Origin of the sequence: Pseudorhodoferax aquiterrae, from assembly GCF_014652235.1 — a bacterium.
In the GTDB taxonomy this organism is placed as follows: Bacteria; Pseudomonadota; Gammaproteobacteria; order Burkholderiales; family Burkholderiaceae_C; genus Pseudorhodoferax; species Pseudorhodoferax aquiterrae.
The window spans coordinates 1-112,811 of record NZ_BMYK01000018.1 but is presented as its reverse complement, the minus strand read 5'-3'; the positions used below and the strand labels follow the sequence as shown (position 1 = coordinate 112,811).

98 protein-coding genes, 1 tRNA gene and 1 riboswitch (1 of these 100 running past the window's edge) are annotated in these 112,811 nt (G+C 70.7%); of the genes, 60 read left to right on the top strand and 39 right to left on the bottom strand.

The window, feature by feature from the left end; translation table 11 throughout:
* From IE209_RS22950 to yghU, 9 genes are all read left to right on the top strand, one after another.
* On the top strand, positions 1-1,174 hold the 3' portion of the coding sequence (locus IE209_RS22950) for an aspartate aminotransferase family protein (RefSeq protein WP_189689234.1). It extends 188 nt beyond the left edge of the window; 1,174 of the gene's 1,362 nt are visible here — the last part of the coding sequence; the start codon falls outside the window, past its left edge; it ends in the stop codon at positions 1,172-1,174.
* Positions 1,175-1,176: 2 nt separating this feature from the next.
* On the top strand, positions 1,177-1,839 hold the full coding sequence (locus IE209_RS22945; RefSeq protein ID WP_189689233.1) for a GntR family transcriptional regulator: 663 nt from the start codon (positions 1,177-1,179) through the stop codon (positions 1,837-1,839).
* A gap of 205 nt (positions 1,840-2,044) precedes the next feature.
* Positions 2,045-2,722 (top strand): class II aldolase/adducin family protein, encoded by a 678-nt coding sequence (locus tag IE209_RS22940; protein ID WP_189689232.1) that lies wholly within the window; start codon positions 2,045-2,047, stop codon positions 2,720-2,722.
* The gene (locus tag IE209_RS22935) at positions 2,719-3,660 is read left to right on the top strand and encodes a 3-hydroxyacyl-CoA dehydrogenase NAD-binding domain-containing protein (RefSeq protein ID WP_189689231.1); all 942 of its coding nucleotides are present in this window, start codon (positions 2,719-2,721) and stop codon (positions 3,658-3,660) included. Before IE209_RS22940 ends, IE209_RS22935 begins: the two co-directional genes overlap by 4 nt.
* A 68-nt stretch (positions 3,661-3,728) precedes the next feature.
* The gene (locus IE209_RS22930; RefSeq protein WP_189689230.1) at positions 3,729-4,439 is read left to right on the top strand and encodes a M12 family metallopeptidase; all 711 of its coding nucleotides are present in this window, start codon (positions 3,729-3,731) and stop codon (positions 4,437-4,439) included.
* Entirely contained in the window at positions 4,408-4,902 is a 495-nt protein-coding gene (locus IE209_RS22925) for a hypothetical protein (protein ID WP_189689229.1), read from the top strand. The genes IE209_RS22930 and IE209_RS22925 overlap by 32 nt, the downstream gene beginning before the upstream one ends.
* An 8-nt stretch (positions 4,903-4,910) precedes the next feature.
* The gene (locus IE209_RS22920) at positions 4,911-6,980 is read left to right on the top strand and encodes a caspase family protein (protein ID WP_189689228.1); all 2,070 of its coding nucleotides are present in this window, start codon (positions 4,911-4,913) and stop codon (positions 6,978-6,980) included.
* Between the two features lie 157 nt (positions 6,981-7,137).
* The gene (locus IE209_RS22915; protein WP_189689227.1) at positions 7,138-8,823 is read left to right on the top strand and encodes an ankyrin repeat domain-containing protein; all 1,686 of its coding nucleotides are present in this window, start codon (positions 7,138-7,140) and stop codon (positions 8,821-8,823) included.
* A 9-nt stretch (positions 8,824-8,832) separates the two neighbouring features.
* Complete coding sequence (gene yghU / locus IE209_RS22910) at positions 8,833-9,708, top strand: glutathione-dependent disulfide-bond oxidoreductase (protein WP_189689226.1); 876 nt, start codon at positions 8,833-8,835, stop codon at positions 9,706-9,708.
* Here the strand turns inward: yghU and IE209_RS22905 are convergent.
* The 6 genes from IE209_RS22905 to IE209_RS22880 form a co-directional block, all read right to left on the bottom strand.
* Positions 9,705-10,988 carry a flavin-dependent oxidoreductase gene (locus IE209_RS22905; RefSeq protein WP_189689225.1) on the bottom strand — a complete coding sequence of 428 codons (1,284 nt, stop codon included), beginning with the start codon at positions 10,986-10,988 and terminating at the stop codon, positions 9,705-9,707. The genes yghU and IE209_RS22905 overlap by 4 nt on opposite strands.
* A 67-nt stretch (positions 10,989-11,055) precedes the next feature.
* Positions 11,056-11,925: a VOC family protein gene (locus IE209_RS22900; RefSeq protein WP_189689224.1), complete on the bottom strand. Its 870-nt coding sequence runs from the start codon at positions 11,923-11,925 to the stop codon at positions 11,056-11,058.
* Between the two features lie 127 nt (positions 11,926-12,052).
* On the bottom strand, positions 12,053-12,967 hold the full coding sequence (locus IE209_RS22895; RefSeq protein ID WP_189689223.1) for a LysR family transcriptional regulator: 915 nt from the start codon (positions 12,965-12,967) through the stop codon (positions 12,053-12,055).
* Positions 12,964-14,910 (bottom strand): response regulator, encoded by a 1,947-nt coding sequence (locus IE209_RS22890; protein WP_189689222.1) that lies wholly within the window; start codon positions 14,908-14,910, stop codon positions 12,964-12,966. Before IE209_RS22890 ends, IE209_RS22895 begins: the two co-directional genes overlap by 4 nt.
* A complete protein-coding gene (locus IE209_RS22885; protein WP_189689221.1) occupies positions 14,903-15,367 on the bottom strand; it encodes a response regulator in 465 nt (154 codons plus the stop codon). Before IE209_RS22885 ends, IE209_RS22890 begins: the two co-directional genes overlap by 8 nt.
* A gap of 14 nt (positions 15,368-15,381) precedes the next feature.
* Positions 15,382-17,568: an ATP-binding protein gene (locus tag IE209_RS22880; RefSeq protein ID WP_189689220.1), complete on the bottom strand. Its 2,187-nt coding sequence runs from the start codon at positions 17,566-17,568 to the stop codon at positions 15,382-15,384.
* A gap of 129 nt (positions 17,569-17,697) precedes the next feature.
* On the opposite strand from IE209_RS22880, the gene IE209_RS22875 reads away from it, so the two are divergent.
* The 3 genes from IE209_RS22875 to mnmC are packed head-to-tail and all read left to right on the top strand — an operon-like array spanning position 17,698 to position 20,351.
* Positions 17,698-18,189: an EVE domain-containing protein gene (locus IE209_RS22875; RefSeq protein WP_189689219.1), complete on the top strand. Its 492-nt coding sequence runs from the start codon at positions 17,698-17,700 to the stop codon at positions 18,187-18,189.
* Between the two features lie 59 nt (positions 18,190-18,248).
* Positions 18,249-18,521 carry an oxidative damage protection protein gene (locus IE209_RS22870; protein ID WP_189689218.1) on the top strand — a complete coding sequence of 91 codons (273 nt, stop codon included), beginning with the start codon at positions 18,249-18,251 and terminating at the stop codon, positions 18,519-18,521.
* A gap of 6 nt (positions 18,522-18,527) precedes the next feature.
* Positions 18,528-20,351, top strand: a complete 1,824-nt coding sequence (mnmC, locus tag IE209_RS22865; RefSeq protein ID WP_189689217.1) for a bifunctional tRNA (5-methylaminomethyl-2-thiouridine)(34)-methyltransferase MnmC2/FAD-dependent 5-carboxymethylaminomethyl-2-thiouridine(34) oxidoreductase MnmC1 — start codon at positions 18,528-18,530, stop codon at positions 20,349-20,351.
* Between the two features lie 56 nt (positions 20,352-20,407).
* On the opposite strand, the gene IE209_RS22860 is transcribed toward mnmC, so the two are convergent.
* The 4 genes from IE209_RS22860 to IE209_RS22845 all read right to left on the bottom strand — a co-directional run bounded on the left by IE209_RS22860 (position 20,408) and on the right by IE209_RS22845 (position 24,024).
* Entirely contained in the window at positions 20,408-21,610 is a 1,203-nt protein-coding gene (locus IE209_RS22860) for a branched-chain amino acid ABC transporter substrate-binding protein (RefSeq protein WP_189689216.1), read from the bottom strand.
* A gap of 105 nt (positions 21,611-21,715) precedes the next feature.
* Positions 21,716-22,072 carry a hypothetical protein gene (locus tag IE209_RS22855; protein WP_189689215.1) on the bottom strand — a complete coding sequence of 119 codons (357 nt, stop codon included), beginning with the start codon at positions 22,070-22,072 and terminating at the stop codon, positions 21,716-21,718.
* Positions 22,073-22,075: 3 nt separating this feature from the next.
* Entirely contained in the window at positions 22,076-22,507 is a 432-nt protein-coding gene (locus IE209_RS22850; RefSeq protein WP_189689214.1) for a DNA polymerase III subunit chi, read from the bottom strand.
* Positions 22,508-22,536: 29 nt separating this feature from the next.
* Positions 22,537-24,024, bottom strand: a complete 1,488-nt coding sequence (locus tag IE209_RS22845) for a leucyl aminopeptidase (protein ID WP_189689213.1) — start codon at positions 24,022-24,024, stop codon at positions 22,537-22,539.
* A gap of 24 nt (positions 24,025-24,048) precedes the next feature.
* On the opposite strand from IE209_RS22845, the gene lptF reads away from it, so the two are divergent.
* Genes lptF through IE209_RS22820 form a run of 5 tightly spaced genes read left to right on the top strand, consistent with a single transcriptional unit; the run spans position 24,049 to position 28,784 of the window.
* Positions 24,049-25,164 carry an LPS export ABC transporter permease LptF gene (gene lptF / locus IE209_RS22840; RefSeq protein ID WP_189689212.1) on the top strand — a complete coding sequence of 372 codons (1,116 nt, stop codon included), beginning with the start codon at positions 24,049-24,051 and terminating at the stop codon, positions 25,162-25,164.
* Positions 25,161-26,261 (top strand): LPS export ABC transporter permease LptG, encoded by a 1,101-nt coding sequence (lptG, locus tag IE209_RS22835; RefSeq protein ID WP_189689211.1) that lies wholly within the window; start codon positions 25,161-25,163, stop codon positions 26,259-26,261. The genes lptF and lptG overlap by 4 nt, the downstream gene beginning before the upstream one ends.
* Positions 26,258-26,614 (top strand): sirohydrochlorin chelatase, encoded by a 357-nt coding sequence (locus IE209_RS22830; protein WP_189689210.1) that lies wholly within the window; start codon positions 26,258-26,260, stop codon positions 26,612-26,614. The genes lptG and IE209_RS22830 overlap by 4 nt, the downstream gene beginning before the upstream one ends.
* Positions 26,615-26,656: 42 nt before the next feature.
* Positions 26,657-27,598: a CysB family HTH-type transcriptional regulator gene (locus IE209_RS22825; RefSeq protein WP_189689209.1), complete on the top strand. Its 942-nt coding sequence runs from the start codon at positions 26,657-26,659 to the stop codon at positions 27,596-27,598.
* On the top strand, positions 27,576-28,784 hold the full coding sequence (locus IE209_RS22820; RefSeq protein ID WP_373305409.1) for a pyridoxal phosphate-dependent aminotransferase: 1,209 nt from the start codon (positions 27,576-27,578) through the stop codon (positions 28,782-28,784). The genes IE209_RS22825 and IE209_RS22820 overlap by 23 nt, the downstream gene beginning before the upstream one ends.
* On the opposite strand, the gene IE209_RS22815 is transcribed toward IE209_RS22820, so the two are convergent.
* Positions 28,785-29,756, bottom strand: coding sequence for a tripartite tricarboxylate transporter substrate binding protein (locus IE209_RS22815; RefSeq protein ID WP_189689207.1), 972 nt, complete (start codon positions 29,754-29,756; stop codon positions 28,785-28,787). It abuts the gene before it with no gap.
* A 163-nt stretch (positions 29,757-29,919) separates the two neighbouring features.
* On the opposite strand from IE209_RS22815, the gene IE209_RS22810 reads away from it, so the two are divergent.
* Positions 29,920-30,078 (top strand): DUF3309 family protein, encoded by a 159-nt coding sequence (locus IE209_RS22810; RefSeq protein ID WP_082551431.1) that lies wholly within the window; start codon positions 29,920-29,922, stop codon positions 30,076-30,078.
* A 4-nt stretch (positions 30,079-30,082) separates the two neighbouring features.
* Here IE209_RS22810 and IE209_RS22805 read toward each other — a convergent pair whose 3' ends face one another.
* From IE209_RS22805 to xseA, 3 genes are all read right to left on the bottom strand, one after another.
* The gene (locus IE209_RS22805) at positions 30,083-30,721 is read right to left on the bottom strand and encodes an FABP family protein (protein ID WP_189689206.1); all 639 of its coding nucleotides are present in this window, start codon (positions 30,719-30,721) and stop codon (positions 30,083-30,085) included.
* A gap of 91 nt (positions 30,722-30,812) precedes the next feature.
* Positions 30,813-31,394 carry a superoxide dismutase gene (locus IE209_RS22800; RefSeq protein WP_189689205.1) on the bottom strand — a complete coding sequence of 194 codons (582 nt, stop codon included), beginning with the start codon at positions 31,392-31,394 and terminating at the stop codon, positions 30,813-30,815.
* Between the two features lie 63 nt (positions 31,395-31,457).
* Entirely contained in the window at positions 31,458-32,759 is a 1,302-nt protein-coding gene (gene xseA / locus IE209_RS22795) for an exodeoxyribonuclease VII large subunit (RefSeq protein ID WP_189689204.1), read from the bottom strand.
* 348 nt (positions 32,760-33,107) lie between these two features.
* On the opposite strand from xseA, the gene IE209_RS22790 reads away from it, so the two are divergent.
* From IE209_RS22790 to adk, 6 genes are all read left to right on the top strand, one after another.
* A complete protein-coding gene (locus tag IE209_RS22790; RefSeq protein WP_189689257.1) occupies positions 33,108-33,743 on the top strand; it encodes a MotA/TolQ/ExbB proton channel family protein in 636 nt (211 codons plus the stop codon).
* On the top strand, positions 33,740-34,162 hold the full coding sequence (locus IE209_RS22785) for an ExbD/TolR family protein (protein ID WP_189689203.1): 423 nt from the start codon (positions 33,740-33,742) through the stop codon (positions 34,160-34,162). Before IE209_RS22790 ends, IE209_RS22785 begins: the two co-directional genes overlap by 4 nt.
* 22 nt (positions 34,163-34,184) lie before the next feature.
* Positions 34,185-35,180 carry a tetraacyldisaccharide 4'-kinase gene (lpxK, locus tag IE209_RS22780; RefSeq protein WP_189689202.1) on the top strand — a complete coding sequence of 332 codons (996 nt, stop codon included), beginning with the start codon at positions 34,185-34,187 and terminating at the stop codon, positions 35,178-35,180.
* A gap of 30 nt (positions 35,181-35,210) precedes the next feature.
* Positions 35,211-35,393, top strand: a complete 183-nt coding sequence (locus IE209_RS22775; RefSeq protein ID WP_056673586.1) for a Trm112 family protein — start codon at positions 35,211-35,213, stop codon at positions 35,391-35,393.
* Positions 35,390-36,142, top strand: coding sequence for a 3-deoxy-manno-octulosonate cytidylyltransferase (gene kdsB, locus IE209_RS22770; RefSeq protein WP_189689201.1), 753 nt, complete (start codon positions 35,390-35,392; stop codon positions 36,140-36,142). Before IE209_RS22775 ends, kdsB begins: the two co-directional genes overlap by 4 nt.
* Positions 36,143-36,265: 123 nt before the next feature.
* Entirely contained in the window at positions 36,266-36,922 is a 657-nt protein-coding gene (gene adk, locus IE209_RS22765) for an adenylate kinase (RefSeq protein ID WP_145551954.1), read from the top strand.
* A 1-nt stretch (position 36,923) separates the two neighbouring features.
* Here the strand turns inward: adk and IE209_RS22760 are convergent, their stop codons facing one another.
* A complete protein-coding gene (locus IE209_RS22760; RefSeq protein ID WP_189689200.1) occupies positions 36,924-37,892 on the bottom strand; it encodes an asparaginase in 969 nt (322 codons plus the stop codon).
* A gap of 106 nt (positions 37,893-37,998) precedes the next feature.
* Between IE209_RS22760 and lexA the strand changes: the two genes are divergently transcribed.
* From lexA to IE209_RS22710, 9 genes are all read left to right on the top strand, one after another.
* Positions 37,999-38,688, top strand: coding sequence for a transcriptional repressor LexA (lexA, locus tag IE209_RS22755; RefSeq protein WP_189689199.1), 690 nt, complete (start codon positions 37,999-38,001; stop codon positions 38,686-38,688).
* Positions 38,689-38,812: 124 nt separating this feature from the next.
* Positions 38,813-39,097, top strand: a complete 285-nt coding sequence (locus IE209_RS22750) for a hypothetical protein (RefSeq protein ID WP_189689260.1) — start codon at positions 38,813-38,815, stop codon at positions 39,095-39,097.
* A gap of 98 nt (positions 39,098-39,195) precedes the next feature.
* Entirely contained in the window at positions 39,196-40,203 is a 1,008-nt protein-coding gene (locus IE209_RS22745) for a D-2-hydroxyacid dehydrogenase family protein (RefSeq protein ID WP_189689198.1), read from the top strand.
* A 2,296-nt stretch (positions 40,204-42,499) separates the two neighbouring features.
* Positions 42,500-44,020 (top strand): 3-hydroxyacyl-CoA dehydrogenase, encoded by a 1,521-nt coding sequence (locus IE209_RS22735; RefSeq protein ID WP_189689196.1) that lies wholly within the window; start codon positions 42,500-42,502, stop codon positions 44,018-44,020.
* Between the two features lie 12 nt (positions 44,021-44,032).
* On the top strand, positions 44,033-44,815 hold the full coding sequence (locus IE209_RS22730) for an oxepin-CoA hydrolase, alternative type (protein ID WP_189689195.1): 783 nt from the start codon (positions 44,033-44,035) through the stop codon (positions 44,813-44,815).
* 43 nt (positions 44,816-44,858) lie between these two features.
* Positions 44,859-45,578, top strand: a complete 720-nt coding sequence (locus tag IE209_RS22725) for a Crp/Fnr family transcriptional regulator (RefSeq protein ID WP_145551940.1) — start codon at positions 44,859-44,861, stop codon at positions 45,576-45,578.
* Positions 45,579-45,603: 25 nt separating this feature from the next.
* Positions 45,604-46,689: a phosphotransferase gene (locus tag IE209_RS22720; protein ID WP_189689194.1), complete on the top strand. Its 1,086-nt coding sequence runs from the start codon at positions 45,604-45,606 to the stop codon at positions 46,687-46,689.
* A gap of 23 nt (positions 46,690-46,712) precedes the next feature.
* Positions 46,713-47,984 carry an acyl-CoA dehydrogenase family protein gene (locus IE209_RS22715; RefSeq protein WP_189689193.1) on the top strand — a complete coding sequence of 424 codons (1,272 nt, stop codon included), beginning with the start codon at positions 46,713-46,715 and terminating at the stop codon, positions 47,982-47,984.
* 13 nt (positions 47,985-47,997) lie between these two features.
* Positions 47,998-48,690, top strand: coding sequence for a glutathione S-transferase family protein (locus IE209_RS22710; protein ID WP_189689192.1), 693 nt, complete (start codon positions 47,998-48,000; stop codon positions 48,688-48,690).
* 27 nt (positions 48,691-48,717) lie between these two features.
* Here the strand turns inward: IE209_RS22710 and IE209_RS22705 are convergent, their stop codons facing one another.
* From IE209_RS22705 to IE209_RS22675, 7 genes are all read right to left on the bottom strand, one after another.
* The gene (locus IE209_RS22705; protein ID WP_189689191.1) at positions 48,718-50,334 is read right to left on the bottom strand and encodes a methyl-accepting chemotaxis protein; all 1,617 of its coding nucleotides are present in this window, start codon (positions 50,332-50,334) and stop codon (positions 48,718-48,720) included.
* Between the two features lie 309 nt (positions 50,335-50,643).
* Positions 50,644-52,227: a bifunctional hydroxymethylpyrimidine kinase/phosphomethylpyrimidine kinase gene (gene thiD / locus IE209_RS22700; protein ID WP_189689190.1), complete on the bottom strand. Its 1,584-nt coding sequence runs from the start codon at positions 52,225-52,227 to the stop codon at positions 50,644-50,646.
* Positions 52,224-53,045: a thiazole synthase gene (locus IE209_RS22695; protein ID WP_189689189.1), complete on the bottom strand. Its 822-nt coding sequence runs from the start codon at positions 53,043-53,045 to the stop codon at positions 52,224-52,226. Before IE209_RS22695 ends, thiD begins: the two co-directional genes overlap by 4 nt.
* Positions 53,046-53,048: 3 nt before the next feature.
* Positions 53,049-53,264 carry a sulfur carrier protein ThiS gene (gene thiS / locus IE209_RS22690; protein WP_145551928.1) on the bottom strand — a complete coding sequence of 72 codons (216 nt, stop codon included), beginning with the start codon at positions 53,262-53,264 and terminating at the stop codon, positions 53,049-53,051.
* The gene (locus IE209_RS22685; protein ID WP_189689188.1) at positions 53,261-54,304 is read right to left on the bottom strand and encodes an FAD-dependent oxidoreductase; all 1,044 of its coding nucleotides are present in this window, start codon (positions 54,302-54,304) and stop codon (positions 53,261-53,263) included. The genes thiS and IE209_RS22685 overlap by 4 nt, the downstream gene beginning before the upstream one ends.
* Positions 54,304-56,166 (bottom strand): phosphomethylpyrimidine synthase ThiC, encoded by a 1,863-nt coding sequence (thiC, locus tag IE209_RS22680; RefSeq protein WP_189689187.1) that lies wholly within the window; start codon positions 56,164-56,166, stop codon positions 54,304-54,306. The genes IE209_RS22685 and thiC overlap by 1 nt, the downstream gene beginning before the upstream one ends.
* Positions 56,167-56,248: 82 nt before the next feature.
* Positions 56,249-56,357: riboswitch (TPP riboswitch) on the bottom strand.
* A 102-nt stretch (positions 56,358-56,459) separates the two neighbouring features.
* Positions 56,460-56,536: transfer RNA gene (locus tag IE209_RS22675), tRNA-Arg, on the bottom strand.
* A gap of 171 nt (positions 56,537-56,707) precedes the next feature.
* Between IE209_RS22675 and IE209_RS22670 the strand changes: the two genes are divergently transcribed.
* Together IE209_RS22670 and IE209_RS22665 are read left to right on the top strand one after the other, a co-directional pair.
* Complete coding sequence (locus IE209_RS22670; RefSeq protein WP_189689186.1) at positions 56,708-57,025, top strand: hypothetical protein; 318 nt, start codon at positions 56,708-56,710, stop codon at positions 57,023-57,025.
* Between the two features lie 186 nt (positions 57,026-57,211).
* Positions 57,212-58,813, top strand: coding sequence for a sensor domain-containing diguanylate cyclase (locus IE209_RS22665; RefSeq protein ID WP_229883006.1), 1,602 nt, complete (start codon positions 57,212-57,214; stop codon positions 58,811-58,813).
* On the opposite strand, the gene hglS is transcribed toward IE209_RS22665, so the two are convergent.
* The 3 genes from hglS to IE209_RS22650 are packed head-to-tail and all read right to left on the bottom strand — an operon-like array spanning position 58,803 to position 62,634.
* Positions 58,803-60,185 carry a 2-oxoadipate dioxygenase/decarboxylase HglS gene (hglS, locus tag IE209_RS22660; RefSeq protein WP_189689185.1) on the bottom strand — a complete coding sequence of 461 codons (1,383 nt, stop codon included), beginning with the start codon at positions 60,183-60,185 and terminating at the stop codon, positions 58,803-58,805. The genes IE209_RS22665 and hglS overlap by 11 nt on opposite strands.
* A gap of 29 nt (positions 60,186-60,214) precedes the next feature.
* On the bottom strand, positions 60,215-61,633 hold the full coding sequence (locus IE209_RS22655) for an FAD-binding oxidoreductase (RefSeq protein ID WP_189689184.1): 1,419 nt from the start codon (positions 61,631-61,633) through the stop codon (positions 60,215-60,217).
* Complete coding sequence (locus IE209_RS22650; protein ID WP_229883005.1) at positions 61,630-62,634, bottom strand: Bug family tripartite tricarboxylate transporter substrate binding protein; 1,005 nt, start codon at positions 62,632-62,634, stop codon at positions 61,630-61,632. The genes IE209_RS22655 and IE209_RS22650 overlap by 4 nt, the downstream gene beginning before the upstream one ends.
* A 239-nt stretch (positions 62,635-62,873) precedes the next feature.
* On the opposite strand from IE209_RS22650, the gene IE209_RS22645 reads away from it, so the two are divergent.
* On the top strand, positions 62,874-63,779 hold the full coding sequence (locus tag IE209_RS22645) for a LysR family transcriptional regulator (RefSeq protein ID WP_229883004.1): 906 nt from the start codon (positions 62,874-62,876) through the stop codon (positions 63,777-63,779).
* A gap of 19 nt (positions 63,780-63,798) precedes the next feature.
* Here the strand turns inward: IE209_RS22645 and IE209_RS22640 are convergent, their stop codons facing one another.
* The 9 genes from IE209_RS22640 to IE209_RS22600 all read right to left on the bottom strand — a co-directional run bounded on the left by IE209_RS22640 (position 63,799) and on the right by IE209_RS22600 (position 73,469).
* A complete protein-coding gene (locus tag IE209_RS22640; RefSeq protein ID WP_189689183.1) occupies positions 63,799-64,590 on the bottom strand; it encodes an SDR family NAD(P)-dependent oxidoreductase in 792 nt (263 codons plus the stop codon).
* Positions 64,591-64,801: 211 nt separating this feature from the next.
* Positions 64,802-66,154, bottom strand: a complete 1,353-nt coding sequence (locus IE209_RS22635; RefSeq protein ID WP_189689182.1) for an LLM class flavin-dependent oxidoreductase — start codon at positions 66,152-66,154, stop codon at positions 64,802-64,804.
* Positions 66,155-66,344: 190 nt separating this feature from the next.
* Positions 66,345-66,941, bottom strand: a complete 597-nt coding sequence (locus IE209_RS22630; RefSeq protein ID WP_189689181.1) for a malonic semialdehyde reductase — start codon at positions 66,939-66,941, stop codon at positions 66,345-66,347.
* Between the two features lie 173 nt (positions 66,942-67,114).
* Positions 67,115-67,573, bottom strand: a complete 459-nt coding sequence (azu, locus tag IE209_RS22625) for an azurin (RefSeq protein ID WP_189689180.1) — start codon at positions 67,571-67,573, stop codon at positions 67,115-67,117.
* Between the two features lie 78 nt (positions 67,574-67,651).
* Entirely contained in the window at positions 67,652-68,893 is a 1,242-nt protein-coding gene (locus IE209_RS22620) for a M20/M25/M40 family metallo-hydrolase (protein ID WP_189689179.1), read from the bottom strand.
* Positions 68,890-70,668 carry a 2-oxo-4-hydroxy-4-carboxy-5-ureidoimidazoline decarboxylase gene (uraD, locus tag IE209_RS22615; protein ID WP_189689178.1) on the bottom strand — a complete coding sequence of 593 codons (1,779 nt, stop codon included), beginning with the start codon at positions 70,666-70,668 and terminating at the stop codon, positions 68,890-68,892. The genes IE209_RS22620 and uraD overlap by 4 nt, the downstream gene beginning before the upstream one ends.
* Before the next feature lie 2 nt (positions 70,669-70,670).
* Positions 70,671-71,630: an allantoinase PuuE gene (gene puuE, locus IE209_RS22610; RefSeq protein ID WP_189689177.1), complete on the bottom strand. Its 960-nt coding sequence runs from the start codon at positions 71,628-71,630 to the stop codon at positions 70,671-70,673.
* Between the two features lie 24 nt (positions 71,631-71,654).
* The gene (locus IE209_RS22605) at positions 71,655-72,380 is read right to left on the bottom strand and encodes a GntR family transcriptional regulator (protein ID WP_189689176.1); all 726 of its coding nucleotides are present in this window, start codon (positions 72,378-72,380) and stop codon (positions 71,655-71,657) included.
* Between the two features lie 168 nt (positions 72,381-72,548).
* Positions 72,549-73,469 carry a LysR family transcriptional regulator gene (locus tag IE209_RS22600; RefSeq protein ID WP_189689175.1) on the bottom strand — a complete coding sequence of 307 codons (921 nt, stop codon included), beginning with the start codon at positions 73,467-73,469 and terminating at the stop codon, positions 72,549-72,551.
* Positions 73,470-74,175: 706 nt separating this feature from the next.
* On the opposite strand from IE209_RS22600, the gene gcl reads away from it, so the two are divergent.
* From gcl to IE209_RS22545, 11 genes are all read left to right on the top strand, one after another.
* The gene (gcl, locus tag IE209_RS22595) at positions 74,176-75,972 is read left to right on the top strand and encodes a glyoxylate carboligase (RefSeq protein WP_189689174.1); all 1,797 of its coding nucleotides are present in this window, start codon (positions 74,176-74,178) and stop codon (positions 75,970-75,972) included.
* An 11-nt stretch (positions 75,973-75,983) separates the two neighbouring features.
* A complete protein-coding gene (gene hyi, locus IE209_RS22590) occupies positions 75,984-76,757 on the top strand; it encodes a hydroxypyruvate isomerase (protein WP_189689173.1) in 774 nt (257 codons plus the stop codon).
* 19 nt (positions 76,758-76,776) lie between these two features.
* On the top strand, positions 76,777-77,688 hold the full coding sequence (locus IE209_RS22585) for a 2-hydroxy-3-oxopropionate reductase (RefSeq protein WP_189689172.1): 912 nt from the start codon (positions 76,777-76,779) through the stop codon (positions 77,686-77,688).
* Positions 77,689-77,808: 120 nt separating this feature from the next.
* Positions 77,809-78,168, top strand: coding sequence for a hydroxyisourate hydrolase (uraH, locus tag IE209_RS22580; protein WP_189689171.1), 360 nt, complete (start codon positions 77,809-77,811; stop codon positions 78,166-78,168).
* A gap of 237 nt (positions 78,169-78,405) precedes the next feature.
* Positions 78,406-79,884: a nucleobase:cation symporter-2 family protein gene (locus IE209_RS22575; protein WP_189689170.1), complete on the top strand. Its 1,479-nt coding sequence runs from the start codon at positions 78,406-78,408 to the stop codon at positions 79,882-79,884.
* Between the two features lie 152 nt (positions 79,885-80,036).
* Positions 80,037-81,314, top strand: a complete 1,278-nt coding sequence (locus IE209_RS22570) for a hypothetical protein (protein ID WP_189689169.1) — start codon at positions 80,037-80,039, stop codon at positions 81,312-81,314.
* Positions 81,311-82,438, top strand: coding sequence for a hypothetical protein (locus IE209_RS22565; protein ID WP_189689168.1), 1,128 nt, complete (start codon positions 81,311-81,313; stop codon positions 82,436-82,438). The genes IE209_RS22570 and IE209_RS22565 overlap by 4 nt, the downstream gene beginning before the upstream one ends.
* A complete protein-coding gene (locus IE209_RS22560; protein ID WP_189689167.1) occupies positions 82,428-83,321 on the top strand; it encodes a metal ABC transporter solute-binding protein, Zn/Mn family in 894 nt (297 codons plus the stop codon). Before IE209_RS22565 ends, IE209_RS22560 begins: the two co-directional genes overlap by 11 nt.
* Complete coding sequence (locus tag IE209_RS22555; RefSeq protein ID WP_189689166.1) at positions 83,318-84,052, top strand: metal ABC transporter permease; 735 nt, start codon at positions 83,318-83,320, stop codon at positions 84,050-84,052. Before IE209_RS22560 ends, IE209_RS22555 begins: the two co-directional genes overlap by 4 nt.
* A 10-nt stretch (positions 84,053-84,062) precedes the next feature.
* Complete coding sequence (locus IE209_RS22550) at positions 84,063-84,569, top strand: Fur family transcriptional regulator (RefSeq protein ID WP_189689165.1); 507 nt, start codon at positions 84,063-84,065, stop codon at positions 84,567-84,569.
* A 335-nt stretch (positions 84,570-84,904) separates the two neighbouring features.
* Entirely contained in the window at positions 84,905-88,729 is a 3,825-nt protein-coding gene (locus tag IE209_RS22545; RefSeq protein ID WP_189689164.1) for a response regulator, read from the top strand.
* 228 nt (positions 88,730-88,957) lie between these two features.
* Here the strand turns inward: IE209_RS22545 and IE209_RS22540 are convergent, their stop codons facing one another.
* Positions 88,958-89,347: an MAPEG family protein gene (locus IE209_RS22540; protein WP_189689163.1), complete on the bottom strand. Its 390-nt coding sequence runs from the start codon at positions 89,345-89,347 to the stop codon at positions 88,958-88,960.
* A 116-nt stretch (positions 89,348-89,463) separates the two neighbouring features.
* Between IE209_RS22540 and IE209_RS22535 the strand changes: the two genes are divergently transcribed.
* Complete coding sequence (locus IE209_RS22535; RefSeq protein WP_189689162.1) at positions 89,464-90,147, top strand: response regulator transcription factor; 684 nt, start codon at positions 89,464-89,466, stop codon at positions 90,145-90,147.
* Here the strand turns inward: IE209_RS22535 and IE209_RS22530 are convergent, their stop codons facing one another.
* From IE209_RS22530 to IE209_RS22520, 3 genes are all read right to left on the bottom strand, one after another.
* Positions 90,148-94,062: a response regulator gene (locus IE209_RS22530; RefSeq protein ID WP_189689161.1), complete on the bottom strand. Its 3,915-nt coding sequence runs from the start codon at positions 94,060-94,062 to the stop codon at positions 90,148-90,150.
* A 123-nt stretch (positions 94,063-94,185) separates the two neighbouring features.
* Positions 94,186-97,104 (bottom strand): putative bifunctional diguanylate cyclase/phosphodiesterase, encoded by a 2,919-nt coding sequence (locus IE209_RS22525; protein WP_189689160.1) that lies wholly within the window; start codon positions 97,102-97,104, stop codon positions 94,186-94,188.
* Positions 97,101-98,354, bottom strand: coding sequence for an HD-GYP domain-containing protein (locus tag IE209_RS22520; RefSeq protein WP_189689159.1), 1,254 nt, complete (start codon positions 98,352-98,354; stop codon positions 97,101-97,103). Before IE209_RS22520 ends, IE209_RS22525 begins: the two co-directional genes overlap by 4 nt.
* Positions 98,355-98,655: 301 nt before the next feature.
* On the opposite strand from IE209_RS22520, the gene IE209_RS22515 reads away from it, so the two are divergent.
* Positions 98,656-99,222, top strand: a complete 567-nt coding sequence (locus tag IE209_RS22515) for a restriction endonuclease (RefSeq protein ID WP_189689158.1) — start codon at positions 98,656-98,658, stop codon at positions 99,220-99,222.
* Between the two features lie 6 nt (positions 99,223-99,228).
* Here the strand turns inward: IE209_RS22515 and ylqF are convergent, their stop codons facing one another.
* The gene (ylqF, locus tag IE209_RS22510) at positions 99,229-100,170 is read right to left on the bottom strand and encodes a ribosome biogenesis GTPase YlqF (protein ID WP_189689157.1); all 942 of its coding nucleotides are present in this window, start codon (positions 100,168-100,170) and stop codon (positions 99,229-99,231) included.
* 242 nt (positions 100,171-100,412) lie between these two features.
* On the opposite strand from ylqF, the gene IE209_RS22505 reads away from it, so the two are divergent.
* From IE209_RS22505 to IE209_RS22455, 11 genes are all read left to right on the top strand, one after another.
* Positions 100,413-101,216: a class II aldolase/adducin family protein gene (locus tag IE209_RS22505; protein WP_268245973.1), complete on the top strand. Its 804-nt coding sequence runs from the start codon at positions 100,413-100,415 to the stop codon at positions 101,214-101,216.
* A 48-nt stretch (positions 101,217-101,264) separates the two neighbouring features.
* Entirely contained in the window at positions 101,265-102,827 is a 1,563-nt protein-coding gene (locus IE209_RS22500; RefSeq protein WP_189689156.1) for an ABC transporter substrate-binding protein, read from the top strand.
* 174 nt (positions 102,828-103,001) lie between these two features.
* The gene (locus IE209_RS22495; RefSeq protein WP_189689155.1) at positions 103,002-103,976 is read left to right on the top strand and encodes an ABC transporter permease; all 975 of its coding nucleotides are present in this window, start codon (positions 103,002-103,004) and stop codon (positions 103,974-103,976) included.
* Between the two features lie 9 nt (positions 103,977-103,985).
* Entirely contained in the window at positions 103,986-104,828 is an 843-nt protein-coding gene (locus IE209_RS22490) for an ABC transporter permease (protein ID WP_189689154.1), read from the top strand.
* A 2-nt stretch (positions 104,829-104,830) separates the two neighbouring features.
* The gene (locus tag IE209_RS22485; RefSeq protein WP_189689252.1) at positions 104,831-106,465 is read left to right on the top strand and encodes an ABC transporter ATP-binding protein; all 1,635 of its coding nucleotides are present in this window, start codon (positions 104,831-104,833) and stop codon (positions 106,463-106,465) included.
* Entirely contained in the window at positions 106,462-107,370 is a 909-nt protein-coding gene (locus IE209_RS22480; protein ID WP_189689153.1) for a 2-hydroxyacid dehydrogenase, read from the top strand. The genes IE209_RS22485 and IE209_RS22480 overlap by 4 nt, the downstream gene beginning before the upstream one ends.
* 17 nt (positions 107,371-107,387) lie before the next feature.
* The gene (locus IE209_RS22475) at positions 107,388-108,773 is read left to right on the top strand and encodes an aminotransferase (protein WP_189689152.1); all 1,386 of its coding nucleotides are present in this window, start codon (positions 107,388-107,390) and stop codon (positions 108,771-108,773) included.
* A 2-nt stretch (positions 108,774-108,775) separates the two neighbouring features.
* Positions 108,776-109,813 carry a histone deacetylase family protein gene (locus IE209_RS22470; protein ID WP_189689151.1) on the top strand — a complete coding sequence of 346 codons (1,038 nt, stop codon included), beginning with the start codon at positions 108,776-108,778 and terminating at the stop codon, positions 109,811-109,813.
* The gene (locus tag IE209_RS22465; protein ID WP_189689150.1) at positions 109,810-111,054 is read left to right on the top strand and encodes a Zn-dependent hydrolase; all 1,245 of its coding nucleotides are present in this window, start codon (positions 109,810-109,812) and stop codon (positions 111,052-111,054) included. Before IE209_RS22470 ends, IE209_RS22465 begins: the two co-directional genes overlap by 4 nt.
* Entirely contained in the window at positions 111,051-111,941 is an 891-nt protein-coding gene (locus tag IE209_RS22460; protein ID WP_189689149.1) for a DMT family transporter, read from the top strand. The genes IE209_RS22465 and IE209_RS22460 overlap by 4 nt, the downstream gene beginning before the upstream one ends.
* 29 nt (positions 111,942-111,970) lie before the next feature.
* On the top strand, positions 111,971-112,660 hold the full coding sequence (locus IE209_RS22455; protein WP_189689148.1) for a GntR family transcriptional regulator: 690 nt from the start codon (positions 111,971-111,973) through the stop codon (positions 112,658-112,660).
* Positions 112,661-112,811: the final 151 nt, after the last annotated feature.

Here is a 112,811-nt window from a genome sequence, read left to right as displayed (position 1 = left end):
CCGCGGCGCGCAGCTGACCGACGTGGACGGCCACCGTCTCGTGGACTTCTGCCTGGGCGACACCGGCGCCATGTTCGGCCATTCCCCGGCCCCCGTGGTCGCCGCCCTGCAGGCCCAGGCCGCCCGCGGCCTGACGACCATGCTGGCCAGCGAGGACGCCAGCGCCGTCGGCGAGCTGCTGGCCGCGCGCTTCGGGCTGCCGCGCTGGCAGTTCGCGATGACGGCCACCGACGCCAACCGCTTCCTGCTGCGCTGGCTGCGCGCGGTGACGCAGCGCCGCGTGCTGCTGGTGTTCAACGGCTGCTACCACGGCACCGTGGACGACGTGTTCGTCGACCTCGTGGCCGGCCAGCCCGTGCAGCGTCCCAGCCTGCTGGGCCAGGTGCACGATCTCACGCAGACCACGCGCGTGGTCGAGTTCAACGACCTCGCCGCGCTGGAGGCCGCGCTCGCGCCCGGCGACGTGGCCTGCGTGCTGGCCGAGCCGGTGATGACCAACATCGGCATGGTGCTGCCCGAGCCCGGCTTCTGGCCGGCCGCGGCCGAACTCATCCGCCGCCACGGCAGCCTGCTGGTGCTGGACGAGACCCACACCATCAGCAGCGGCCCGGGCGGCTATGCGCGCGCCGAAGGCCTGGCGCCCGACGCATTGGTGCTGGGCAAGCCCCTGGGCGGCGGCATGCCCTGCGCGGCCTATGGTTTCACGGCCGAACTGGCGGCGCGCTGCGAGGCGGCCAAGCGCGCCGCACCGCCCGGCCACTCGGGCATCGGCACCACGCTCACGGCCAACCTGCTGGCCATGGCCGCCATGCGCGCCACGCTGTCCACGCTGATGACCGAGGCGGTCTACCAACCCATGCTGGCCCTGGCCGGCCAGCTCGCCGACGGCCTGCGCGGCGCCATCGCACGGCATGGCCTGCCCTGGTGCGTAAGCCAGGTCGGCGCGCGTGCCGAGTTCCAGTTCTGCGCCCGGCCGCCGCGCAACGGCAGCGAGGCCGCCGCCGCCATGGACGACGCGCTCGAGCACCTGCTGCACCTGGCACTGCTCAACCGCGGCGTGCTGATCACGCCCTTCCACAACATGATGCTGGTCTGCCCCGAGACCACGGCGGCCGACGTCGAACGCCTGGTCCAGGCCTTCGACGCCGTGCTGGCCGAACTCACCTCCACCTGACGATGCCCCCTGAACCGGCCGCTTCAGCCACCCAGCAGGACACCATCTACGCGCAGCTGCGCCAATGGGTCACGGTCGGCCGCTTCCAGCCCGGCGAGCGGCTCAAGATCCGCGAGTTGGCCGAGCGGCTGGGCTGCGGCCTGATGCCAGTGCGCGCGGCGCTGCAGCGGCTGGCGGCCGAAGGCGCGCTGCGCAACGTGCCCAATGCCGGCGTGGTCGTGCCCAAGCTCTCGCCGGCCGAATTCGACGACCTCGTGCAGATGCGCATGCTGCTCGAAGGCGAGGCCGCGGAACGCGGCGCGCTGCGCATCGACGAGCCCGGCCGCGCCGCGCTCGTGGCGCTGGGCGTGCGCATGCGCGAGGCGCTGGCCCAGGGCGATGGCGCCGGCTACCTGGCCGCCAACGAGGACTTCCAGGTGCGGTTGTACCGCGCAGCCGGCTCGCCGCTGCTGTTCGACCTCATCGAGACGCTGTGGCTCAAGGCCGGGCCGGTGTCCAACCGGCTGTTCGAGGTGCCCGAGGCCGCCGTGGCGCTGAAGGACGCGCACGAGGCCACGCTTGCCGCACTGGCGCGCCACGACCCAGTCGGCGTGCGCCTGGCCGTGGAGCGCGACCTGTTCATCGCCAGCCAGTTCATCCGCCGGCGCCTGCGCGCCATCCGCTAGACATGAGCCCACCCCGTTTGTCCGGCGCACTGCGTGTAGCCATCCAATACCCCTCGAGGGGCGCACCCGGCGGCCTGGCAGAACCAGTTCCGCAGGTGCGCTGGCATGGCCTGCTCCGCGGCCTTCGGAACCTCTGCACGCGAGCCCGGTTCTGACCCTGCAAGAACACATGTCGCACTGGACGACTCTTCCGAAGGAAAACACCATGGAACCCGACGCCCTCGAGTCCGCCCAACTGCTGGTGCGCCGCGCCGGCCGCGCGCTGGCCCGGCACGGCCTGCTGCACGCCTACGGCCACTGCAGCATGCGGCTCGACGCCGACCACTTCCTGGTCTGCGCCAGCCAGCCGCCCGGCACCATCGGCTTCGGCGTGCCGGGCACGGTCGTGCCGCTGGCCGGCGACTTCCCCGCCGACCTGTTGGGCGAGGTGCGCATCCACCGCGAAATCTACCGGCGCCGCCCCGACATCGGCGGCGTGGTGCGCGCCATGCCGCCCAAGGCCATGTCGCTGTCCACGCTGCGGCGCACGCCGCGCGTGCTGCACGGCATGGGCAGCTACTTCCATCCCGGCACGCCGCTTTGGGACGACGTGCAGCTGCTGCGTTCGGACGCCCAGGCCGAGGCCCTGGTGGCGCAGATGGGCGCGGCACCCGCCATCGTCATGCGCGGCAACGGCGTGGTCGTGGCCGGCCCCAGCCTGCCCGACGCCGTGGTGCTGACCTGGTACCTGGAAGACGCTGCCCGCATCGAACTGGACTGCGCCGCCGCGGGCGGCCAGCCCGCCGAACTCACGGCCGACGAAGCGACGCGACGCGCCACCCGCGCGGGCCGCATCTTCGAACGCATGTGGGACCACCTTTCGCACGGAGATCCCGAAGTTTGACCACCACCGACCCAAGCCCCATCGCCGTGCTCGGCGCGGGCGTCATCGGCGCCGCCTGGGCGGCCTTCTTCGCGCTGGCTGGCCGCGACGTGCGCGTGGCCGACCCCGCGCCCGACGCACAGCAGCGCCTGGACGACATGCTCGCGCGCGCCCGCCCCGCCATGCAGGCGCTGGGCCTGCTGCACGCGCAGCCCACGCTGCCGCGCCTGTGCGCCCGCATCGAAGAGGCCGTCGAGGGCGTGGGCGCCATCCAGGAAGCCCTGCCGGAGCAGCTCGAGCTCAAGCGCGCCGCCTACCGCGCCGTGGAGGCCGCCGCGCCGTTGGACGCGCTGCTGATGTCCAGCTCCTCCGGCCTCATGCCCACGCTGCTGCAGCAAGGCCTGGCGCACCCGGAGCGCCTCTTGATCGCCCACCCCTGCAACCCGGCCTACCTGATGCCGCTCGTGGAGCTGGTCGGCGGCCGGGCCACCAGCGCCGAGGCCATGGACCGGGCCGAGGCCTTCTACCGCGCGCTGGGCAAGCAGACCGTGCGCCTGCAGCGCGAGGCCACGGGCCACCTCGTGAACCGGCTGCAGGCCGCGCTGTGGCGCGAGGCCGTGCACCTGGTCGCCGGCGGCTACGCCACGGTGGCCGACGTGGACCGCGCCGTGACCGAGGGCCTGGGCGCGCGCTGGACGGTCTGCGGCCCGCACGCGGTCTTCCACCTCTCGGGCGGCCCGCGCGGCATGGAAGCCTTCCTGGAACGCCTGGGCCCGGCCGTGGAAAGCTGGTGGGCCGACCTCGGCCAGCCGACGCTGGACGCAGACACACGCGCCAGGCTCATCGCGCAGATGCAGGACGCCGCCGCCGGCCGCAGCACCGAGGCCATGGCGCAGCAGCGCGATGCCCACATGCTGCGCGTGATGCGGCTGCGGCAAGGCGATCCTCCACCGGTCTGAGGATTGCGTTCGCCGGTGGGCGCCGCACAATCCACAGCACGGCCGCTTGGCCGTGCAAGGAGCCCACGATGAGCGAAGAACGCAAGCAATGGATCTGCACGGCCGTCGACATCGATGGCGGCCAGCGCGTGGCGGGCAACCCCATGCAGCTCACGCCCATGGGCGTGGCGGCCAGGAACAAGCTCTGGCCACGCGACAAGGTGCTGAAGGTGCGCTTCCTGCAGGGCGGCGCCGCGCTGCACGAACGCACGCTGAAGACCGCGCAGGCCTGGATGCTGGACGGCGTCCACCTCAAGCTGGAGCCGGCCCGGCCCAACGAGGCGGGCGACATCCGCATCAGCTTCGACCCTGCCGCCGGCTCCTGGTCCTACGTGGGCACGGACGCGCAGGGCATCCGCAGTTCGCAGGCCACGATGAACCTGGGCTGGGCCGCGCTGGACACGCCCGAGCAGGACTTCTCCAGCGTGGTGATCCACGAATTCGGCCACGCCCTGGGCCTGCTGCACGAACACAACCACCCCGGCGCGCGGGTGGAATGGGACAAGGCCGCGGTCAAGGCCGACCTGGGCGGCGCGCCCAACTTCTGGGACGACGCGACCATCGCGCACAACGTGTTCGCCAAGTTCGACGCGTCCACCACCATCACGACCGACTTCGACAGCGCCTCGGTCATGATCTACACGATCCCGGCCCACTGGACCACCAACGGCAAGAGCTTCATGCCCTCGTGGAAGCTGTCGGCCGGCGATGCCGCCACCATCCGCAAGCTCTACGCCTGAGCTGCTGGCCTTCGAGGGCCTGCGCATGCGCGTGCACCGCATCGGGCTGGCCCACTGGCGGCCCGGCGCGCGGCTGCGCAGCTGGGGCGTGGCGCCGCTGCACCGCAACGGCGAGCAGCTGCTGGTGCCTTGCGGTGCGCGCGAGGCCTTGTGGCTGGGCTTCTGGCAGGACGAAGAGGACGGGCCCGGCGCCACGGTGGAACTGCACGACCGCGCCCACGGACGCGCCGCGCGCATCGTGCTGCCGCCCGACTTCCAGCTCACCGCGCTGGGCGGTGCCGAGGGCGCGGCGTATCCGATCGCCCCGCCTGCTGCGCACTACGAACTCGCGCTCATGGCCAACGGCGCGCGCTGCCTGCTCACGCTGCAGCTGCAGCCCCCGCGCGAATGGGCCCAGGCCGCCGGCCGTGCCGCCCCCGCCGCGCTGACCGGCCCACCCCCGCCCCCGCCCCGCTACGGCTAGGAGACGCCATGGCCCTGGAACCCGTCGCCAACACGCCCGGCCTGTGGCGTGACCCGCAATGGCAGGCCGGCATGCCGGGCCTGTACGCGCTGCTGGCCGGCGTCAGCGCCTACCCGCACCTGGAAGGTGGCAGCGCCCCCGCGCCCGACGCCTTCGGCCTGGGCCAGCTGGGCGCCTCGGCCAACACCGCAGCCAGCCTGTTCGACTGGCTGCGCGCCGACTTCCGGCACGAAGGCCTGCCGCTGGTCTGGTGCCAGCTGCTGCTGTCGCCCACGGCCGAGGAGAAGGCGGGCCTGGACGCACGCGGCCTCGTGCACTACGCACCGGCCGACCATGCCACGTTGGTCAAGGCCATCCAGCGCTGGACCGGCCAGGTGCCCAGCGCACCGGCCGCGGCGCGCCAGAGCCGCACCCTGTTCTTCTTCAGCGGTCACGGCGTGCAATCGAACTGGCGCGCGCTACTGCTGCCCAGCGACTACCTGGACCCGGACCCCGGCGCGCCGCAGCTGCAGAACTGCATCAGCACGCGCGAGCTGCAGGACTGGATGGAGCAAAGCCCCGTGGCCGAGCACCTCGCGCTGATCGATGCCTGCCGCAACGAGTTCTCGCCGCTGGCGTCGCGCGGGGCCACGGCCAACACCTGCTTTCCGCTGCTGCAGGCGGGCACCCAGGTGCCGCGCACGGCCGCCTCGCTGGCCGCCACCTCGCCCGGCACGCAGGCCTACCAGGTGCCCGGGCAGCCGCACACGCTGTTCGGCCAGGCCGTGCTCAACGCCGTGCGTGGTGCCGGCGGCGGCGATGCGCAGCTGGAGTTCCGCGAGCTCGTGACGGCCGTGCGCAACGACGTCAACGCGCTGCTCAGGGCGGCCAGCCAGGGACAGCTGGAGCAGGCCGTGCGGCCGCGTGTGGAAGGCGACGATGCGCTGGTCGTGACCGAGCTGCTGGCCGGCCCCGTGCCGCCGCCGCCCGTGCCCGTGCCGGGCGGCCTGCCGCGCGTGGGCGCGGCACGCCCGCGCCCCGACGCGCTCGCCGAGGCGCTGCGCGCGAGCGCCGAACGCTTCGACCCCGCGCTCGCCGTGCACGACGCGATCGCCTTCGAATTGCTGGTGCAGGACTTCGGCGAGATCCACCGCCGCATGGGCCACGAGTACGCCTCGCACCTGTGGCGCGAAGGCGTGCGCGCCTTCGGCCTGGACGATGGGCAGCCGCTCGGCGGAGGCCTGGTGCTGCAGGCGGTCGAGCGCGACGACCCGAGCAGCCAGGTGCAGGTCGACCTGGAACTGCCCGCCCGTGCGGGCGGCGTGCTGCTGGTGTTCGAGGGCGCGCAGTACGTGCAGCGCGAGCGGCTCGCCGTGGCCTTGCCGACCGATGCGAACGGCCCGGTGCCGATCCGCCTGTCGCTGCAGTTCGGCCCGGCCTTGCCCGGCGAGCCGCCACGCCTGCTCAAGCTGCAGGCGCGCCTGGGGCCGTCCGCGCACAACCCGCACTACCAGTACGTCTGGCAACTGCTGCGCGAGGCCGAACTCGGCAGCCCGCGCAAGGCCGCCGAACGCATCGACCCCGAGCGCCTGCGCGCCGCCGCACAGGACGCGCCCAACGGCCAGGTCGCGCTCACGGCCGGCCTGCTGCTGCAGGCCAGCACCGGCCACGCCGACCAGCTGCAGGCCTTCCCGCGCAGCCTGCTGCAGCGTGTGCCCGCGCTGCCCGATGCGGCCGTGCTCTGGGCTGCCGCGCTGCGCCATGCGCTGGCCGCGGGCAAGAAGAAGCCCTTCGGCGAATCCGCGCCGCAGGCCGCGTGCGTGGCCGCGCTGGCCAGCCTGCAGCAGCGCGGCCTGCCCTACTTCGCCGACAGCCTGGAGCTGGCCGAACGCCTGCTGCGCCAGGCGCTGCGCGGGCCGTTGAAGAACGGCCAGGATGCGCCGCTGCGCGCCGTGCAGCAGGCCATCGCGCAGCTGTACGAGGTGGCCCAGCCCGACGGGCAGTTCCCCGTGCTGGCCGGCCTCCCGCGGCCCGCCGCGCTGCCGGGCCAGGGAGCGCTCACGGTCCCCGAGATGCGCGCCCTGCTGGGCCGCCGGTGAGCTACCATGCCGGCCGCGGAGCAAGCCGCGCCCGGACCCGCGGGAAGGGTTGAACCCACTTGCCCCACGCACGCGCCTGCGCGTGCGCCTGCGGTCTTTCCCCACCTTTGTGCGGCCGATGCTGCGGGCCCCCGGCTCACCACGCACGGAGGTTTCCTTGAAGCGCATCCCCCCGCGGCCCGATGCCGCCCACCTGAAGAAGCAGGCCAAGCAGCTGCTGGCCGCCCTGCGCGCCGGCGAGGCCGAGGCCTTCGCCCGCATGCGCAGCACCCTGCCTGCAGCCCACGGCGCCAGCGATGCCGCCATCGCGGCCATGGAACCGCGCCTGCACGACGCGCAGTCCTGCATCGCGCGCGAGCACGGCTTCGTCTCCTGGTCCGAACTCATGGGCTTCGTGGCCGCACGCCTGGCCCATGCCGAGGCCATCGCCGACCCGGCCCGCGCGCGCCTGCGCTGGCTGCAGCTGGCCTACGCCGGCGACGTGGCGGGCGGCACCGGCCGCGCCCAGCCGCGCGTGGCCGCGCGCCTGCTGGCCGAGCAGCCCGCACTGGCGGGTGACGACCTGTCCATGGCCTGCGCCACAGGCGACGCAGCGCAGCTGCGTGCCGCCCTCGCACGCGACCCGGCCTGGCTGCACCGGCCCGGCGGCGCGCTGCAACTGCCGCCGCTGTTCGCCGTGGCCCATTCCAGCCTGTGGCAGTTGCCCGCCTACCGGCCCGGCCTGCTGGGCTGCGCGCAACTGCTGCTGGACGCCGGGGCCGATGCGAACCAGTCCGTGGGCAACCGCTGGCCGCCGGCCTCGCTGCAGGCGCCGTCGACCACCGAACGGCTTTCCGCGCTGTACGGCGCCGCCGGCCAGAACCGCGACCCGGAACTCACGCGCCTGCTGCTGGCCGCGGGCGCCGATCCGAACGACGGCGAATCGCTCTACCACGCGCTCGAGAGCGTGGAATGCACCGGGCTGCTGCTGCGGGCCGGGGCGCGCGTGACGGGCAGCAACGCGCTGTACCGCGTGCTCGACCTCGACGCCCTGCCCCAGCTGCGCCTGCTGCTGGCGCATGGCGCCGACCCCAACGAGCCCGCACCCGGCGAGCCGACGGCCACCTGGGGCCGGCCACTGCTCTGGGCGATCCGCCGGCGCCGCTCGGCCGCCCATGTGCAGGCGCTGCTGCAGGCGGGCGCCGACCCGCAGGTGCGCATGCCGGACGGCACGGATGCGGCCACGCTCGCGCTGCGCTACGGCCTGCCCGAGGTCGCGGCGCTGCTCATCGCCGCCGGCCTGCCCGCACCGGCTGCGCCGCTGGAGCGCTTCCTGGCGGCCTGCGCGCGTGGCGACGAGGCCGCGGCACGGCAGCTGCAGCAGCCCGGCTGGCCCGCGGAACTGCCCGCCGGACAGCTGCGCCTGCTGCCTGAACTCGCGGCCCAGGGCCTGCGGCCAGCCGTGCAGTGCATGCTGCGCCTGGGCTGGCCTGTCGCCGTGCGCGGCGGCGACTGGGACGCCTCGGCGCTGAACCAGGCCGTGTTCCGCGGCGACGCGGCCATGGCGCGCCTGCTGCTCGACCATGGCGCGCAATGGACCGAGCGCCACGGCTACGGCGACAACTGCTGCGGCACGCTGCAGTGGGCCTCGTGCAACCAGCCCGAGGACGGCGCGGGCGACTGGCTGGGCTGCGCCCAGGCCCTGGTCGCGCACGGCATGCCCGGCGCGCAGCCCGATCCCCAGGACCCGGACGGCGTGCTGTTCCAAGGCCGGCGCGCGCGCTTTTCCGACGAGGTCACGCAATACCTGCTGGAGGCCGGGGCCGCGCAGACCGGCCCTGCGCCACCAGGCCGATCTCGCTAGACTGGCCCGATGCCCAACGACGACACCACCTACACTCCGCCCGCCGTCTGGACCTGGAACAAGGCCAGCGGCGGCCGCTTCGCCAACATCAACCGTCCCGTGGCCGGCCCCACGCACGACAAAGAACTGCCGGTCGGCAGGCATCCGCTGCAGCTGTACTCGCTGGGCACGCCGAACGGCGTCAAGGTCACGGTGATGCTGGAGGAGCTGCTGGCGCTGGGCCACGCGGGGGCCGAGTACGACGCCTGGCTCATCAACATCGGCGAGGGCGACCAGTTCGGCAGCGGCTTCGTGGCCGTCAACCCCAACTCCAAGATCCCGGCGCTGGTGGACCGCAGTGGCACGGAGCCCGTGCGCGTGTTCGAGTCCGGCGCCATCCTGTTGTACCTGGCGGAGAAGTTCGGCGCCTTCGTGCCCAGCGGCGGCGCGGCGCGCGCCGAATGCCTGTCCTGGCTGTTCTGGCAGATGGGCAGCGCGCCCTTCCTGGGCGGCGGCTTCGGCCACTTTTACGCCTACGCGCCGAGCAAGATCGAGTACGCGATCGACCGCTACGCGATGGAGGTCAAGCGCCAGCTCGACGTGCTGAACCGGCGCCTGGCCGAAAGCCGCTTCGTGGCCGGCGACGACTACACCATCGCCGACATGGCGATCTGGCCCTGGTACGGTGCGCTGGCCAAGGGCCAGCTCTACGGCGAGTCCGGCACCTTCCTGCAGGTGCAGGAGTACACCCACGTGCAGCGCTGGACCGAGGAGATCGCGCAGCGCCCGGCCGCGCGCCGCGGCCGCATGGTCAACCGCGTGCAGGGCAAGCCCGAGAGCCAGCTGCGCGAGCGCCACGACGCGAGCGACTTCGACACGAAGACGCTCGACAAGCTCGGCGCTTAGACGCGCACCGTCGGCGGCGCCGCGTTGAGCGTCTCGATCGCAAAGCCTGCGGCCGCCTTGTAGCGCGCCATGAAGGCTTCGCGCTCGGCCTTGGGAACGACCTGGTCGATGTCGTCGAAGACGCCGCCGCAGCGCTCGTCCACCAGGCCCAGCAGACCGAACGGGCCGGCGCCGCGGTTGCGCAGCACCAGGGCCGAGATGTCGGCGCAGAGCCTGTCGTCGTAGGCGCGCAGCGCGGCCGGGCCGACGCCCTGCGCCTGCAGCGCTGCACCCTGCACGCGCGCGTCCACGATGGCCTGGCTGGCGCCGTTGGAGCCCACCGGGTACATCACGTGCGCGGCATCGCCCAGCAAGGCCACCCGGCCATCGACCCAGGTCGGCACCGGGTCGCGGTCGATCATGGGGTACTCGTACACCTGGCTGGCGCCGCGCAGCAGGGCCGGCACGTCGATCCAGCCGTAGTCCCAGCCTGCGAAGTGGTGGATGAATTCGTCGATCGCCACACGCCGGTTCCAGTCGCCCTGGGTCCAGCCCTGGGAGTTGTCGACCGTGATCTCGGCGATCCAGTTGATGGTGGCCAGGCCCGTGGCCGGGTCGGGCTGGGAGATCGGGTAGCAGACCACACGGTGCTTGAGGCTGCCCAGGCCGACGAAGGACGCGCCCGTGCGGATCGGCACGCCCGGGGTGGTGCCGCGCCACATGATGGCGCCGCCCCAGTGGATCGGCGGCTGCTGCGGGTGCATCTGTGCGCGCACGGCCGAGTGCAGGCCGTCGGCGGCGACCAGCAGGGCGCCCTGCGCTTCGCGCCGCTGGCCGTCGCGCGTCTCGATCTGCGCCGTGACGCCCTCCTCGCCATTGCGGTAGCCCGTCACGCGCTGGCCCAGTTGCACGGCACCGGGGCCCAGGCGCTCCAGCACCGTGCGGTACAGCAGCATCTGCAGCTCCCCGCGGTGCACCGAGTACTGCGGCCAGCGGTAGCCGGCTGCCAGGCCGCGCGGCTCGGCATAGATTTCGCGTCCGTTGCGGCCGACCAGTGCCCATTCGCGCGCCTGGATGCCGATGCGGTCGAGCACGCGGTCGTCCAGCCCCAGGTCGTACAGCTCGCGCACGGCGTTGGGCTGCAGGTTGATGCCCACGCCCAGCGGTTGCAGCTCCGGCACGGCCTCGTAGACCACGCAGGGCACGCCGATCTGGTGCAGCGTGAGCGCCATGGCCATGCCGCCGATGCCGCCGCCGGCGATCAGGACGGGGGCCGCGGAAGGTGTCTTGGTCTCCAACATGGGGCCGGATTGTGCGGCAAGGCCAGGGCGGCCCGGCGGCCGCCCGGTCGCGCGGCGCGGCCCGCGGTCAGTTGCGGAATTCGGCGATGTCCGGCCGCGCGCCCCACATGCAGAACGAGGCCGGCTCGAACGGGAACTGGCGCGGCTGTTCGTCGGGATCGGTCACCAGGCGCACGCCGCTGGAGTATTCGTAGACCATGCCGTCCGGGCCTTCGAAGTACAGGAACATGGCGCCCGAGGTCGGGTGCCGGCCCGGGCCGAACACGGTGCGCACACCGCGTTCGCGCAGGAAGTACCAGGACTGCATGATGTCGTCGATGGACGCGACCTGGTGGTTGACGTGCTGCACGCCGGCGAAGCTGGACGGGAACAGCGCGATCTTGTGGTGCACGGCGTCGATGCGCAGCAGCGGCGCCTGGCCGATGCGGTCGCTGACCTTGGCCGACAGCACCTGCGTCCAGAAGGCTTCGTCGCGCACGGGGTCGGTGCTGCGCAGGCCCACGTGCGAGAAGCCGGTGTTGGCCACGGGCCGCGTGGGCGTGAAAGGGCGGCCGGCCTGCGGCGTGGGCGCAAGCAGGTCGATGCGGTTGCCGCTCGGGTCGCGGAACGAGACGAAGGCGTCGACGCGGCGCTGCGCGCACTCCTCGGCGCTGCCGCGGTGCACCGGATGGCCCAGGCGCTCCAGCTCGGCCGCGGCGTCGTCCAGCGCCACGCCCGCGCGCAGGTCGAAGCCCACTGTGTGGTCGCGCGGGTCGCCGTCGAAGTAGACCAGCGTGTGGTCGCGCGCATCGCTGCGCAGGTAGACGGACTGCCCGTTCTTGGGGTTGCCGCTGCGGCCCCCCTCGGCCAGGCCGAGGATGTCGTGCGCATAGCGCGCCGCGCCTTCCAGGTCGCGCGTGCCCAGGCGCACGTAGCGGATGTCGTGCAGATCGATCATGGCTTGTCTCGCTCGGCGCTCTGGCGGCGCCCTCGTGGTGGTCCGCCGAGTCTAGGCCGCCCGTCGCGCCGCACAAGCCGGTGCCGTCAATGCGCGGTATTGAAGCGCTGAATGCCGCGCATGCCGGTCAGGCCTGGAACAGCGTGGCGACCTGCGTGCGCAGCCACTGGTGCGCCGGATCCTGGTGGCTGCGCAGGTGCCAGTGCTGGCGGATCTCGATGGGCGGCACGGCCAGCGGCAGCGGCAACACGCGCAGGCCCGGCTGGTCGGCGAAGCTCAGCGCCAGCCGCGACGGCACGGTGGCGATGAGGTCGGTCTGCGCCACCACGACCGACAGGCCCATGGAATGCGCCACCTGCAGGCCCACCCGCCGGCGCACGCCGGCCCGGGCGAAGGCGCGGTCCAGCCTTTCGTCCAGCAGCTCGTGGCTGGCCGCGGCCGGCCGGTAGGAGATGTGGGCCGCCTGCAGGTAGGCGGCGCGCGTGAGCCGCGTGGCGATGCCGGGATGCCCGGCCCGCGCCAGCACCACATAGTGTTCGGCGAACAGGCGCTGGGCGAAGAAGCTGTCGCCGAAGGCGGCGAAGTAGCCGATGGCCAGGTCGATCTCGCCGGCCGCCAGCGCGGCCTGGGCACGCGCAGGCGGCATGTCCACCGTGGCCAGCTGCACGCCCGGCGCCGTGCTAGCGAGGTGCTGCACCAGCCGCGGCAGAAACACACGCTGCGCGATCTCGGTCATGCAGATGCGAAAGCCCTGCACGGCCGTGGCCGGCACGAAGGCGCGGCGCTGCGCCAGCGCCTGCTCCAGCTGGCGCAGCGCCAGCTGCACCGGCTCGGCCAGGCCCTCGGCCAGCGGCGTGGGCTGCATGCGGCCCTGCAGCCGCACGAACAGGGGGTCGTCGAAGTGCTGGCGCAGCCGGTTCAGGGCATTGCTCATCGAGCCCTGGGTCAGGCCGATCTCGGCGCCAGCCGCCGTCACGCTGCGGCAGCGCCAGATCGCATCGAACACGCGCAGCAGGTTCAGGTCCGGCAGCGCCGGTTTCATGGCACGGGTCGGGCCAGCAGCTTTTGCAGCACCGCGTGCACCTGCGGCGGGTCGACCGGTTTGACCAGGTGGCCGGCGAAACCGGCCGCGGCGGTGCTGCGCAGGTCGCTCTCGGCGCCGAAGCCGCTCAGCGCCAGCACCGGCAGGCGCGTGCCGAGCGCACGCCCAATGTCCACGCCGCTGCCATCCGGCAGGCCCAGGTCGGTCAGCACGATGTCGAAGGCCTGGGCTTCGGCCAGTTGCAGCGCCGCGGCCACGCTGGCCGCATGCGCGACCTCGTAACCGTACTCTTCCAGGCACATGCGCAGCGCCATCGCCGCACCGGGATGGTCTTCCACCATCAGCACGCGCGCGTGCCGGGTCGGCACCGGCTCGGCCGCGGGCTGCTGCGGCGGCGGTGGCGGCACGGCGCCTTCGCGCAGCGGCAGGCGCAGCGTGAAGCGCGCGCCCTGGCCTACGCCGGCGCTCTCGGCCAGCAGCACGCCGCCATGGGCCAGCGCCAGATGGCGCGCGATGGCCAGGCCCAGGCCCAGGCCGCCGCGCTCGCGTGCGGTGTCGCGGTCGGCCTGCTCGAAGGCCGTGAAGATGCGCTCCAGCGCGTCGGGCGCGATGCCGATGCCCTGGTCGCAGCAGGAAAACACGAACTCGCCGGCCTCCAGCGCCGTGTGCAGGTGCACCGCGCCGCCGGGTTCGCTGAACTTGATGGCGTTGCGCACCAGGTTGGCCACGACCTGCTGCATGCGCACGGGGTCGGCGTACACCCAGGCAGCGCCGTCCGCCAATGCCAGGTCCACGCGCATGCCGCGCTCTTCGAGCGCCTCGGCCAGCATGGCCAGCGCCTCGCGCAGCACCAGGTGCATGTCGACCACCTCGGGCTTGATCCCGAGCTTGCCGCTGGTGATGGCCGAGATGTCCAGCAGGTCGTCGATGAGCCGCGTCTCCACGGCCACGTTGCGGCGCACCAGCGGCACCAGGTCCTGGTGCGTCGCCGGCACGCTGGCGTGGCGCTCGAGCAGGTGCACGGCGGCCGAGACGGCCGACAGCGGCGCGCGCAGCTCGTGCGACAGCATGGCGATGAAACGGTCCTTGGCCTGGCTGGCGCGCTCGGCCTCCCGCCGCGCGGCCTCGGCCTGCTCCTTCGCTTCGCGCAGCGCCTGCGCGGCGAGGTGCTCGGCCGTGGTGTCGCGCGCGATGCTGCACCAGCCGACCACGGCGCCGCCCTCGCCGTGCAGCGGCATCAGCACGCCCTCGGCCCACAGGCGCGAGCCGTCGCGCCGGCGCATCCAGCGCTGGGTGGCAGCGCGCTGCGCGGTGGCAGCCAGGCGCAGGTCGCGCCGCCAGGCTTCGCGCGCGTCCTCGCCCTCGGGCAGCAGCAGCGTGGCGTTCTGCCCCACGGCCTCGCTGCGCTCGAAGCCGAAGATGGCCTGGGCGCCGCGGTTCCAGCTCGTGATGCGTTGCTCGGCGTCGAGCAGCAGCACGGCGTAGTCGCGCAGCGACTCCACGATGCGGGCATACAGGCTGTCGGCCTCGCGCAGGCGCGCTTCGGCGGCATCGCGCGCGGCGCGCTCGCGCACCTCGCGCAAGGCACGCTCGAGCACCAGCGGCAGCCGCTCCAACCGGCCCTTGCTCACGTAGTCGGTGGCGCCGCGCTTGAGCAGCTCGACCGCGTTGTCCTCGCCGATCACGCCCGAGACGAAGATGACGGGCAGCTGCGGCGCCCTGGCCCGTGTGATCGCCAGGGCCTGGTCGCCGCCGAAGCCGGGCAGCTGGAAATCGGAGAGCACGGCGTCGAAGCGCTGCGTGGCCAGCGCCTGGACGAAACCCGCCTCGTCGCGTACCAGCGTGCAGCGCGCTCCGGGATGGCTGGCCTGCACGCACTCCTGCACGAGTTCCGCATCGAAGGCGGAATCCTCCAGCAGCAGCAGCGCGAGTGGTTCACTCATGCTCGTAGCGCCGGCTGGCCTTGAGCGAACCGGGCGGCGGCTCGTTCAGCACGGCCCAGAAAATGCCCAGGTCGGCGATGGCGGCCACGAACTGCTTGAACTCCACCGGCTTGACCACGTAGGCGTTGACGCCCAGCTCGTAGCTGCGGATCACGTCGGTCTCCTGCTGCGAGGAGGTCAGCATGACCACCGGGATGCTGCGCAGACCCGGGTCGGCGCGCACGGCCTGCAGCACCTCCAGGCCGTTGACCTTGGGCAGCTTCAGATCCAGCAGGATCACGGCCGGGTTGCCCTCGCTGCGGTCGGCATGGGCGTCCTCGCGGCGCAGGTAGGACAGCGCCTGGGCACCGTCACGCAGCACCACGACGTCGTTGGCCAGTTGGCTGCGCTCCAGCGCCAGCAAAGTGAGTTCGAGGTCTCGGGTATCGTCCTCGACGAGCAGGATGGGCTTGAGCATGGGGATGTTGTTCTTCAATGGTGGGGGGAGCGCGGCAGCACGAATCCGAACGTCGCACCCTGCTGCGGCACGCCGCGGGCCCAGACTTCGCCGCCATGGCGTTCGACGATGCGCTTGACGTTGGCCAGTCCGATGCCGGTGCCTTCGAATTCCTCGGCCGCGTGCAAGCGCTGGAACACGCCGAACAGTTTGTCGACGTACTTCATTTCGAACCCCACGCCATTGTCCTCGACCTCCAGCCCGACGCGGTCCGCGCGCACCACGGCGCGCACCACGATGCGCGGTGCGGCCTGGCGGCACGTGTACTTCTGGGCATTGGCCAGCAGATTGCGCGTGGCCACCTGCAGCAAAAAGGGGTCGGCGTACAGCGGCGGCAGATCGGGCGCCACCTCCCAGTGCACGCGGCGACCGGGCTCGTCGCGTTGCAGTTCGCGCACCAGGTCGGCCACCATGGCCGCCGTGTCCACGCTGCGCGGCTTGAGCGCGGCCCGGCCCAGGCGCGAGAAATCCAGCAGCGCGTCGACGAGCTGGCCGGCGAAGGCCGCCGCCTCCTTGACATGGCCCAGGTAGCGGCGGCCGCGCTCGCTGACCTGGCTGCCGTCCATCTCCAACACCAGGTCGGCGTAGCCGGCGATGTGCCGCATGGGCGCGCGCAGGTCGTGCGAGACGGTGTAGGAGAAGGCTTCCAGCTCCTTGTTCACCCGGCCCAGCGCCGTGGCGGCGTCGGCCATCTCCTGGGCCCGGCGCAGCACGATGCCGATCAGCGCATCGCGCAGTTCGCGCGCGGCCGCGAGTTCGGACGCGCGCCAGCGCGCGGAGCGCCCGCCGATGTGCTCGACCCAGCTCTGAAAGCTCTTGCGCGGATGGATGCGCCCGCCCTCGTTGATGGTCTTGCGCGGGTTGCCGGCCCAGCGCACCGTGCGCACGATCTCCGGGCGGAACCACAGGATGACGTGGCGGTGGACCTGGGAGATCGACACCGCGAGCACACCGGCCACCGTTTCGCGCAGCGCGGCGCCACCCGGGTAGTCGCGGGCCAGCGCGTCGCTGGCGTAGACCTCCTCGCCGCGCCCGACGATCCAGCGTGCCAGGGCCTCGATCTGGGCCGGCGGCGGCGTTGCGCCGACGGTCCAGACGGCATCGTCCAGCACCACGGCAGCGCCGCTGGCGGATGCCAGCCGCTGCAAGCCCGTGCTGTGGACCAGGCGGCTCAGCGTGCCGTCGCTTTCGGCCAGCTGGGCCACGAGAGAGAGCGTGAGCTGGCGCAGTTCCAGCCGCTCGGCCGCCTCCTCGGCGGCCTGCAGCGCACCGATCTGCAGCGACAGCAGCTGGCCGAGATGCTCGCAGGCCGCGCGCACGTTGCGCGCCAGCGTGCGCGGCGCATGGTCGTGGCAGGACACCAGGCCCCAGAGCTTGCCGTCGACGACGATGGACACCGACATCGAGGCCAGCGTGCCCATGTTGCGCATGTACTCCAGGTGCACGGGCGAGACGCTGCGCAGGAAGGCCTGAGACAGGTCGACCTGCGCCGCCGCAGCGCCGTTCAGGCCCACCAGCGGCACCGGCGCATAGCGCGCATCGGGAATCAGCCGGAAGTGGTTGAGCAGGTACAGCGCGCGCGCCTGGCGCGGGATGTCGGAAGCCGGAAAGTGGTGGCCGAGGTAGCTGTCGTAGCCCGCCTCCAGCGTCTCGGCCAGCACCTCGCCATGGCCGTCCTCGTCGAAGCGGTAGACCAGGGCCCGGCCGAAGCCGCTGAGGCGGCGCATCTCTTCGGCCGCCAGCAGGCACAGCGATGCCAGATCATGCGCTTGCTGCAGCCGCGGCAGGAAGTTGCGGGCCAGCGCATAGATCGGCGCCGGGCCGGGATCCTCGGGGCCGGCTTCCTCGCATTCGACGATCACGTGCGCCGTCGTGCGGTGCGCAGAGACCTCCTGCGCCACCCCGCCAGGCAGTTGCAGCCGGCCCAGGCCGATCGGCGAACTGCCGGCGCCCGTGGCCGGCAGCGCCGACAAGGCCGTGCGGTCCAGCGCCGCGAGCACCGCTGCACGCTCGGGCGCAGGCCATCCCGCGCTGGCGGCCACGGGCTGCAGCGTCTGGGCGTCCAGCACCAGCATGCGGCCATGCGGCTGGATGGCACCGGGCCAGCGGATCGGTTCGAGCTCGCAGGCAGTGAGATCGGGAGGGAGGGCGTCCGCTGTCATGGAGCGGGTGGGAGCGGGCAAGGAAACGTTTCGGCGGGCGGAGTGTGCCACCACGCGCGGTCACGCCCTGTAGGAGAACAGCGCGGCTGGCTATGGCATGCTCGCGCAGCCGCCATCCCTCGCCCCGCCATGAACGCAGCCACCGCCCGCGCGCCCCATTACTGGCTCATGAAATCCGAGCCCGACGAATGCTCGATCGACGACGCGCTGGCCGCGCCCGACCAGACGGTACCCTGGATCGGCGTGCGCAACTACCAGGCGCGCAACTTCATGCGCGACGCCATGCAGGTCGGCGACGGCGTGCTGTTCTACCACTCCAGCTGCCCGCAACCCGGCATCGCCGGCATTGCACGCGTGGCCTCCGAGGTCCGGCCCGACCCCACGCAGTTCGATCCGGACTCGCCCTACCACGATGCAGCGGCCAAGCCCGATGCGCCACGCTGGCTGCTGCGCGATGTGCAGGCGCTGCGCAAGACCCGGTTGCTGCCGCTGGCCGAGCTGCGCGCGCATCCGGGTCTGGCTGGCATGGTGCTGCTGCAGCGCGGCAGCCGGCTGTCGATCACGCCGGTCGAGCCCGCGCATTGGGCCCTGATCGTCGATGGCTTGCTGGGCGGCCGATAATCCGCGCCCGCAATCCGCATCCCACAAGGCCGCCCACGGCCTGCACAAGGAACATCGACATGGCACGCATGGTGAACTGCATCAAACTCGGCCGCGAGGCCGAAGGCCTGGATCTGCCGCCCTACCCGGGCGAACTGGGCAAGCGCATCTGGCAGAACGTCAGCAAGGAAGCCTGGGCCGCCTGGCTCAAGCAGCAGACCATGCTGATCAACGAGAACAAGCTGAACATGGCCGACCAGCGTGCGCGCCAGTACCTCGCACGCCAGATGGAGAACCACTTCTTCGGTGCCGGTGCCGACGTGGCCCAGGGCTACGTCCCGCCGTCGGCCTGAGCCCGCGTGGACGAGCCCATCGAATGGCTGGCCGATGGCGCTCCCTACAACCCGCGCTTCGGTGACCGCTACCGCTCCGAAGCCGGACTGGCGCAGGCCTTCGGTGTGTTCCTGCACGGCTGCGGCCTGCCGCAGGCCTGGGCAGGGCAGCCGCACTGGACCATCTTGGAGACCGGCTTCGGCCTGGGCCTGAACTTCCTGGCGGCCTGGTCCGCCTGGCGCGCCGACCCCGAGCGCCCCGCGCGGCTGCACTTCGTCTCGGTCGAGGCCTATCCCGCGTCGGCCGAGGACCTGCGCCGCAGTGCCGCCGCCTTCCCCGAACTGCAGCCGCTGGCCGACGCGTTGGCCACCCAGTACGCGGGCCTGCGCCCCGGCGTGCACCGGCTGCGGCTGGAACAGGGCCGCGTGCTGCTGACGCTGGCCATCGGCGAGGCGCAGCCCATGCTGCGCGAACTGCGGTGCCGGGCCGATGCGGTGTTCCTCGACGGCTTCAGTCCGGCGCGCAATCCTGACATCTGGAGCCTGGACACGCTCAAGGCCGTGGCCCGCTGCTGCCGCCACGGCACGCGGCTGGCGACCTGGAGCATTGCACGCGCCGTGCGCGACGGCCTCGCGCAATGCGGCTTCGCGGTGCAGCGCGTGGCCGGTGTGCCGCCCAAGCGCGACCGGCTGGAAGCAACCTATGCGCCAGCCTGGACACCCCGGCTGCGCCCGCAAGCCTGGCCGGACGACGTCCCGGTGGCCCGGCCCGGCCACTGCACGGTGCTGGGCGCCGGCCTGGCCGGCGCCTGCGTGGCGCGCGAACTCGCCGAACGCGGCTGGCAGGTGCTGGTGCTGGACGCGGGCGAGGCGCCTGCCGCGGGTGCCTCCGGCCTGCCGGCTGGCCTGTTCTCGCCGCACGACGCGGCCAGCGACACCTTGCCCACCCAGCTCTCGCGTGCCGGCGCGCGCTGCACCGCGCATCTGCTGCAGACCGTGTTGCGTGCAGGCGAGGACTACGCGCTCACGGGCGTGCTGGAGCGGCGCCTGCGCGGCGCGCGCCCGCTCGCCGGCGCCGACGACCTGATCAGCGCGGCTGCCGATCCGGACCGGCTGCAGGCCGCGGGCCTGCCACCGGACAGCGCCGCGCAATGGCATGCCCTGGCCGGCTGGGTGCGCCCGGGCCGGCTCGTGCAGACCCTGCTCGCGCATCCGGCGATCCGCTTCCGGGGCGGCTGCCGCACCAGCCGGGTGCAGGCCACGCCCCAGGGCTGGTCGCTGCATGACGCCCAAGGCCAAGTGCAGCACCGCACGCCGCTGCTGGTCGTGACCGCCGGCATCGGCAGCGCACCCCTGCTGGCAATGCAGGGGCTGCAGAACGTGCGCGGGCAAATCAGCCTGGGCCCCTGTCCGCCCGCGCTGCCGGTGCCGGCGATGCCGGTCAACGGCCATGGCCACTTCATTCCGGGCGTGCCGAGTGCGCAAGGGCCCATCTGGCTCAGCGGTTCGAGCTTCGTGCGCGGCGACACGGCCACCGAGCTGCGCGACGACGAGCAGCGCTACAACCTCGCGCGGCTGCAGGTGCTGCTGCCGGCCACGGCCCAAGCGATCGCCGAAGGTCCCGCCCCGGCGGCCTGGGCCGGCGTGCGCTGCGCTTCGCCCGACCGGCTGCCGCTGGCCGGCCCCTGGGCCGACGGCCTGTGGGTGCTGACCGCGCTGGGCGCGCGCGGCCTCACGCTGGCGCCGCTGGCCGCCGAGCTGATCGCCGCGCGCCTGCACGGCGAGCCGCTGCCCGTGCCGGCCCGCCTGGCCGCGGCGCTCGATCCGCGCCGGCTGCGGCCCGCGCCCTGAGCACCAAAAAGACAAGGGGCCCGAAGGCCCCTTGTCGCTTGCGGTGCGGCTCGGTTTCAGCGCACCACGGCCAGCTGCTCGCGCGCACCACCCTTGTAGGTGTACAGCGTCAGCGCGCCGTTCTTGATGTCGCCCTTCTCGTCGAAGGCGATGTTGCCGGTGATGCCCTTGTATTCGATCTTGGCGAGCTCGGGCAGGTACTTCTCGGGCTCGGGCGAACCGGCCTTCTGCATGGCGGTGGCCAGCACCTTCACGGCGTCGTAGACATAGGGGGCATACAGCTTCACGTCCACGTTGAACTTCTGCTGGAAGTCGGCCTTGAACTTGTCCAGGCCCGGCTTGAGGTCACCGTCCACGCCACCGGCTTCGGCGCAGACGACCTGGCCGTCGGCCATTGCGTCGCCGGCCAGCTTGGAGAGCTCGTTCGTGCAGATGCCGTCGCCGCCCATGAACTTGACGTTCAGGCCCAGCTGCTTGGCCTGGCGCAGCATCGGGCCGGCCACGGCATCCATGCCGCCGTAGAACAGCACGTCGGGCTTGGCGCCCTTGAGCTTGGTCAGGATGGCGTTGAAGTCGGTCGACTTGTCGGTCGTGAACTCGTGGCCGATCAGGTTGCCATTGGCGGCCTTGACGGCCTTCTCGAATTCCTCGGCCACACCCTGGCCGTAGGCCGTGCGGTCGTCGATCACCGCGACCGACTTGCCGGCCAGTTCGCCCACGGCGTACTTGCCCAGCGTGCTGCCCAGGTGCACGTCATCGGCCACCACGCGGAAAGCGGTCTTGAAGCCCTGGCGCGTGTACTTGGGGTTCGTCGCGGACGGCGAGATCTGCGGAATGCCGGCGTCGCTGTAGATCTTGGAGGCCGGGATGGTGGTGCCCGAGTTCAGGTGGCCGACCACGCCATGGACCTTGCTGTCCACGAGCTTCTGGGCGACCGAGGTGCCTTGCTTGGGATCGGCCGCATCGTCTTCGGCCAGCAGTTCGAACTTGGCGACCTTGTCGCCGATCTTGAAACCGGCGGCATTGAGTTCCTCGATGGCCATGCGGGCGCCGAGCTCGTTGTCCTTGCCCAGGTGGGCGATGGGGCCGCTGGTCGGGCCGACGTGGCCGATCCGGACGGTGACCGTCTCGCCGGCAGGTGCGGCAGCGGGAGCGGCCGCAGCGGGCGCAGATGCGGGCGCTGGCGCCGGTTCTTCCTTTTTGCCGCACGCAACGAGCACCATGGCGGCCAGGGCGACAGCGGTCCATTTCAACTGCATAAGATTCCTCCAGACAGGGAAAAACGAGAGAACAGGTTTATACCGCTTGCGGTATGCAATTTGCGGGCCCGATCGAACCGATCGGCACAAACGCCACTAGGGGTTTCACGCAGGTGGACGCTGGGCGAGTTCGGCAGCCACGGCCTCGGCGACGGCCTGGCGCACGACGAACTCGATCTCCTCGCGCAGCCGCGGCACCAGCGCGTGCGTGTGCTGCAGCACCATGCTGGCCACGGCATCGTGCAGTTGCTGCTCGAGCGCCAGGTCCACGCGCTGCATGACCCGGTGCAGCACTTGGTCCTGCAAGGCCTGCGCATCGAGCGGCGCGGACGGCGGCGGTGGCGCAAGGCGCGGCTGGGGCATGGGCTGGACCGGCGCAACCGGCTCCACGCGCGCCGCGGCACCGACCACCTCGGTCAGCACCGGCACATAGCGCGGCGGCACGCGCGGCACATCGCTCATGGCTCACTCCTTGAGTTCGAGATCGTGCCGCACGATGGCGTAGCCGCGCGCCACGTAGTGCTTCCAGCGCCCGCGTGCGAGCGAGCGGTCTTCTTCGTCGTTGCTGACCACTTCGATCAGGCGCTCGAAGCGTTCGAAGCCGGCCGGCACCAGGCCGCCCAGGTTGACGAGCACGGGCAGCGCAGGGGCCTGCAGCACGTCCACGGCCAGCACCACGGGCGAGGCCCCGAGCACGCGCGCCGGGCTGGTGCCCAGCAGGGCGTGTGGCACGAAGTCCAGCGGCGAGAAGGTCCACAGCTGCTGGTCCAGCCGGGCCAGCATGTCGTCCGGTCCGCTCACGACGGTGCGTGCACCGCCCGCCACGGCCTTGCGCAGCAGCCGGCAGGCGTAGGCCAGCTTGTCCGGGGCGTTGAAGTGGAAGGCGATCTCGGTCATGCCCGCGGATGGCTCCCGCTCACGGCTGCTCAGGTCTTGACGCTGCGCTTGCGGGCCGCGGCCTTGGGTGCGGCGGCGGCTGTCGCGCCGGCCTGCTCCAGCAGGTAGGCCAGCAGCAGGCCGACCGGGCGGCCGGTCGCGCCCTTGGCGGCACCGCCCTTCCAGGCCGTGCCGGCGATGTCCAGGTGAGCCCAGGCACGCGTGCCGACGAAGCGCTGCAGGAACTTGGCGGCCGTGACCGCCCCGCCCGCGCGGCCCGCCACGTTGGCGACGTCGGCGAAGTTGGTCTTCAGGCCCTCGGCGTAGTCGTCGTCCAGCGGCAGGCGCCAGCAGGGGTCGAGCGCACTCTCGCCGGCTGCCAGCAGCGCGGCGGCCAGCGTCTCGTCGTTGGAGAATAGGCCGCTGCGCACGCCGCCCAGCGCGACCACGCAGGCGCCCGTCAGCGTGGCGATGTCGACGATGGCGGCGGGCTTGAAGCGCTCGGCATAGGTCAGCGCGTCGCACAGGATCAGCCGGCCTTCGGCATCGGTGTTCAAGATCTCGATGGTCTGACCGCTCATGCTGGTCACCACGTCGCCGGGCTTGACGGCGCGGCCGTCGGGCATGTTCTCGCAGCTGGCGATCAGGCCCACCACGTTGATGGCCGGCTTGATCTCCGCCAGCGCGCGGAACACGCCCAGCACGCTGGCGGCGCCGCACATGTCGAACTTCATCTCGTCCATCTCGCCGGCCGGCTTGATGGAGATGCCGCCGGTGTCGAAGCTGATGCCCTTGCCGACCAGCACCGTGGGCGCGGCACCGCGCGCCGCGCCGTTGTAGCGCAGCACCACGAAGCGCAGCGGCTCCTCCGAACCCTGGGCCACGGCCATGAAGGCGCCCATGCCGAGCTTGGCCACCTCGCGTGGGCCCAGCACCTCGCAGGTGATGCCGGGATGGCGCGCCAGCGACTTGGCGGCGTTGGCGATCAGTGCGGGCGTGGCGTGGTTGCCGGGACGGTTGCCCCATTCCTTGGCGAACTCCACGCCGGCCACCAGGCCGACGGCCTGGTCGAACGCGGCGCGCGCCTTGGCGACCTCGGCCACGGCCACCACGACCTGGGCCAGCTTGCGCGGCTCGGGCTTGGACTTGGTGGCGGTGTAGACGTAGCTGGCGTCGGCCACGGCGGCGATGGCCGCACGCAGCGCGGCCTCGGTCCAGGGGCCGGCGCAGCACAGCACCAGGCGCTTGGCCTGGCGCAGCGTGCCCATGCCGGCCAGCACGGCTTGGCGCACGGTGCGCGCGCTGCCGTCGCCGCTGCCGGCCAGCACCACGCGCGTGGCAGCCACGCCCTGCGGCTGGTACAGGGCCAGGGTCTTGCCTGCCTTGCCGTCGACATCGCCGGACTTGCGCGCCTGCGCGATCCAGCCGGACAGTGCATCCGTGCCCGTCGCCGGGGTTTCGGGCACCAGCACCAACAGTGCGTCGCACTTGGCGGCGGCACAGCCCGCTGCGTCGAGGGACTTGAGTTCGAAGTTCATAATCCAGCCTTTTTTTGGCTGGCGATGTTATTCCATTCCTCCCTACGCAAGGAGCTGGCCAGGGGCTTTGGCGCGACCTTCGTCGCCCTCATCACCATCGTGATGACCATGCTGCTGATCAGCACCTTGCGGCTGGCCTCGCGTGGGCGTGTGAACCCCTCGGACGTGCTGCAGGTGCTGGGCTACACCATCCTGGGCCACCTGCCCACCATCCTCACGCTAAGCCTGTTCGTGGCCTGCGTGGCCACGCTCTCGCGCATGTACCGCGACAGCGAGATGGTGATCTGGTTCACCGCAGGCCAGGGCCCGGCCAGGCTGTTCGTGCCGCTGCTGCGCTTCGCCTGGCCGATGCTGTTGGTGGTGGCCAGCATGGCCCTCATCGTCTGGCCCTGGTCGAACCAGCAGATCCAGGAACTGCGCACGCGCTTCGAGCAGCGCAGCGATGTCGAGCGCGTGACGCCGGGCCAGTTCCAGGAGTCGGCCGATGGCAGCCGCGTGTTCTTCGTCGACAAGGATTCGCCGGACGCGATGAACGTGAACAACGTGTTCATGTCCGCGCAGGATGCGGGCAAGGAATCGGTGACCTCGGCCCGCGCGGCCCGCACCGAGATCCGCGGTGACGACCGCTTCGTGCTGCTGACCGAAGGCCAGCGGCTGGAGACCACCAACGGCAAGGAATCGCTGCGCATCACCGAGTTCCAGGAATACGGCACGCGCATCGGCGAGAGCACCACCGGCGGTGCGCAGCGCGTGAACCCGCGCACGCTGTCGACCATGGCGTTGCTGGCCGAGCCCACGCCCGTGAACCAGGCCGAGCTCTCATGGCGCATCGGCTTCGCGATCGCGGCCTTCAACTTCCTGCTGCTGTCGCTGGTGCTGTCCAGCGGCAACCCGCGCTCGGCGCGCAGCGGCAATCTCGTGTTGTCGCTGTTCGCCTTCGTCGCCTACTACAACCTGATCAACCTAGGGCAGAGCTGGATCGCCAGCGGCCGCGTCGGCTTCGCCACCTTCGTCGTGCTCGTGCATGGCGGCGTGCTGCTGCTGGCGCTGCTGGCGCTGGCGCAGCGGCACCACCGCTTCAGCCTGCTGGCCTGGCTGCGCCGCGGCCGCGCCCTGCCCGACGCCGCGCAAGCCACATGAAAACCATCCGCCGCCTGATCTACCGCGAGCAGCTGACGGCCGTGGGCTTCGTCACGCTGGGCTTCCTGGCGCTGTTCTTCTTCTTCGACTTCGTCGACGAGCTGTCGGACATCGGCAAGTACGGCGCCGCCGGCTACCAGCTCACGCACGCGCTGCTGTACGTGACGCTGCTGGTGCCCAACCATCTGTACGAGCTGCTGCCCATCACGCTTCTGATCGGCACCATCTTCGTGATGGCGCGCTTCGCCCAGAGCTCCGAATACACCATTCTGCGCACGAGCGGCCTGGGGCCTTGGCGCGCGCTCGGCACGCTGGTGGCGCTGGGCCTGGGCTTCGTGCTGCTGACCTTCGCCGTGGGGGACTATGTGGCGCCGGCCTCGGACCGCATGGCGCAGCTGCTCAAGGCACGCTACCAGGGCCGCATCACGATCGGCCAGACCGGCGCCTGGCTCAAGGAAGGGCAGCGCGACCATTCCTATGCCGTCAATGTGGCCGCGCTGACGCCGGCCGGCCAGATGCAGGGCGTGCGCATCTTCGAGTTCGACGGCCGCAACACCCTGCGCTCGGCCCTGCAGGCCGAAGGCGCCCGCTTCGCCAGCGGGGGCTGGGAACTGGAGGGCGTGCAGCGCACCACCTACCGCCATGCCGGCGACGAGGCGAGCGTTCAGCGCGAGCGCCTGCCCAGCTTGCAATGGCCCACCGGCATCACCTACGAGATGGTCACCACCGCGTTGCTCAAGCCCGATCGCATGCGCACCATCGATCTGTTCCAGTACATCCAGCACCTGAACGCCAACCAGCAATCGGCCCAGCGCTTCGAGATCGAGTTCTGGCGCAAGGTGTTCTACCCGATCAGCTGCGTGGTGATGGTGGTGCTGGCCCTGCCCTTCGCCTACCTGCACTTTCGCAACACCGGCATCGCGGGCTACGTGTTCGGCGGCGTGATGGCCGGCATCAGCTTCTTCCTGCTCAACAACGTGTTCGGCTACATCGGCAACCTGCAGAACTGGCAGCCGTGGCTGACCGCGGCCGCGCCGGGGCTGATCTACAGCGCGATCTCGCTCGGCGCGTTCGGCTGGCTGGTGCTGCGGCGATGAAGGGCGTGCTGCTGTTCGGCCATGGCTCGCGCGACCCGGCCTGGCGTGCGCCCATCGAGGCCGTGGCCGCGCGCATCGCGGCGCGGCCCGGGGCGCCGGCCGTGCGCTGCGCCTACCTCGAGCTGTGCACGCCGGATTTCGCAAGTGCCAGCGCCGAGCTCGTGGCGCTGGGCGTGACCGAGTTGCGCGTGCTGCCCATGTTCCTGGGAATGGGGCGCCACGCGCGCGAGGACCTCCCCGCTTTGGTGCGCGATCTGCAAGCACGCTGCCCTGCGCTCAACATCCTGGTGCTGCCGCCAGTGGGCGAGCACCCGGACGCACTCGATCTGTTCGCAGCCATCGCAGTTCTATAGATGATTGCGGCATAATGAATTTCGTCGTTAGGCGAAATCATTATGAATTTGCACCAGTTCCGTTTCGTCCAGGAGGCCGCGCGGCGCAACCTGAACCTCACCGAGGCGGCCAAGGCCCTGCACACTTCCCAGCCCGGGGTTTCCAAGGCGATCATCGAACTCGAAGAAGAACTCGGCATCGAGATCTTCGCGCGCCACGGCAAGCGCTTGAAGCGCATCACGGAACCGGGCCAGCACGTGCTGCGCAGCATCGAGCTCATCATGCGCGAGGTCGGCAACCTGAAGCGCATCGGCGAACAGTTCAGCGCCGAGGACAGCGGCACGCTGTCCATCGCCACCACCCACACGCAGGCGCGCTACGTGCTGCCCGTGCCCGTGGCCAAGCTGCGCGAGGCCTATCCCAAGGTCAACGTGAGCCTGCACCAGGGCGCGCCCGACCAGGTGGCGCGCATGCTCATCGACGAGGTGGCCGAGATCGGCATCGCGACCGAATCGCTGTCCAGCTACACCGAGCTGCTGACCCTGCCCTGCTACGAGTGGCAGCACGTGCTGGTGCTGCCCAAGGACCATCCCCTGGCGGCCAAGGAGCGGCTCACGCTGGAGGACATCGCGGCCGAGCCCATCATCACCTACCACCCCTCGTTCACGGGACGCACGCGCGTGGACCATGCCTTCGCGCAGCGCCACCTGACGCCGCGCATCGCGCTGGAGGCGATCGATTCGGACGTGATCAAGACCTACGTGCGCCTGGGCCTGGGCCTGGGCATCGTGGCCGAGATGGCGGTGCGCGACGACACGGGCACCGACCTCGTCGCGCGCCCCATGGGCCAGCTGTTCGGCATGAACGTGGCACGCGTGGCCTTCAAGCGCGGCGCTTACCTGCGCAACTTCGTCTACCGCTTCGCCGAGTTGCTGAGCGACCGGCTGGACCGCACCCTGGTGGCCAAGGCCATGGCCGGCCATGCCAACGATTACGAGCTGTGATCCCACCCCACGCGTTCATCCGATGACCACCGCACCCCGCACCCCCCAGATCCAGAGCAAGCTGCCCAAGGTCGGCACCACCATCTTCACGGTCATGTCGGCCCTGGCGGCCGAGAAGAACGCCGTGAACCTGGGCCAGGGCTTTCCCGACTTCGCCTGCGACGCGCTGCTCGTCGATGCCGTGGACCAGGCCATGCGCGAGGGCCTGAACCAGTACCCGCCCATGGCCGGCGTACCGGCGCTGCGCGAAGCCGTGGGCGCGAAGATCGAAGCCCTGCACGGCAAGCGCTACAGCGCGGCCGACGAGATCACCATCACGGCGGGCGCCACCCAGGCCATCCTGACCGCGATCCTGGCGATCGTGCGGCCGGGCGACGAGGTCATCGTGCTGGAACCCTGCTACGACAGCTACATCCCCAACATCGAACTGGCGGGCGGCACGGCCGTGCGCGTGCCGCTGGTGCCGCACAGCTTCCGGCCGGACTTCGACAAGATCGCCGCGGCGATCACGCCGCGCACGCGCGCCATCCTCGTCAACTCGCCGCACAACCCCAGCGCGACGATCTGGTCGGCCGAGGACATGCGCAAGCTCGAGGAACTGCTGGCGCCCACCGATGTGTTCCTGATCAGCGACGAGGTCTACGAGCACATGGTCTACGACGGCCGCGCGCACGAGAGCGCGGCGCGTTTCCCGGGCCTGGCGGCGCGCGCCTTCGTGGTCTCCAGTTTCGGCAAGACCTACCACGTGACGGGCTGGAAGGTCGGCGTGGTGGCGGCGCCCGCGGCCTTGACGGCCGAGTTCCGCAAGGTGCACCAGTTCAACGTGTTCACGGTCAACACGCCCGTGCAGCACGGCCTGGCGCGCTACATGGCCGAGCCGCAGCGCTACCTCGCGCTGCCCAGCTTCTACCAGGCCAAGCGCGACCTGTTCCGCGCCGGGCTCGCCAGGACGCGCTTCGAGTTGCTGCCCAGCGAAGGCAGCTTCTTCCAGTGCGTGGACATCTCGGCCGTCAGCGACCTGCCCGAGGCCGCGTTCTGCCAATGGCTGACCACCGAGATCGGCGTGGCGGCGATTCCGCTGTCGGCCTTCTACGCCGACGGTTTCGACCAGCGCGTGGTGCGCTTTTGCTACGCCAAGGAAGACGCCACGCTGCGCACCGCGTTGGACCGGCTGGCCAGGCTCTGATCAGCTCTTGGCGGCGAGGCCCAGCCGCTCGATCGTGGCCTTCTCGGCCGCGTAGCTTTCGCGTGCGAAGCGCGTGTAGTCCTCGGTGTTCTTGTAGATGATGGTCTGGTCGAACTTGTCGAAGGTGGCCAGCACGGCCGGATCGTCCAGCGTCTTGCGGAAGGCGTCGTGCAGCACGCGCACGACGGCCGGGTCCATGCCCTTGGGGCCGCAGACGCCGAAGGGCGAGTCCGACACCGTCTTGTAGCCCAGTTCGTCCAGCGTGGGCACCTGGGGCCAGCGCTTGGTGCGCTGGCTGCCGTAGGTGGCCAAGAGGCGCAACTTGCCCGCTTCCACATGCGGGCCCCAGCCCGTGGCGTCGCTGGCCGACATCACGTGCTCGCCGAGCACGGCCTGCATGTTGTCGGCATTGCCCTTGAACGGCACGTTCACGAGCTGGATGCCGGCGCGTTGCGCGAACTCCTCCATCGCCAGGTGCGGACTGGTGCCCGCGCCCGTGTGGCCGTAGGTCAGCTTGCCGGGGTTGGCCTTGGCATAGGCCACGTAGTCCTGGATGCTCTTGATGGGCGAGCTGGCGGGCACGACGAGGCCGAAGGTGTAGCCCGTGAGGCAGGCGATCCAGGTGAAGTCCTTGAGCACGTCGAACGACACCTTCTGCATGTGCGGGATGCGGAACACGCCGTGCGGCAGTTGCGAGACCGTGTAGCCGTCGGGCTTGGCGTTGACGAGTTCGATGGCGCCCAGCGTGCCGCCGGCGCCGGGCTTGTTGTCCACGATGATGCTGGTGCCCAGCGTGCGGCCGGCGCTCTCGGCCAGCGAGCGGATCACGGCATCCGTGGAGCCGCCCGCGGGCCAGGGGCAGATGTAGCGGATCGGCCGGCTTGGATAGGCCTGGGCGCGCAACACGGCGGGCGCGGCCACGGCGGCCAGAGCGCCCGCGGTGCGGGCCAGGAACAGGCGGCGATCGGTCATGGTCTGTCTCCTCGTCGGGGGCAATGGAAGTCGCCGCACTCTAGGGAAGAAGCGCTGGCGCCCACCGTAGGAAAACCCTCACCGGCTGTCGCGCCCGGCACCTGCCGACACCGGCCATGGCCGCGCGGACGATCGCTCCATCACAACAACCTGAGGGATGGCCATGACACTTTCGACGATTCTCCTGATCGTGCTGATCCTGCTCCTGATCGGTGCGCTGCCCTCGTGGCCGCACAGCCGCAACTGGGGCTATGTCCCGAGCGGCGGTCTGGGCCTGGTGGTGCTGGTCGTCGTGATCCTGCTGCTGATGGGCAGGATCTAGTCCTTCATGCCGGCCGCACGAGCGGGTTCGGCGTGGGCGCCGCCACGCGCCGCAGCAGATTGCGGTCGGTGTGGTGGAAGGGCTGGTCCTGGCCACGGATCATGAGCACCGTGTCCTCTTCGTAGCCCCAGCTGCCGTCCTCGTGGATCTGCACCGTGATCGTGAAGCCTACGGTGCGGAAGTTGGTCTCGAGAAAGGGCGTCGAGCAGATGCCCCAATGTTCGTGCCCTTGCGTCGACTGCAGCGTGAAGCGGGTTGCGTCGGGCGCGGCGGTGCCAGCCGCCATCGCGGTCTGTCCGCGCGGGATCGTGAGCGTGTGCACCACGGCCCCGGTGGCCGGCTCCCAGAGCCAGTAGCCGACCTGCTCGTGGTAGGTCTTCACCTGGTCAGGCTTGGTGATGTGCGTGTGGTAGCGCAGCCCGTACAGCAGCTGCGGCCCGTTGGTCACGGGGTCGATGGGCTGCAGACTGATGCGCTCCACATAGGCCTGCTTCTTCGGGCCCTCGGCCTTGGGCTTGACGTCCAGGCCGCGCGTGCCCTCCCAGACGCCGGCCATGGCGCGCAGCGGCCCCAGGTTGGCCAGGGTGTCGAAGTCGACCGGATGCGGTTCGGTGTAGATGTCGGCGGGTTGCAGTTCGCTCATGGTGCAGGCGCGTTGGCTGGATGGCTGCGTGCAAGCAAAAAAGAAGCCCCGCGGTGCGGGGCTTGCGTTCGCACCGTCGCGGTGCTCGCGCTCAGGCGAAGTTGGCTTGCGCGAATTCCCAGTTCACGAGCTTGTCGAGGAAGGTCTCTACGAACTTGGGACGCAGGTTGCGGTAGTCGATGTAGTAGGCGTGTTCCCAGACGTCGACGGTCAGCAGCGCCTTGTCGGCGGTGGTCAGCGGCGTGCCGGCAGCGCCGGTGTTGACGATGTCGACCGAGCCGTCGCCCTTCTTGACCAGCCAGGTCCAGCCCGAGCCGAAGTTGCCGACGGCGGACTTGACAAAGGCTTCCTTGAAGGCGGCGTAGCTGCCCCACTTGGCGTTGATGGCGTCGGCCAGCTTGCCGCTGGGTTCGCCACCGCCGGCGGGCTTCATGCAGTTCCAAAAGAAGGTGTGGTTCCAGATCTGGGCTGCGTTGTTGTAGATGCCGCCGCTGGACTTCTTGACGATCTCTTCGAGCGTCATGTTCTCGAACTCCGTGCCCTTTTGCAGGTTGTTCAGGTTCACGACGTAGGCGTTGTGGTGCTTGCCGTGGTGGTACTCCAGGGTCTCCTTGGAGTAGTGCGGCGCCAGCGCGTCGATGGCGTACGGCAGTTCAGGCAGCTTGTGTTCCATGTTTTTTCCTCGTGAGTGGGTTGGAGAAATGATGGGGTCTGGTCGGACGGGGCATTGTAGGAATTAAACGCGATGGGTCTTCGTCACCTGCAGATCGGCCTCGCCGTCGGCCAGGGTAGCGCGCACGGCCGCGCCGTCGGGCAACTGCGCCACGCTGGTGACGGTGCTGCCGGCTGCGTCCGTGAGCCAGGTGTAGCCGCGCTGCAGCACCACGCGCGGATCCAGCAGCTCGAGTCCGCGTGCCGCATGGGCCAATGCCTGGCGCGCCTGCTGCACCCGGCCCTGGATGGCGGACTGCAGCCGCGGCTGCTGCACCTCGAGCCGGTGGCGCCGCTGCGCCAGCTGCGTAGACAGGCCGTGGCGCAGGCGTTGCTCGAGCTGGGCCAGGTGCAGACGCTGGCGGCCCGCACCCTGGGACGGGCGGCCCAGTCGGGCCGCAGCCTGGTCCAGCCGCTGCGCGCGTTGGTCCAGCGCACGCATGGCGGCATCGTGCAAGCGCGTGGCCATGCCGTCCAGCACGGCCAGCCAGACCTCGCGCGGCTGCGCCGCGAGCTCCGCCGCTGCCGTGGGCGTGGGTGCCCGCAGGTCGGCCACGAAGTCGGCGATGCTGAAGTCGGTTTCGTGGCCCACGCCGCTGACCAGCGGCACCGGGCTCTGGGCGATGCAGCGCGCCAGCGCCTCGTCGTTGAAGGCCCAAAGGTCTTCGACCGATCCACCGCCGCGCACCAGCAGGATCAGATCGATCGGCTGGCCTGCGCCGGTGCCGGCATGCGCATACAGCCGCTGCAGCGCGCGCACCAGGTCGGCCGGCGCGTCGGCGCCCTGCACCAGGGCCGGCGCCAGCAGCACCGGCACATGCGGCAGACGGCGACGCAGCGCCGTGACCACGTCGTGCAGGGCCGCCGCGCCCGGCGATGTCACGAGGCCGATGCCACGCGGCAGCGCCGGCAGCGGCCGCTTGCGCGCGGCGTCGAACAGGCCCTCGGCCTCGAGCCGGGCTTTCAGGCGCAGGAACTGCTCCATGAGCGCGCCGGCGCCCGCACGCTGCAGGCTTTCGACGACGAGTTGCAGGTCGCCGCGCGCCTCGTACACCGACAGGCGGCCGCGCAATTCCACCAGGTCGCCATCGCGCGGCGAAAAATCGACCAGCGCGGCTGCGCGGCGGAACATCGCGCAGCGGATCTGGCCTTGCCCATCCTTGATCTGGAAGTAGCAATGCCCGCTGGATGCGCGCGAGAAGCCCGAAATCTCGCCACGGACCGCGACAGGATTGAACTTCTGCTCCAGCGCCCCAGCAATGGCGCGGCACAGCGCCCCGACTTGCCACACCAGCGGCGTCGTTGCTGGCCTCAGGGGCGCGTGCATGGGACGGCCTTTGCTGCAGCACAGCATTCAAGGGACGAATATTCCACAGCGCCGCGCAGGGGAGCCACGGCGGCCCTGCAGTGCCCGATCCGTCCAGCACTCACGTGAAAGCACGTTGATTTCATTGGATTTTTTTGTGCCTGCGTTTTAATCAGAGTGTCAAAGAGCCGCGCCAGTGCTGGGTTTGGGCCACGAGAAGCAGAGTTCTTCACAAAGTTATCCACATGTCCTGTGGGTACTGTCCGACGGACGCCGACAGACCGGGCTGGCGCCATCGACCGCGCAGGGCGCGCGAAAAACACTGCGCCATAATCCGCGCGGCGTTCCATTGCCAGGGGAGATTTGCTCTTGTTTTCGATCATACAAGCCGCCGGTTGGCCCATCTGGCCTCTGATCGCGTGCTCGGTTTTGGCCTTGGCCCTGGTCATCGAACGCTTCATCAACCTCAACGCGCGGCGCATCGTCCCGCCCAAGCTGCTGGACGAGGCGATCACGGTGTCGCAGAAGACGGTGCCCGAGCCGGGCATCGTGACGCAACTGGCGCAGAACTCCGCCTTGGGCGAAGTGCTGGCCAGCGGGCTGCGGGCGCTGCACAGCAATCCGCGCTGCAGCGAGGAGGACCTGCGTGCCAGCATCGAGAACACTGGCCGCGCCGTGGCGCACCGCCTCGAGAAATACCTGACGGCGCTGGCCACCATCGCCTCGGCGGCGCCGCTGCTGGGCCTTCTGGGCACGGTGATCGGCATGATCGAGATCTTCGGCTCCCAGTCCGGTGCCACCGCGGGCGGCGCCGGCAACCCGGCCCAGCTGGCGCAGGGCATCTCGATCGCGCTGTACAACACCGCCTTCGGGCTGATCGTGGCGATTCCCTCGCTGATCTTCTGGCGCTACTTCCGCGCCCGCGTCGATGGCTACCTGCTGACGCTGGAACTGGCGGGCGAGCGCTTCGCCCGCCATCTGAACGGTCTGCGCAAGAGCGCATGAACTTCCGCCGCCGCGGGACGGAAGAGCCCGAGATCAACCTGATCCCGTTCATCGACGTGTTGCTGGTCGTGCTGATCTTCCTGATGCTGTCCACGACCTACAGCAAGTACGCCGAGCTGCAGGTCCGCCTGCCGCTGGCCAATGCCGAGGCGCAGCGTGAGCGCCCGCGCGAGGTGGTGGTGTCCATCGCAGCGGACGGCCGCTACGCGATCGACCGCCAGCCGCTGGACGGCCGCAGCGTGGAGCTGCTGGTGCAGGCGCTGCTGGGCGCCACCAAAGGTGTGCAGGAGCCCATCGTCGTGATCAGCGCCGATGCCAGCACGCCGCACCAGGCCGTGGTCACGGCCATGGACGCGGCACGCCGCGCCGGCCTGCAGCAGCTGACCTTCGCGACCCAGCGCTCCGCCAGCGGGCGCTGAGGCCGGCCCTGGGGCAACCCGCATGCGTGGCTGGCTCTCTGCGCTGCTGCCGCGCCTGTGGCTGTCGCGCGCCCTGGCCTGGCCGCTGTGGCCGTTGTCGCTGCTCTACGGCGCCGTGACCGGCCTGCGCCGCCTGCTCTACCGCAGCGGGCTGCGGCGCAGCACCCGGTTGCCGGTGCCAGTGCTGGTGGTCGGCAACGTGGTGGCGGGCGGATCGGGCAAGACGCCCGTGACCATGGCCCTGGTGCAGCGCCTGCAGGCCCAGGGCTGGCGCGTGGGCGTGCTCTCGCGCGGCTACGGCCGCAGCACGACGGACTGCCGCGAGGTGCTGCCCGACAGCCCGGCCCGGGAGGTGGGCGACGAGCCGGCGCTGATCCGCCGCCACTGCGGCGTGCCCGTGTTCGTGGCCTCGCGCCGGGCCGAGGCCGGGCTCGCGCTGCTGGAGCGGCATCCCGCGACCGACCTGCTGCTGTGCGACGATGGCCTGCAGCACCTGGCGCTGGCGCGCGACCTGGAGGTCTGCGTGTTCGACGACCGCGGCCTCGGCAACGGCTGGCTGCTGCCCGCAGGCCCCTTGCGCGAGCCCTGGCCGCGCGCCGCCGACCTCGTGCTGCACAGCGGCGAGCGGCCGGCCTTCGCGGGCTGGCGCGCCCGTCGCACGCTGGCTCAGCATGCGCAACGGGCCGATGGCCGGCGCCTGGCCCTGGCCGATCTGGCCGACACCCCGGTGCTGGCACTGGCCGGCATCGCGCGGCCCGAGCGCTTCTTTGGCATGCTGCGCGCCGCCGGGCTGCGCCGGCTGCAGCAATTGCCACTGGCCGACCACCAGGACTTCGAGGGCTGGCAGCCGCCAGCCGACGCGCCGGCCGTCTGGCTCTGCACCGAGAAGGACGCCGTCAAGCTGTGGGCCCGCTACCCGGACGCCTGGGCCGTGCCGCTGCAAGTGGAACTCGATGCCGGCGCCTGGCAGGCGCTGGACGCCCGGCTCGCCGCCCTGCGTCCGCCGCGGGTACCATAGCGCCCTTCCGACATTCCCCTCCTCGATCCCATGGACAGCAAGCTTTTGGAACTGCTCGTCTGCCCCGTCACCAAGGGCCCGCTGCAGTACGAACGCGAACGCCAGGAACTGGTGTCGCGCAGCGCGCGGCTGGCCTACCCGGTGCGCGACGGCATCCCCATCCTGCTGGAGAACGAAGCCCGCACGCTGAGCGACGAGGAACTCGGGTTGTGACCCGTTTTACGGTACTGATCCCGGCGCGCCTGGCGTCCACGCGCCTGCCCAACAAGCCGCTCGCGGCGCTGGGCGATGCGCCCATGGTGGTGCGCGTGGCGCAGCGCGCCATGCGCTCGCAGGCCGCCCGCACCGTGGTCGCCTGCGACAGCGACAAGATCATGCAGGCCTGCGCCGCCCATGGCGTGGAAGCCATCCTGACACGCGACGACCACGCCTCGGGCAGCGACCGTCTGGCCGAGGCCTGCACGCTGCTGGGCCTGGACGGCGACGACCTCGTCGTCAACGTGCAAGGCGACGAGCCGCTGATCGCGCCGCCGCTGATCGACGCCGTGGCCGCGCTGCTGGACCAGCATCCCGAGGCCAGCATGAGCACGGCCGGCCACGCCATCGACAGCGTGGAAGACCTGCGCAATCCCAACGTGGTCAAGGTCGTGTGCGACGCACGCGGCCGCGCCCTGTACTTCAGCCGCGCCCCGATCCCATGGTGGCGCGACGGCTTCGCCGAAGGCGTCAACGCCCTGCCCCAGCCGGCGCCGCTGCGCCATGTGGGCATCTACGGTTACCGCGCGGGCTTCCTGCGCAGCTTCCCGACACTGGCCCAGGCGCCGATCGAGCAGAGCGAGGCGCTCGAACAACTGCGCGCCATGTGGCACGGCCACCAGATCGCCGTGCATGTGACCGAGCATGCGCCCGGCCCCGGCGTGGACACGGCGCAGGATCTGGAACGCGTCCGCCAGCTCTTTTGACGAACTGTTGCGCCCGGGACTGAGGGCTCCGGGGTGCATGCTATCCTTTGACGCAGAAGCACTGCGGCAGCCTGCGCGCTGCCAGCGCTGCCGCCAACATCTACAAGCAATCCGAGGACATCCATGAGACTGATTCTGTTGGGCGCGCCAGGCGCCGGCAAAGGCACGCAAGCCACGTTCATCTGCAAGCAGTTCGGGATTCCCCAGATTTCCACGGGAGACATGCTGCGCGCGGCCGTCAAGGCCGGCACGCCGCTGGGCCTGCAGGCCAAGTCGGTCATGGATTCGGGCGCGCTGGTCAGCGACGACATCATCATCGGCCTGGTCAAGGAGCGCATCGCCCAGCCCGACTGCGCCAAGGGCTTCCTGTTCGACGGCTTCCCGCGCACCATCCCGCAGGCCGACGCCATGAAGGCGGCCGGCGTCAAGCTCGACTTCGTGCTCGAGATCGACGTGCCCTTCGACGCCATCATCGAACGCATGAGCGGCCGCCGCTCGCACCCGGCCTCGGGCCGCGTCTACCACGTGCGCTTCAACCCGCCCAAGGTCGAAGGCCGGGACGATGTGACCGGCGAGCCGCTGGTGCAGCGCGAGGACGACAGCGAAGCCACCGTGACCAAGCGCCTGGACGTCTACAGCGCGCAGACGCGCCCGCTGATCGACTACTACACCCAGTGGTCCAAGGACGACCCGGCCAACGCGCCCAAGTACCGCAAGATCGACGGCACCGGCAGCGTGGACGAGATCACCGCGCGCGCCCTGGCAGCCCTGGCCGCCTGAGTCAGTTCGCCAGCAGATCCAGCTGCAGCTGGATCCGCGCCTTGACCGGCGACAGCGCCCCGGCCCCGGGCAGCGCGTCGCCCTCCCCCCCTCCCATCACCCGTCCCTGGTCACAGCGGCTGGCGCGCAGCACGCGCACGCCGGCCGATTGCGCGCGCAGCAAGGCTGCCTCGAGCGCGTGGTGCACGCTGCCGTTGCCGGTCGCGGCGACGACGATGCCGCGCGCGCCGTCGCGCACCAGCGCATCGACGCCGGCGCCGCTCGCGCCCGCGTGGCTGAACACGATCTCCACGCGCGGCCAGCCCTCTGGCGCGGAGGGCAGCCGCTCCAGCAGCCCGGGCGTCGGCTGGGCCTGCGGCCAGTCGCGCAACTGGCGCAGGGCGCCGGCCTCCACATAGCCGAGCGGGCCGGCGTCACCCGAGCCGAAGGCGTCGAGGCGGTAGCCGTGCACCTTGCGCACGTCGAACGCCGTATGCACGACCCCCGCACAGACGGCCACCACGCCGCACGCGCCCGGCTGCGCCGCCACGACCAGTGCATCGCGCAAGTTCTGCGGGCCATCCGGCATGGCGGCGTTGGCGGGCCGCATCGCGCAGGCCAGCACGATGGGCTTGGCCGGCGCCAGCACCGCCTGCAGAAAATAGGCGGTTTCCTCCAGCGTGTCGGTGCCATGCGTGATGACGATGCCCTGCACCGCATCGTGTGCCAATGCTTCGGCGCAGCGCTGGGCCAGGCGCAGCCACACTGGGCCGTCCATGTCCTTGCTGTCGATCTGCGCGACCTGCTCGACCTCCAGGGTGCAGCCGGGCGGCGCGTCGAAGCCCGCCAACAGCTGCGCCACCCCGACCTGGGCCGCCTGGTAGCCCAGCGTGTCGCCCGCGCGCGGCGCCAGGCCGGCGATGGTGCCGCCCGAGCCGAGCACGCGCAGTGTGCGCAGCGATGGCCCATGAAATGCATCGGATGCTTGCATGCTTGTCAAAACTGAATGAAAATACAGGTACTGGAAATTTACACAGACACACTGTGTAGCCCGCTCCAGCACAAGGGTAGCTGTTCCACGTCGCACAAGGAAAGCCATGTCAGACGCCTCTTCCGCCTTCCCGGCCAAGCTCACGGCACGCCAGCAACAGATTCTGGAGCTGATCCAGGCCGCCATCGCGAACACCGGCGCACCGCCCACGCGCGCGGAGATCGCCGCCGAACTGGGCTTCAAGTCGGCCAACGCTGCGGAAGAGCACCTGCAGGCGCTGGCGCGCAAGGGCGTGATCGAGCTCGTGAGCGGCACCTCGCGCGGCATCCGGCTGCGCGGCGACATGCTGCGCTCGGTCAACGAGCGCCGCAACAAGCAGTTCACGCTGCCGCTGCAGGAACTTGCGCAACTGGCCCTGCCCCTGGTCGGCCGCGTGGCGGCAGGCTCGCCCATCCTCGCGCAGGAGCATGTGGACCAGACCTACTACGTGGAAAGCAGCCTGTTCCAGCACAAGCCCGATTACCTGCTGCGCGTGCGCGGCATGTCCATGCGCGATGCCGGCATCATGGACGGTGACCTGCTCGCCGTGCGCGCCACCAAGGACGCCAAGAACGGCCAGATCGTCGTCGCCCGGCTCGGCGACGATGTCACGGTCAAGCGCTACAAGCGCACCGCCGACAGCATCGAGTTGCATCCCGAGAACCCCGACTACCCCACCATCTTCGTGGAGCCCGGCGACCCCTTCGAGATCGAAGGCCTGGCCGTCGGGCTGATCCGCAACACCATGCTGATGTAGGCCGAAGGCCTGTCCGCACAGTGCCAGGTGGCGGGCGTCCGCCGCGCAGCGCGCGGCAACCCTGGCGCTGTGCCTTTCAACCAATCCTGCCCCAATCCGCCCGAATGGACGGAAGGAGTTTGAAATGGGAATCGCAATGCTGACCGCCGTGCGCGTGGCCCGGCTGCCGCAGTGGTTTGAAGAGTTCGGTCCGCGGCTGGCGGGACGCCTGCAACAGCGGCTGCGCCGCCGGCCGTTGCAGGTGGCGCCCACCGCGGACCGCCCGGCACCCGCGCTGCGCGTGCTGCGCGTGCTGGAGCCGCACCAGCCGCGCACCGCAGCGGGCCGCATGGTCATCTCCGGCCGCATGGCCGACGTGTGCGCCGAGCTCGACCGGCTGGCCGCAGCAGAAGCCGCCACACGGCACTGACCGCACGCCGCCGATGGCGCGGCACAGGGCTGCGGCAAGCACGGGGGCCATACCCGCTGCTGCCCTGGCGCCACGGGGACGCGAGGCACAATGGCCGCATGAACATTGTGATCCTCGACGACTACCAGGACGCGGTGCGCAAGCTCGAATGCGCAGCCAAGCTCGAACCCTATGCGGCCAAGGTCTACACCAACACCGTCAAGGGCCTGGGACAGTTGTCGGTCCGCCTGCGCGACGCAGACATCCTCGTGCTGATCCGCGAGCGCACCCACCTGAACCGCGCGCTGATCGAGAAGCTCCCCCGCCTCAAGCTGATCGCCCAGACCGGGCGCGTGGGCCCGCACATCGACATCGCTGCCTGCACCGAACGCGGCGTGGCCGTGGCCGAGGGCGTGGGCTCGCCGGTGGCGCCGGCCGAACTGACGTGGGCGCTGATCATGGCCGCCACGCGCCGGCTGCCGCAGTACATCGGCAACCTCAAGCACGGCGCCTGGCAGCAGTCGGGCATGAAGACCGCCTCCATGCCGCCCAACTTCGGCCTGGGCACGGTGCTGCGCGAACGCACCATGGGCATCTTCGGTTATGGCCGCATCGGCCAGATCGTCAGCACCTATGCGCGCGCCTTCGGCATGCGGGTGCTGGTCTGGGGCCGTGCCGGCTCCTGCGAGCGTGCGCTGGCCGACGGTCACCAGATCGCATCCAGTCAAGAGGAGCTGTTTGCCAACAGCGACGTGCTGTCGCTGCATCTGCGCCTGAACGAGGAGACGCGCGGCATCGTCAAGCTCGACGATCTCGCGCGAATGAAGCCGACCTCGCTGCTGGTCAACACCTCGCGCGCCGAACTCATCGAGCCCGACGCACTGCTGGCCGGGCTGAACCGCGGACGCCCCGGCATGGCCGCCGTCGACGTGTTCGAGAGCGAACCCATCCTGCAAGGCCACGCGCTGCTGCGCCTGGAAAACTGCATCTGCACGCCGCACATCGGCTATGTGGAGCTGCAGAGCTACGAGATGTACTTCAGCGCCGCGTTCGACAACGTGCTGAACTACATCCGCGGCACGCCCACCAACATCGTCAACCCGGGATCGCTGCAGGTGCGCCGCTGAGCGGCCCCGGGGACTGGCAGTCCCCGCTCTTCAGCGCGTGGACTTGGGCGCGATGCGCGCCTCGGTGTTCGGATCGAACAGGTCGAAATCGATCAGGCCGCTGTCGATCTCGGGCTTGTCCGACTTGGCTGGCGCGCCGACCGGCGGCGCCATCGGCGTCGGCGCCGATGCCGGCACCTCGGCCAGCGCGTCGTCGTCCAGCAGCGGCAGGTCGATGTCGACCAGCGACAGCTCAGGCAGCGCCGCGACATCACCGGTGCTGGTCGACAGGTCGATGTCCAGTTCCAGCCCGCTGCCGTCGTGCGCGGTCGGCAACGGTGCCTGGCCGGAATCGGGCACGAGGTCGAGCAGCGAGTCCGCGGCGGCACCGGCCATCAGCGGCGCCGTGACCTGCAACCCGGCGCCCAGCCCGCGCGGTTCTTCCACAGCAGGCGCCGGCGGCGGGATCACGCCGAAGCCCGAGGGCGAACGCGTGCCGCCGGCCGGCACGAACACGTCCTGCGCCACGCCATACAGCATCAACAGATCCCGGTAGGCGGCCAGGTCGAGCGGGCGGCCGCTGTCGTCCGGGTGGCGCAGCAGGTTGGCTTCGATGGTGTCGAGCACGCGCACGTGGCCCCAGGCGGTCTCGATGCTGAGCAGCGTCGCGGGATAGTCCTCCAGCCCTAGGCCTTCGTCGGCAAAGGCGGCGAAGTTGGGCACATGGGCGTTGAAGCGGCGCTCGAAGCGTGCCCGCAGCGCGTTGAAGTCGTCCTTGCGGCCCTGCTGGTGGTAGATGCGGAACAGCTCCAGGAAAGCCAGCGGGCTCATGTCCTGGTGCTCGTCCAGGTGCTGCTGCAGCACCTCGATGGCCTGCTCGTACTGGCCCAGCGAGACGAAGAAGTCGGCATGCTGCTGCACGTCGACGAACTCGTCCGGGCGCACGGGCCGCGACGCATCGACGGGCTGCGCCCGGTCGTGCGCGAAGACCGCGGCCGCCACGGCTCCCGTATCCACCGTCGACGGCCGTCCGACGCCCAGAGCGGAGGCCGGCTCGCTGTCCAGGAACTCGTCGGCCAGCGAAGGCCGCGACGCCCCGGGCGGCCGCGTCGCAGCCGGCGCGACGACCGGGGGCACGGGCAGGCCTGCGGGGGCGCGAGGAGCGGCCTCGCCGCTCCAAGGGGCAGCGGCCAGCGCGGCGCTGCGCGCACGCTGCCAGAAGTACGCGGCCAGGCCGACCATGAGGGCCAGCAGCGCCAGCAGGCCATAGACGAACAGGATGTCGACGCGGCCGCTCTCGGCCTCGTCGAGCCGGCGCTCCGCGCGCTCCAGCCGCGCGCGCAGTTCACGCTCGGCCGCGCTCGGCTCGGCCGCCTGCTTGCGCTGCACGGCCTGCTGTGCCTCCAACGCTTCGAGGCGCTGTTTATCGCGCACGATTTCTTCGGGCGTGGTGCGCAGGGCGCGCCACATGGCGGCCACGGCCTCGCGCTGCGCGGCATCGTCGATGAGCTGCGAGTTCAGCGTCGGGCTGGGCTGCATGCCGGCCACGGGCGTGGCCGGCGCATCCAGCGTCAGCCGCGGCGTGCCCGTCGCGGGCGCCGAAGCCGCGGCCTGCGCCTTGGCAGCTGCGGGACGCGGCGCGGCCGCNNNGGACTTGGGTGCGGCGGCCGGCGCCGGCGCACGTGCGGGTGCCGGCGCACGCGCTGCCGGGCGCTGTGCCGGACGCGGCGCCGGCGCCGCTGCGGCGCGGGGCGGTGGCGCAGGAGCCGGGCGCACCGACGCAGCCGGTGGCAGTGGCGTGGCTGCAACAGACTGTGGTGCCGGCGCGGGCGCGGAGGCCGATCCGGCAAGATCCACCGGCCCCGCGGCCGTCTTCAATTCCGCCGGGAACTCCGGCAGGAAGTCATAGCGCCGCGTGCCGCCCTGGCCGCACAGCGCGTGCAGCACCAGGCCCACGACGGGCTCGTCGATGATGGCGTTGGAGCGGATGCGCAGCACCGCTTCCTGGGCGCCGCTGGCCGGCGCCTGCACCACCAGGCGCACGCGCGAGGACTCCACCAGCGTGTCGCCATGGAACACCTCCACGCGAAAGCACTGCGCCGTGGCATCTTCAGGCTGGTCGACCCGCACCTCCACTGCAAGGCTCAGCGGCTGGCCGAGAACCACGGAGCCGCGGGCCCGGCCCAGACTCAATGCCGAACTGCCGACCGCCACCCCCAGCAGTCCCAGCCCCACCAGCTTGTGTTGTAGTTTCACAGTGAGTGCTTAGCGTCTTTCGCGCACCATACCAGTCGGATCGGCGCGTCATAATTGATCGATGGACACAGCATATCGCGTGGTCGGCGTGGTCGGCGCCGGCGCAATGGGCCGCGGAATCGCTCAAATTGCAGCACAAGCGGGTAGTACCGTCAAACTTTTCGACACGGCTCCTGGCGCCGCCGCCAAGGCCCGCGAAGCGGTGTATGCACAGTGGGACAAGCTCCACGAAAAAGGCCGTCTGGACACACCAGCGCGCCAATCGCAGCGCGAAGCATTGATGGTCGCCGCCTCGCTGGCCGAGCTGGCGGACTGCGACCTGGTCGTCGAGGCGGTCGTCGAGCGGCTGGAGGTCAAGCAGGCCCTGTTTGCAGAACTCGAAACCATCGTGCGGCCGGACGCGGTGCTGGCCAGCAACACCTCTTCGCTCTCGATCACCGCCATTGCCGCCGGGCTGAAGCAGCCGCAGCGGGTGGCCGGCTACCACTTCTTCAACCCCGTGCCGCTCATGAAGGTGGTCGAGGTCATCGCCGGGCTCAAGACCGAGCCCGCGGTCTGCGCCGACCTCGCGCGCTACGCACGGGCCATGGGCCACACGCCGGTGCAGGCGGCCGACACACCGGGCTTCATCGTCAACCATGCCGGGCGCGGCTACGGTACCGAGGCGTTGCGCATCGTCGGCGAATCGGTGGCCGATTTCGCCACCATCGACCGCATCCTCAAGGACCAGGTCGGCTTCAAGCTGGGCCCGTTCGAACTCATGGACCTGACCGGGCTGGACGTCTCGCACCCGGTCATGGAATCGATCTACCGCCAGTACTACGAGGAGCCGCGCTACCGCCCCAGCGCGCTGGCGGCCCAGCGCGTGGCCGGCGGCGTGATCGGCCGCAAGACGGGCGAAGGCTTCTACCGCTATGTCGACGGCGTGGCCCAGGTGCCGGCCGAACCGCCCGTGCCCCAGGTCGAGCAGATGCCGCCGGTCTGGGTCTCGCCGCGCGCCTCGCGCCGCGCCGAGCTGCTGCAGTTGCTCAAGAACCTGGGGGCCCGCATCGAGACCGGCCAGTCGCCCTCGATGGAGGCCCTGACCCTGGTGGCGCCGCTGGGCTTCGACATCACCACGGTGGCCGTGGTCGAGCGGCTGGACCCTGCGCGCACCGTCGGCATCGACATGCTGATCGACGATGCCGCCACCAAGCGCCGCGTGCTCGCCACGAATCCGGCCACGCGCGAGGACATGCGCAACGCCGCGCACGCGTTGTTCGCGCGCGACGGCAAGGCCGTCAGCGTGCTGCGCGACAGCGGCGGCTTCGTCACGCAGCGCGTGCTGGCCACCATCGTGAACATCGCCTCCGACATCTGCCAGCAGTCCATCTGCACGCCGCGCGATCTCGAACTGGCCGTCACGCTGGGCCTGGGTTACCCGGCCGGACCTCTGGCCCTGGGCGACCGTTGCGGTCCCACCAACATCCTGGAAGTGCTGTTCAACCTGCAGACCGTCTACGGCGACCCGCGCTACCGCCCCAGCCCCTGGCTGCGCCGGCGCGGCGCCATCGGCCTGTCGCTGCTGCACGAAGAGAACTGAAGCCACCCGCCCATGCCCGCCGCCCTGCTCAGCACCCGCCATGGCGAGACCATGGTGCTCACCCTGTCCCACCCGGAGCGGCACAACGCGCTGGGCCCGGACCTCTGGGCCGCCGGCGTCGAGGCGCTGAACGTGGCCGAATCCAACGCGGAGGTGGCCAGCGTGGTCATCACGGGCGCGGGCAACCTGTTCAGCATCGGACACGATCTGGCGCAGCTGCAGGCCAGCCGGCGCGAGAGCGCCTCGCACCAGGTCGCCCTGACCGAAGGCCTGCACAGCTGGATCGAGGCCGTCCGCAGCTTCCCCAAGCCCGTGGTCGCCGCGGTCGAGGGCGCGGCCGCCGATGCGGGCTTCGCGCTCGCGCTGGCCTGCGATTTCATCGTCGCCGCACGCAACGCGCAGTTCGCGCTGGCCGGCAGCGCGCTGGGCCTGTCGCCCGATGCGGGCGCCAGCTGGAGCCTGGCGCGCGCGCTGCCGCGCCAACTGGCCGCCGAGTTGCTGATGCTGGGCACGCGCGTGGACGCAGAGAGGCTCCATGCGCTGGGCGTGGTCAACCGCATCTGCGGCCCAGGCACGGCGCTCAACGAAGCCCTGGCGCTGGCCGCACAGCTCAACGCGCGCGCGCCCCACGTGCTGGCCAGCGGCAAGGAACTGCTGGCCCTGGCCGACGGCGCCACGCTGTCCGAACAACTCGCGCACGAACGCGACCGCTTCGTCGCCAACCTGCACCACGCAGGCACCGGCGCGGCCATCGCCGCCTTCCGCGAGCAGCGCGGCGCATCGCCGCTCACTTGAGCCTTGCCCGGCCGCCCGGCCACAGTCACCCACAAGACAGGACATGGACGAACCCATTCTTAACATCGCCGAGCGCGAGGCCATCAATGCCGGGCGCTGGTTTTCCTCCCTCTCCCCCTCGCTGCGGCACGACATCCTTCGATGCGCCTACGTTCGACGCTACAAGAACGGCGAACTGATCGCCGCCCGCGGCGACATCGCGGAAGAGTGGATCGCCTGTGCCAAGGGCGCAGCCCGTGTGAGCTCCACCTCGATCACGGGCAAGCAGATCACGCTGACCTACGTGGAGCCCGGCATCTGGTTCGGCGATGTGGCCTTCTTCGACAGCGACCGGCGCACGCACGACGTCTACGCGCATGGCGCGACCACCATCGTCTGCGTGGCGCGGGCCGATTTCAAGAAGATCCTCGCCGCGCACAGCGAGCTCTACGAGGCGCTGATGTGGCTGCAGTCGCGCCGCATCCGGCTGCTGTTCGGGCTGGTGGAAGACCTCAACACCCTGCCGCTGCGCGCGCGGCTGGCCAAGCAGCTGCTGCACCTGGTGCGCAGCTACGGCGTGCCCAGCCTGGAAGACGGCAACGAGATCCGCATCAGCCTGCAGCTCGCGCAGGAAGAACTCGCGCAGCTGCTGGGCGCCTCGCGCCAGCGCGTGAACCAGGAACTCAAGACCATGGAGCGCGAGGAAGCCATCCGCATCGAAGCGGCCGGCCTCATCGTGCGCGACCGCGATGCGCTGATGCGCATCGTCGAGACCGACCGCTGAACCACCGACAAGGGAGACACACCGTATGAGCGAATTCGACCACTTCGAAGGCACCCGCGCCGTGACCGGCCAGCACGCCTTCGACGTCCAGCGCCTGACCGACTGGCTGGCCACCCGGCTGCCCGGCTTCGCAGGCCCGCTGCAGGTCGAACTGTTCAAGGGCGGGCAGTCCAACCCCACCTACAAACTCACAACGCCCACGCAGCGCTACGTGATGCGCTCCAAGCCCGGCCCGGTGGCCAAGCTGCTGCCTTCGGCCCACGCGATCGAGCGCGAGTTCGCCGTGATGGGCGGCCTGGCCGGCACCGACGTGCCCGTGCCCGCCATGCTGTGCCTGTGCGACGACGAATCGGTGATCGGCCGCGCCTTCTACATCATGGAGTTCAAGGAAGGCCGCGTGCTCTGGGACCAGGGCCTGCCCGGCATGGAGCCGGCCGGCCGCGCCGCCATCTACGACGAGATGAACCGCGTGATCGCGGCCCTGCACAGCGTGGACTTCGCCGCGCGCGGCCTGGCCAACTACGGCAAGCCCGGCAACTATTTCGAGCGCCAGATCGGACGCTGGAGCAAGCAGTACGTCGCCTCCATCACCCAGCCCATCCCCGAGATGGACAAGCTGATCGACTGGCTGCCGCGCAACATGCCCGCCAGCGCGCGCGACGAGCGTTTCACGAGCATCGTGCACGGCGACTACCGGCTGGACAACACCATGTTCCACGCCAGCGAGCCGCGCATCATCGCGGTGCTGGACTGGGAGCTCTCCACGCTGGGCCACCCGCTGGCGGACTTCAGCTACCACTGCATGTCCTGGCACATCAGCCCGGGCCAGTTCCGCGGCATCGCCGGGCTGGACCTCAAGGCCCTGGGCATCCCGGCCGAGGCCGACTACATCGCGCGCTACTGCGAGCGCACCGGTTTCGCCACGCCGCAAGACCTGCAGCGCGACTGGAACTTCTACCTGGCCTACAACATGTTCCGCCTGGCCGCGATCCTGCAGGGCATCGCCAAGCGCGCCGAAGCCGGCACGGCCTCCAGCGACCGCGCCGCCACCTCGGGCGCCGGCGCGCGGCCGCTGGCCCAGCTGGCCTGGAAGTTCGCGCAGCAGGCCTGAGCGTCCACGCAAGGAGACACGCCATGGATTTCGACTACTCCCCCAAGACCGAAGCCCTGCGCCAGCGCGTGCTGCGCTTCATGGACGAGCACATCTACCCGGCCGAAGCCGCCTACCACGCCGAACTGCAGGCCAACACCGCGGCCGGCAAGCGCTGGACACCGCTGCAGGTGATCGAAGACCTCAAGGCCAAGGCCCGCGCGCAAGACCTCTGGAACCTGTTCCTGCCCGAGGACACGGCCGAACTCTCCGGCTTCCAGGGCGCGGGCCTGACCAACCAGGAGTACGCGCCCCTGGCCGAGATCATGGGCCGCGTGCCCTTCGCCTCCGAGGTCTTCAACTGCTCGGCGCCCGACACCGGCAACATGGAGACGATTGCGCGCTACGGCAGCGACGAGCACCGCGCGCGCTGGCTCCGGCCGCTGCTCGAAGGCCAGATCCGTTCGGCCTTCGCGATGACCGAGCCCGACGTGGCCTCCAGCGATGCGACCAACATCGCCACGCGCATCGAGCGCGACGGCGACGATTACGTGATCAACGGCCGCAAGTGGTGGATCTCGGGCGCCGGCGATCCGCGCTGCGCGGTCTACATTACCATGGGCAAGAGCGACCCCGACGCGGCGCGCCACCAGCAGCAGAGCATGGTCCTGGTGCCGGCCGACACCCCCGGCATCAAGGTCTTGCGCCCGCTCAACGTGATGGGCTACGACGACGCGCCGCACGGCCACATGGAGATGGTGTTCGAGAACGTGCGCGTGCCGGCCTCCAACATGCTGCTGGGCCAGGGCCGCGGCTTCGAGATCGCCCAGGGCCGCCTGGGCCCCGGCCGCATCCACCACTGCATGCGCCTGATTGGCCTGGCCGAACGCGCGTTGGAGCTCATGTGCCGGCGCGCCGCCTCGCGCGTGGCCTTCGGCAAGACCGTGGCCCAGCAGACCGTCACGCAGGAGCGCATCGCCGAGGCGCGCTGCAAGATCGACATGGCGCGCCTGCTCACGCTCAAGACCGCCTGGCTCATGGACAAGGCCGGCAACAAGGTGGCCAAGAACGAGATCGCGATGATCAAGGTCGTCGCGCCCAGCATGGCCTGCCAGGTGATCGACTGGGCCATGCAGGTGCATGGCGGCGGCGGCATGTGCGACGACTTCCCTCTGGCCTTCGCCTACGCCCATGCGCGCACGCTGCGCTTTGCCGACGGCCCGGACGAGGTGCACCGCAACGCCATCGCCAAGATGGAACTGGGCAAGTACGCGGACCGGCCGCAGCAGCATGACATGCCGGTGACGCGGTTCTGAGACGGCTCGGGGCATGATCACCGTCCACAGCTGGGCCACGCCCAATGGCCACAAGGTCCACATCATGCTGGAAGAGTGCGGCCTGCCCTACCGGGTGGTGCCGGTGGACATCGGCGCGGGAGAACAGTTCGCGCCCGACTTCCTGCGCATCAGTCCGAACAACAAGATCCCGGCCATCGTCGACGACGATGGGCCGGACGGCCGACCGCTCACGCTGTTCGAGTCGGGCGCCATCCTGCTCTACCTGGCCGGCAAGACGGGCATGCTTTTGCCCGAGGGCGACCGCGCGCGCTACGCCGTGCTGCAGTGGCTGATGTTCCAGATGGGCAGCGTGGGCCCCATGCTGGGCCAGAACCACCATTTCCGGCTGTATGCCCCGGAGAAGCTGGCCTATCCGATCCAGCGCTACACCGACGAGGCACGCCGCCTGTACGGCGTGATGGACCGCCAGCTGGCCGACAGCGCGCACATCGCCGGACCGGAGTACAGCATCGCGGACATCGCCGTCTTTCCCTGGCTGCGCAACTGGCAGAACCAGGGCATCGCTTGGGCCGACTACCCCCACCTGAAAGCCTGGTTCGACCGCATCGCCGAACGCCCGGCCGTGCAGCGCGGCGTGGCCGTGCTGGCCGACCGGCGCAAGCCCATCACGGACGAGAAGGCGCGCGAGAACCTGTTCGGCACCACGCAGTACCAGCGGCGCTGAAGCCGCCGGCGCGGCGCCGCCGCGCGCTCAGGCCGCGCCCAGCAGGGCCGGCTGACCCTTGTACCCCAGCGAAGGCTCCGCGCCGGCGCCATGTGCCCCACCGGCGCCCACCTTGAACACCGCCATGGCCTGCACCAGCTGCTCGGCCTGGCCACGCAGGCTGTCGGCCGCCGCGGCCGATTCCTCCACCAGGGCGGCGTTCTGCTGCGTGGCCTGGTCCATCTGCGTGACGGCCTCGCCCACCTGCGACACGCCCGCGCTCTGCTCGTTGCTGGCCGCGCTGATCTCGCCGACCAGATCGCTCACGCGCTGGATCGCGGCCACCACTTCCTGCATGGTGCTGCCGGCCTCGCCGACCAGCACCGTGCCCTGCTGCACGCGCTCCACACTGGTGCCGATCAAGGCCTTGATCTCGCGCGCGGCCTCGGCCGAGCGGCCGGCCAGGCTGCGCACCTCGCTGGCCACCACCGCGAAGCCGCGGCCCTGATCGCCGGCGCGCGCGGCCTCCACGGCCGCGTTGAGCGCCAGGATGTTGGTCTGGAAGGCGATGGAATCGATGGTGCCGATGATGCTGGCGATCTTGCCCGAGCTCTCGTCGATGCCCTTCATCGTGTCGACCACGCGGGCCACGACTTCGCCGCCGCGGCCGGCCACGCTGGCCGCGTTCTCGGCCAGGCTCTTGGCCTGGCGGGCATTGTCGGCGTTCTGCCGCACGGTGGAGCTGAGCTGCTCCATGGACGCCGCGGTCTCCTCCAGCGCCGAAGCCTGTTGCTCGGTGCGCGCCGACAGGTCGTTGTTGCCGTGCGCGATCTCGGCGCTGGCGGTGGCCACGCCATCGGCGTTGCGGCGCACGCCGGCCACCACGCTGGCCAGTTGCTGCTGCATGTCGCGCAAGGCCGCGGCCAGGGCGGCCGCCTCGTCACGACCCTCGACGTGCACGGGCTGCGTGAGGTCGCCATCGGCGATGCGGCGCGCCACCACGCCGGCCTCGGCCAGCGGCTGCGTGATCGAGCGCGAGATCGCCCAGGCGAACAGCGCGCCCAGCAGCACGGCGGCAATGCCGCTCACGATCAGCACGGTCTGGCCCTGGTCTGCCGCGCTGCCGGCGCTGCGCAGCGACTCGGCGTAGAGCTCCTGCTGGCGCTTTTCCAGCGTCAGGATGCTGTCGCTGTAGGCCGTGGCCAGCGGACGCAGCGTGCGCTCGAGTTCGGCCGACACGTCCTCACCGGCCTGGCGCCGCTTGAGCAGGGCCGCGCGCGGTGTGCGGTAGGCCTCGCGGCGCGCATCGATGTCCTGCAGCATGCGCTTGCCGATGTCGGTGGTCACCAGTTGGTGCAGCCGCTCGCGCGAGGCCGTCGTGATCTGCGAGGTCTTGTCCATGTCGGCCTGCCAGCGCGGGATGCGGCTGGTGTCCGAGTCCAGCAGCGCGGCCTCGGTGCGCACCCAGTTCAAATCGATGGTCTGGCGCCAGCGGATCGCGACCTCCTGGCGCTCCTTGTCCAGCGTGCCCAGTTGCTGGGTGGCGGCGTCGGACTGCTCCAGGCGCCAGACGCCCATGGCCGTGCTGGCCGCGACGATCAACAGGATCAGGCCGAAGGCCAGACCCAGCCGCGCACCGATGCGGACATTGCGCAGGCCGCTCATGCTTGCTGCTCCGCTTGCGCGGTGCGCCTGAGGAGGGGGGGAACAGTGGAAATGAACATGGGATCCCTGCGGTTCTGGAGGACGGGGCGACGGCGGCATCGCAGGGATGCGCGCACGGTGTCCAAAGGCCCTTGTGAGCCCGCCGGATGCCAGGCCAGCGCCCGCTCCGATGCATGCGCGCCGGCCGGTGCCGGTGTTTTCGTGCGCAGCTTTCGCTGCGTTGCCGCCTGAAAAAAGTCTAGCAGCGCAACAAATTTGGAGCAAATGAATTCGATGATTTGTCGAATCAAAGAAACAGTTTGAGATGCGTCAAGGCGCGAGGCTGTGGCGTGGCCAGGGCACGGCGGCACCCGCGCGTGGCTCAGCCGGCCAATGGCCAGCCAGTGCCGCCAGCATGGCAGGCACCGTCTCCGCCGGCCTCTCGCCCAGCATGCGCACGACGCAGATGCCGTCGGCCCCGGCCTCGGCCGCCGCGCCGATCTGCGCCGGGTCGAGCACGCCGCCGATGGCCACCACGGGCGTGCCCGCCATCGCACACCACCAGGCCAGGTTGTCCAGCCCCTGGGGCCGCCAGGGCATGGCCTTGGTCAGCGTGGGCCAGACCGGGCCGCAGGCGATGTAGGCCGGCGCCAGGCTGCGCGCGCGCGCCAACTCCCACAGGCTGTGCGAACTCACACCCAGCGCCAGGCCGCTCGCGCGCAGCGCGGCACGCTGGCCGGCGTCCAAGGCGAGCAGGTCTTCCTGGCCCAGGTGCACGCCGTGCGCGCCATGCTGCGCGGCCAGCTGCCAGTGGTCGTTGACGAACAGGCGCGCGCCCGCGGCACGGCAGGTGGCCGCGGCCTCGGCCACCTGGGCGTGCAGCGCATCCCACCAAGCCGGCGTGGCGGCCGCGGGCTGCTTGATGCGCAGCTGCACGCTGCGCACGCCGCTGGCCAGCACGGCCTGCACGCGTGCGGCGCTGTCGACGATGGCGTACAGGCCCAGCGGCGCGGCGCGCACGCCAGCCGGTACCGCCCAGGGCAGCTCGTCGCCCCAGCCCATGGTGGGCAGAAGGCCAGGCTCGGCATGGAACCCGGGCCGCGCCAGCACCTGGCCCGGGCCGCGCCCGGCCGCATGGCCATGGCGCAGCGCATGCGTGGCAGCCATCTTGGCCAGCACCACCGCGTCGGCCGCGACGAAACCATGGGCCAGCGCGGTCGCCGCGCTGCTCGCGAAGGTGCAGCCCGTGGCATGGGTGTTGCCCGTGCCGATGCGCGGCAGCGCAAGCCAGCCGCTGGCCTGCGGGCTGGCCAGCCAGTCCATTGCCAAGGCGGCTTCCTCGGGCGTGGCATCGTCCGGGGTGTCGGCCGGGTCGCCGCCCGTGATGCAGACGGCCTGGGCGCCCAGCGCGCGCAGGGCCTGGGCTGCGTCCGGCACCTCGTCGCGGCGCAGGCCGGGAAGGCCTAGCAGGCGCGCGGCCTCGCGCCGGTTCGGCGTGATCAGCGTGGCGCGCGGCAGCAGGTGCGCGCGGTAGGCCGCGACCGCGCCGTCGTCGGCGAAGTTGGCGCCGCTGCTGGCGCCCAGCACCGGGTCGACCACCAGCGGCAGGCCGGCATGGGCCTCGCGCAGGCGGTCGGTCCAGGCGGCCACGCTGCGCATCTGGGCGGCGTCGGCCAGCAGCCCGGTCTTCACAGCGGCCGGCGGCATGTCGGCCTCGAGCGCGGCCAGCTGCGCGTCCAGCAGCTGCGGGCTGACAGCCTCCACGCGCGTGACGGCCTGGGAGTTCTGCGCGGTGACGGCCGCCACCACGCCGCAGAAGTGGGCGTCGGGCCAGGCATCGATCGCGCGCTGGTCGGCGGCGAGGCCGGCGCCGCCGCTGCTGTCGGTGCCGGCGATGCTCCAGATGCGCTTCATGCCGCGCCTCCGATCAGCAACGGTGCGCCGCCGACCTGCGTGCTCGGCACGGCGAAGTCCTGCCGGGCCATCACACCCGCCTGCCACGCCGCCCTGCCCGCCTGCACGGCCGCCCGGAACGCAGCAGCCATGCGCACGGGGTCGCGCGCCTGGGCCACGGCCGAGTTCAAGAGCACCGCGTCGAAGCCCAGCTCCAGCGCCTGCGCCGCATGCGAGGGCGCGCCGATGCCGGCATCGACGATCAGCGTGGCGTCGGGCAGGCGCTCGCGCAAGCTGCGCAGCGCGAAGGGATTCAGCAGCCCCTGCCCCGAGCCGATCGGCGCGCCCCAGGGCATCAGCACCGGACAACCCACGTCGAGCAGGCGGCGGCACAGCACGAGATCGTCCGTGCAATAAGGCCAGACCACGAAACCGTCGCGCACGAGCTGCTGCGCGGCCTGCAGCAGCTCGAACGGGTCGGGCTGCAGCGTGTGCTCGTCGCCCACCACCTCCAGCTTGAGCCAGGGCGTGTCGTAGAGCTCGCGCGCCATGTACGCCAGTTGCACGGCCTCGCGCGCCGTACGGCAGCCGGCGGTGTTCGGCAGCAGCCGCGCGCCCTGTTGCTGCACGGCCGCGCGCACGATGGCGACGAAGCCGTTGTCGCCACCCGCCGCGAGCGCGCGCTTGAGGCCCACGGTGACGACCTCGGCGCCCGAGGCCGCAATGGCCTCGCCCAGGACCTGGGGCGAAGGGTAGCCGGCCGTGCCGAGCAAAAAGCGGCTCGTGAGAGAAGTGCCGGCCACCTGCCAGCGCTCGTTCGGTGCTCCAGCCTCAGGCATGGTTCATCCTCCGGTGATGGGTTGGAACAGCACGACGGCATCGCCGCTGTGCAATGCATAGTCGTGGCGGTGGCCGCGCGCGACGAAGACGCCGTTGACGGCCGTGCTGACGGCCTCGGGCTGGTGGCCCAGCGCGGCAACCAGCGTGGCCAGCGTGCTGCCAGCGGCCAGCGCGTGCGGCTGGCCGTCGAGCACGATGGGAACGGTTTCGGGCGTCATGCAACCACCTCCTGCCGCAGCAGCGCCAGCGCGTCCTGCACCAGCGCCGGCGCCATGAGCCAGCCATGGCGGAACAGGCCGTTGATGCGCAGCAGCCCGTCCTCGTGCACGGTGCGCGGCAGGTGGTCCGGCAGGGCAGGACGCAGGTGCCGGTCCAGCCGCAGGATGCGCGCCTCGGCCAGCACGGGCAGCACGCTGTGCGCCGCGCTCATGAGCTCCACGGCGCTCTTGAGCGAGACGGGCGAACGGTCTTCGCTCTCGATCTCGGTCGCGCCCAGGAACAAGAGGTCGTCCGGCCGCGGCACGAGGTAGACGCGGTGGCGCGGGTGCACGAGGCGCACCGGCCGCGTGAGGCCGTGGCCGGGTGCGTGCAGCCAGACGGTCTCGCCGCGCACGCCGCGCAGCGGCAGGCTCTGGGCCGCGCCGAGCCCGCGCACATCGATCACGCAGTCGAACTCGGCCCAGTCACCTCCCTCGAACTGCAGCCGCCCCGGCAGCGCCTGCGCCACCGGTCGCCGCCAATGCCATGCCACGCCTTCCGCGGCCGCATGCAGGGCCGCCAGGGTCGCCAGCGGATCGATCTGCGCCTCGCCCGGCAGCAGCCAGGCGTGCGCCGGCGGCGGCAGCGCCGGCTCCAGCCGCGCCAGTGCGGCTGTGTCCAGCGCTTCGGGTGCGGCACGGGTCTCCCCGGCCAGCCGCGCCAGCACGCGCTGCGCGCTGGGCAGGTCGCCGCGGTGCGCCACGAGCAGGCTGCCGCGCTCGGCGAAGAACGGCCGCGGCGCCGGCAGGGCCGCGACGATGTCGCGCCACAGCGCGATCGAGCGCCAGCCCAGGCTGGCGACGCGCGCATCCGCGTGGTCGCGCTCGGCCAGCGGGCTCAGCATGCCGGCCGCGCTGAACGCGGCCGGGCCCTGCGCGTCGAACGCCGGCGCCGGGCCGGCCGCGGCGTCGAACACCTGCGCCTGCGCGCCGGTGCGCGCGAGCCGCCAGGCCAGCAAGCGGCCCAGCAGGCCCGCGCCGGCAATCCCGAAGCTGTGCATCAGCTGCGCTCGATCGGGATGTAGAACTCCCCGCCGCCGGCCTTGAACTCGGCCGACTTCTGTGCCATGCCGCTGGCCGCGTAGTCGCGCACCTCCTGCGTGATCTTCATCGAGCAGAACTTGGGGCCGCACATGGAGCAGAAGTGCGCGACCTTGCTGGCGTCCTTGGGCAGGGTCTCGTCGTGGAATTCGCGCGCGGTGTCGGGGTCCAGGCCCAGGTTGAACTGGTCTGTCCAGCGGAACTCGAAGCGCGCCTTGCTCAGCGCGTCGTCGCGCGCCCGCGCCCCCGGATGGCCCTTGGCCACGTCGGCCGCATGCGCGGCGATCTTGTAGGCGATGATGCCCTGCTTGACGTCCTCGCGGTCCGGCAGGCCCAGGTGCTCCTTGGGCGTCACGTAGCACAGCATGGCCGTGCCCATCCAGCCGATCATGGCCGCCCCGATGGCGCTGGCGATGTGGTCGTAGCCCGGCGCGATGTCGATGGTCAGCGGGCCCAGCGTGTAGAACGGCGCCTCGTGGCAGTGCTGGAGCTGCTCGTCCATGTTGGCCTGCACCAGGTGCATGGGCACATGGCCCGGGCCCTCGATCATGGTCTGCACGTCGTGCTTCCAGGCCAGTTGCGTGAGCTCGCCCAGCGTGCGCAGCTCGGCGAACTGGGCCTCGTCGTTGGCGTCGGCCGCACAGCCGGGCCGCAGGCCGTCGCCGAGCGAGAAGCTCACGTCATAGGCTTTCATGATCTCGCAGATCTCCTCGAAGTGCGTGTAGAGGAAGCTCTCCTGGTGGTGGGCGATGCACCACTTGGCCATGATGGAGCCGCCGCGCGAGACGATGCCCGTCATGCGGTCCGCCGTGAGGTGGATGAAGGGCAGGCGCAGACCGGCATGGATGGTGAAGTAGTCCACGCCCTGCTCGGCCTGCTCGATCAGCGTGTCGCGGAAGATGGCCCAGGTGAGGTCCTCGGCCACGCCGCCGACCTTCTCCAGCGCCTGGTAGATCGGCACCGTGCCGATGGGCACCGGGCTGTTGCGCACGATCCAGTCGCGCGTGGTGTGGATGTTGCGGCCCGTCGAGAGGTCCATCACGTTGTCCGCACCCCAGCGGATGGCCCAGGCCAGCTTGTCGACCTCCTCCTCGATGCTGGAAGTCACGGCCGAGTTGCCGATGTTGGCGTTGATCTTGACCAGGAAGTTGCGGCCGATGGCCATGGGCTCGACCTCCGGGTGGTTGATGTTGGCCGGGATGATGGCGCGGCCGCGCGCGACCTCTTCGCGCACGAATTCTGGCGTGATCGGTCCCTTGGGCAGCGCGGCACCGAGCGGGTTGCCGGCCAGGCGGCGCTCGCGCCCCGCATCGCGCTGGTACTGCGCCATCCACTCGCGCCGGCCGTTCTCGCGCAGCGCCACGTACTCCATCTCGGGCGTCACGATGCCGCGGCGCGCGTAGTGCATCTGGGTCACATTGCCGGTGTGGTTGCCGCCTGCCCTGGCGCGGCGCGGAATGCGCTGCAGCGCGGCGGCCTCGGCGCGCAGCTGGGCCAGGCGCGCGTCGTCCTTGCCGCCGTCGTCCAGGGCCTGGCGGATGCGGCCGGTGTAGAACTCGGTGTCGGCCCGGCTGTCCAGCCAGGGCGCGCGCAGCGCCGGCAGGCCGCGGCGCACGTCGATGGTGGCGTTGGGGTCGGTGTAGGGGCCCGAGGTGTCGTACAGGTGGACGCGCTCGCCGTTGGTCAGCAACACCTCGCGCAAGGGCACGCGCAGGTCGGGGCGCGAGCCTTCGAGATAGACCTTGGTGGAGGCCGGAAAGGGTTCGCGCGTGAGCGCGAGACGCTCGGCGAGCGGGACGGCGTGGCGGTCGGGGGCGTTCATGCGGCCAATCTCCTTGGGTTGGATGGATTGCTCCGCATCGCGCGGGATGCGCGCACGCACGCCATGGCGGCGTGCGCAGGCACCACGGCACTGCAGCTCTTCTTACGCTGGTATGACCCAGATCAAGTTCGCGGTTCCGGCGATCAGGTTCGCCATCTCAGCACGCCATACGTGCACCCCGGAGCGGGCGCGAGTCTAGCGGCGTGGCGCTGGAAGTGTCAACGTCGGTGGCCAGCACGCGCCCGATGCCACCGCTGAGCAGGTCGCAAGTGCGAGTTCAAAGGGCCGCTGGTTGGCCTGCCTGGAGGGGATCGAACCCCCGACCCACAGCTTAGAAGGCTGTTGCTCTATCCAACTGAGCTACAGGCAGATCGGCGCACGGGTGGTCCGGCGCCAGGGCCGCGATCATAGCTTCTCGGTGGGCCCGGCCCTGGCAGCGGCGCGCGGCCGGAACGCCACGCCCAACGGTGGCACCGGGGCGACCGCAGGCGGGCCCAGGCCGGCATGCCCGCCGGCCGCGCGCATACATTCAGGGGCCACCATGCAGAGTCCCGAGATCCGCGCCCGCCTCGCACATTGCCAAGGCCTGCTGGGCACCATCGCCGTGCCCGCCGAACTGGACGATCTGGCGTCCGACCTGATCGCCCACCTGATCCAGTTGCACGACGCAGGCCGGCTGACGCCAGGCTTCCTGCTGCTGGCGATGAAGGCCTTCGAGGAGGTCGAGGCCCTGGCCCCCGTGCTGGCCCCGCTGGCCGAGATCGCGAGCACCCAGGCCCAAGCCGAAGGCCACCGCGAACCCAGGGACTACTCCGGACGGCCCTGGGTGGTGTCGCGCTACGACCCGCTGCAGGCATGAACCCGCGCCCCGGGCGCAGCCGCTACGCCAGACGGACGCCCGGGCTGGCATGGAAATCACCCTACACACTTGCTACGTTTTCTGTGCGCTACTATGCCGAATAGCGCGCGCTGAGCGAGCGAATCAGACCCCCGGCGGCAGTGTCTGTGGCCCCGGTTCGTGGTGCTCCCTTGCGCAGCACCAGACATGTCCATGCGACCAGGCATTCCTCCCCCATCCCCAGACCGCGCGGGCGCGCCGTCCGGCTTCAGCGACCTGGCGCCCCTGGGCCAGCCGCCGGACGCACCGACGCCGGCGCGTGACCCGATCCGGCGTGCGCGCTGGCTGGTGGTCTTCGTGTGCCTGGCGCTGCTGGCCACCAACGTCTGGCTCATCGTCGATGCACGCGCCCATGCCATCGCCCAGGCGCAGTTGGCCAGCACCAACCTTGCGCGGGCCGTCACGGAGCGCATGGAAGCGGCGGTGTCCGAGGCCGACCACATCCTGGACAGCCTGGTCTACGAACTGGAGCGCAGCGACCTCTCGCCGACCGCGCTCGAGCCCATGCAGCCGCTGCTGGTCAACCACGTGGCACGCACGGAGCAGCTCAAGGGCTTGTTCGTCTACGACGCGCGGGGCGCCTGGGTCGCCACCTCGGTGCCGCAATGGGACCCGGGCTGGAACAACGCCGACCGCGCCTACTTCATCCACCACCGCGACAACCCCAGCGCATCGACGCTGATCGGCCCGCCGATCCTGAGCCGCTCGTCGGGCGAATGGATCGTGCCGGTTTCGCGCAGGCTCAACGGGGTCGATGGCGAGTTCGCCGGCGTGGCGCTGGCCACCTTGAGCGTGCGGCACCTGCGCAGCATGCTGGAGCGCTTCGACGTGGGGGAAGGCGCGATCCTGCTCACCGTGGTCGGCCGCATGGTCGCGCGCAACCCCTCGATCGACGCCGACATCGGCAAGCCGCTGCCGCCCTCGGAGGTGACCACCTTTCTGGCGACGCACCGCTCCGGCACGGTCGATGCGCGCTCGCCGCTGGACGGTGTGGCGCGACTGGTCAGCTTCGAGCATGCGCGCAACTATCCGCTGCAGGTCACGGTGGCGGCCGGCAAGCGCCAGGTGCTGGCCAACTGGCGCATCAACTCGGCGCTGCAGACGGTCTGGGTCGGCTTCCTGTGCCTGCTGCTGCAGCGCGCCGGGGCCTACACGCGCCGCACCATGGCCCAGCGCCTGCAGGCCGAGGCCGGCCTGCGCGAGGCGCGCGATGCGCTGACCCGGGCCAACGAGCAGCTGGCTGCCCTGGCGCGCATCGACGAGCTGACCCGGCTGCCGAACCGGCGCTACTTCGACCGGCGCTTCGCGCGCGTGTTCCGCCAGGCGCAGCGCGAGGGCAGTCCGCTGGCCGTGGTCATGGTCGATGTGGACGACTTCAAGAAGTACAACGACCGCTACGGCCATGTGGAGGGCGACGAATGCCTGCGCCGCGTGGCGGCCACGCTGCGCGCCACCGTGCAGCGGCCGGAGGACTTCGTTGCGCGCTACGGTGGCGAGGAGATGGTGCTGCTGCTGCCGCAGACCGACCAGCTGGGCGCCACCCTGGTGGCCGAGGCGGCGCGCACTGCGGTGGCCGCCATGGACATTCCGCACGCGGCCGTGGTGGCCGGCAAGGTCACCATCAGCCTGGGCGTGGCCGCCATCGTGCCCGGCCAGCAGGACACCGAACCGGCCCTGCTCAAGGCCGCCGACGCCGCGCTCTACGAAGCCAAGCGCAAGGGCCGCAACCAGGTCGCCATCAGCGGTTGAGAACAGCTGCGTACTGCGCGCGCACGGCGTCGACCGAGGCCTGCTGGCTCTGTTCGTACAGCGCGATCTCGTCGGCCACCGGCGCGCCCAGCGCGGCCTCGAAAGCCTCCTGCGCCGCGTTGGCGGCATAGCTCTTCTGCTCGGCCCCGCCCAGGTTGGACTGGAAGATGCCGGCTGCGCTGACGGGCAGGAAGTCCTCGTAAACGATGGGGCTGGCCGCCACCAGGCCCTGCGCGCGCAGCGCCTGCAGATCGAACGCGGCGCCGCTCGCGGCCACGCGCGCCAGGCCATCGGCATCCAGCACGCGCCAGCGGAAGAAGGCCAGGCCGCGCTCGCGCAGCTGGTCCAGGTCGTCGGGGAACGCCTGGAATGCCGCGGCCAGGCGCTCGCTGTAGTCGGCCGACGCACTGCCCGCCCCCTGCATCGAACGCACGCCGGCCAGCAACTGGTCGTACAGCGCGCGGCCGGCGCGCGTGAGCGCCATGCCGCGCTGCTCGATCTCGCCGAAGCGCGCGGTGTGCGAGCCGTCGGCACCGTCTTCGGCGAAGACGATGGGTTCCTCCAGCGCCTTGAAGCTGGTTTGGCGCAGCAGGATGGCGTGCTTGCGGCGCGGCGGGCCTTCCACCACTTCCTTGGCGGCGATGCCGCGGCGCGGCATCTCGGCCTGGGCGGCGTCGATGTCCAGCGTGCGCGGCGTCAGGTGGTTGATGTGCGGGCCCTTGAACGAGACCACGTCGGCCACCAGGCGGTGGGCCCCGTGCAGCTGGCGGTAGGTCGCATGGGACACGGTGGCCTCGCTGTGCCAGCGGAAGGTCTGCGTCACCTCCTGCACGAATTCCACGGCCTGGGCCTCGGTCAGGCCGCCCGCCTCTTCGGCCAGCGCGGTCAGTTCGAGCGCTCGCGGCGTGAAGATGGCGCGCCGGGCCAGGATGGCCTCGGCCTGCGCGCGCAACGCCGCGTCGGCGATCAGCTCCAGCCGCAGCAGCGAGGTGAACACGCGGAAGGGGTTGTTGCGCAGGGCCGCGTCGCTGACCGGGCGGAACGCCGTGGCATGGACGGGCACGCCGGCCACCGAGAGGTCGTAGTAGCCGACCGGGAACATGCCCATGACGCGGAAGATGCGCCGCATGTCGGCGAGCTCCTGCGCCGTGCCCAGGCGGATCGCGCCGTGGCGCTCCACGTCCAGGCGGCGCAGCTCGTCGCCGGCCTCGAGTTCGCCGCGCAGGGCGGCGTCCTGCTCGAGCGTGGCGCGGTTGATGTCCGCGACCAGATCGAGCAAGGTGCCGTACTGCGGCACCTCGGTCTTGTACATGGCCGACATGGCGCGGGAGAACGCATCACGGATCTGGTCCGCACTGGCAAACGTTGGCATGGAAAACGAAGGAAGGAAGTGAGAGAGGTTCAGTGCTGGCGCGCCAGCACGCGGCCCGGGTTCAGGATGTCCAGCGGGTCGAAGGCGGTCTTCACCGCGCGCATGAGGTCCAGCGCCACGGGCGACTTGTGCAGCGGCAGCTTGTGGCGCTTGAGCTCGCCGATGCCGTGCTCGGCCGAGATCGAGCCGCCGAAGGCGCTCACGGTGTCGTAGACGATGGCCGTGATCTGCTCCTCGTGCTGCGCCACGAAGGCCTTGGAGTCGCCACCGGCCGGGGCCTGGATGTTGTAGTGCAGGTTGCCGTCGCCCAGGTGGCCGAAGTTGACGAAGCGCACGCCGGGCACCGCGGCCAGCAACGCGGCATCGGCCGCGCGCACGAAGTCGGGAATGCGCGAGACCGGGATCGAGATGTCGTGCTTGATGTTGAAGCCCTCCTCGACCTGGGCCAGCGTGATGCTTTCGCGGATGTGCCAGAGGTCGTGGGCCTGCTTCATGCTTTCGGCGACGATGGCGTCGGCCACGATGCCCTGCTCGAAGGCGGTTTCCAGCAGGCGCTCGAACAGGCCGCGTGCATGCGCCTCGGACTCGTGGTCCGAGATCTCCAGCAGCACGCACCAGGCGGTGTCACGCCACATCGGCACGCGCAGATGCGGGTAGTGCTGGTCCACCAGGCCCAGCGCGAACTGGTTCATGAGCTCGAAGCCCGTGAGCGCTGCGGCCAGGTGCTGGTGCGCCAGGCCCAGCAGGCGGTTCGCATCCTCCAGCGAGGGAACGGCGGCCCAGGCCGTCAGCTGCGCGGCAGGCCGGGGATACAGCCGCAGGGTCGCGGCCGTGATGATGCCCAGCGTGCCCTCGCTGCCGACGATGAGGTCGCGCAGGTCGTAGCCCGTGTTGTCCTTGCGCAGGCCCGCGAGGCCGTCCCATACCTGGCCCTGGGCCGTGACCACCTCCACGCCCAGGCACAGCTCGCGCGCATTGCCGTAGCGCACCACCTGGGTGCCGCCGGCATTGGTGGCCAGGTTGCCGCCGATGGTGCAGCTGCCCTCCGCGCCCAGGCTCAGCGGGAACAGGAAGCCGGCCGCATCGGCCGCCTCCTGCAGCGTCTGCAGGATGCAGCCGGCCTCGACCGTGATGGTCATGTTGTGCGCATCGATGCCGCGCACGGCCGCCATGCGGCGCAGGCTCAGCACCACCTGCGTACCGGTGTCGTCGGGCACCGAGCCGGCCACCAGACCGGTGTTGCCGCCCTGCGGCACGATGGCCACGCGTGCGGCCGCGCAGGCCTGCACCACGGCGGCGACCTCCTGCGTGGAGCCCGGCCGCACCACGCACAGCGCGCGGCCCTGGGCACGGCGGCGCCAGTCCTGCTCGTAGCCCGATGCGTCCTCGCCCGTCAGCACGTGGGCGGCGCCGACGATGTCGGCCAGCGTCTCGATCACCGTGCTCATTGCACCGTCACGCCGGCGTTCTTGATGATGGCGCCCCAGTGCTGGTACTCGTTGCGCGTGAAGTCGCGGAACGCGGCGGCCTCCATGAGCCGCACCTCGCCGCCCAGCGCCGTCACGCGGGTCTTGAAGTCGGCGCTGCCGGCAACCTTGAGCGTGGCGTCCTGCAGCCGCTTGAGGATGGACGGCGCCGTGCCCTTGGGCGCCAGCACGCCGTTCCAGGTGGCGGTCACGAAATCGGGGTAGCCGCTTTCCTTCATGGTCGGCACATTGGGCAGGGCCGGCAGGCGCTCGGCCGAGGTCACGGCCAGCGCGCGCAGCTTGCCGGACTGCACGAAGGGCAGCGCGGGCGTCACGTTCTCGAAGATGAAGTCGATCTGCCCGCCCATGAGGTCGGTCAGCGCCGGTGCGCTGCCCTTGTAGGGCACGTGCAGCAGGTCCAGCTTGGTGGCGGTCTTGAACAGTTCGCCCGACAGGTGCACGGTCGAGCCCGTGCCCGGCGAGCCGTAGCTCAGGCCCGCGCCGCGCTTGCGTTCGGCCGCCACGAACTCGGCCACCGTGCGCACGGGCGTCCTGCCCTCGTTGACGACCAGCACATTGGGAATGCTGGTGACGAGCGCCACGTACTCGTAGTCCGCCAGGTTCTTCTCGCCCAGGTTGCGGTACAGGCTCTGGTTGATGGCCTGGGTGCCGGCCGTGCCGAACAGCAGTGTGTAGCCGTCGTTCGGTGCGCCTGCCACGCGGCTGGCACCGATGGAGCCGTTGGCGCCGGCCAGGTTCTCCACGATCACGGGCTGGCCCAGTTGCTCAGCCAGCCCCTGGGCCAGCATGCGCGCGATGAGGTCGGTGTTGCCGCCCGGCGCGAATGGCACGACCAGCTTGACGGGCTTGTTCGGGTAATCGCCCTGGGCGAAGGCCGGGGCGGCGAGGCCCGCAGCCAGCAGCGCCAGCGTGGCGAGGAAGTGCTTGCGCGTGGGGGTCTTGGACAGCAGGGAACGGGTCATCGGAAGGGTCTCGGGAGTCGGTGCGCGGCCTGCACGGCCGGCGCAAAAACACGGATGTTTCCGACAAGCGGTCTTGAGATCAATCAATGTTTCGGAAGGAGTTCATTCGTCTTTGGAATGAACCATTGCGGGAAACACGTAGACAGCGGCCCGCTAGAATCGCGCGCAACGCGGTTATTTCCCTCTCGGGAGCCGAGCCGGGCCGCGCTCAAGTGCGCGGACTCCGCCCCCACAAGTTCATGCACGCACGGAAATACCTACCCTCCATGGGCTTGCTGGTGGCCTTCGAGGCCTGCGCGCGGCTGCAGAAGTTCACGGCGGCCGCCGAGGAGCTGAGCCTGACCCAGAGCGCCGTGAGCCGGCAGATCCGCGCGCTGGAGGACATCGTCGGCGTCGAGCTGTTCGCGCGCGAACGCCAGACCGTGCGCCTGACCCCTGCCGGCGAGGCCTATGCCGGGGAACTGCGCCAGGCCCTGCACGCGATCGCGCAGGCCACGCTGCGCCTGAAGGCCAGCCCCGGCGCGGGCACGCTCACACTGGCCATCCTGCCGACCATGGGCACGCGCTGGCTCGCGCCGCTGCTGCCGGACTTCACGCGCCAGAACCCCGGCGTGACGCTGAACCTCGTGACGCGGCTGCAGCCCTTCAACATGGAAGCCGAGGGCGTGGACGCTGCCCTGCACTACGGCGCGCCCGAATGGCCACGCGCCGAACTCGACCTGCTGTTCGACGAAACCGTGGTGCCGGCCTGCGCACGCGCGCTCAAGGCGCAGCACGGCTTCGCGGTGCCGGCCGACCTGCTCGGCGCGCCGCTGCTGCATCTGGCCTCGCGGCCGCAGGCCTGGGCCGACTGGTTCACCGCGCAGGGGCTGGCCGCCGCCGGCGGCGCTGGGATGAACGTCGATCAGTTCGCCACCGCCATGCAGGCCGCCGCCGCCGGACTGGGCGTGGCGCTGCTGCCCGAATTCCTGTTCCAGGAGGAACTGGCGCGGGGCGACCTGGTTTCGGCCGTCGACGTGCGCAGCCGCAGCGCCGGCCGTTACTACCTGGCCTGCGCCGCCCACCGGGCCTGGTATCCGCCGCTGACCGCGTTCCGCCACTGGGTCCGCGAGCAGGCGGCGCGCACGGCGGCGACGTGGGCCTGAACACCCCTGCCCGCCATCGTCAGAACGCGCTTTTGACGACGCCCCCGTCCACCCGCAGCGCCGCACCCGTGGTCGCCGAGGCGAGCGGACTGGCCACATAGGCCACCAGCGAGGCCACTTCCTGCGGCGCGGCGAAGCGCCGGATCAGCGAGGTCGGGCGCACCTTGTCGAAGAACTCCGCCTCGACCTGCGCGAAGCTCCTGTCGCTGGAGCGCGCCATGCCTTCCACGAAGTCGCCGACGCCGCGCGATTTCGTCGGCCCCGGCAGCACGCTGTTCACGGTGATGCCGGTCCCGGCAACGGACTCCGCCAGGCCGCGCGCGACGGCAATCTGCGCGGTCTTGGTCACGCCGTAGTGGACCATCTCGGTCGGGATCTGCACCGCACTCTCGCTCGAGATGAAGACGATCCGCCCCCAGTTCTCGCGCTTCATCTGCGGCAGCACCAGGCGTGCCAGGCGCACGCCGCTCAGCACGTTGACGTCGAAGAAGCGCAGCCAGTCCTCGTCGGGGATGTCCTCGAACGCCTTGGCTTCGAAGATGCCCAAGTTGTTGACCAGGATGCCGATGCCGGGGTGGCGCCGCACGAGTTCCTCGGCCGCGTCGGCCCGGCTGAGGTCGGCGGCGTGGCCGAGCACCTGGCCTTGCGTCTCGGTGCGGATGCGTTCCACCGCCTCGTCCACGGCCGCCTGCGACCGGCCGTTGACGATGACGCGCGCGCCCTCCTGCGCCAGCGTGCGTGCGATCGCATAGCCGATGCCGGCGGTGCTGCCGCTCACCAGGGCCAGCTTGCCCTGCAGTTGAAGATCCATGTCGATGCTCCCGGGTCTGGTTGACAAATGGGCGTCCGTGGCATGGCGCCAGGCCGATCATGACGCGCGCCTCGCCGGCGCGTCCATAACTTCGACCATGGCCGCCATGACCTGCCGGGGCGCCTACTCCATGGACCTGCGTTTTCACAGCCCGTGGTACAGGCGGGACGGAGCGCCGCTGGCAACCGAGCGAGTCGCTATAGGCCCCGTCTCAGGCCGCCGCCCGCTGCGCCTGCGCGAACGCGTTGCCCGGCCGCTCCAGCCCCAGGTTCTCGCGCAGCGTGCGGCCTTCGTAGGCGGTGCGGAACAGCCCGCGCCGCTGCAGTTCGGGCACGACCAGATCCACGAACTCGTTCAGCGAGGCCGGGAGCACCGGCGGCATCACGTTGAAGCCATCGGCCGCACCGTTCTCGAACCACTCCTGCATGCGGTCGGCGATCTGCGCGGGCGTGCCCACCACGACCCAGTGGCCGCGCGCGCCGGCCAGGTACTCGTAGAGCTGGCGGACCGTGAAGCGCTCGCGCCGTGCCAGTTCCAGCACCACCTGGGTGCGGCTCTGGATGCCCTTGGGCGCCTCGGGGATGTAAGGCGGCGGCGCGTCCAGGTCCCAGCGGCTGACATCCTCGCCGGGCCAGAACGGCGCGATCGCGGCCAGGCCCACGGCCGGATGGATCAGAGCCTGCAGCTCGGCCCACTTGGCCTGCGCCTCCTCTTCGGTGCGGCCGATCACGGGCGAGATGCCGGGCAGCACCAGCAGTTGCTCGGGCCGGCGGCCGTATTTGGCCATGCGGCCCTTCACATCGCCGTAGAAGGCCTGGGCCTCCGCCGGGCTGGTCCAGGCCGTGAAGATGGCCTCGGCCGTGGCGGCGGCCAGCTCCTTGCCGTCCTCCGACGAGCCGGCCTGCACGATCACGGGGTAGCCCTGGGGCGGGCGCTCCAGGTTCAGCGGACCCTTGACCCGGAAATGCTTGCCCACGTGGTTCAGCGCATGCAGCTTGGCCGGATCGAAGTAGACGCCCGAGGCCGCATCGCGCACGAAGGCGTCGTCCTCGAAGCTGTCCCACAGGCCCTTGACCACCTGCACGAACTCGTGCGCGCGCTCGTAGCGCAGGGCTGGGTCCGGGTGCGCGTCCAGGCCGAAGTTGCCGTGCACGTTGTCGGCGCTCGTGGTCACCACGTTCCAGGCCGCGCGGCCCTTGCTGATGTGGTCCAGCGAGGCGAACTTGCGGGCCAGCAGGTAGGGGTCTTCGTAGGTCGTCGAGGCCGTGGCGACGAAGCCGATGTGCTTGGTGACGGCCGACAGCGCGGCCCACAGCGTGACGGGCTCGAAATAGGACACGCGGCCCTGGCGGCGCAGCGCCTCCTCGCCGCCGCGGAAGCCGATGCCGGGGCTGTCGGCCACGAAGACCTGGTCGAACAAGCCGCGCTCGGCGGTCTGCGCGACCTCGATGTAGTGGTCGATGTTGACACCCGAGTCGATCTGCGAACCCGGGTGGCGCCAGGCCGCGATGTGGTGGCCCGTGGCCATGATGAAGGCGCCCAGGCGCAGTTTGCGTTGTGTCATCTCAGCCTTCCATTGCGCTGGCGCGCGATTCGCAGAACACGAAGCCGGCTCGCAAGCCGCAGGTCGAGGGGCCGCGGAGCAGGCCATGCCAGTGCACCCGCGGAACGGGCTCCGGCCGGCCGCCGGGTGCGCCCCTTGAGGGGTATCGGATGGCTACACGCAGTGAGCCAGCCAGACGGGGTGGTGTCATTCAGACAATCCTCGCGGCGTCGGCGAAGGCCAGGCGCGGGCCGCGCGCGAAGGTCGCGCTGTGGTCGGCCACACCCAGGTTCACGAGGAAGTTGGCGGTCCAGCGGCCGTCGGGGAAGAAGGCGGCATCCACGGCCTTGGCGTCGAAGCCCGACTGCGGGCCGGCGTCCAGGCCCAGCGCGCGCGCCGCGAGGATCAGGTAGGCGCCCTGCAGGCTGCCGTTGCGCAGCGCCGTGGTGTCGGCCAGCTGGGCGTTGCCGTCGAACAGCGGCTTGGCATCGTAGGCCGGGAACTGCGTGGGCAGGTGGTCCTGGAAACGCCGGTCCTGCGCCACGACCACGGTCACGGCGGCCGATTCGGTCTGCTTCCAATTGCCCTTGGATACGGCCGTCAGCAGCTTGGCCTTGGCCTCGGCGCTGCGCACGAACACATAGCGTGCAGGCTGGGCGTTGAAGGCCGTCGGCCCCCACTTGAGCAGGTCGTAGAGCTGGTGCAGCGTCGCATCGGACACGGGCACAGGCTGGAATGCGTGCACCGTGCGGGCCTGGCGGAACAGGCGGTCCAGCGCGGCATCGGACAGCGGTGAGAGATCGGACATGCGGGCTCCTGGCGCGCCGCCACCGCCGGCGGCGGGGCCAGGGCGCGCGAGCCGCCCATTGTTCGAAGGCGGTCCCGCCAACCCAACGAAGCTTTTCGCGCAAGCTTATGCGCGCGCCAGAAAAAAAGCGGCTGCAGACCAGGTCCGCAGCCGCTGGCGCACGAGCGTCCGGCCTACTTGGCCAGCGTCAGCGTGCCCTTCATGAGGGCCGAGTGGCCCGGGAAGGAACAGAAGTAGCTGTAGGCCTCGCCGACCTTGAGCTTGGCCACGTCGAAGCTGACCGAGGCGCTCTCGCCGCCGCCGATGATCTTGGTCGCGGCGATCACGCGCGCATCGCCGGGCTTGAGGTAGTCATTGGGCAGGCCGGCGGCGATGCCGTCGCTGGCCACGCCGGCCATGTCGGCCGTCTTGGCCAGCACCCAGTTGTGGCCCATGGACGCCTTCGGCAGCTTGCCCACATGCTTGAGCGTGAGCTTGAACTGCTTGCAGCTCGCCGGCACGGAAAGCTGGGCCTTGGTGAACTGCATGGCGTCGGTGCTGTCGATCTCGGCCTCGCAGGGGCCGGCGGCCAGGGCCGGGCCCGCCAGCACGCAGGCCGCGGCCAGCGCCAGGGTATTGCGTCGAATGCGCATGTCTTGTCCTCTCGGGTTTCTTGGGAAGGGTGTGGGACGGACTCTAGGACCGACGCAGCGCTGGGGCCTTGATGTGGATCACGCCTTGAGCAGATCGAACAGCGTGCGCGCCACCACCTTGGTGGCGCGGCGCAGGTCTTCCAGCACGATGTGCTCGTCGGCGCGCTTGGCGTTGGACTCGAGCACCGTGCGCGGGCCGGCGCCGTAGATCACGGCCGGGATGCCGCGCTCGCTGAACAGCCGCGCATCGGTGTACAGCGGCGTGCCCGAGGCCTTGACGGGTTCGCCGAACAAAGCCGTGGCATGGCTGCACAGCGACTCGACCAGCGGCGCATTGCCGGCCAGCGGCTTCATCGCGTGGGCCAGCAGCAGACGCTTGATCTCCACGCTGATGCCAGCCTGGCCCGCAGCCGCCTGCTCGATCAGACCGCGCAGCCGGGCTTCCACGGCGACCGGGTCTTCCTCGGGGATCATGCGGCGGTCGACCTTGATCACGACCTTGCCGGGCACCACGTTGGTGTTGGTGCCGCCCATGATCTGGCCCACGTTGATGTAGCCGTGGTTGATGCCGTCCACCGCGCTCTTGGTCTTGCGCAGCTCGCCGTTCTCGGCGTACAGCGCGGTCAGGATGCGGTTGGCGGCCTGCAGCGCGTCCACCGCGGTCTCGGGCACGGCCGCATGGCCCATCTTGCCGTGCACCGTGACCTCCAGCTGCAGGCAGCCGTTGTGCGCAGTGACGACCTGGTAGCTGAAGCCGGCCGCGATCTCGAGGTCAGGCTTGGTGGCGCCCTTTTCCAGCAGCCAGGCCGGGCCGAGTTCGCCGCCGAACTCCTCGTCGTAGGTGAACAGCAGGTCCACACCGCCGGCCAGCGGCACGCCGGCCGCTTCCAGCGCGCGCGTGGCGAAGCTGAAGGTCGAGAAGTCGCACTTGCTGACGGCCGCGGCACGGCCGTAGAGCTTGCCGTCCACGACCTCGCCGCCGTAGGGATCGTGCGTCCAGCCTTCGCCGGGCGGCACCACGTCGCCGTGGGCGTTCAATGCAACCACGCGGCCGCCCGGGCCGTAGCGGCGCTGCACCACGAGGTTGGTGATGGACGCAAGGCCATGTTCCTTGACGGTGGCGGCCGGCACTTCGTGGGCCTGGGCGGCGAAGCCGAACTCCTTGAGCAGCGCGGCCGTGCGCAGCGCGTGCGGCGTGTTGTTGCCGGGCGGCGTGTCGGTGGGCACCTGCACCAGGGCCTGCAGGAAGCGCACCTGCTCGTCGAAGTGGGCGTCGACCCAGCGGTCGAGGGCGTCGTAGGGGGTGTTCGTCGTGCTCATGCTTGTTCGCTCGCGAGTTGGGTCAGAAGGGTCTGGAACGCGCGCACGCTGAGTTCCATGTCGTGGTTGGTGGTCGATTCCAGCGGGTTGTGGCTGATGCCGGCGTTCTCGCCGCGCACGAACAGCATGGCCTGGGGCATGACTTCGTGCAGCTTCATGGCGTCATGGCCCGCACCGCTGGGCATGCGGTACAGCGGCAGGCCCAGGGCCTGCACGGCGCGCTCCCAGCGCTGCTGCCAGGCCGGTGCGCTGGGCGCGGCCGAGGCGCGCATGGTCTGCTCCACATGGTGGTGCACGCCGCGGCGTTCGCAGATGGCCTGCAGCTCGGCCAGCACGTCGCGCTCGCAGGCGTCGCGCGCTTCGTTGGTCGTGGCGCGGATGTCCAGGCTGAACCTGCAGCGGCCCGGCACCACGTTGATGGAACCGTTGGGCACCTCGAGCATGCCCACGGTGGCGACCAGGTGCGGCTCGGCCGCGGCGCGCTTTTCCATGAACAGCACGAGCTCGGCCACGGCCGCGGCCGCATCGCGCCGCCGGTCCATGGGCGTGGTGCCGGCGTGGCTGGCCATGCCGACGACCTCGCCGACGTAGCGCACGCTGCCGTTGATCGAGGTCACGATGCCCAGTGGCAGGTCCGTCTCGTTGAGCACGGGGCCCTGCTCGATGTGGACTTCGACGAAGCCCAGGTAGCGCGCAGGATCGCGGCGCAGGCCGGCGATGTCCTCCACGCGCAGGCCGGCATGCGCGATGGCTGCGCGCATGGGGATGCCGTCGGCATCCTGCTGGTCCAGCCAGGCGGGGTCGAAGTCGCCGGTCAGCGCACCCGAGCCCAGGAACACGGCCTTGTAGCGCTGGCCCTCCTCTTCCGCGAAGCCCACGACCTCGAAGCCATAGGGAAGCCGCTTGCCGGCGCGGTGCAGTTCGCGCACGCAGGCCATGGGCACAAGGATGCCGAGCCGGCCGTCGTACTTGCCGCCATTGCGCACGGTGTCGTAGTGGCTGCCGGTCAAGAGGCGGGGGGCATTGCGGTCCGTGCCGTGGTAGATGCCGACCACGTTGCCGACCGCGTCGATCGTGACCTCGTCGAAGCCGCAGTCCTCGCGCATCCAAGTGGCCAGCTGGGCCGCACAGGCGCGGTGCGCATCGGTCAGGTAGGTGACGGTGAGTTCGCCGCGCTCGGCGTAGCCGGGGTCGGTGTGGACGGCCAGTTGCTCGGCCCAGTCCCAGACCAGGTTGCCCAGCACGGGCGCCTGGCCGAACTTGTCGTCCAGCCGGATCTCGGCGATGCGGTGGATCGCACGCAGCGCCTCGGCGAACTCGTAGTCGGGGTGGTGGTTGAGCCGGCGCTGCACCGTGGCGATGATCTGCTGCTTGGTGAGCCCGGTGCCACGCGGCCCGCGCACGGGCATGATGAACGGAAAGCCGAAGCGCGCGTTGTACTGCGCGTTGAGCCGGCCGATCAGTGCGAGTTCATCGGGCGTGCAGTTCGTGAGGCCCGCCTTGCTCTGCTCGTTGGTCGATTCGGCCGTCAGGCTGTTGCTGGCCATGGCCTTGCCGGCCAGCTCCGGGTGGGCGCGCACCAGCGCCATCTGCCGGTCGCGGCCGGCGCGGCGCACCGATTCGGCCAGCGCCGCCTTGAGCGCGGCCAGCGAGGCAAAGGGCCGCGCGGCCCAGGCGCCTTCGGCGACCCAGGGCGAATGTTCGTAGGTGCCCTCCAGCAGGGCGACGAAGTCGGCCTGCGTGGCGGTGTTGAGTTGCTCCAGCGTGAGCGGCATGTTCACTCCCAGACAAAGGCGGTGTTGGCATCGAAGGGATGCACCTGCTTCCAGTGGCGCGCGATGTCGATGCGGCGCGTGATCCAGACCCGCTCGTGCGACTGCACATGGTCCAGGAAGCGCTGCAGCGCGCGCATGCGGCCGGGCCGGCCGAGCAGTCGGCAGTGCATGCCGATGCTCATCATCGCGGGGCGTTCGTCGCCCTCGGCGTAGTGCACATCGAACGCGTCGCGCAGGTACTCGAAGAACTCGTCGCCATGGCTGAAGCCCTGCGGCAGCGCGAAGCGCATGTCGTTGCAGTCCAGCGTGTAGGGCACGACCAGGTGCGGCGCGAGGCTGCCGTCGGTCTTTTTCACGCGCAGCCAGAACGGCAGGTCGTCGCCGTAGTAGTCGCTGTCGTATTCGAAGCCGCCATGGTCGGCCACGAGGCGGCGCGTGTTGGGGCTGTCGCGGCCCGTGTACCAGCCCAGCGGCATCTGGCCCGTGATGCGCTGGATGATCTCCATGCCGCGCTCCAGGTGCTCGCGCTCCACCGAAGGCGCGAGGTTCTGGTAGTGGATCCAGCGCCAGCCGTGGCAGGCGATCTCGTGGCCCAGCTCGACGAAGGCGGCCGTGACCTCGGGGCAGCGCTCCAGCGCCATGGACACGCCGAACACCGTGAGCGGCAGGCCGCGCCGTTCGAACTCGCGCAGCAGCCGCCACACGCCCACGCGCGAGCCGTACTCGTAGATGCCTTCCATGGACAGGTGGCGGTCCGGGTAGGCGGCGGGGTTGAACATTTCCGAGAGGAACTGCTCGCTGCCGGCATCGCCGTGCAGCACGGAGTTCTCGCCGCCCTCCTCGTAGTTCAGCACGAACTGCACGGCCACGCGGGCCCGACCGGGCCATTGCGCATGGGGCGGGTTGCGGCCGTAGCCGCGCAGGTCGCGCGGGTAGCGGGAAGCGGGGGTCGGGGATGCCATGGTCGTGGTCTGGTCTCTCGGGTTTCAGTGCCTGGGCCGCAGCACGGCGGCCAAGTCGGGGGTGCGTGGATCGAGCCGCAGGTTGCGCTCCACGCTCGTGATGTGCTGCTCCATGAGCCGGGCGGCGGCGCGGCCGTCGCGCTTTTCCAGCGCCTGGACGATCTCGATGTGCTCGGATTGCGAGTGCTCGGCCGAGTGGCCGCTCTGGTACATCAGCGCGATGAGTTGCGAGCGCGACAGCAGGTCGGCGATGAGTTCGGCCAGCACCTCGTTGCCGAGCAGCCGTGCCAGGATCACATGGAAATCGGCCAGCAAGCGCGTGCGGCCGCTCACGTCGGCGCGCTTGACCGCATCGCGCTCGTCCTGCAAATGGGCGCGCAGCTGCGCGATCTGCGCGTCGGTGATGCGGGCCGCGAGTTCGCGCGCCATGCCGCCTTCGACGAGGCGGCGCAGCTCGAACACCTGGCGCGCCTCCTCGGCCGACATGGTGGCCACGAAGGCGCCGCGCGCGGGCAGCAGCGTGACGAGCCGGCTGCGGCTGAGCTGGTTCAGCGCCTGGCGCACCACGGTGCGCGAGACCGAGAACACATCGGCGATCTGCTGCTCCACGAGCTTGGTGCCGGGCATCAGGCGCTGCTCGACGATGGCGCTCGTGATGGACTCGACGATCTGGTCCGTGGTGCTGGGCGCATCGCGCGGCGTGCGCACCGGTTCCACCAGGCGCAGGGAAGAGGCGGGCTTGCGGGGCATGATGGATTGAAGACGATTGATGCCTTTGATTGTGTACAGTAATTCGGGGTAGCGCAAGTCCCGTGCGGCGGGATGGGTATCGCCAGAGCGTCCCTCCTCCTCGGAGATGGCGAGTCTCCGCAGCAGAAGCCACCAAAAACTGAATACAGCGCCGCGCGAAAAGATGCCCTACTCGGCCTGCGCCAGATCGGCGCCCCACCATTCGCCCTGCAACTGCTGCTGCAGCCAGGCGATGAAGGCCGTGACCTTGGCCGGCACCAGCTTGGGCGAAGGAAACACCGCGTGCATCTCCTGCGAAGGCAAGGCATGGTCGGCCAGCAACTGCACGATGGAAGCCTCTGCATGGGCGCGGTGGGCCACGTACCAGGGCAGCACCGCCAGCCCCATGCCGGCGCGGCAGGCCGCCAGCAGGGCCGAGAGGTTGTTGGACTTGAGCACGGCGCGCACGGGCTGGGCCTGCTCCTCGCCCGTGGGCGTGACGAAGGGCCAGCGCGCATCGCCCTGCACGCTGCTGTAGACCAGGCAGTCGTGCCCGGCCAGGTCGGCGGGCCGCTGCGGCGTGCCGCGCGCGGCCAGATAGGCCGGCGCGCCGGCCAGCATCCAGGGGTTGCGGCCCAGGTAGCGCGCCCCGAGCGCCGAGTCAGCCAGCCGGCCCATGCGCACGGCCAGGTCCACGCCCTGCTCCACGAGGTTGACGTAGCGGTCGTCGAAGGACAGTTCCACCTGCAGCTGCGGATGCGCCTGCATGTAGCGCAGCACCAGCGGCACCAGCACGCGCCGGCCGAAGGCCACCGAGCAGTTGATGCGCAACAGGCCGCTGCCGCCGCCCTGCACCAGCGCGGCCACGCTGTCGGCCTCGTCGGCATCGCGCACCAGGGCCTTGCAGCGCTCGTAGTACAGCAGGCCGACCTCGGTCGGCGTCACGCCGCGCGTGCTGCGGTGCAACAGGCGCGCACCCAGCCGGCGCTCGGCCTCGGCCACGGCCTTGGTGGCCGTGGGCTGGGTGGTGGCCAGCTCGGCCGCGGCCTTGCTGAAGCTGCCCGTCTCCACGACGCGCACGAAGACCTGCATGGTCATGAGGCGGTCCATGTCAGTGCTCCCTTCCGCAAAGCGCCATGGTGGCCGAACGGGCCAGGGCCGAACGGTCCAGGGCCGAGCGCAGCGATGGCCCGAATGTGTCCCCGTACCCCGGGGCCCCTGTGCCCACGCCGAGGCGCGCAGGGGCCTGGGCGGCGCGGGGAACCACGCGCTTCAACATCTGACTCATTGCACTTGTTCGAGCTGAACGAACGCAGTGAGTGGTGCGAGTTGTGCAATGCGCCCAGGCCGCGAGCACCGCAGGTTGCCCGGAGCGCCAGCGGAGGGACGGGGGCACCGGGGTCGCCTTCTCTTTGGTTACTTTCTCTTGGCGAAACAAGAGAAAGTGACTGCACTGCCGGGGGCAATCCCGGCCTCTGGTGCTGGTGCGAACACGGTGCGTTCTATCGACCAAGACGTCTGATCGACGTGAGGAGGTGGGGGCTTCTCCCCCACACCCCGACCGACTTTTCTTGTCTCGCCAAGAAAAGTAGGCAAAAGAAGGCGTCCCCGGTGTCCCATTCGGGCCATCGCTGCGCTCGGCCTGGGGCTCGGGCCATCGCTGCGCTTGGCCGCTGTCTCCGTTCCGCTCATCCATGGGTTCAGTGTAGGCCCGCTTATTCCAACGCGGAATAGTTCATATCCACGCCCAGGCGTTCACGCCAGGCGCCTGCTTCACGACCATTGCCTCCGATTGCACCAACCCAGGAGACCTGCAATGGCGAAGATGAAGGCGGCGATGGCCGCCGTGCTCGTGATGGAGAAAGAAGGCGTGACCCAGGCCTTCGGCGTGCCCGGCGCCGCCATCAACCCGCTCTATGCGCAGCTGCGCGAGCGCCAGACCATCGGCCACGTGCTGGCGCGCCATGTCGAGGGCGCCTCGCACATGGCCGAGGGCTACACGCGGGCCAAGGCCGGCAACATCGGCGTGTGCATCGGCACCTCGGGCCCGGCCGGCACCGACATGGTCACCGGCCTGTACTCGGCCAGCGCCGACAGCATCCCGATCCTGTGCATCACGGGCCAGGCGCCGCGCGCACGGCTGCACAAGGAAGACTTCCAGGCCGTGGACATCGCCAGCATCGTCAAGCCCGTGACCAAGTGGGCCACCACGGTGCTGGAGCCGGCCCAGGTGCCGCGCGCGTTCCAGCAGGCCTTCCACCTGATGCGCTCGGGCCGCCCGGGCCCGGTGCTGATCGACCTGCCCTTCGACGTGATGATGGCCGAGATCGAGTTCGACATCGACACCTACGCGCCGCTGCCCGTCTACAAGCCGGCCGCCACGCGCGCGCAGATCGACAAGGCGCTGGACATGCTGGAGCTCGCCGAGCGCCCGCTGATCGTGGCCGGCGGCGGCATCGTCAACGCCGACGCGTCCGAACTGCTGGTGGAATTCGCCGAGCTGACCGGCATCCCCGTGATCCCCACGCTGATGGGCTGGGGCACCATCCCCGACGACCACCCGCTCATGGCCGGCATGTGCGGCCTGCAGACCAGCCACCGCTATGGCAACGCCAACATGCTGGCAAGCGACTTCGTGCTGGGCATCGGCAACCGCTGGGCCAACCGCCACACCGGCAGCCCCGAGGTCTACTGCAAGGGCAGGAAGTTCATCCACGTCGACATCGAGCCGACCCAGATCGGCCGCGTGTTCGCGCCCGACTACGGCATCGTCTCCGACGCCAAGGCCGCACTCCAACTCTTCGTGCAGGCCGCCCGCGAGCGCGCCGCGCAGCGCAGGCTGCCCGAGCGCTCTGCCTGGGCCGCCGAATGCCAGGACCGCAAGCGCGACGTGCAGTACCTGCGCAAGACCAACTACGACAGCGTGCCCATGAAGCCGCAGCGCGTGTACCAGTGCATGAACAACGCCTTCGGCAAGGACGTGACCTACGTCTCCACGATCGGCCTGTCGCAGATCGCCGCCGCGCAGTTCCTGCATGTCTACGGCCCGCGCCAGTGGATCAACTGCGGCCAGGCCGGCCCGCTGGGCTGGACCGTGCCCGCCGCGCTGGGCGTGCGCGCCGCCGATCCGGGCCGCAAGATCGTCGCGCTGTCGGGCGACTACGACTTCCAGTTCATGCTGGAGGAACTGGCCGTGGGCGCGCAGTTCAAGCTGCCCTACCTGCACATCGTCGTGAACAACAGCTACCTGGGCCTGATCCGCCAGAGCCAGCGCGGTTTCGGCATGGACTACTGCGTGCAGCTGGCCTTCGACAACATCAACACGCCGGCCGACGAGCCGGTGCGCAGCTACGGCGTGGACCACATGAAGGTGGTCGAAGGCCTGGGCTGCAAGGCCATCCGCGTGCACCGGTCCGACGAGATCGCGCCGGCCATCCGCCAGGCCGAGGCCTGGATGGAGGAGTACCGCGTGCCTGTCGTCGTGGAGGTGCTGCTGGAGCAGGTGACCAACATCGCCATGGGCACCGAGATCGACAACGTGGTGGAGTTCGAGGATTTGGCCACGAGCAAATCCGACGTGCCCACGGCCATCGCCGCCGCCATGCTGGATTGAGGGAGGACGCCATGCCCCAATTCGCCGCCAACCTCACGATGCTGTTCAACGAGGTCCCGTTCCTGGACCGCTTCGGACTTGCCGCCCGCGCCGGCTTCCAGGCCGTCGAGTTCATGTTCCCCTACCCCTACTCGGCTGCCGACATCCTGGCCCGCCTGCAGGAGCAGCAACTGCAGCTCGTGCTGCACAACCTGCCGGCCGGCGACTGGGACGCCGGCGAGCGGGGCATCGCCTGCATCCCGGGGCGCGAGCGCGAGTTCCGCACCGGCGTGGGCCAGGCCATCGAGTACGCCCGCGTGCTCGGCGTGCCGCAGCTCAACTGCCTGGTGGGCAAGACGCCGGCCGGCGCGGACATCGCCGAGGTGCACGCCACGCTGGTGGAGAACCTGCGCTACGCCGCCACCCAACTGGCCGGCGCCGGGCTCAAGCTGCTGATCGAGCCGGTCAACAGCTACGACATCCCGGGCTTCCACCTGAACCGCAGCGGCCAGACGCTGGCGCTGATCGACGAGATCGGTGCGGCCAATGTCTTCCTGCAGTACGACATCTACCACATGCAGCGCATGGAAGGCGAACTCGCGGCCACGCTCACGAAGCAGCTGCCGCGCATCGCCCACATCCAGCTGGCCGACAACCCCGGCCGCAACGAGCCGGGCACGGGCGAGATCAACTACCCCTTCCTGTTCGCCCACCTGGACCGCATCGGCTACCGGGGCTGGATCGGCTGCGAATACAAGCCCGCGGGCCGTACCGAGGCCGGCCTTTCCTGGATTCCCAACCACTGACAACGACAAGCTCCAAGACATGACTTCTTCTCTCAAGATCGGTTTCATCGGCCTGGGCGTCATGGGCACGCCCATGGCAGGACACCTCATCCGCGCCGGCCACCAGCTGTTCCTGCACACGCTGGGCAAGGTGCCGGCCGCGCTCGCCGAGACCAGCGCCACGCAATGCACCTCGGCCCGCGGCGTGGCCGAGCGCGCCGACATCGTGATCACCATGCTGCCGGACACGCCCGACGTGGCGACCGTGCTGTTCGGCGAGGACGGCGTGGCGGCAGGCCTGGCCAACGGCGGCAAGGGCAAGCTCGTGATCGACATGTCCTCGATCTCGCCCGTGGAGACGCAGGACTTCGCGCGCCGCATCGAGGCGCTGGGCGCCGACTACCTGGACGCGCCGGTCTCCGGCGGCGACGTGGGCGCGCGCAACGCCACGCTGTCCATCATGTGCGGCGGCAAGCCCGAGGTGTTCGAGCGTGCGAAGCCCGTGCTGGCCGTGATGGGCAAGAACATCACGCGCGTGGGCGGCAGCGGCGACGGCCAGTCCGCCAAGGTGGCCAACCAGATCGTGGTGGCGCTGACCATCCAGGCCGTGGCCGAGGGCCTGCTGTTCGCGGCCCGCGCCGGCGCCGACCCGGCCCGCGTGCGCGAGGCGTTGCTGGGTGGCCTGGCCAGCTCGCGCATCCTCGAGGTGCTGGGCGAGCGCATGGTCGCGCGCACCGTGGAGCCGGGTTTCCGCATCGCGCTGCACCAGAAGGACCTGAACCTGGCCCTGGGCGCGGCGCGCCAGCTGGGCCTGGCGCTGCCGGGCACGGCCGGCGCGCAGCAGCTGTTCTCGGCCTGCGTGGCCCAGGGCGGCGCGGCCTGGGACCACTCGGGCATGGTGCGCGCGCTCGAGGCCTTGTCGCAGTTCAAGATCGGCGACAAGCCGGCCTGAGTCCGTCCGCCCCTGCGGGTACGGCGCTTGCATCGCTTCCGCGGCTGCGGAGGCGTGCAGGCGCCTGATCGCGTATACGATCCAGCCCCTGCCCACCACACTTCGAAAGGAACAAGCACCATGGGACACCTGAGCACCCACGTCCTCGACACCGCCAACGGCTGCCCGGCCGCGGGCATGCGCGTCACCCTGCAGCGCGTGCAGGCCGACGGCAGCGCGCAGACCGTCAAGGCCATCACGCTCAACGCCGACGGCCGCAACGACGGCGGCCCGCTGCTGGACGCCTCCACCATGGAAACCGGCCGCTGGCGCCTGGTCTTCGAGGTGGCGGCCTACTTCCGCGCGCGCGGCGTGCAGCTGCCCGAGCCGCCCTTCATCGACAGCGTGCCGCTGGACTTCGGCATCGCCGACAAGGCCGGCCACTACCACGTGCCGCTGCTCGTGAGCCCCTACAGCTATAGCACCTACCGCGGGTCCTGAGCTTCATCCGTATGCGATCAAAGGGTTTATCCGGAGACAAAAACGTTCTAAGGTGTATACGATAAGCCGTATACCCAGGTCGCCGCGGGTCCCCTTGTCCAAGGGGTTTTGCGACCAAAGCTCCTCACAGAACCCGCTGTGGTGGGGGGAAGAACCGGCCGGCACTGGCCGCGGCTTCCCCCACTGAAAGCCGTCCAGCGCGCGTGCACTTGTCCGAAGTCTGTGGAGAACGCCCCGATGACCACGCCCGCTATCCACCCCGTGGATGAACGCCTGCCCACCGGCCGCCTGGCCGCGCTGGGCCTGCAGCATGTCCTTGTGATCTATGCCGGCGCCGTTGCGGTGCCGCTGATCGTCGGCCGCGCGCTGCAGCTCACGCCGCACCAGGTGGCCATGCTGATCAGCGCCGACCTGTTCTGCTGCGGCATCGTCACGCTGATCCAGTCCTTCGGCATGACGCGCTGGTTCGGCATCCGCCTGCCCGTCATGATGGGCGTGACCTTCGCGGCGGTCGGCCCGATGGTGGCCTTCGCCAACGCCATGCCGGGCGTGGAGGGTGCGCGCGCGATCTTCGGCGCCATCATCGGCGCGGGCGTCATCTCCATGCTGATCGCGCCGGCCATCAGCAAGATGCTGCGCTTCTTCCCGCCCGTGGTGACGGGCACCATCATCGCCGTCATCGGCATCAGCCTGATGCGCGTGGGCGTGGGCTGGGCCATGGGCGGCCCGGCCTCGATGGCGCAGACCGTCAACGCCGATGCGCTGGTGCGCCTGGTGGACGCCACGCGCGCCGCGGCCGAGGCCAAGGGCGTGCCGGTCGGCCAGCTGCTGGGCCCGATCCCGATGCAGGACAACCCGAAGTACGGCGCGCTCGACACCATGGGCATCGCCGCCGCGGTGCTGGTCTTCATCCTGCTGCTGGTGCGCTTCGGCCGCGGCTTCGTCGCCAACATCTCGGTGCTGCTGGGCATCGTGGCCGGCTGCGCCGTGGCCGTGGCCATGGGCAAGATGGACTTCCACAAGGTGGCCGAGGCGGCATGGTTCGACATCGTCACGCCGCTGGCCTTCGGCATGCCGACCTTCGACCCGGTGATGATCCTGACCATGACGCTGGTCATGGTGGTCGTGATGATCGAGTCCACCGGCATGTTCCTCGCGCTGTCGGACATCACGGGCAAGAAGATCTCCCAGGCCGAGCTGGCCGCCGGCCTGCGCACCGATGGCCTGGGCACCGTGATCGGTGGCGTGTTCAACACCTTCCCCTACACCAGCTTCAGCCAGAACGTGGGCCTGGTCGGCGTGACCGGCGTGCGCAGCCGCTGGGTCTGCGTGGCCGGCGGCGTGATCATGGTGGTGCTGGGCCTGTTGCCCAAGATGGGGGCGCTGGTGGAGAGCGTGCCCACCTTCGTGCTGGGCGGCGCCGGGCTCGTGATGTTCGGCATGGTGGCGGCCACCGGCATCCGCATCCTGTCGGCGGTGGACTTCCGCGGCAACCGCAACAATCTGTACATCGTCGCGCTGGCCATCGGCTTCGGCCTGATCCCGCTGGTGGCGCCGCGCTGGATGCAGCAGATGGCGCACGGCCTGCACCCGCTGCTGGAGTCCGGCATCCTGCTGACGGCGATTTCCGCCGTGCTGCTCAACATCTACTTCAACGGCACGGGCGACAACACGGCCGATGCGATCGAGGCCGCCAAGGCGGCCGAGGCGCACTGACGCCCCCTCCTTCGCCGATCCACCCGCCGGGGCCGGATGCGCATCGCGCATCCGGCCCCTGTGCTTTTGCGGCTGGCCTCTTCGAATGTGACTGTGTAACACGTTATGTTATAACTCTGCATCCCACGAACCAGGCATTTCAGAGGAGAACCATGCCGAGCCACGCCGCTTTCCGTTCCACCCGTTTCGCACTGGGCCTCGTCGCCGCCCTGGCCCTGGCCGCCTGTGGCGGCGGCGGTGGCGACGACGAGGACCATGCCCACGAGGACCACGACATCGACACGGCCGGCCGCCTGGCCATCGCCGAGAACGGTTCGCCGACCTTGCGCCTGCACGACCTGGACAGCGCCAACGTGGTGGCCAGCTTCACCCTCGCCAACAGCCCCAGCGCGGTCTACGCCAGCCCCGGAGGCCGCTACGCGCTGGCGCTGCAGCGCACGCAGGACACCACGCAGATCGTCGACGGCGGCATCTGGCAGGAAGACCACGGCGACCACGACCACGACTACAAGCAGGACCCGCGGCTGCTGGCGCTGCGGGTGGACGGCCCCCAGCCCACCCACTACGACGACCGCGCCGGCCAGGCCGCGCTGTTCATGGACGGCCGCGCCGCCACCGCGCAGAACGCCTCGGCGCTGCTGCTGACGGACGCCAGCATCGGTGCCGGCCAGGTGGCGGCCACCTTGCCACTGACCGCGCCCATGCATGGCTTCGCCGAGCCCAACGGCGAGCACCTGGTCACCAGCGCGCTGGTGGCCGGCGCCACCGCGCCCACCCAGGTGGAGATCTACCGCCGCCAGGGCAGCGCCTACAGTGTGGTGCAGCGGCTGGACGCGCTGTGCCCCGGCATGCACGGCAGCTACACCCAGGCCCAGACCACCATCGCCGGCTGCAGCGACGGCGCGCTGCTGGTGCGCCCTGCGGCGGGCGGCAACTTCGCCGCCACGCGCGTCACGACGCCCTCGGGCATCTCCACCATCGCCGGCCACCCTGCCCTGGCCCGCTTCGTCGGCATCGGCAACAGCGGCACGCCGTCCACCACCCGCTTCTACGACATCGACCCGGCCACCGACGCCGCCACGGCGATCGCCATCGCCGGCTGGGGCGAAGGCCGGCTGCGCCGTGCCCATGGCTTCGACCGCACGGGGCGCACGCTGTTCGTGCTCGACGACCAGGGCACGCTGTACGCGCTGCAACGCGAGGCCGGCGCGTGGACCACGCGCGTGACCGTGCCGGGCGCTGTCCCGTCCATGCCCGCGGCTGCACCGTTTCCGGCCTTCGCGGCCAACGGCGCGCGCGACGAGGTCTACCTGAGCGACCCGAACGGGCGGCAGCTGCTGGTGCTCGACACCGGCCAGTTGCAGATCAAGCAGCGCGTGGCGCTGGGCTTCACGCCCTCTTACCTGGCCTGGCTGGGGATCGCACGATGAAGCGGTTGGCCTTGACGGCGGCCCTGGCCGCGGCCAGCAGTGCCCAGGCGCAAGCGCCGGCACCGGCCGAGCGCTGGCAGTTCGGCGCCGTGCTCGACGTGGCCGCTTCCTCGCGCGTGCCGGCGCTCGGCCAGCGCGTGCAGGGCCTGGGCCTGGGCCACAGCGACATCAGCCTGTTCGGCCCCGTGGGCAGCGCGCTGCAGGCCCAGGTGACGACCGCCGTGCACAGCCACGACGACGAGCTGGAGGCCGAACTCGAAGAGGCCTTCGTGCAGACGCGCAGCCTGCCCGCCGGCCTGCAGGCGCGCGCCGGCCGCTTCTCCTCGCAGCTGGGCTACCTCAACGAGCAGCACCCGCATGCCGACGATTTCGTCGAGCGCCCGCTGCTCTACCGCGCCTTCCTGGGCGGCCATTGGTACGACGACGGCCTGCGCCTGAACTGGACCGCGCCGACCGACCTGTACCTGCGCCTGGGCGCCGAGGTGTTCCGCGGGCGCCAGCTGGTGCAGGAGGCCAGCCGCACGCAGAGTCCGGGCGCCTTCGTGCTCACGGCGCGCACCGGCGGCGACATCGGCCGCTCGCACAGCTGGCAGGCCGGCCTGTCGTGGCTCAACAACCGGCGCGAGGCCGCGCTGGAGGACGACCACGACCACGGCGGCGACGACCATGGCCACGACCACGCGCACGCCCACGGCGCGGCCTACAGCGGCAAGCACCTGTACTTGTTCGACCTGGCCTACAAGTGGGCGCCGGAGGGCAACAACGCCCGTCAGCAACTGCGCCTGGCCTACGAGTACGCCGAGGTGCACGACCTCAACCGCTACGCCACCAGCGGCGACAAGCACAGGGCGCACTACCTGAGCGCCGTGTACCGCTTCGCGCCGGGCTGGGAAGTGGGCGTGCGCACCGACCTGCTGCGCGTGCGCCAGCCGCATGGCGACCACTTCCACGGCGCCAGGCTGGCCGAAGACGCCGTGATGCTGGCCTACAAGCCCACGCACATGCAGAGCCTGCGCCTGCAGTTCACGCGCCAGCGCGATGCGGTGGGCTTCGACACCGGCAAGCATGCGCTGCAACTCCAATACGTCCTGTCCTTCGGTGCCCATGCTGCGCATGCGTTCTAGTCTCACGGCCCTGCTGCTCTGGGCCTCGGCCGGCGCCAGCCAGGCGCTGACCGTGTTCGCCTGCGAGCCCGAATGGGCGGCGCTGGTGCGCCAGCTCGCGCCGCAGGCGCAGGTCACGAGCGCCACGCATGCGCGCCAGGACCCGCACCACATCGAGGCCCGCCCCAGCCTGATCGCGGCGCTGCGCCGCGCCGACCTCGCGGTCTGCACGGGTGCCGCGCTGGAGGCCGGCTGGCTGCCCATGCTGCAGCAACGCGCCGGCAACGCGCGCGTGCAGGACGGTGCGGCCGGCATGTTCTACGCGGCCGACCATGTCACGCTGATCGACCCGCGCCCGCCCGGCACACCGTTCGACGGCGACGTGCACAGCGAAGGCAACCCGCACGTGCACCTGGACCCGGACCGGCTGCTGGCCATCGCCCAGGCGCTGTCGCAACGCCTGCAGCAGCTCGAGCCTGCACGCGCCGCCGCGCACCGCGAACGCTGGCAGGCCTTCGAAGCCGACTGGCGCACCCGCATGGCGGCCTGGCGCGAACGGGCGGCGCCGCTGCGCGGCACCCAGGTGGCGGCCCAGCACAGCACCTACGCCTACCTGTGGCACTGGCTGGGCATGGCCCAGGTGGCCGACCTGGAGCCCAAGCCCGGCATGCCGCCCACGCCGGGCCATCTGCAGCGCGTGCTCGAGGCCATGCGCGCCGCGCCACCGCGCGCCGTGGTCGTGTCGCTCTACCAGGATGGGCGACCGGCGCAGTGGCTGGCGCAGCAGCTGGGTGGCGGCACGCGCTTGCTGCAGCTGCCGTCCACGGTGACCGAGGACGGGCAGGCGCCCGAGCTGGCGGCGCTGTTCGACGGGCTCATCGCGCAGCTGTTGGAGCCGCGTTGAGCCTGGACGCACTGGCCTGGCTGGCCGCGCCGGTGGCGGCGCTGGCCGTCGCCTGCCTGGCCCTGGTGCCGCTGGGCGCCCAGGTGCTGGCGCGCGGCGTGGTCTTCATCGACCTCGCCGTGGCCCAGGTGGCGGCGTGCGGCGCGCTGGCCTGCGCGCTGCTGCTGGACCATCCACCGGCCTGGGCCACGGCCCTGGCCGCCGCCGTGGCGGCGCTGGCCGGCGCCGCGGCGGTGCGGGCCATCGCACGGCGCGCGCCGCGCCAGCGCGAGGCGCTGATCGGCCTGGTCTACGTGGCCGGCGCCAGCGTCGCCGTGCTGGCCGCCGCCCAGGCACCGCACGGCCGCGAGCTGCTGACGGCCCTGCTGGCCGCCGACGTGCTGTGGGCGCCCTGGTCGGCCACCGCGCTGCTGGGCGGCGCGTCGCTGCTGGTGGCCCTCGCCGCCGGCCGGCTCGGGCGCGACGTCTGGTTCTACCCGGTGTTCGCGCTCGCACTGAGCGCCGCGGTGCCGGCGCTGGGCCTGTACCTGGTGTTCGCGCTGCTGATCGCGCCGGCCCTGTGGCTGGCGCGCGGCCTGCGCCTGGGTTGGGCGCAGGCCCTGGCAGCGCTCGCCTGTGCCCTGGGCCTGGTCCTGTCCTGGGCGCGCGACTGGCCCAGCGGCGCCTGCGTGGCCCTGGCGCTGTGCGGGTTGGGCCTGGCCGCGCTGCTGCGCCGGGAGGGCCCCACCTAAAATCCGGGCCATGCCCCGCAAGACCGCTCCCCGTGCCCCCGTGCAGACCGCCAAGCAGCCCACGCCGCGGCAGCACCGGCAGGCACTGGCCGAGGCCCAGGCGCGCTGCGCGGCCCAGGGCGCGCAGCTGACCGAGCAGCGCGCGCTGGTGCTGGAGCTGCTGCTGGCGCGCGACGGCGCGGGCAAGGCCTACGACCTGCTGGCCGACATGCGCGCGCTGAACCCGGGCGTGGCGCCGATGACGGTCTACCGCGCGCTCGATTTCTTGGTAGAGCAGGGCCTGGTCCACAAGGTCGCGGCCACCAGCAGCTTCGTGGTCTGCAAGCACGGCCCGCACCCGCACAACGACCCGGTGTTCCTGGTCTGCGGACGCTGCGGCGATGCCACCGAGTGGGACAACCCGGCCCTGGGCAACCAGGTCGAGCAGGCCCTGGCCGGCCTGGGCCTGCATGCCCACGGCATGGAGATCAATGTGGATTGCGCGCGCTGCCAGGCGCAGGATGCGCAGCGGCGATAGCCCGCCCGAAATGTGACGCGACTGTGTCGCGCCGCGCCGCACGCCGCCACCGTTGCGCCACGGTCGCCAGGCATCGGCCGGGACAATGGCGCCCGTCACCCGAGCGCGACGAGGTCACCCATGCGCAGCACCATCACCAAGACCACCGCGGCCGCTGCCGGTCGACGGTTGCCGCGAGGCCGATGCCGCCGGTCCACGGCACCTGGCCCGGCGTGCCGCCGGCCGCGCTGGCCGCATGAGCGCATGGCCGTGCTCGTCGCCCTGTCCTACGCGCCCAGCCCGGCGAGGCGCTTAGGCTCGGCGGTTTTGCAGCCGCCCTCCCACGGAGGTTTGCCATGCCGCCCACGGACCCGCGCAGCCCGCGCCTGAAGTTCGCCCAGCTGGCCTGCACGCTGTCTGCGCTCCTGGCCATGGCGGTGCTGGCGGGCTGGGCCTTCGACCTGCCCGCGCTGCGGAGCGTGCTCCCGGGCGCTGCCCAGATGAAGGCCAATACCGCCGTGGGCTTGCTGGCCTGTTCGGCTGCGCTGTGGCTGCGCACCCGACCGGGCCCGACGGCCGACCGCTGGGCGCTCGGGCTGGCCGGCGCCGTGGCCCTGCTGGGCCTGGTGACACTGGCCGAGTACCTGTTCGACTGGAACCCCGGGCTGGACGAGGCGCTGTTCGACGACCACGACACGGCCTTCAACCGGGCGCGCGGCCACAGCCCCCCCTACGGCGCAATCGCGCTGGTGGCCTTGGCCGGTGCCATCGCCGCCATGCCGCGCCCGCGGATGCTGCCACTGGTCCGCACCACCGCAGCCCTGGTGGCAGGCATCGGCCTCGTTTCCTTCGTCGGCTACCTCTGGAACATCGGGGCCATCGTGTCCGACCGCATCGCGCCGCCGGTGGCCTTGCAGACGGCCTGGGCCTTCCTGCTGCTGGGCACGGCAGCGCACCTGCTGGCCGCCACGCTGCACGCCCAGCCCGGTTCACGGGTGCGCAGCCGCATCGAGACGCTGGTGCTGTCGGGATTCATCCCGACCGCGCTGTTCGTGCTCATGGGCGGTGGCCTCACCTACACGACGGCGGCACGCTTCGCCGACACGGCGCGCCTGATCGCGCACACGCAGGAAGTACGCGCGGAGCTGGCCGGCGTCTACGGCGCGATCGCCGACGCCGAACTCGCGCGCCGCAACCAGATGCTGACCGGCGAGCTGCAGTTCTCGGCCGACTACGAGAGCTGGGCGGTTGCGACGCGCCGCAACCTGGCCGCCCTGCGCGGCCTCGTCAGCGACAACCCCGAGCAGCTGGCGCGCCAGGCGCGCCTGACGGAGCTGACCGAGGCGCATCTGCGCATGCTCGAGGCTGTCGGCTCCGCGCTGATTCGCCAAGGCCCGGAGCCGGCGCGCGATCTGCTGCGCAACGAGAGCACGCGCCAGAACCTGCAGCAGTTGCGCGAACTCGTGCGCGAAATGGACGCCGCCGAAGCGGCGCTGCTGGAAACCCGCCTGCGCCGCGCCGAGTCGCAGCGCGATTCCACGCTGGTGGCCCTGCTGGCCACGCTGGTGCTGCTGACGATCTTGTTCGTGCTGCTGTTCCGCGCCATCCGCCAGGAGGTGCAGGCCCGGGCCGTGGCCGAGGACCACCTGCAACAGCTCAATGCCGAGTTGGAGCAACGCGTGCAGGAGCGCACCAGCGAACTGCAGTTCCAGCAGGCCTTCCTGCGCCGCGTGATCGATCTGAACCGCAACCTGATCTTCGCCAAGGACGCCGAAGGCCGCTTCGTGCTCGCCAACCAGGCACTGGCCGAGGCCTACGGCACGGACGTGGAATCGCTGGTCGGCCGCAGCGAACTGGACTTCAACCCCGACCATGCCCAGGTGCGGCGCTTCTTCGCCGCCGACCGGCAGGTCATCGAGAGCGGCCGCGACCTGCTGATCGAGGAAGAGCAACTGGTCGCCGCCGATGGCAGCACGCGCTGGCTCAGCACCATCAAGCGCCCCATCCTGTCGCTGGACGGCCGCCAGCGCATCCTGCTGGGCGTGGCAACCGACATCACCAAGCGCAAGGAGGCCGAGGACGGCCTACGCCAGATGGCCGCCACGCTGGAGCAGCGCGTGCAAGAGCGCACGCTGGCCCTGCAGCAGGCCAATGCGGCGCTGGTGGCCGCGCGCCAGGAGGCCGACGCCGCCAGTCGCACCAAGTCGGCCTTCCTGGCCAACATGAGCCACGAGATCCGCACGCCGATGAACGCCATCATCGGCCTGACCCACCTGCTGGCGCGCGACGCGCGCGACCGCACCCAGCGCGAGCGGCTGGACAAGGTGGGCGCCGCCGCCCAGCACCTGCTGCAGGTCATCAACGACATCCTGGACATCTCCAAGATCGAAGCCGGCAAGCTCACGCTGGAGAACATCGAGTTCTCGCTGGACGGCGTGCTGGCCCGCGCCGTCGAGCTGGTGGCCGGTCAGGCCCGCAGCAAGGGCCTGGAGCTGATCCTGGACCAGGACCACCTGCCGCGCCGGCTGCGCGGCGATCCCACGCGGCTGTCGCAGATCCTCATCAATCTGCTGACCAATGCCGTCAAGTTCACCGAGACGGGCTGGGTGCGCGTGCGCGGCGCGGTGGTCAAGGAAGACGCGCAGCGGCAACTGGTGCGCTTCGAGGTGCAGGACACCGGACCGGGCGTCTCGCGCGACCGCCAGGCGGCGCTGTTCAATGCCTTCGAGCAGGCCGACAACTCCTCCTCCCGTCGCCACGGCGGCACCGGCCTGGGCCTGGCCCTGTCGCGCCAGCTGGCCCGCGCCATGGGCGGCGAGGCCGGCGTGGACAGCGCGCCCGGCTCGGGCAGCAGCTTCTGGTTCACGGCCTGGCTGGGCCGCGCGGCGCAGGCACCCCGGCCCGCCATCCAGCCCGCGCTGCAGGGCCTGCGCGCGCTCGTCATCGACGACCTGCCGGAAGCCCTGGCCGTGATCGGCGAGCAGTTGCAGCTGCTGGGCGTGCAGGTCGATGCGGTGCGCAATTGCGAGGAGGCCATGCGCCGCATCGAGACGCGCATGGCGGCGCGCCAGGCCTACGACGTGCTGCTGATCGACTGGCGCATGGAACCGGCCGATGGCATCGAGACCCTGCGGCGCCTGCGCGCGCTGCTGGGCGACGGCATCCCGCCCAGCATCCTGGTAACGGCCTTCGACGAACCGACGCTGGTGGCGCGCGCCCGCGCCGCCCACTTCGATGCCGTGATGCTCAAGCCGCTGACCTCGGCGGCCCTGCAGGAGCGCCTTGTCGAGCTGTTGCGCAGCGCCGAAACCGGGGCCGAAGCCGCCGGCCTGCATGCCTCCGATGCTGCCAGCCTGCTGCAGCAGCGCCATGCCGGCCAGCGCATCCTGCTGGCCGAGGACAACCCGGTGAACCGCGAGGTGGCGCAGGACCTGCTGCAACTCGTCGGCCTGGTCGTGGAGACGGCCTGGGACGGCGGCCGCGCCGTGGAAATGGCGCTGTCGCGCTCCTACGATCTGATCCTCATGGACGTGCAGATGCCCGTGATGGACGGCACCGAAGCCACCCGCGCGATCCGCCAGCGCGATGGCGAGGGCACGCCCATCATCGCCATGACCGCCAACGCCTTTGCCGAGGACCGCCAGGCCTGCCTGGACGCGGGCATGAACGACCACGTGGGCAAACCCGTCGATCCCGAGGCCCTGTACGCCAAGCTGCTGCGCTGGCTGCCGCTGCGCGAACCCGCCTCCTCCGGCCTGCAGCCGCTGCTGCAGGCCGGCGGGCCGCAACAGGGCGAGCCGCTGCAGGCGCGGCTGGCGCGCGTGCCCGGTTTCGATGTGGAGCAGGCACTGCGCCATGTGGCCGGGCAGACGCCCATCCTGGAGCGCGCGCTCGGCCGCTTCGTCGAAACCTATGCCCAGGGGCTGCCGGAGCTGCTGGACACCAGCGGCACGCCGGCCGAAGTGGGGGCGCGCTGGCGCAAGGTCTGCCACTCGGTGCGCGGCGCGCTGACCACGGTGGGCGCTCCTGCGCTGCTCAGGGCCCTGCGCGGTTTCGAGCAGCAGCTGGCCGAAGGTGCGGCGCCCGCCACGCTGGCCGCCCCGGGCCTGCAGCTGCATCGCGACCTGGTGCAGCTGGTGCGCCGCCTGGCGCGCGAACTGGGCCGCGACGCCCAGGGCTGACGGCCGCCGACGGGCCGCACGCTGCCGGACTCGGCAGCGTTGGATCGGGGCGACTCCCAACACAAAAGTTCGAGAAACTGTTTCAAAATCCGATCATTTCAAGCAAGGAAATCCATGCAGTTGGCGGTGCGGTTGGGGGCGCTCGGATGCGGCACGGTGCCGGCCACTGCGGTTTGCCCCGCCGGGTGCACCGACAACGGTGCCGTGGATGCGCGCCCTCGGAGCTGCTCAGCGCACGAAGAACAGCGCCACGCTGACCGCCAGCCCCAGCGTCCAGGCCAGGCTGCGCAGCGTGCCGCGGCCCTGGATGTACAGCGCGACGTAGGCCACGCGCAGCACCAGGTAGGCCAGCGCCAGCGCGTCGATGCGCGCCTGCGCGGCGCCGAACTGGTGGGCCGCCAGCACGCCGGCCATGAACAGCGGCAACCCCTCGAAGCCATTGTGCTGGGCCGCCAGTGCGCGGGCGCGCCAGCCGCTCTGGCGTGCCGCCCACGCGCGCGGTGCCTGGTTGTCGTGCAGCCCGAAGGCGCCGGCCTTGGCGATCCAGGCCGTCAGGTACGGCAGCACGGCGGCCGCGAGCAGGTACCAATAAGCCAGCGTCAGACCATGGGTTGGCATCGGAAGCGGTCTCCAAGAGGTGGCAGATGGGCCGTGATTGTCATTACCGGCCCGGTCCGCGCGACCGCGCGCGCGCGCCAGGCCGCCGACCTTCCGATGCTTTGAGAGGACCAAGAGTGCACATCGCCATCCTGGAGGACGACCCCGTGCAGCGCGAGCTGCTCACGCTGCTGGTGCAGCAGGGCCGCCACACCTGCAAGGGCTTCGAGACGGCTGCCGCCTTCCAGGCCGGCGTGCAGGCCGAGACCTTCGACCTGGCCCTGATCGACTGGATGCTGCCTGACGGCAACGGCGGCGAGGTGCTGCAGTGGGTGCGCAAGACCGTGGGCTGGCAGCTGCCCTGCATCGTCATCACGGCGCGCGAGGAAGAACCCGTGACCGTGGCGGCGCTGGAGGCCGGCGCCGACGACTACATCGTCAAACCTGCCAAGCCGCTGGAGCTGCTGGCGCGCATCGCGGCAGCCTCGCGCCGGGCGCGCCCCGGCCAGTTGCCGGTGCTGCGCGCGGGCGAGTACGAGATCGACATCACGCGCCAGCGCCTGGCCATGGCGGGCCAGTCCATGGAGCTCACGCAGAAGGAGTTCGACCTGGCGGTGTGCCTGTTCCAGAACATGGGCAAGCTGCTCTCGCGCGATTTCCTGCTCGACAAGGTCTGGGGCGTGTCGACCGAGGTCGACGCACGCACCGTGGACACCCACGTGAGCCGGTTGCGCCGCAAGCTCAAGCTGGACGGCACGCACGGCTGGAAGATGGTGTCGGTCTACGGCTTCGGCTACCGCTTCGAGCGCGTGGACGGCTGATCAGCCCAGCCGCTGCGCGACCGCGGCGACCAGCGCGTCCAGCGCGCTGCGCAGTTCTTCCAGCGGGGCGCGCAGTTCGTCGGCCGGCGCGCCCTTGGCCAGCGCCGCCTCCAGCGCCGCGCTCATCTCGCGCAGGCGGCCTGCGCCGATCATGCCGACCACGCCGCGCAAGCCGTGCAGCGCCCGCGCCAGCGCGGTGCGCTCGCCTTCCTCGAGCAGCCGCACCAGCGTGGCGCCGGTGGCAGCGTAGTGGGCCACGAACTGCTGCAGCACGCGCAGCAGGATGTCGTTCTGGCCGGCCGCATACTCCAGCGCCTGCGGCAGGTCGATCAGGTCCGCCATGCGCGCGACGACGTCGGCAGAACCTGCCGGCGCGGCCGCCCGCGGCGCGGGCTGCGGGCCGGCCAGCGGCAGCGGCGCCGGCGGCCGGCCTTCGCCGAGCCGCGCCGGCAGCCAGCGCAGCAACGCGGCATGCAGTTCGCGTGGATCGACCGGCTTGGCCAGGTGCTCGTTCATGCCAGCCTCCAGGCAGGCCTGGCGGTCCTCGGGAAAAGCGTTCGCGGTCATCGCGATGATGGGCAACTGCGCCAGCGCGGGCTCCTGGCGGATGCGGCGCGTGACCTCCAGTCCGTCCAGGTGCGGCATCTGCACGTCCATGAGCACCAGGTCGTAGGGGCGGCTGCGCACCATCTCCAGGGCCTGGGCGCCGTCGCCTGCCACATCCACCTGCACGCCGGCGGCATGCAGCAGCTGCGTGGCCACTTCCTGGTTGACGAGGTTGTCTTCGGCCAGCAGCACGCGCGCGCCGGCCGTGCTGGCCAGCAAGGTCTGCGGCCGGGCCTGGGTGTCGACGGCGCCGGCGTCGGCCACCAGCCGCAGCAAGGTGTCGCGCAGCAGGCCCGCCGTGATGGGCTTGGCGAGTACGGCGCCGAAGCCCGCGTCGCGCGCCAGCTGGTGCAGCGAAGCGCGGTCGTGCGTGGCCAGCAGCACCATGGCACGCGGCGGCGCCAGCGCCGCCAGGCCGATGCCGGTCTGCACGCCGTCCATGCCCGGCATGGCACCGTCGAGCAGCAGCAACTCGTAGGGCCGGCCGTCCTGCAGCGCCTGCTGCGCCCGGACCAGCGCCTGGGCGCCGTCCGGCGCCGTGTCGGCCACAAGGCCCAGGCCGCGCAGCAGCTCGGCCAGCGTGTCGCGGGCCTCGGGCAGGTCGTCCACCACCAGCGCGCGCAGGCCGCGCAGCGCGGCGGGCTGTGCCGGCGGTTCGGCCTGGGCGACGCCCAGGCGCGCCGTGAACCAGAAGCGGCTGCCCCGGCCGGGCTGGCTCTCGACCCCGGCTTCGCCGCCCATCTGCTCGGCGATGCTGCGCGTGAGCGCCAGGCCCAGGCCGGTGCCGCCGTGGCGCCGGGTGCTCGTGCCGTCGGCCTGGGCAAAGGGCGTGAACAGCCGGCCGAGGTCCTCGGCGGCGATGCCGATGCCGGTGTCCTGCACGGCGAAGCGCAGCAGCAGCGTGTCGCCCTCTTGCGCCAGCAGTTCCACGCGCAGCATCACGAGGCCGCGCTCGGTGAACTTCACGGCGTTGAACAGCAGCTTCAGCAGCGCCTGCAGCAGCCGCGCGGCGTCGCCGCGCAGCAGGTCGGGCAAGGGCTCGGCATGCAGCACCAGTTCGATGTCCTTCTCGCGCGCGGCGTCCACCACCGCGGCGCAGCTGCGCGCGAGCAGGCCGTCGAGCGAGAACTCGGCCTGCTCCAGCCGCAGCTGGCCGGACTCGATGCGCGACAGGTCCAGGATGTCGTTGAGCTGCTGCAGCAGCTGGCTGGCCGCACCGACGATGCGGCCGAGCTGCTGCTGCTGGGCCGTGTCGTCGATCTCGCGGCGCAGCAGGTGCGCGAAGCCCAGGATGGCGTTGAGCGGCGTGCGGATCTCATGGCTCATGTTGGCCAGGAAGATGGTCTTGGCCTGGTTGGCCGCGTCGGCGCGGTCGCGCGCCTGCTCCAGCTCTTCGTGGCGCTCGCGCAGCAGTTGCTCGGCCTGCTTGTGGCGCGTGATGTTGGTGGCCAGCACCACGAAGCCCTTGACCTCGCCCTCGCGCCGGTCGGGGATGTACTGCACGCGCGTGTCGGCGCGTTCGCCGCGCACGCTGTACTCGACCTGCTCGAACTCCTGCGGTTCGCCGGCCAGCGCGGCCGCCACACGCAAGGCTACGCGTTCGGCGAAGGCGGCGCCGCGCACCTCGACCAGCGTGCGGCCGATCACGTCCTCGGAGGTCTCGCCGAACCATTCGCGCTGCGTGCGGTTGACGAAGCGGCAGCGCAGCCCGCTGTCCCAGTAGACCAGGCGGCCCGGCACGCTGTCGGCCACCAGGTGGGCGAAGCGCTCGGCTTCCTGCAGCTGCGCGTTCAGGGCCTGCATGCGCTGCTGGTCCTCGGTGCGGTCCTGCAGCATGCCGGTCAGCTCGCGCGTGCGCGACTGGACCTCGCGTTCGAGCTGATCCAGCGCCTGACGCTGGCCTTGCTGCTGCACCGTCACGTCGGTGAACGAGCAGACCACGGCGCTGAGCGTGCCGCCGGGCCCGCCGTGCACGGGCTCGGCGTTGACGCACAGCCACTGGCGCCGACCGTGGCGGTCGGTGCGCGCCACCATCACGTCGCGACGGGCCTGGCCGTCGGCCAGCACGCGGCCGACCGGTGTCTGGCCGGCCACCAGCGGCTGGCCCTGCAGGTCGTGCAGCACCAGGCCCCAGTCCTTGGGATGGGTGCCCAGCATGTCCTCGGCGCGCAGATCCAGCAGGCGCTGGGCCGCCGGATTGGCGGCGGTGGCCAGGCCCTGCGCGTCGTAGGCGATCACGCCCTCGTTCAGGGACGCGAGCAGCGAGCGGTGGAACTCCTCGCTGCGCGCCAGCGCCTGGCTGGCCTGGCGCACCTCGTGCACGTCGCTGCTGGTGCCGAACCAGCGCCGGGGACGGCCGGCCTTGCCGCCCACGGCGCCGAAGCGCACATTGCACCAGCGGTAGCTGCCATCGGCATGGCGCAGCCGGAAGTCGGACAGGCGGTCGGCGCCGCTGGACTGCAGCATGCGCCACTCGCCGAGCACGGTCGGGCGGTCGTCCGGATGGATCAGGTCCAGCCAGCCGGCGCCCAGCAGCTCGCGCACGGGTTTGCCGCTGAATTGCGCCCAGCGTTCGTTGAGGTACTCCGAGTGCGCCTCGGCATCGCAAATCCAGACCATCTGCGGCAGCAGGTCCAGCATCTGGCGGTGCTGCGCGGCGTCGGCATGCAGGGCGGTCTCGAGCTTGCGCCAGCGCCGCTCCCAGCGCCAGGCCGCGCCGAGGCCCAGCAGCAACACGGCGCCGAGGGCCGACCAGGCCAGCCAGTACCGGCGCTGCTGCAACGCGCGCGACTGCGCCAGCCGGGCTTCGCTCTGGGCCTCCACGCGCTCGGCCTCCTGCAACAGGGCCGCCAGGGCCGAACGGCTGGGGCCGGCCTCCGCGCCGCTCCAGGGCGAGCGCGCCAGGTCCGCGCCGGCCCATTGCGCATGCAGCGCCAGGGCCTGCTCGGACAGCGTGTTGGGCAGGCCCAGCGGCGCGCCCGCCACGCGCTGGCCCAGCACATTCACGCGCTCCAGCGCATGCAGCCAGGCCGCACGCTCGGCCGCGTCGCGCGGCGCGTTGCCTTCGGCGGCGCCGGCCTGCAGCCGCGGCGTCAGCTCGGCCCGCACCACGGCCAGCTGGCGCAGGGGGCGCATCTGCTGCTCGAAGCCGTCGGCCTGGAAGCGGTCCATCGCGGCCAGCCCCAGCGAGGCCAGCGCCGCCACCAGCCACAGCGCCACGGCCGCGCGCAACAGCCGGCGCGGCGCCGCGGGCGGTGGCATGCGCGCCAACTCGGGAAACGGGCCTACGGTGCGGACGGGATGGGGCATGCGCGCGGTGCCTTGAACGACGGGTGGGTCCATTGGGCCCCAGGGCGGCCCTGCAAATGTGGCACAAGTGTGTTGGCACCGGCCCGCGGGCGGCCCGACGCTCTCTCCGTGCCGCCCAGGCTGCTAGCGGCGGGCCTTGTCCAGGGCGGCCTGGGCCACCTGCACCGACGGCAGCTGCTCACCGAGCAGTTCCGCGGGGACCGGCCTGCCGAACAGGAAACCCTGGAAGGCCGTGCAGCCGTGGCGCACCAGGAACTGCTTCTGCTCCAACGACTCCACCCCCTCTGCGACGACGGTGAGCGACAGGTGCTCGGCCAGCGAGATCACCGTGCGGACGATCGCGGCGTCGTTGGGGTCGTCCATGATGTCGGCGACGAAGGAGCGGTCAATCTTGAGCTGGTCCAGCGGCAGCTTCTTGAGGTAGCTCAGCGACGAGTAGCCGGTGCCGAAGTCGTCCAGCGAGAACAGCACGCCCAGCGCCTTCAGGGTCTGCATGGTGACCACCGTCTGCTCCAGATTGACCTGCATCATGCTTTCGGTGATCTCCAGCCGCAGCTTGTGCGGCGCGGCCCCGCTGGCCTCGAGGATGCGCAGCACGCGGCCGATGAACTGCTCGTCGTGGAACTGCTTGGCGCTCACGTTCACCGCCACCGTCCAATGCTGGCGCACGGGGTCGTCCTCCCAGACCTTCAGCTGCCTGCAGGCCTCCTGCAGCACCCATTCGCCGATGGAGATGATGAGGCCGCTCTGCTCGGCCAGCGGAATGAACTGGGCTGGCGAGACCAGACCCAGCCTGTCCTGCTGCCAGCGCAGCAGCGCCTCGACGCCGACGATGCGCAGGCTGGCGTCGACCACGGGCTGGTAGTACAGCCGCAGTTCCTGGCGTGCCAGGGCATTGCGCAACTCGCGCAGCAACTCGGCCCGCGCGTTGATTTCGGACTGCAGGTCGGGGTCGAAGAAGGCGACCCGGTTGCGGCCTTCCTCCTTGGCCTTGTAGAGCGCCATGTCGGCCTGCTTGACCAGCTCGTCGGGAACGTCGCCCTGCCCATGGAACAGGACCACGCCGATGCTCGTGCTGGTGTTGATGGTGTTGCCCGCGCAGCAGAAGGGACGGCCGAGTTCCTCGCAGATCTTCATGCCGATGTCCAGCGCCTTGGCGGTGGCGTCCTGCAGGCCGGGGCCCAGCCGCTCCAGGATCACGACGAACTCGTCGCCGCCCAGCCTGGAGACCGTGTCGCTCTTGCGCACCCCGTCGCCCAGGCGCGTGGCCACCTGTTGCAGGAGCTGGTCGCCCGCCGCATGGCCCAGGCTGTCGTTGACGTCCTTGAAGTTGTCCATGTCCAGGATCAGCAAGGCGCCGCACTGCCCTTCCCGCTCGGCGGCCAGCACGGCGTGCTGCAGCCGGTCGCCCATCAACCGGCGGTTGGGAAGGCCCGTCAACGCGTCGTGCAGCGCCATGCGCTGGGCCTGCGCCTCGGCTTCCTTGCGCTTGGTGATGTCGGCCCGGATCGCGATGTACTGCACCGGAACGCCTTGCGCGCCGAGCAGCGGGACGATGGTCGTGTGGACCCAGTACAGCGCGCCGTCCTTGGTGCGGTTGCAGACCTCGCCGTTCCAGACCTCGCCGCGCGAGATGGTCTTCCACATCTCGCCGAAGAAGCCCTTGGGATGGTGGCCGGAGTTGATGATCCGGTGCGTCTTGCCCACCAGCTCTTCCCTCGGGTACCTGGAGATGGAGCAGAACTTGTCGTTGACCCGCGTGATGACACCGCGCCCATCGGTCACCGCGACGATGGCGTGCGCGTCCAGGGCCGCACGCAGGTCCTGGATCTCCTGCGCCGTCTCGGCAGCACGTTGCCGCGCATGCTCACGGTCCGACACGTCGCTGACGATGGCGAGCACGCCGCCGATGCCGCCGTCGTCCAGCCGCGCCGGTGCCAGCACGGCATGCCGGTGCTGCGGCCGCTCGCCCAGGGCGCCGACGGTCGAGAAGTCGAACTCGATCCGGTCGCCCGACAGGGCGCGCTCCAGCGGCAGCGCCAGCACCTCGGCCTGCTCCGCCGAGAGCAGGGTGTCCAGCGACTGGCCTGGCATCTCGCTGGTGTCCGCGCCCATGATCTTGCGGAACCGCCCATTGGCGTAGCGGAACTGCAGATAGCGGTCCAGGCGGCACAGGCCGACGGGCAGGTTCTCCAGGATGTTCTTGAGCTCCGCCTCACGGTCCCGCAGCGCCGTCTCGGAATGGACCAGCCGCCGCAGCGGTCCATCGAAGCCGTTGAGGAAGACGGCGCGGTGCAGACACAGGTAGGAGCCCAGGCGCAGCAGGTCGGCGACCAGGTCCGCCCGGCCCGGAGCCTGGCCGTAGAGGCCAGCGACGAACAGGGCGGCACCGAGCAGAAAGCAGCTCAAGACCAGCCACAGGTCGCAAGGGTCCGCGGTCCTGGCGAAGCGGCGGTAGCAGCCGGCCGCCGCGGCCCAGCTGGCGACGCAGGCGATGGCGGCGACCGCGTCAGCGCTGTCTGCGGCCCAGCGCGACACGACGGCGCTGGCCGACAGCCCGAGCACGCAGGCCACGAGCACGGCGGTCTGCAGCCACAGCGCGCGGGGACCAGGGAGCCGCACGCGCAGCAGAACCAGGCCCATGACCGCCACCTGCACCACGCGGCCGACGACCCAGAACCAGGTGGCAGCGGCCTCGTCGGCCTGCAGCACCGGTGTGGCGAGCGACTCGTGCACCAGCGCATGCAGAAGGTCGGCGCCGGCCACGATGCCGAATCCGGCGATGAACAGATTGGCCCGCGTGGACGCGCTGTAACTAAGCCCGCCCCAGGCCGTCGAGATCACCTGCACCGCCATGCCGACGGCCGCCAGTTCCAACAGCAGGTGGGCCAGGCCCACCCAGCCCGGCGCCATGCCGAAACCCGGGCCCTGCAGGATCAGGAAGCCTGCGGTCACCGCGGTCATGGCGATGAGGGCCGCCCGCTTCCTGGCGTTCACGAGGTCGACGGGGGCCTGCAGCCGGTCGCGTTCTTCGGCCTTCATGGCCTGCCTCCCTGGCCTTCTCCCGCGCGGGGGCGCTGCAGGCCGCAGAGTTCGTCGAGGTCCTTGAAGCGCCAGTCGGACGGAGATTCGTAGCGTTCGATGGCGTCGCCCAGGGCGGCATCGGCCAGATCGACTTCGCGCGGATACACCCGCACATTGGTGTCCAGGTTGAAGAAGGCCTTGACGCGCGGTGCCAGCAGGTTGGCCGGGTTCTGCTCCATGACCACGGCGAGCCTTCCCGAGCGCAGCCGGACCAGCGAGCCGATCGGGTAGATGCCCACCGTGCGCACGAAGGCCTGGAACACCTTGGGGTCGAAGTGGCCCTTCCACTGCACCATCTGGCGCAGCGATTCCGCCGGGCTCCAGCCGCGCTTGTAGGGCCGGTCGGAGGTGATGGCGTCGTACACATCGCAGATGGCGCCCATCTTGGCGACCGTGCTGATCTGGTCGCCGGCCAGGCCATGGGGGTAGCCCGTGCCATCGACCTTCTCATGGTGGTGCAGACAGACATCGAGCACCACCGGCCCGGCGCCACCGCCTTCGGTGAGCAATTCGTGGCCGCGCGCCGGATGGCTGCGCATGACGCGGAACTCGGCATCCGAGAGCTTGCCGGGACGGTTCAGGATGTCCAGGGGCATGGCGGCCTTGCCCACATCGTGCAGCATGCCGGCCAGGCCGACCTTGCGCAGCAGCCGGTCGTTGAGGCCGAGCTGACGCCCCAGGCCGATCATGAGCGCGCACACCGCCACCGAATGCATGTAGGTGTATTCGTCATGGCGCTTGAGGCGCGCCACGCTGATGAGGGCGTGCGGCTTGGCCAGCACCGATTCGCAGATCTCGTCGACCATGCTTTCGCAGCCGGGCAGATCGAGCGCCTTGCCCAGCCGCGCATCGGAGAACATGGTCGTGATCCGGGGCAGCGAGCGGTGGATGAGCGCCAGCGCCTGCCCCACGTCGTCCTCGGACTCCTGCGGCATGGGCAGCAAGGGGGCCGGCATGGTCGCGAAGCGCTCCAGCTCCTGTTCCACCATGACCTTGACCTCCGCTTCGGGGATGCCGGTCTCGACGTCCAGGCCCTTGTCGGTGTCGATCCACAGTTCCTGGACGCCGCTGGCGCGCACCTTGGACAACTGCGCTTCGGTGCCGACCAGGAACTTCGCACGCCAGAACGGGTGGTCCATCCAGGAGCCGCAGAACTCCTGCACGTACATGCCCAGCCGCAGCTGCGCGGCAGGAATCTTCTTCAGCATGGCGCCGCCTCCGGCGGGTGGCCGGCGCCCGACGCCGTGGCCGCGGCCGGCACCGTGGCGAGGGCGCACGGCCTGTCGACATCCTCCAAGTTGTTCCTGCGCATCCTCGGCTCCATCTCGTGCGGTCTTGTTAATGCAGCGCATCGGCCAGCGGCCCAAGCGGCTCGATTCTCTGGAGAGGAGGCGCGCGCATTGTGGCGACACTGTGGCGGCTGGGCGCCTGCCTGCCGGCCGCCCACGACACGTGCTACAAACCCTGGCTTTTCCAACCACCCCACCGATACGCCCGAGGCGCTCCCGCATGAAACTGAAGATGGCCGAAAACTCGCTGTTCGCGATCCTGCTGCGCTCGCGCTGGTGGATCAGCCTGGCGATCGCCTGCGGCTTCGTGCTGGTCAGCGCCGCGCTGCTGCCGCGCGAGTACGCGCTGGCCGGCGCGCTGGGCGGCGTGCCCTTTGCCATCATCGGCGCCATCGCGCTCAAGCGGCAGTGGGGTGCGCCCAGTGCGAGCATGGTCGAGGCCCAGCTGGCGCGCGCCGCGGGCATGTCGTGGAACGAATTCGCCGCCGCACTGGAATCGGCCTACCGCCAGGCCGGCTACGAGGTGAAGAAGACCACGGGCGGCGCCGACTTCGTGCTCGAAAAAGGCGGCCGCACCACGCTGGTCAGCGCCAAGCGCTGGAAGGCGGCGCGCCAGGGCGTGGAGCCGCTGCGCGAGCTCGACGCCGCGCGCCGCGCCAAGGACGCCGATGCGGCCGTGTTCCTGGCCTTGGGCGAACTCAGCGAGAACGCCGGCGCATTCGCCAAGCAGGCGCCGATCCGCGTGCTGCAGGGCGCGGATCTGGCGGTGTTGCTGCGGGCGTCCTAGCCCGATTCAGGACGCCGGGCCGCCGCCACGCTGCGGCTGCTTCTTCTGCTTGCGCGCCGCCTGCCTGGCCGCCCGCGCCGCATCGGCCAGATCGGCCTGCGCCCGCCAGCCCGCGAACTCCTCCAGCGTCTCCAGCGTCACGCGGCCCCAGGCGCCGCTGCGAAAGTCGTGGATCGCGATCTCGGCCGCCTTCTGCAGGTCGGGACGCCCGCCCGGCAGCAGCGGTGCGCGCCGGCGGCCGATCTCGGCCAGCACGGCCTCGTCGTTCAGGCCCCCCATGTCCTGAAGCTTGTAGCGCTCGCGCAGCCGCTCCGGGTAGCGGCCCAGCATCTGGGTGAGCAGGGCCAGCGACACCTCGACATCGTCGTAAGCGTTGCGGCCGACCGCGCCGCTGGCGGCCAGCAAGTCGCCGCTCTGCGCCACGGCGATGCGCGGCCACAACATGCCGGGCGTGTCGTAGAGGTAGAAATCGTCCTCCAGCACGATGCGCTGCTCGGTCTTGGTGACGCCCGCCTCGTCGCCGGTCTTGGCCTTGCGCTGGCCGCGCAGGCTGTTGATCAGCGTGGACTTGCCCACGTTGGGGATGCCGCAGACCAGCACGCGCATGGGCTTGGCCATGCCGCCGCGGTTCGGCGCCAGCGCCCGGCAGGCCGGCGCCAGCGCACGGATCGGCGCGGCCATGCCCGCATCCAGCGCGATGGCGTTGGTGCCGACCAGCGCCTGGTAGTGGGCCAGCCACTGTGCGGTCTGTTCCGGGTCGGCCAGGTCCTGCTTGGTCAGCAGCTTGAGCGCGGGCTTGCCCTGGGTCAGCTCGGCGATCAGCGGGTTGGCACTGGAGCCCGGCAGGCGCGCGTCCAGCAGCTCGATCACCACGTCGATCTCGGGCAGGCGCTCGGCGATGGCCTTGCGCGTCGCGTGCATGTGACCGGGAAACCATTGGATGGACATGCGTGCGGGCTCTCTGTGCGGATCGGGGGCCGGATTGTCCGCCAACTGCCGAACCGCCCTGCCCGCACGGCTGGCGTGCGCGCCGTGCACGCGGCTGGTGCATTTGCGGCCCCCAATGCACGCTGGAAAGACCGAACGCCGGGTTTTTGCCGATGTTTCGGCTGGCACGGGATCTGCATGATGTCAGCTGTCGACAGATGACAGACAACACTTCAGGACACACCGTGGAAACAGCAGAACGCATCGCCCCGGCCCAGCCCGCCGCCCCCAAGGCCAGCCGCCCCGCCATGTCGGCGGCCGAGCGCCAGGTCCGCGAAGATCTGGCGGCCGCTTACCGGCTCGTCGCCCTGTACGGCATGGACGACAGCATCTACACCCACATCTCGGCGCGCGTGCCCGGCACCGAGGACCAGTTCCTGATCAACCCCTTCGGCATGCTGTTCCGCGACATCACGGCCTCCTCGCTCGTGAAGATCGATCTGGAAGGGAACATCGTCGAGCCCAGCGAATGGGACGTGAACCCGGCCGGCTTCACGATCCACAGCGCCGTGCACGCGGCCCGGCACGACGCCGCCTGCGTGCTGCACACCCACACCGTGGCCGGCGTCGCCGTCTCCTCGTTGGCCGGCGGCCTGCAGCCCTGCAACCAGTGGGCGCTGCAGTTCCACAACCGGGTCACCTACCACGCCTTCGAAGGCATCGCGCTGAACCACGAGGAGCGCGAGCGCCTGGTCGCCGACCTGGGGCCGACCTCGCGCGCGCTGATCCTGCGCAACCACGGACTCGTGACGCTGGGCCGCACCATCTCCGAGGCCTTCATCCTGATGCACAACCTGGAGCGCGCCTGCCGCGTGCAGGTCGCCATCCAGAGCACGGGCCAGCCCATCCACCCCGTGCCCGAAGAGATCTGCGAGCTGACGGCGCGCCAGTACGAGAGCGGCGACACCAACCGCCTGGCCGCGCAACCCACCGACCCCTACGCCCGCGAGTGGCGTGCCCTGCTGCAACGCCTGGAGCCGGCGTCCACCGCCGCCTACCGCGCCTGATCCCCTGCCTTCCCAGCCCTGCCCCATCCTCCAGAAAGGTCCGCACCGATGAAACGCCGCCACCTGATCCAAGCCGTCCCCGCAGCCCTCGGCCTGTCCATCGCCGGGGTGCCATTGCACAGCCTGGCCCAGGCCAAGAAAGGCGTCGTCAACGTGCTGGTCCAACCCGAGCCCCCGGGGCTCATGATGGGCATCGTGCAGAACGGCCCCACGCAGCTGATCGCGGGCAACATCTACGAAGGCCTGCTGCGCTACGACGAAAAGCTCGCACCCCAGCCCCAGCTGGCGACCTCCTGGACCGTGAGCCCGGACAGCAAGACCTACGTCTTCAAGCTCAAGCCCAACGTGAAGTGGCACGACGGCAAGCCCTTCACGGCCGACGACGTGGTGTTCTCCTGCGACGTGTTCCTGCGCAAGACGCATGCGCGTTTCCGCGCCAGCCTGGCCCATGTGGAATCGATCAAGGCGCTCGACCCGCTCACGGTGGAGTTCAAGCTCAAGCAGCCGTTCGGCCCCTTCCTGGGCATCTTCGAGAACGGCACCATGCCCATGGTGCCCAAGCACATCTACGAGGGCACGGACTTCCTGACCAACCCGGCCAACGCCACGCCCATCGGCACCGGACCGCTCAAGTTCAAGGAATGGGCCAAGGGCTCCTACATCCACCTGGTGGCCAACGAGAACTACCACCAGGCGGGCGCCGTGACCGTGGAGAGCGTGTACTTCCACGTGATTCCCGACGCGGCCGCGCGCGCCGCCGCCTTCGAATCGGGCAAGGTCGACATCGCGCCGGGCGGCACGGTGGAGTACTTCGACGTGGCGCGCCTGTCCAAGCTGCCGGGTGCGGCCGTCACCACCAAGGGCTGGGAGTTCTTCGCGCCGCACAGCTGGCTGTGGATCAACAACCGCACCAAGCCCATGGACAACGTGAAGTTCCGCCAGGCCATCTGGACCGCCATCGACCGCGAGGCCATGGCCAAGATCGCCTGGTACGGTTTCGCCAAGCCAGCCACGGGCCCGTTCAACAGCCACATCGCCTTCGCCAGCGACGACGTCGCCAAGTACCCGCGCGACCTGGCCAAGGCCAAGAAGCTGCTGGCCGAGTCCGGCTACAAGGGCGAGACCATCCGCCTCCTGCCCCTGCCCTACGGCGAATCCTGGCAGCGCCAGGCCGAGATCGTGCGCCAGAACCTCACGCAGGCCGGTGTCAAGATCGAGATGGTCGCCACCGACGTGGCCGGCTGGAACCAGCGCTGCAACGAGTGGGACTTCGACCTGGCCTTCACCTACGTCTACCAGTACGGCGACCCGGCCCTGGGCGTGGGCCGCAACTACACCAGCGACAACATCGCCAAGGGTTCGCCCTTCAACAACGTGGCCGGCTACACCAATGCCAAGGTCGACGAACTGTTCGCCGCCGGTGCCAAGGAGGGCGATCCGGCCAAGCGCAAGGCGATCTACCTGGAAGTGCAGAAGCTGCTCGTCGAGGAAGTGCCCGTGGCCTGGCTGCACGAGATCAACTTCCCGACGCTGTACCGCAACAAGATCCAGAACATCGTGACGTCCGGCATCGGACTCAACGACAGCCTCGGTCGCGTGAAACTTTCGTAACCCCCAGTCTCCGCGCTGCGCGCTCCGCCAACCCCCTTCCGCTGCGCGAAGGGGGCGCACCCAGCGGCCTGGCAGAGCCAGTTCCGCGGCTGCACTGGCACGGCCTGCTCCGCGGCCATTCGAACCGTGCCGTACCACCCCGTCGGGTGAGACTCGGCCACCTGGATCACTGCGATGAAACGACTCCAGTTCATGTCCGTGCGTGTCCTGCAAGGCCTGTTGGCCCTGCTGGTCATCGCCACCGCCAACTTCATGCTGGTGCGCGCCGCGCCGGGCGACCCGGTGTCCATCATGGCCGGCGAGGCCGGTGCGTCCGATCCGCAGTTCGTGGCCCAGCTGCGCGCACAGTTCGGCCTGGACCAGCCGCTGCCCACGCAGCTGGCCAACTACCTGGGCCATGTGCTGAAGCTGGACCTGGGCTACTCCTACCGCCAGCAGCAGCCCGTGGCCGACCTGATCCTGGAGCGGCTGCCCGCCACGCTGCTGCTCACGGGCACGGCCTTCGGCCTGTCGCTGCTGTTCGGCATCGTGCTGGGCGCGCTGGCCAGCCGCAACGCGGGCAAGTGGCAGGACAGCCTGATCACCGTGGTCGCGCTGCTGTTCTACGCCACGCCGCTGTACTGGCTCGCGATGATGGCCGTGCTGCTGTTCTCGGTGCAGATGGACCTGTTGCCGGCCTTCGGCTTCTTCACCGTGGGCGCCGAGCTCACGGGCATGGCCAAGGTGCTGGACATCGGCAAGCACCTGGTGCTGCCCGCGCTCACTCTGGCGCTGTTCTACATGGCCGTCTACGCCCGCATGACGCGCGCCTCCATGCTCGAGGTCGCGCAAATGGATTTCGTCAAGACCGCCCGGGCCAAGGGCGTGCACCCGGGCCGCATCCAGCGCAAGCACATCCTGCGCAACGCGCTGCTGCCCGTGGTCACGCTGGCCGGCATCCAGGCCGGCGGCATGATCGGCGGCGCCGTGCTGACCGAAACGGTGTTCGCCTGGCCCGGCATCGGCCGCCTGATGTTCGACGCGCTGCTGCAGCGCGACTACAACCTCTTGATGGGTTGCTTCCTGTTCACCGCGGCCATGGCCGTGCTGTTCAACCTGATTACCGACTTCGTCTACACGCTGGTCGACCCAAGAATCGAACTGGGCTGAGGTAACACCATGAAAAGCAGTTTCTGGCGGCGCTTTTGCCGCAACAAGGGCGCGGTCTTCGGCCTCATCGTGCTGATGCTGGTGGCCCTGGTCACCGTGCTGGGCCCCTTCATCGCCCACAACAACCCCTGGGACATGGTCGGCATGCCCTTCGCCCATCCCGGCGCCGAGCAAGGCCTGCCGCTGGGCACCGACACCATGGGCCGCGACATCTTCTCGGGCATCGTCGCCGGCGCCCGCGTCTCGCTGCTGATCGGCGTGGTCTCCACCGTGGTCTCGCTGCTGATCGGCGTGTCCATCGGCGCCATCTCGGGCTACTTCGGCGGCTGGGTCGACGCCACGCTGATGCGCTTCACCGAGCTGTTCCAGTCGGTGCCGAGCTTCGCGCTGGCCATCGTGCTGGTGGCCATCTTCGAGCCATCGGTCGGCTCCATCGTGGCGGCCATCGCGGTGGTGTCCTGGCCACCCGTGGCGCGCCTGGTGCGCAGCGAATTCCTCACGCTGCGCCAGCGCGACTTCGTGGCCGCGGCCCAGCTCGCGGGCCAGTCCACGCCGCGCATCATCTTGACGCAGATCCTGCCCAACGCGGCCTCGCCCATCGTGGTCATGGCCTCGCTGATGGTGGCCACGGCCATCCTGCTCGAATCCAGCTTGAGCTTCCTGGGCCTGGGCGACCCGAACCAGATGAGCTGGGGCTACATGGTCGGCTCGGCGCGCACGGTGCTGCGCCAGGCCTGGTGGATGGCGGTGTTCCCGGGCGTCGCCATCCTGCTCACGGTGCTGGCGCTGAACCTAGTCGGTGAAGGCCTCAACGACGGCCTGAACGCCCGTGCCGATGGGAGAGGGAAATGAAGATGGAAAACATCGAACTGCCGGTGCTCGACATCCAGGGCCTGGACATCCGCCTGCCAAAGGGGGGCGACCGCGAACTCGCCGTGCAGGGTGCCACGCTGCAGCTGCTGCCGGGCCAGACGCTCTGCGTGGTCGGCGAATCCGGCTCGGGCAAGTCCATGATCGCCAATGCCATCATGGGTCTCTTGCCGCGGCCGCATGTGGAGCCCGTGGCCGGCAAGATCCTGTTCGACGGCCAGGACCTGTTGACGCTCAGCGAAGCGCAGCTGCGCGAACTGCGCGGCCGGCGCATGGGCATGGTGTTCCAGGAACCCATGACGGCGCTGAACCCCGTCATGCGCATCGGCGAGCAGATCGCCGAGGTGTTCGATTCCCATGTGAGCCTGTCGGCCGCGGAGAAGCGCCAGCGCATCCTCACGGCACTCGCCGACGTCGGCCTGCCCGAGCCCGAGCTGCTGATCGACAGCTACCCCTTCCGCCTGTCGGGCGGCCAGCGCCAGCGCGTGATGATCGCCTGCGCACTGGTGCTGGAGCCGGCCCTCTTGATCTGCGACGAACCCACGACCGCGTTGGACGTGACCACGCAGGCGCAGATCTTGAAGCTCATCCGCGAACTGCAGCAGCGCAAGGGCACGGCCGTGCTGTTCATCACGCACGACTTCGGCGTGGTCTCCGAGATCGCCGACCAGGTCGTCGTGATGCAGACGGGCCAGGTGGTCGAGGCCGGCCCCGCAGCCGCCGTGCTGGCCAATCCCCAGCATGCCTACACGCGCAAGCTCATCGCCGCCATCCCCAACGGCCAGGTGCGCCAGCCGGCCGAGGAGCGCCACATCGACCATGTGCTGCAGGTGCAGGACCTGCGCAAGACCTACGTGACAGGCGGCAGCCTGTTCAGGAAGGGCCGGCGTGTGGAGGCGGCCAAGGGCCTGTCCTTCGACCTGCGCCGCGGCGAGACGCTGGGCCTGGTCGGCGAGTCCGGCTCGGGCAAGTCCACCGTGGGCCGCTGCATCGTGGGCCTGGCGCCGTTCGACAGCGGGCGCATCCTGTTCAAGGGCCGCGCATTGCAATCGGGCGCGCAGTTCCGCCAGCAGACGCAGGGCAAGATCCAGATGGTGTTCCAGGACCCCTACGCCTCGCTGAACCCGCGCCACCGCATCGGCTCGGCGATTGCGCAGGGCCCCATCACCCAGGGTCTGTCCAAAGAGAAGGCCATGGCCCGCGCCATGGAGCTGCTGGAGCTCGTGGGCTTGAAACCCGACGCGGCCGACCGCTTCCCGCACGAGTTCTCGGGCGGCCAGCGCCAGCGCATCGGCATCGCACGCGCGCTGGCCATGGAACCCGAGCTGCTGGTGGCCGACGAGCCGGTCTCCGCGCTCGACGTGTCGGTGCAGGCCCAGGTCTTGAAGCTGTTCGCCGAGGTGCGCGAGCGCTTCCAGCTGGCCATGGTGTTCATCACGCACGATCTGCGCGTGGCCGGCGAGATGTGCGACCACATCGCCGTGATGCAGCGCGGGCAGATCGTCGAGTACGGGGAGACCGCCAAGGTGCTGGCGAACCCGCAGCATGCGTACACGCGCACGCTGATCGAGGCGCAGCCTCGCTTGTCGGCTGCGGCCGCGGAGGCCGTCGCAGCATGACATTGAACATCGCGCTCGTCTCCGACCAGATCGCCATGGACTACCTGCGCCCTGCCTTCAGCGCGCGGTTTCCCAACGCCAAGTTGCACCGCATCGACACCGAGGTGCAGGAACTGGCGGCGCTCGAACAGATCGATGCCGTGGTCTGCTGGTCGCCCCCCGTCGGCCTGCTGGCCCGCATGCCCAGGCTGCGGCTGATCCAGTCGGTGGGCGCCGGCACCGACCACATCACGCGTGACACCGCGCTGCCCGACGTGCCGATCTGCCGCATCGTCGATGCCGAGATGGCGGCCGGCATGAACGCCTACGTGGCCTGGGCCGTGGTGCACGGCCAGCGCCACATGGGCGGCTACATCGAAAGCCAGCGCCGTGCGGCCTGGGAGGAATCGCCCGTCGTGCCACCGGGCCGGCACCGCGTGGGCATCGCCGGCCTGGGCGTGCTGGGCCAGTCTGCCGCCAAGGCGCTGGCGGCCATCGGCTACCGCGTGCGCGGCTGGAGCCGCAGTCCCAAGAGCGGTTTGCCCGAGGGTGTGGAGGCGTTCCACGGTGACGCATCGCGCGCCGAGTTCCTCGCCGGCTGCGACACGCTGGTCTGCCTGCTGCCGCTGACGGCGGACACCCACGGTATCCTGAACGCCGAACTGTTCGCCCAGCTGCCGCGCGGCGCCCACCTGGTCAACGCCGGCCGCGGCGCGCAACTCGTGCAGGACGACCTGCTCGGCGCGCTGGAGAGCGGCCAGATCGCCTCGGCCGTGCTGGACGCCTTCGTCGAGGAACCGCTGCCGCAGGCCCACCCCTTCTGGCACCACCCGCGCATCACCGTCACGCCGCACATTGCCACGCGCACTGGGCCCGAGGCCATCGCGCGGCAGACCGAAGACAACCTGAAACGCCTGAGCGTTTGAAACCACGAGGAGCCCCCATGGCCAAAGACCCGATGAGCACCGGCGAGAAGGACGTCGCCACCCACCTGCACTCCTACACCAACCTGGCCGCGCTGCCGCAGACGCCGCCGCTCGTGATCGTGGGTGGCGACGGCATCCACGTCGTCGACGACCAGGGCAAGCGCTATGTCGAAGGCATGTCCGGCCTGTGGTGCGCCTCGCTGGGCTTTTCCAACAAGCGCCTGGCGGCCGCTGGCGCCAAGGCCCTGGACACCCTGCCCTACTACCACACCTTCAACCAGCGCACCAACGTGGCCGTGGCCGACCTGGCCGAGAAGCTGCTGGCGCTGGCCCCCGCGCCCATGGCCCGCGTGTTCTTCGCCAACTCGGGCTCCGAGGCCAACGACAGCGCGGTCAAGATGGTCTGGTACTACCACAACGCCATCGGCAAGCCGCACAAGAAGAAGATCATCGCGCGCCGCAATGCCTACCACGGCGTGACCGTGGCCGCGGCCAGCCTGGGCGGCCTGGACGGCAACCACCGCGACTTCGACCTGCCGATCGCCACCGCACCGGCCGCACGCTTCCTGCACGTGGACTGCCCGCACCACTACCGCTACGCCGAGCCCGGCGAGACCGAGCAGGACTTCTCCACGCGCCTGGCCAAGCAGCTCGAAGAACGCATCCTGGCCGAAGGCCCCGACACCGTGGCCGCCTTCATCGCCGAGCCGGTGATGGGTGCAGGCGGCGTGCTGGTGCCCCCGGCCGGCTACTTCGAGAAGGTGCAGGCCGTGCTGCGCAAGTACGAGGTGCTCATGATCGCCGACGAGGTGATCTGCGGCTTCGGCCGCACGGGCAACATGTTCGGCTCGACAACCTTCGGCATCCAACCCGACATCCTGTCCTGCGCCAAGGCCCTGTCCTCGGGCTACGTGCCGATCTCGGCCGTCATGGTCAACGACAAGGTGCACAGCGCGATCGCGGCCCACAGCGGCAAGCTGGGCAGCTTCGGCCACGGCTACACCTACTCGGGCCACCCGGTCGCCTGCGCCGTGGCGCTGGAGACGCTCCAGGTCTACGAGGACGAGAAGCTCATCGACCATGTGCAGGCGCTGGCACCGGCCTTCCAGGCGGGCCTCCAGTCCTTCGCCGAGCGCCGCTGGGTCGGCAACGTGCGCGGCGTGGGCCTGATCGGCGCCATCGAGCTCATGGCCGACAAGGCCGCGCGCACGCCGTTCGCGGCCGACAAGAAGGCCGGCTACCGCTTCGCCGCGCTGGCGCTGGACGAAGGCCTGATCGTGCGCGCCATGGGCGACAGCATCGGCCTGTGCCCGCCGCTCGTCATCACCGCGGCCGAACTGGCCGACCTGTTCGCACGCCTGACCCGCGCCATGGACCGCTTCGACGCGGAAATGAAGGGTTGAACATGCAGGCCTTCTTCTCCGACGACCAGCTGCTGCACGACCCGCAGCAGTACATGCGCCTGGGCGTGATCTGCAAGCCCACCGACCTGCCCACGCGCGCCGAGGCGCTGATGGGCACGCTGGCCCAGCGCGGCATCACGGTCGCCGCACCGCCCGAGGCCGGCCGCGCCGCGCTGGAGCTGGTGCACAGCACGGACTATCTGGACTACCTGGAGACCGCCTACGCGCGCTGGCAGCAGGCCGGCGCCTTCGGCCTGCGCCCCGGCCCCGAGGTCCTGCCCAACCTGTCACCGCATGGCCCGCGCATCGGCCCCTGCCCCTCGCCCTCCGTGGTCGCGCAGACCGGCTGGTACATCGGCGACCTGTCCTGCCCCATCGGCCCGCACACCTGGCGCTCCGTGCTGCGCGCGGCCCATGCCGCACAGGCTGCGGCCGAGACCGTGCGCCAAAGCGGTGGCCTGGCCTACGCGCTGTGCCGCCCCTCGGGCCACCATGCCCAGCACGCCCGCGCCGGCGGCTTCTGCTACGTGAACAACAGCGCGATCGCGGCTGCCACGCTGCGCCAGACGCATGCGCGCGTGGCCGTGCTCGACATCGACGCCCACCACGGCGACGGCACGCAGCAGATCTTCTACGAACGTGGCGACGTGCTGACCGTCTCCACCCACGCCGACCCGGCCGGCTACTACCCCTGGTACACGGGCTACGCGCACGAGCGCGGCACGGGCGCCGGCGAGGGCTGCAACCTGAACCTGCCGCTGGCCCATGGCAGCGGCAACGCCGAGTTCGCCCAGGCGCTGGACCAGGCCATGGCCGCCATCGAGCGCTTCCAGCCCCAGGCCCTGGTGCTGCCGCTGGGCTTCGACACCTACAAGGACGACCCCATCAGCGTGCTCAAGTTCGACATGAAAGCCTTCCGCCTGGCCGGGGCGCGCGTGCGCGCACTGGGCCTGCCCACCGTGGTGGTGCAGGAAGGCGGCTACATGGTGGAAGCCATCGGCGCGGCGCTGGACGCCTTCCTGGAAGGGCTGAACGCATGACGGTGGCGATCGATGGCGAGCGGCTCTGGCAGAGCCTCATGGACCTGGCCCAGATCGGCGCCACGCCCAAGGGCGGCAACTGCCGGTTGGCCCTGAGCAAAGAGGACGGCCAGGGCCGCGACCTCGTGGTCGGCTGGATGCGCGAGGCCGGCCTTGAGATCACGGTCGACCAGGTCGGCAACATCTTCGGCGTGCGGCCGGGCCGCGACCCGGCGCGCAAGCCCGTCATGACGGGCAGCCACATCGACACCCAGCCCACGGGCGGCCGCTTCGACGGCTGCTTCGGCGTGATGGCGGGCCTGGAAGTCATGCGCACGCTCAACGACCAAGGCATCCAGACCGAGGCGCCGCTCGCGCTCACCATCTGGACCAACGAGGAAGGCACGCGCTTCGTGCCCGTCATGATGGGATCGGGCGTGCACTGCGGGGTGTTCCCGCTGGAGACGGCGCTCGCGGCCACCGATGTGGACGGCAAGGCCGTGCGCGACGAACTGGCCGCCATCGGCTATGCGGGCACGGCCCCCATCGGTACCGTGCAGGCCGGCAGCTACCTCGAAGCCCACATCGAGCAGGGCCCGATCCTGGAAGCCGAGGAAACCACCATCGGCGTGGTCACGGGCTCGCTGGGCCTGCGCTGGTACGACGTGACCGTGACCGGCATGGAGGCCCACGCCGGCCCCACGCCCATGGCGCTGCGCCGCGACGCGCTGTACGCCGCCACCCACCTCATGCAGGCCGTGGTCGACATCGCCAACGATCCCGCGTTCGCGCCATTGGGCCGCGGAACCGTGGGCGTGGTCAACGCCTACCCGGCCTCGCGCAACGTGATCCCCGGCCGTGTGCAATTCACGGTGGACCTGCGCCACGAGGACGCGGCCCTGCTGGAGCAGATGGAGCAGCGCTTTCGCGCCGCGGCCGCAGCGCTGGCTGCGGGCGAAACCACGGGCACACCCGTGCAGGTGGACATCGCCTTCGTGCAGGAATTCCCGCCCACGCCCTTCGACCGCACGCTGGTCGAGCGCGTGCGCAGCGAGGCCATCGCACGCGGCATGAGCCAGCGCGACATCGTGACGGGCGCCGGCCACGACGCCGTCTACATGGCGCGCTGCGTCCCCACCGCGATGATCTTCGTGCCCTGCAAGGACGGCATCAGCCACAACGAGGTGGAGGACGCCGATCCCAAGCACCTCGAAGCTGGGGCCAACGTCTTGCTCGGGGCCATGCTCGCCCAGGCCGCATGAGTTCCGTACCGGCCTCGACATCGGTGCCGCGCGACGGCGCGGCCACCGGCATTGCGCTGTTCCTGGGCGCGCTGGTGCTGTTCGCAGCCTACGACGCCTTCGCCAAGCAGATGGTCGCGCACTATGCGCCAGCCGTCGTGAACCTGGGCCGCTACACCGCCATCGGCGCGCTGGCCCTGGTGCTGCTGCTGCGCCACGGCGACCTGCGCCTGTGGCGCCAGCCGCACCAGAAGCTGCTCAGCGCGCGCAGCGTGTCGCTGGCCATCGTGGCGACCTGCTTCATGACGGCGCTGGTCACCATGCCGCTGGCCGAGGCCACGGCGATCTACTTCACGGCCCCGCTGATCATGGTCGCGCTCTCGCCCTGGCTGCTCGGCGAGCGCGTGGGCCGCGCGCAGTGGACGGCCGTGCTGCTGGGCTTCGTCGGCATGCTGTGCATCGTGCGGCCCGGCGGCAGCCTGCCGCTGGTCGGCACGCTGCTGATGGCGGTCTCGGCCGTCTGCTACGCGATCTTCCAGGTGCTCACGCGCAAGCTCTCGGGCCTGGTGCCCGCGCCGGTGCAGTTCGCCCACATGGCGCTGGCCTGCCTGGTCGTCACCAACATCCCCGTGCTGTTCATGCCGCACGTCCAGCTGCCCCCCTGGCCCGAGATGGCGCTGCTGGTCGCCGGCGGCGCCGTGAGCGGCTGCGCCCAGCTGCTGTTGCTGGCCGCCTTCCGCCGCGTCGGCGCGGCCACGCTGGCGCCGCTCAACTACGTGCAGCTGCTGCTGGCCGTGCTGATCAGCACGCTGTGGTTCCAGCGGCCGCCGGACGCGCTGGCCCTGGTGGGCATGGCGTTGATCGCGGTGGCCGGGATGTATCTCGCGCGGGCGCGCCGGCCGGGCTGAATGCAGGACACGAGACAAAGGGAGCACACATGACAACGAGCCGGCCCGAGGCCGCATCCCCGCCCGCCTTCTCCTCGATCCAGGTGCCCGACCTGGTCGGCGTGGTCGAGGCCCAGCTGCAGGAGGCCATCCTGTCGGGCCGCATTGGACCGGGCGAGCGCATCGTCGAGGCCGAACTCGCCAGGCAGATGGGCGTGAGCCGCGCGCCCGTGCGCGAAGCCGCGCGCCGGCTGGAGAGCCTGGGCCTCCTGGTCTCGCGCCCGCGCCATGGTTTTGCGGTGCGCACGGTCTCGGCCAAGCAGGTCAACGATCTGTACGAGGTGCGCATCCAGCTCGAGCTGCTGGGCGCGGCCCTGGCCTGCGCGCACGCCAGCGATGCCGAACTGGCCCAGCTCGATGCGCGCGTGGACGACATGGTCGCGCGCGCAGAAAGCCTGCCCTCGGCCGAGCGCGTGGCGCTGGACCTGGATTTCCACTTCGCGATCAGCGCGCTCTCGGGCAACCACTACCTGCACCGCCTGTTCGACAACATGCAGACCGAGGTGCGCATGTTTCTCGCGCTCAGCGAAGACAGCTACGGCGACCTCAAGGTGCTGGCCGAAACCCACAGGCCGATCGCCCACGCGCTGGCCAAGCGCGATGTGGACGCCGTGCAGCATGCGCTGCGCTTCCATCTGGAAGATGCCAAGGCGCATGCCGCCGGCCTGTTCAAGAACTGAGATGCGCGGCCCCACTACATCCCGTGGCCGAGCGAAGCGATGGCCCGAGTCCCAGGCCGAGCGCAGCGATGGCCCGGATCGGAATTTCCCCTGTGCCCCTGCCGAGGAGCGCAGCGCCATGGGCTGCGCAAGGGCACCTTGCGCTTTGTCA

What these genes read in the sequence shown, in the direction of transcription:
- IE209_RS22945 (WP_189689233.1), top strand. Translation starts at nt 1,177, where the DNA reads ATGCCCCCTGAACCGGCCGCTTCAGCCACCCAGCAGGACACCATCTAC.
- IE209_RS22940 (WP_189689232.1), top strand. Translation starts at nt 2,045, where the DNA reads ATGGAACCCGACGCCCTCGAGTCCGCCCAACTGCTGGTGCGCCGCGCC.
- IE209_RS22930 (WP_189689230.1), top strand. Translation starts at nt 3,729, where the DNA reads ATGAGCGAAGAACGCAAGCAATGGATCTGCACGGCCGTCGACATCGAT.
- IE209_RS22925 (WP_189689229.1), top strand. Translation starts at nt 4,408, where the DNA reads ATGCCGCCACCATCCGCAAGCTCTACGCCTGAGCTGCTGGCCTTCGAG.
- IE209_RS22920 (WP_189689228.1), top strand. Translation starts at nt 4,911, where the DNA reads ATGGCCCTGGAACCCGTCGCCAACACGCCCGGCCTGTGGCGTGACCCG.
- yghU (WP_189689226.1), top strand. Translation starts at nt 8,833, where the DNA reads ATGCCCAACGACGACACCACCTACACTCCGCCCGCCGTCTGGACCTGG.
- IE209_RS22905 (WP_189689225.1), bottom strand. Translation starts at nt 10,988, where the DNA reads ATGTTGGAGACCAAGACACCTTCCGCGGCCCCCGTCCTGATCGCCGGC.
- IE209_RS22900 (WP_189689224.1), bottom strand. Translation starts at nt 11,925, where the DNA reads ATGATCGATCTGCACGACATCCGCTACGTGCGCCTGGGCACGCGCGAC.
- IE209_RS22895 (WP_189689223.1), bottom strand. Translation starts at nt 12,967, where the DNA reads ATGAAACCGGCGCTGCCGGACCTGAACCTGCTGCGCGTGTTCGATGCG.
- IE209_RS22890 (WP_189689222.1), bottom strand. Translation starts at nt 14,910, where the DNA reads ATGAGTGAACCACTCGCGCTGCTGCTGCTGGAGGATTCCGCCTTCGAT.
- IE209_RS22885 (WP_189689221.1), bottom strand. Translation starts at nt 15,367, where the DNA reads ATGCTCAAGCCCATCCTGCTCGTCGAGGACGATACCCGAGACCTCGAA.
- IE209_RS22880 (WP_189689220.1), bottom strand. Translation starts at nt 17,568, where the DNA reads ATGACAGCGGACGCCCTCCCTCCCGATCTCACTGCCTGCGAGCTCGAA.
- IE209_RS22875 (WP_189689219.1), top strand. Translation starts at nt 17,698, where the DNA reads ATGAACGCAGCCACCGCCCGCGCGCCCCATTACTGGCTCATGAAATCC.
- IE209_RS22870 (WP_189689218.1), top strand. Translation starts at nt 18,249, where the DNA reads ATGGCACGCATGGTGAACTGCATCAAACTCGGCCGCGAGGCCGAAGGC.
- IE209_RS22860 (WP_189689216.1), bottom strand. Translation starts at nt 21,610, where the DNA reads ATGCAGTTGAAATGGACCGCTGTCGCCCTGGCCGCCATGGTGCTCGTT.
- IE209_RS22855 (WP_189689215.1), bottom strand. Translation starts at nt 22,072, where the DNA reads ATGAGCGATGTGCCGCGCGTGCCGCCGCGCTATGTGCCGGTGCTGACC.
- IE209_RS22850 (WP_189689214.1), bottom strand. Translation starts at nt 22,507, where the DNA reads ATGACCGAGATCGCCTTCCACTTCAACGCCCCGGACAAGCTGGCCTAC.
- IE209_RS22845 (WP_189689213.1), bottom strand. Translation starts at nt 24,024, where the DNA reads ATGAACTTCGAACTCAAGTCCCTCGACGCAGCGGGCTGTGCCGCCGCC.
- lptF (WP_189689212.1), top strand. Translation starts at nt 24,049, where the DNA reads ATGTTATTCCATTCCTCCCTACGCAAGGAGCTGGCCAGGGGCTTTGGC.
- lptG (WP_189689211.1), top strand. Translation starts at nt 25,161, where the DNA reads ATGAAAACCATCCGCCGCCTGATCTACCGCGAGCAGCTGACGGCCGTG.
- IE209_RS22830 (WP_189689210.1), top strand. Translation starts at nt 26,258, where the DNA reads ATGAAGGGCGTGCTGCTGTTCGGCCATGGCTCGCGCGACCCGGCCTGG.
- IE209_RS22825 (WP_189689209.1), top strand. Translation starts at nt 26,657, where the DNA reads ATGAATTTGCACCAGTTCCGTTTCGTCCAGGAGGCCGCGCGGCGCAAC.
- IE209_RS22820 (WP_373305409.1), top strand. Translation starts at nt 27,576, where the DNA reads ATGCCAACGATTACGAGCTGTGATCCCACCCCACGCGTTCATCCGATG.
- IE209_RS22815 (WP_189689207.1), bottom strand. Translation starts at nt 29,756, where the DNA reads ATGACCGATCGCCGCCTGTTCCTGGCCCGCACCGCGGGCGCTCTGGCC.
- IE209_RS22810 (WP_082551431.1), top strand. Translation starts at nt 29,920, where the DNA reads ATGACACTTTCGACGATTCTCCTGATCGTGCTGATCCTGCTCCTGATC.
- IE209_RS22805 (WP_189689206.1), bottom strand. Translation starts at nt 30,721, where the DNA reads ATGAGCGAACTGCAACCCGCCGACATCTACACCGAACCGCATCCGGTC.
- IE209_RS22800 (WP_189689205.1), bottom strand. Translation starts at nt 31,394, where the DNA reads ATGGAACACAAGCTGCCTGAACTGCCGTACGCCATCGACGCGCTGGCG.
- xseA (WP_189689204.1), bottom strand. Translation starts at nt 32,759, where the DNA reads ATGCACGCGCCCCTGAGGCCAGCAACGACGCCGCTGGTGTGGCAAGTC.
- IE209_RS22785 (WP_189689203.1), top strand. Translation starts at nt 33,740, where the DNA reads ATGAACTTCCGCCGCCGCGGGACGGAAGAGCCCGAGATCAACCTGATC.
- lpxK (WP_189689202.1), top strand. Translation starts at nt 34,185, where the DNA reads ATGCGTGGCTGGCTCTCTGCGCTGCTGCCGCGCCTGTGGCTGTCGCGC.
- IE209_RS22775 (WP_056673586.1), top strand. Translation starts at nt 35,211, where the DNA reads ATGGACAGCAAGCTTTTGGAACTGCTCGTCTGCCCCGTCACCAAGGGC.
- adk (WP_145551954.1), top strand. Translation starts at nt 36,266, where the DNA reads ATGAGACTGATTCTGTTGGGCGCGCCAGGCGCCGGCAAAGGCACGCAA.
- IE209_RS22760 (WP_189689200.1), bottom strand. Translation starts at nt 37,892, where the DNA reads ATGCAAGCATCCGATGCATTTCATGGGCCATCGCTGCGCACACTGCGC.
- lexA (WP_189689199.1), top strand. Translation starts at nt 37,999, where the DNA reads ATGTCAGACGCCTCTTCCGCCTTCCCGGCCAAGCTCACGGCACGCCAG.
- IE209_RS22750 (WP_189689260.1), top strand. Translation starts at nt 38,813, where the DNA reads ATGGGAATCGCAATGCTGACCGCCGTGCGCGTGGCCCGGCTGCCGCAG.
- IE209_RS22745 (WP_189689198.1), top strand. Translation starts at nt 39,196, where the DNA reads ATGAACATTGTGATCCTCGACGACTACCAGGACGCGGTGCGCAAGCTC.
- IE209_RS22735 (WP_189689196.1), top strand. Translation starts at nt 42,500, where the DNA reads ATGGACACAGCATATCGCGTGGTCGGCGTGGTCGGCGCCGGCGCAATG.
- IE209_RS22730 (WP_189689195.1), top strand. Translation starts at nt 44,033, where the DNA reads ATGCCCGCCGCCCTGCTCAGCACCCGCCATGGCGAGACCATGGTGCTC.
- IE209_RS22725 (WP_145551940.1), top strand. Translation starts at nt 44,859, where the DNA reads ATGGACGAACCCATTCTTAACATCGCCGAGCGCGAGGCCATCAATGCC.
- IE209_RS22720 (WP_189689194.1), top strand. Translation starts at nt 45,604, where the DNA reads ATGAGCGAATTCGACCACTTCGAAGGCACCCGCGCCGTGACCGGCCAG.
- IE209_RS22715 (WP_189689193.1), top strand. Translation starts at nt 46,713, where the DNA reads ATGGATTTCGACTACTCCCCCAAGACCGAAGCCCTGCGCCAGCGCGTG.
- IE209_RS22710 (WP_189689192.1), top strand. Translation starts at nt 47,998, where the DNA reads ATGATCACCGTCCACAGCTGGGCCACGCCCAATGGCCACAAGGTCCAC.
- IE209_RS22705 (WP_189689191.1), bottom strand. Translation starts at nt 50,334, where the DNA reads ATGAGCGGCCTGCGCAATGTCCGCATCGGTGCGCGGCTGGGTCTGGCC.
- thiD (WP_189689190.1), bottom strand. Translation starts at nt 52,227, where the DNA reads ATGAAGCGCATCTGGAGCATCGCCGGCACCGACAGCAGCGGCGGCGCC.
- IE209_RS22695 (WP_189689189.1), bottom strand. Translation starts at nt 53,045, where the DNA reads ATGCCTGAGGCTGGAGCACCGAACGAGCGCTGGCAGGTGGCCGGCACT.
- thiS (WP_145551928.1), bottom strand. Translation starts at nt 53,264, where the DNA reads ATGACGCCCGAAACCGTTCCCATCGTGCTCGACGGCCAGCCGCACGCG.
- IE209_RS22685 (WP_189689188.1), bottom strand. Translation starts at nt 54,304, where the DNA reads ATGCACAGCTTCGGGATTGCCGGCGCGGGCCTGCTGGGCCGCTTGCTG.
- thiC (WP_189689187.1), bottom strand. Translation starts at nt 56,166, where the DNA reads ATGAACGCCCCCGACCGCCACGCCGTCCCGCTCGCCGAGCGTCTCGCG.
- IE209_RS22670 (WP_189689186.1), top strand. Translation starts at nt 56,708, where the DNA reads ATGCAGAGTCCCGAGATCCGCGCCCGCCTCGCACATTGCCAAGGCCTG.
- IE209_RS22665 (WP_229883006.1), top strand. Translation starts at nt 57,212, where the DNA reads ATGTCCATGCGACCAGGCATTCCTCCCCCATCCCCAGACCGCGCGGGC.
- hglS (WP_189689185.1), bottom strand. Translation starts at nt 60,185, where the DNA reads ATGCCAACGTTTGCCAGTGCGGACCAGATCCGTGATGCGTTCTCCCGC.
- IE209_RS22655 (WP_189689184.1), bottom strand. Translation starts at nt 61,633, where the DNA reads ATGAGCACGGTGATCGAGACGCTGGCCGACATCGTCGGCGCCGCCCAC.
- IE209_RS22650 (WP_229883005.1), bottom strand. Translation starts at nt 62,634, where the DNA reads ATGACCCGTTCCCTGCTGTCCAAGACCCCCACGCGCAAGCACTTCCTC.
- IE209_RS22645 (WP_229883004.1), top strand. Translation starts at nt 62,874, where the DNA reads ATGCACGCACGGAAATACCTACCCTCCATGGGCTTGCTGGTGGCCTTC.
- IE209_RS22640 (WP_189689183.1), bottom strand. Translation starts at nt 64,590, where the DNA reads ATGGATCTTCAACTGCAGGGCAAGCTGGCCCTGGTGAGCGGCAGCACC.
- IE209_RS22635 (WP_189689182.1), bottom strand. Translation starts at nt 66,154, where the DNA reads ATGACACAACGCAAACTGCGCCTGGGCGCCTTCATCATGGCCACGGGC.
- IE209_RS22630 (WP_189689181.1), bottom strand. Translation starts at nt 66,941, where the DNA reads ATGTCCGATCTCTCACCGCTGTCCGATGCCGCGCTGGACCGCCTGTTC.
- azu (WP_189689180.1), bottom strand. Translation starts at nt 67,573, where the DNA reads ATGCGCATTCGACGCAATACCCTGGCGCTGGCCGCGGCCTGCGTGCTG.
- IE209_RS22620 (WP_189689179.1), bottom strand. Translation starts at nt 68,893, where the DNA reads ATGAGCACGACGAACACCCCCTACGACGCCCTCGACCGCTGGGTCGAC.
- uraD (WP_189689178.1), bottom strand. Translation starts at nt 70,668, where the DNA reads ATGCCGCTCACGCTGGAGCAACTCAACACCGCCACGCAGGCCGACTTC.
- puuE (WP_189689177.1), bottom strand. Translation starts at nt 71,630, where the DNA reads ATGGCATCCCCGACCCCCGCTTCCCGCTACCCGCGCGACCTGCGCGGC.
- IE209_RS22605 (WP_189689176.1), bottom strand. Translation starts at nt 72,380, where the DNA reads ATGCCCCGCAAGCCCGCCTCTTCCCTGCGCCTGGTGGAACCGGTGCGC.
- IE209_RS22600 (WP_189689175.1), bottom strand. Translation starts at nt 73,469, where the DNA reads ATGGACCGCCTCATGACCATGCAGGTCTTCGTGCGCGTCGTGGAGACG.
- gcl (WP_189689174.1), top strand. Translation starts at nt 74,176, where the DNA reads ATGGCGAAGATGAAGGCGGCGATGGCCGCCGTGCTCGTGATGGAGAAA.
- hyi (WP_189689173.1), top strand. Translation starts at nt 75,984, where the DNA reads ATGCCCCAATTCGCCGCCAACCTCACGATGCTGTTCAACGAGGTCCCG.
- IE209_RS22585 (WP_189689172.1), top strand. Translation starts at nt 76,777, where the DNA reads ATGACTTCTTCTCTCAAGATCGGTTTCATCGGCCTGGGCGTCATGGGC.
- uraH (WP_189689171.1), top strand. Translation starts at nt 77,809, where the DNA reads ATGGGACACCTGAGCACCCACGTCCTCGACACCGCCAACGGCTGCCCG.
- IE209_RS22575 (WP_189689170.1), top strand. Translation starts at nt 78,406, where the DNA reads ATGACCACGCCCGCTATCCACCCCGTGGATGAACGCCTGCCCACCGGC.
- IE209_RS22570 (WP_189689169.1), top strand. Translation starts at nt 80,037, where the DNA reads ATGCCGAGCCACGCCGCTTTCCGTTCCACCCGTTTCGCACTGGGCCTC.
- IE209_RS22565 (WP_189689168.1), top strand. Translation starts at nt 81,311, where the DNA reads ATGAAGCGGTTGGCCTTGACGGCGGCCCTGGCCGCGGCCAGCAGTGCC.
- IE209_RS22560 (WP_189689167.1), top strand. Translation starts at nt 82,428, where the DNA reads ATGCGTTCTAGTCTCACGGCCCTGCTGCTCTGGGCCTCGGCCGGCGCC.
- IE209_RS22550 (WP_189689165.1), top strand. Translation starts at nt 84,063, where the DNA reads ATGCCCCGCAAGACCGCTCCCCGTGCCCCCGTGCAGACCGCCAAGCAG.
- IE209_RS22545 (WP_189689164.1), top strand. Translation starts at nt 84,905, where the DNA reads ATGCCGCCCACGGACCCGCGCAGCCCGCGCCTGAAGTTCGCCCAGCTG.
- IE209_RS22540 (WP_189689163.1), bottom strand. Translation starts at nt 89,347, where the DNA reads ATGCCAACCCATGGTCTGACGCTGGCTTATTGGTACCTGCTCGCGGCC.
- IE209_RS22530 (WP_189689161.1), bottom strand. Translation starts at nt 94,062, where the DNA reads ATGCCCCATCCCGTCCGCACCGTAGGCCCGTTTCCCGAGTTGGCGCGC.
- IE209_RS22525 (WP_189689160.1), bottom strand. Translation starts at nt 97,104, where the DNA reads ATGAAGGCCGAAGAACGCGACCGGCTGCAGGCCCCCGTCGACCTCGTG.
- IE209_RS22520 (WP_189689159.1), bottom strand. Translation starts at nt 98,354, where the DNA reads ATGCTGAAGAAGATTCCTGCCGCGCAGCTGCGGCTGGGCATGTACGTG.
- IE209_RS22515 (WP_189689158.1), top strand. Translation starts at nt 98,656, where the DNA reads ATGAAACTGAAGATGGCCGAAAACTCGCTGTTCGCGATCCTGCTGCGC.
- ylqF (WP_189689157.1), bottom strand. Translation starts at nt 100,170, where the DNA reads ATGTCCATCCAATGGTTTCCCGGTCACATGCACGCGACGCGCAAGGCC.
- IE209_RS22500 (WP_189689156.1), top strand. Translation starts at nt 101,265, where the DNA reads ATGAAACGCCGCCACCTGATCCAAGCCGTCCCCGCAGCCCTCGGCCTG.
- IE209_RS22495 (WP_189689155.1), top strand. Translation starts at nt 103,002, where the DNA reads ATGAAACGACTCCAGTTCATGTCCGTGCGTGTCCTGCAAGGCCTGTTG.
- IE209_RS22490 (WP_189689154.1), top strand. Translation starts at nt 103,986, where the DNA reads ATGAAAAGCAGTTTCTGGCGGCGCTTTTGCCGCAACAAGGGCGCGGTC.
- IE209_RS22485 (WP_189689252.1), top strand. Translation starts at nt 104,831, where the DNA reads ATGGAAAACATCGAACTGCCGGTGCTCGACATCCAGGGCCTGGACATC.
- IE209_RS22480 (WP_189689153.1), top strand. Translation starts at nt 106,462, where the DNA reads ATGACATTGAACATCGCGCTCGTCTCCGACCAGATCGCCATGGACTAC.
- IE209_RS22475 (WP_189689152.1), top strand. Translation starts at nt 107,388, where the DNA reads ATGGCCAAAGACCCGATGAGCACCGGCGAGAAGGACGTCGCCACCCAC.
- IE209_RS22470 (WP_189689151.1), top strand. Translation starts at nt 108,776, where the DNA reads ATGCAGGCCTTCTTCTCCGACGACCAGCTGCTGCACGACCCGCAGCAG.
- IE209_RS22465 (WP_189689150.1), top strand. Translation starts at nt 109,810, where the DNA reads ATGACGGTGGCGATCGATGGCGAGCGGCTCTGGCAGAGCCTCATGGAC.
- IE209_RS22460 (WP_189689149.1), top strand. Translation starts at nt 111,051, where the DNA reads ATGAGTTCCGTACCGGCCTCGACATCGGTGCCGCGCGACGGCGCGGCC.
- IE209_RS22455 (WP_189689148.1), top strand. Translation starts at nt 111,971, where the DNA reads ATGACAACGAGCCGGCCCGAGGCCGCATCCCCGCCCGCCTTCTCCTCG.